The sequence below is a fragment of the Variovorax paradoxus EPS genome (assembly GCF_000184745.1).
In the GTDB taxonomy this organism is placed as follows: Bacteria; Pseudomonadota; Gammaproteobacteria; order Burkholderiales; family Burkholderiaceae_C; genus Variovorax; species Variovorax paradoxus_C.
The window spans coordinates 4449660-4559182 of the sequence record NC_014931.1; the positions used below are offsets into that span (position 1 = coordinate 4449660).

The following is a 109523-nucleotide window of genomic DNA, read 5'->3' on the forward strand; positions in this document are numbered from 1 at the left end:
GCGCGGCTGCGTTGCGAACGCAGGTCACGGCGGTGCTCCATGCCGAGCTGCCGGTCATTCCCATCACCTGGTATCGCCAGCAGGTGGCCGTGGGCCGGCGCCTGGAGGGCGTGAGCCTCGACCCGCTGGAAAGGTCCTACCGGCTCACCGCCATGAGGTGGCGCGCATGAACAAGACCATCGAACCCATCAAGACCATGACCCCTGACATCACCCGCACACACACCGCGTGGACCGCGATGCTGCTGCGCCGCGCCATCCAGATCTTCGCGCTCGGCCTCCTGGTGGGCACCGTGTGCTTCTTCATGGCCCGCTCGCTCCCGGGCGACATGGCCACCCGCATCGCCGCGGGGCGCTACGGCTACGACCTCGTGAGCAACGCGGCGGCCGATGCCGTGCGCCTCGAACTCGGGCTCGATCGGCCCCTGTGGCTCGCGCTGCTGCACTGGTGGGGAGACATCGCGCGGCTCGATCTCGGCACCTCGCTGGTCAGCGGCCATGCCGTGTGGCGCGAAGTGGCGCATCAGCTCGCAGCGACCATCGAACTCGCGGTGGCTTCGGTGTTCGTCGCGGCCGTCGTCGGCTTGCCGCTCGGCATCTGGTCGGGCCTGCATGCAGGCGGATGGGTCGACCGCTTCACGCTGGCGCTGGCCGTGGTGCTGCGCGCGCTGCCGCCCTTTCTGCTCGCCGTGCTGCTGATGGTGGTGGTGGCGGTGCAGCTCGGCGCCGTGCCGGTCGCGGGCGACGACCACGGCGGCAGCCTGCTGCTGCCCGCGTTGACGCTCGGCCTCGGGCTGGCCGCGGGGCTGGCGCGCGTGGCTCGCTCCGCCATGGGCGAGGCGGCCGCTTCGGCGTCTTTCGAATTCGCCCGCACCAAGGGCCTGTCGGACAGGCAGGCGCTCGTGCGCCACGGCCTGCGCCAGGCGGCCACGCCGGTGGTCGCCTACCTCGGCGTGCATGCGGTGTTCCTGGTCGAAGGCGCGGTCGTCGTCGAGGCCCTCTTCGCCTGGCCCGGCATCGGCCATGCACTGGTGCATGCGGTGTTCGGGCGCGACGTGCCGATGATCCAGGGCGCAGCCCTGTGCATGGGCCTGCTGTTCGTGGTGTTCAACCTGCTGGTGGATGCGGCCTGCCTCGCGCTCGATCCGCGCCGGCGGATGGGAGCGGTGGCATGAACGGCAGCGTCATCGATATGCCCGCACTCGACCTCGCCGGCCATGGCGCGCGCCGCACGGCCATCCGCCGCCGCGCGGGTCTCGTAATCCTCGCGCTGGTCTCGGCGTTCTCCTTGTTCGGACCGTCTCTGATCGGCATCGACCCCGCCCGCCAGACGCTCGCCAACACCCTGCTGCCACCCGGCGCCGCCCACTGGCTGGGCACCGACGTGCTCGGCCGCAGCGTGCTCGCGCGCCTCGCGCACGCGGCCCGGCTCTCGCTGGGCCTGGCCTTGCTCGCGGCCTTGACCGCGGCCGTCCCCGGCGTGCTGCTCGGCGTGGCCGCGAGCTGGCGTGGCGGGCGCATCGAACGCGCGCTGGTCATGCTGGCCGATGCCGTGCTCTCGGTGCCGGGCCTGCTGCTGGTGCTGCTGTTCGCCGCGCTGGCGCCGGGGCAACACTGGGCGCTGTACATCGGCCTGTCGCTGTCGCTGTGGGTCGAGTACTTCCGCGTGTGCCGCGCCGCCAGCCGGCAGGTGCTCGCGAGCGATGCGGTGCAGGCCTCGCGCCTGCTCGGCTTCGGTACGGGCTACGTGCTGCGCAGGCACTTGCTGCCGGCCCTCGCGCCCGTGCTGGGAACCTTGCTCGCCTTCAGTGCCGCGCAAGCGGTGCTGGCACTGGCCGCGCTCGGCTTCATCGGCGTGGGGCTGCAGCCGCCCACGCCCGAACTGGGATTGATGATGACGGAGTTTCTTCCCCACTACGAAGAGGCGCCCTGGCTCATTGCCGCGCCCGTCGCGCTGCTGATGGCGGTGGTGCTCGGCATGATGCTCGTGGCCGGCGATGGAGAAACGACATGACCGCTTCCGTTCTGCTAGCAGCCGACAACCTCGGCGTTCACGTCGGCACCCGGGCCTTGCTGCGCGACGTGTCCTTCAGCCTGCGCGCCGGCGAAGTGCTGACCCTGCTCGGAGAAAGCGGCGCCGGCAAATCGCTGCTCGCGCAAGCCGTGATGGGCAACCTGCCCGCCGCGTTGCGCGCCAGCGGCAGCGTCACGCTCGACGGTGCGACGAGCCGCGCCGACGACGCCCGCGCGCGACGGCCGCGCTGGGGGCGCACGGTCACGCTGCTGCCCCAGGAGCCGAGCCTCGCGCTCGACCCGCTGATGCGCATCGCGCCGCAGCTCTCAGAAACGCACGAACTGGTGCGCGGTGCCGCGTTCGACCAGGCAGAAGCCGCTGCATTGCACGACCTCGAAGCCGAAGGCCTCGCGGCATCCGCGCGGCAGTACCCGTGGCAGCTTTCCGGCGGCATGGCGCAGCGCGCCGCCGCCGCCGTGGCCTGCGCGGGCGGCGCGCGCATCCTGCTGGCGGACGAACCCACCAAGGGCCTCGATGCGCACTGGCGCGACCACACCGTGGCGATGCTGCAAGGCGTGCAGCGCCGCGGCGGCTGCGTCGTCGTCATCACGCACGACCTGCGCGTGGCCGAGGCGCTGGGCGGACAACTCATCGTGCTGTGCGCCGGCCAGGTCGTTGAGCGCGGCGATGCCCGCACCGTGCTGGCCGACCCGCAGCATGCGTTCACGCGGCGGCTCGTCGCGGCCGACCCCGCGCGCTGGCCCCGACGTGCAGCAGCCCCGGCTTCGGCGGGCGCGCCGGTGCTCAGCGCGCAGGGTTTGTCCAAGCGCTTCGGCGGCAAGCCGCTGTTCGACGGAGTCGATCTGCAGATTCGCGCAGGCGACCGCTTCGTGGTGCAGGGCCCGAGCGGCACCGGCAAGAGCACGCTCGGCAATGTGCTGCTCGGCCTCATGCCGGCCGACCGCGGTGTGGTGCGGCGCGCGGAAGGCCTGCACGCCACCGCCTTCCAGAAGCTCTACCAGGACCCCGTCGCTTCTTTCGCGCCGCACGTCACCCTGGGGCAGTCGCTGCGCGACGTCGCGGCAAGGCATCGCTGCGCATGGCCCGCCGTGCTGCAACACCTCAGCCGCATGGGCGTGCCGCACGACCTGCTCGCACGCCGACCCTCGCAGGTGTCCGGCGGCGAACTGCAGCGTGTCGCGCTCGCGCGGGTGCTCACGGTGCAGCCCGCGCTGGTGTTCGCCGACGAGCCGACATCGAGGCTCGACCCGGTCTCCCAGCAGGAAGCCATGGCCGTTTTGCTCGATGCGCTCGACGAACGCGGCGCGGCGCTGATGCTGGTGACGCACGACGACGACATTGCGGATGCGGTCGCGACGCAGCGCTGGAGGCTTGCCGCGGGTTGAGTTCGCGGCGTGCTGGGCAAGCGTGTGGGTTGCCGGCACCGTGGCCACGCTGCTGCTGCTGGCCGCGCATGGGGTCTCGCGCTTGCTGGGCGGCAATGGTCGCCCAGCGCATGCGGTGCCCACGTGGATCATTCCGAGCGTCGCCGGGCTGGACATTCCGGTCACCGGCAGCCACATGCCCATGGTCTGGGCCGGCGAGGTGCTGCTGCTGTCGGCGGCCGTGGGTTCGGTGCTGGCGCTCGTGCTGTTCACGATGATCGTCACGCGATTGATCCAGCACGAACCGCTTGCCCCCGCGATGAGCCCTCGCTGCTGATCCTTGTCGCGCCGTTTGAGGTGGGTTTCGCGGCGTACGTGAACCTCACGGGGCGGGTGGATCTGTCTGCGGGGCCGCTGTTTTACTTCGGGGTGTTTTTACTTGTGGTGCTGGGGCCGAAGGTGTTCAAGCGGAGCGTGCCGGTCGACGGTTCGGACGGTGCAGGTGTTTTTGATGGGCGATTACTGGGCAATTAGTCTTAAAACAGACCTCCCTCGCTGCACCAAGGCGACCGATCGCATACCTGAAACAGCGCCGAGGTCTATTTAGTCCACAATCAAGTGCTTGAATTCATGGATAGACCTGCGTCAAGTTGTTGTACTTGAGTTTGAGATTTGAAAACTCCTCCGTAGATGCGACCGTAATGTCTGGCTGACCAAATTGCTTTTGCACTTCTGAAAACAATAGGGATTCAAAATTTTTTACGGCTGCGATATTTGCCACTCCCTCATAAACGATAAGCAAATCAACATCCCTATATACTCTTCTTCGAAGAAAAGAGCCGAAGGCGTAAACACAGATTCTCGCCGGCGGTTGGATATTTTTTAAAATCCTTTTCAATCCAACACTTCTAGCCTCGGAATCGGCTCGGAGAAGAAAATTTAAATAATTCTCTCCATTATGACGGATTGCGCCCATAAACTCCCCAAGCATAAACAATCCAATACCTTTTTCTATGCAGCAAGTTTTCGCAGATTCGGAATATTGACCAGCCGGACTAGAACAAATAATAGCATTAATCGCCGGATCAACCTCCAGCACCCTATCCAATGTATAGTCAGTAAAGTAGTAGGTATTGGTGACAAATACTTTTAAAGCATTTCCATCCTTCAAGTCAACAAGCATCGTCCCTCGATTCAATTCTTGCAGCCTCGCAATGCGATCGTGATTTGAGAGGAAACGCTCGATAAAAGTATTTACTTGATTGAAACGATACTCCAACTCCTCCCGCGCAACAATCTGCGGTGGCTCAGAAGGAATATTCAGTTTTGTCTTCACCAAATAGTCAAAACTTCTCGGAAAAAGCTTATAGTCGTTGATCTTATTATTTGACAGGCAATTATCTTGAAATGCATCCACATGCATTTTATACAAGAGCATTTGAGAGTAAATATCCCAAGGATAGGGAAAGTTTCTCTTGTTTTTTTCAATGATCTGAATGATCCGTTGATTATTAGGAAGAATAGTATTAAGGCATCGGCTTCGCCAAACTCGGAGACCATCGCCTCCCATTCCACTCAATACATTTTCAGAATAAGGGCCATACTCTCGGAAAATGGCCGCGTTTTCATCCAGCAAATCATTAATGTCTTTAAGTAACGTGTTTTCGTCTCGAATACTTGGTATCTCGAATAGTCCGGCTATTTTATTGGCATGAGAAAATTTCCAAGAAATTATTTCCTCAACACTGAATTTCTGCTCAAGCTCGTCGATAACCTTGTGACATCCAAGGCATAGCATCACCAAATTTTCGACCCCATCCTTATTGATGTGCTCCGCGAGCTCATGATCGCTTCGTGGCCCTGAGGAGCCGTGCCCAATAATGTGAGCGACATTAGCTAAACTAACCATGTCCTCATCAATTAAGCGAAATAAATACTCATTGCATTCTGGGTTTTGACAAAACCCTCCGCATTGAGCCCATAGCAGACGAGCGGTGTTTAAGGGGATTGATTTTCTAATCATCTTGCTAATTTACTTGAATTCTTCCATGTCGATAGGCAGACTGCCTCATTGGATGCTGCGCGTCAAGTAGCATTGATGGCTTCTCAGCAACACCGAAGTACTTGTTCGAAGATTCCGTTTAAGTCGCTTCTCTGATAAACGTACCCAAGCGTGTGCATTCGGGTTAGCCTTGGGATGCCAGCAAAAAGCACCTCAGAGCTTCGAGCCAACACTGAGCGAAATAGCCCTTGGGCGCAAAGTAAATCAAAAAATAACCTATAGAGTTAACAATGGTAATTAGAGACTACGCCGAGTGTCTTTCATGTGGGACGCAATTTATATTGCGCGTTGGAATAGGCATCGAATCCGTATGCACCCATACCTTCGATTGCCCCTCTTGTCATTCTCCCATATCAATACAAGCCAAAACTGGCGAGCCGCCTCAAGCTTGGATCGAGTTAATCGAGAATGCCAAAAAAACTAAAGAAGACCCACAAATCGATATATATATAAATTTACATCCCTCAATAGCTTCAAGGCCCGACGAGTATCACTCTCGAATGGCATTTGTGTCCATGACATACGTGAAATTAGTTTGGCCCCATCTTCGCGCGCCCGCAAGTCAACGCTCGCAAGACGCAGCAACTGAGTTTGAGGTTCCATACACCCGAGAACTCTGGCCACTCATTAATAGCATCCTCACGCTCGCAGCCAAGGGAGATCCTGCTGGGATTCTCGACCCACAGATCGGTCGTTACGTCAAGCGTCGCCAAGAATTCTCGCCGAATTTTGGTTGCAAAACGGCTTTCAAAGCCGTCGCTTCATTTTTTGACGACATATTCCATCCCGCTATTGGAAGATTGCGCCATCCGCTAAGATATTTTGCGCAAGCACAAATCCAAATATACAGCGCAGAGATGAAACGGTTTGGAGATTTTTATCGCAATGAGATAGAACAGCCTAATATTGAAAGATATTTGGCAACTCTTAACGACTACTTTAAGCATTTCGATCAATTCCGGCAAATGCTTGTGCATGCTAGAGTTGGCGATAATGAAGTTGATGATTTCGTGGTTGGCTCAAAAAGCTTCAACGAAATAAAACTATACTACGGGCAAGCCTATGAAACGTTGACATCGAGCTATTTGACCTTGGCTTGCATAAACAATGTGGCGCAAGGCCGACCCTACGATGAATTTCAGTCCATGACGCTTTCTAAATACACAAAAGATCTAGAAAAATCAAAAAGATCGAATCCTTTTAAAGAAACCCCTGAACTTGCGGCTTTTATTCGCTTTGAAGACAGCTCATTGCGAAATGGATCGCATCATGCATCGATTTGGCGAGATGGGGAAATCGTCAAATATAAAAGTGGGGGCACAGGCGCCGAGCGCGATATTAGCTATAGTCGCTATTTGCACCAGTGCAACGAAATCACCATCGCACTAGCGGCTTTGCTGTTGGTTGAGCTTCAAATGTTTAGCCGCTTGCGGCCAAGCTAGCTTTCGAAGGATTTTGAATAGATCGATCTCTACAATAGGTAACGGACAGCGTTGGCTAGTGAAGGAATACGAGTCGCCATTCACCAAAAGATAGAAATGACGACTCATTTGCGCTACTTACCCCTTCACACTCGCCTGCAACAACTCATCCGCAGCCCGCGCCAGATCCGCAGCGATCCACATCATGTTCCCGCGGTGCATCTCCCCTGCTTCTTCGAACCACCCGTTGCCGTCTCCATAGGCGCACCACAGCAGCGAGTGCAGCTGCGTGAGTTTTTCTTCGAGGAGGTCCCTTGCGTCGTTGCCCGTCGGGGGTGAGGGCGGCGCGCCGCTGGGGGTGGTAGTGCTGCTGCGAGCACCGCTGCGGCGGGAGGGAGATTTGGGCGTAGAACGCCCGGCGATAATTTGCTTAGCCATGCTGGTGTGCGCTTTCTAAAAGTGGTTGCACGTCATGTGGTCAGACGGTCAGGGTGTTCACGCAACCTGGCCGTCGCCTTTTGCGCCTCACATTCGCATCGATGGCACTTGGCGGGCCATCGACACCCGCAGTGAGGCAGGCGGTTGATTCATTCACTCATCCGTTCATTTCTCTTCCGGATTGTTCGTCGCTCCTTTCTTTCTTGCTTGCTTGCTTTCACACTGCGCTGTTCGTCGGTCACTCAGTGCAGCGTCTGGTCGCTGGGGCATTCACTGTAGAGAAGCAAAGCCGCGCGGGAGAAAAGAATTCGTCGAGGAATTCTCGAATTCGCGAGGCATCTTTCGGGCAATGGCCGAGAGACTGCCGGGGGACACAAAGCACTGACAGTCGCAGACGTTTCGCGCGCCGGCGCGGCGCTAATTCGGCTGCTGTCGGCGAAGGAAAAAAGCAAACAAATCAGGTGCTGTTGCTGCGATGTCCGCAGCAGCGCCAGACGTTGGCCGATTGCCGCAGGCACGCCGCACAGCAGCTTGATGACGCCAATCACATCGAGCTCCCGAAGTGCGCCGCCTCGTCGACGGCCTCGAAGCTCGCGATGAGCAGCAGGTTGTTCGCGAACACGCGCGTATCGCACCGAACATTAGATACATCGGAAAGACCGGCCAGCTCTCGCGCTCGGCGCTCCGAACCCCGTCTTGACTTCGTTTTAGATATATATCTAAAATTGTTTCGATACATCCTTCAAGGACTTCGACATGAGACACCCCCACTTCGGCCATCACCACCACAACCACCACTGCCACGCCCCCCGCGGCGAGCACGGAGACGGCTTCTCCGGCGGCCGCGGCCGGCACGGTCATGGCGAGGGCGACCTCGGCGACGACCAGCGCATGCCCGGAGGCCGCGGCGGTCGCGGCGGCGGGCGCGTGTTCGGCCACGGCGGCCTGCGCTTCGTGCTGCTGCAGCTCATCGCCGACAAGCCTTCGCACGGCTACGAGCTCATCAAGGCCATCGAAGACCGCCTGGGCGGCAGCTATGCGCCGAGCCCCGGCGTGGTCTACCCGACCCTCACGCTGCTCGAAGAGATGGGTCATCTGAGCGTGGAAACGGCCGACACCGGCGGCCGCAAGCGCTACAGCATCACCCCGGGCGGCCAGGAATTCCTGGCTGCCAACCGCGAAACGGCCGACGCCATGATGGCCCGCATGACGGGCGGCGTGGACGGCGCGGGCCCGCGCGGCGGACGTCCGCCGCAGGTCACGCGCGCCATCGAAAACCTGAAGCTCGCCATGCGCATGCGCCTGTCGGGCACGCCCCTCACAGAACAACAAGCCCACGATTTCGCCGCGGTGCTCGACAGCGCCGCACAACAGCTAGAGCGCATCTGAACTTCTTCTTTTGACATGACCGACTTCACAACCACCACCACTGCTTCTTCCTCCAACACACCCGACCGCACGCCGCGCCGCGTGCGCCACGACCTTCGCTTTCGCCAGCTCACGGTGAAGACGGTGCAGCGCGTGACGCCGCACCTCATCCGCATCGTGCTGACGGGCGACGACCTCGCGGGCTTCACGAGCCTGGGGTTCGACGACCACGCGAAGATCTTTTTCCCCGACGCGACCACGGGCAAGCTCACGCTGCCGACGGCCGGGCCCGACGGTCCGATCTGGCCCGCGAGCGGCCGCCCGACGATGCGCGACTACACGCCGCGCCGCCACGACGCGAAGGCGAACACGCTGGAGATCGACTTCGCGCTGCACGACGCCGGCCCCGCCACGCAATGGGCCGAGAACGCCAAGCCCGGCGACACGCTGGGCGTGGGCGGGCCGCGCGGCTCGTTCATCGTGCCGACCGAGTTCGACTGGCACCTGCTCATCGGCGACGACACCGCCCTGCCCGCCATCTCGCGGCGCCTGGCCGAACTGCCGGCCGGTGCGCGGGTGGTGGTGCTGGCGGAAGTCGACAGCGAAGCGGACGAGATTCCGTTCGAGACCGAGGCTGAACTTACGCTGCAGTGGGTGCATCGCCGTGGTGCCGAAGCGGGCGTGAGCACGGTGCTGGTCGATGCGCTGAAGGCGGCGAAGCTGCCGGCCGGCGACTTTCATGCGTGGGTCGGGTGCGAGTCGGGCATTGCGAAGGCACTGCGCGCGCATCTGGTGAGCGAGCGCGGCGCGAATCCGAAGTGGACCCGGGCGTCGGGCTACTGGCGGCGCGGCGCTGCGGCCACGCACGATTCGCACGACGAGTGATCGGGTCTTGCTCCTTCCCCTCCCGGGGGAAGGTTGGGATGGGGGCACGCGGCGCTTGTCAGGCGCAGTGCTTCATCGAACGCCGCGAGCCCCCACCCCTGCCCTCCCCCGGAAGGGGAGGGAGCAAGACAAAACTCAGAGCCAGCCGGCGCGCCTGAAGCGGTAGTACAGATACCCGCAGGTGCTGACGATGAGTCCCAGCGCCACCGCATAGCCGTACTTGAATTTCAGCTCGGGCATGTTCTCGAAGTTCATGCCCCAGATGCCGGCGAACGCGGTGCACACCGCGAAGATGCTGGCCCAGGCGGCAAGCCGCTTGGTCACCTCGCTGTCTTCGATGGTCACCATCGACAGGTTCACCGCAATGGCGGTGCCGATGGTGTCGCGCATCGCGTCGATCGAACCGTTGATGCGGCCCAGGTGATCGCCCACGTCCCGAAAGTACTCCTGCGTGCCCATGCAGACCTGCGGCACGCGCCCGCCGTACAGCTTGCCCGCCGCCTCCACGAGCGGCGCCACCGCGCGCTTCAAGGTCATGCTGCGGCGCTTCAGGTCGTAGAGCTGCTTGATCTTGTCGCGCGCCGCGCCGCTGTGCCCGAAGATCTGCTGCTCGATGGTTTCGAGCTCGACCTCGAGCGCATCGATGACGGGAAAGTAGCGGTCGACCACCGCGTCCATCAGCGCATAGAGCACGAAGCCAGCGCCGTTGCGCAGCAGGTCGGGCTCGCGCTCGCAGCGCTCGCGCACGCCCAGAAACCCCTGCTGGCTGCGGTTGCGCACCGAGAGCACGTAGTTGCGGCCGACGAACACGTCGACCTCGCCCACGTTCACGCAGTGCTCGCCCTCGGCCGAGGGCTCCACCAGGTGCATGACGACGAAGAGCGAGTCGCCGTACTCCTCGACCTTGGGGCGCTGATGGCCGTGGTGAGCGTCTTCGACGGCGAGCGGGTGCAGGTTGAATTCCGCCTGCATCTCGGCGAGCTCCTCGGGCGAGGGATCGCTCAGCGCCACCCACACGAAGCAGCCGGGACGGGTGATGTAGTCGCTGATGTCCTCGACGGGAATGTCGGCGAGCTTGGCGCCGTTTTCGTAGGCCACGCAGTTGATCAGCATCGGTGCTCGTCCAGGGTCAATCGTGAAGCTTGAGGCGCGGCGGTCAGGCGGCCGCGTCGGGATTCGAAGCCGCTGCCAGGTCGCGGGTAGCGGCCAGCGAGGCCTCGATGGCCTGGGTCTCGGCCTTGAGCAAGGCGAGGCCCTTTTCGGCGAATGCGGCGTGGCTTGCGGTGTCGGCCCAGAGGCTCGTCGCGGCTTCGGCGCATGTGAGCGACGTGAATCGGATGCGGCCCTTCGCCAGGTCGATGAAGCGCTTCTCGCGCAGCGGGTCCGCACGGTCCCAGGCACCGCCGATGAGCACGCGCTTGCCGCGCTTGATGCGGGGTTCGCGCTCGGCGAAGAAAGGCAGCTTGGCGGAGACCCAGCCGAGCATGCCGCTGTTCAATGCGGTGTCGAAGTCGGAGGGTGCGGTGTGCGCCTTTGCGTAGTCACGCAGGGTGCCGAGTTGATAGAGCACCGGGTCCTTGGGGCCGGACGGTCCGCCTTCCACGGGCCTGATGGTGGACGGGCCAGCGCTTCCGCCCTTCTCGGGCCGCTTCGACTTGCGCAGGTCGGCAAGCTGGGCCGGCGGCATGCAGAGATAGAGCGCCGCGAGCTCCGCGGGCAAGGTGGCGGTGTCCGGCAGCGCGTTCGCTTCAGGGCCTTTGAGTTCTTCCGGGAGGGCCATGGGCGCCTTGTTGTTCTTCACGCGGGGTTTGCGCGGGGGGATTTTAGGACGGTGATGAAAAGTGCCGCCCGCCCCGTCCCCGATAATCGCCCCAGTGAAAACGACGACTGCTCAACCCATTTCCCCCACCAGCGACCTCTCCGGGCACACGCCCATGATGGCGCAGTACCTGGGCCTCAAGGCGGACCATCCGGACACCCTGCTCTTCTACCGGATGGGCGATTTCTACGAACTGTTCTGGGCCGATGCCGAAAAGGCCGCGCGCTTGCTCGACATCACCCTCACCCAGCGCGGCCAGTCGGCCGGCCAGCCCGTGGTGATGTGCGGCGTGCCTTTCCATGCGGTCGATACGTACCTCGCGCGGCTCATCAAGCTGGGCGAATCGGTGGCCATCTGCGAGCAGGTGGGCGAGGTCGGCGCGAGCAAGGGGCCGGTGGAGCGCAAGGTGATGCGCGTGGTCACGCCCGGCACGCTGACCGATTCGGAACTGCTCAGCGACAAGAGCGAATCGCTGTTGCTCGCGGTGCATGCGGGCACGCGCAATTTCTGCGGGCTCGCGTGGCTCAGCGTGACGGGTGCCGAACTGCGGCTGGCCGAGTGCCCGGCCGATGCGCTCGAAGCGTGGATCGCGCGCATCGCGCCGAGCGAACTGCTCTACAGCGCCGAGGTGACGCCGGCTTTCGAGCAACGCCTGAAAGCCGCTCGCACCGCAACGCCGTTCACCCTCTCGATTCGCCCCGCGTGGCAGTTCGACGGAGGCCTGGGCGAGCGCAAGCTCAGCGAGCAGATGGGCAGCAACAGCCTGGCCGCGTGGAACGCCGAATCGCTCACCAATGCGCATGCCGCGGCGGCCGCGCTGCTGGGCTATGCCGAACACACGCAGGGCCGCGCGCTTTCGCACGTGCAGCGGCTGTCTGTCGAGCGCGACGGCGACCTGATCGAGCTGCCGCCCACCACGCGGCGCAACCTCGAACTGGTGCAGACGCTGCGCGGCGAAGACTCGCCCACGATGTTCTCGCTGCTCGACACCTGCATGACGGGCATGGGCAGCCGGCTCGTGAAGCGCTGGCTGCTGTCGCCACGTCGTGACCGCAGTGAAGCGCAGGCGCGGCTCGAGGCGATCGCCGCGCTGCAGTCCACCGTGCTCGGCGGTACTGCCGCGCCATGGCGCACGCTGCGGGAGCAACTGAAGAACACGAGCGACGTCGAGCGCATTGCGGCGCGCATCGCGCTGCGCCAGGTGCGTCCGCGCGAGTTGCTGGCGCTGCGCCTGGCGCTCGACAAGGCCGAGCAACTGGCACCGCTGCTGCCTGCTTCCGCTCCGTTGCTGACACGCATCGCCGAGCGGCTCGCGCCGCCGCCGGGCTGCGCCGATCTGCTGGTGAGCGCGATCAAGCCCGACCCGTCGGCGCTGGTGCGCGACGGCGGCGTGATCGCGACCGGCCACGACGCCGAGCTCGACGAGCTGCGCGCCATCAGCGACAACTGCGACGACTTTCTGCTGAAGCTCGAAATCAGCGAACGCGAGCGCACCGGCATCAGCAACCTGCGGGTGCAGTTCAACCGGGTGCACGGCTTCTACATCGAGGTGACGCAAAGCGCGCTCTCGAAGGTGCCCGACAACTACCGCCGCCGCCAGACGCTGAAGAACGCCGAGCGCTTCATCACGCCCGAGCTGAAGGCTTTCGAAGACAAGGCGCTGAGCGCGCAAGACCGCGCGCTGGCCCGCGAGAAGTGGCTCTACGAGCAGCTGCTCGATGCACTGCAGCCCTCGGTGCATGCGCTCACGCAACTGGCCGGCGGCATCGCGACGCTCGATGCGCTGTGCGCGCTGGCCGAGCGCTCGCACACGCTGCACTGGCGCGCACCGACCTTCGTGTCGCACCCGTGCATCGAGATCCAGCAGGGGCGGCATCCGGTGGTGGAAGCGCGCCTCGCCGAAAAGTCGTCGGGCGGCTTCATCGCCAACGACACGCAGCTCGGACCGCAGCAGCGCATGCAGGTCATCACCGGCCCGAACATGGGCGGTAAGTCGACGTACATGCGGCAGGTGGCGATCATCGTGCTGCTCGCCTCCATCGGCTCGCACGTGCCGGCGGCGGCCTGCCGGCTCGGGCCGATCGATGCGATCCACACGCGCATCGGCGCGGCGGACGACCTGGCGAATGCGCAGTCGACCTTCATGCTGGAGATGACCGAGGCCGCGCAGATCCTGCACAGTGCCACCGCGCAATCGCTGGTGCTGATGGACGAAATCGGCCGCGGCACCAGCACCTTCGACGGGCTGGCGCTGGCCGCGGGCATCGCGGCGCAGCTGCACGACCGCAGCAAGGCCTTCACGCTGTTCGCGACCCACTACTTCGAGCTGACCGAGTTTCCGGCCACGCACCACGGCGCGGTGAACATGCATGTGAGCGCGACCGAGGCAGGCCGCGACATCGTGTTCCTGCACGAAATGCAGCCCGGCCCGGCCAGCAAGAGCTACGGTATTCAAGTCGCGCGGCTTGCCGGCATGCCGGCGGCCGTGGTCAACCATGCGCGGCAGGCGCTCGAAGCACTCGAATCGCAGCATGCGCAGACGCGTGCACAGGTCGACCTGTTCGCGCCCCCTCCGGTGGCCGAGACGCCGCTGGCCAGCGCCGTAGAATCCGCGCTGGCCGCGCTAGACCCCGACACCATGAGCCCGCGCGAGGCCCTCGACGCGCTCTATGCCCTCCAAAAACTGAACACGCGTGAACGCAGTGCCGCCTGAGCGGGCCTGATTCATGCGAGACGAACTCATGACTTATTGCGTAGGCATCAAACTCAACGCCGGCCTGGTGTTTCTCTCCGACTCGCGCACGAATGCGGGCGTGGACCACATCAGCACCTTCCGCAAGATGATCGTCTACGAGCAGCCGGGCGACCGGGTGATGGTGCTGCTGTCCTCGGGCAACCTGAGCATCTCGCAGTCGGTGCGCGAAATCCTGCAGATCGAGGAATTGCGCGAAACCCGCGAAGACGGCTCGCAAGGCGACCCGATCACCATCTGGAACGCCAAGAGCATGTTCGACGCCGCCCGCGTGCTGGGCTCGGCGGTGCGCCATGTGTACGACCGCGATGCCGAGGCGCTGAAGCACGCGGGACTCGACTTCAACGTGTCCTTCATCTTCGGCGGGCAGGTCAAGGGCGAAGGCATGCGGCTGTTCCTGGTCTACGCCGCGGGCAACTTCATCGAGGCGACGACCGAGACGCCTTATTTCCAGGTGGGCGAATCGAAGTACGGCAAGCCGGTGCTCGACCGCGTGCTCACGCCCGAAACGCCGCTGGACGAAGCCGCCAAGTGCGCGCTGGTGTCGATGGACTCGACGATGAAGTCGAACCTGTCGGTGGGCCTGCCGCTCGACCTGGTGGTGTACGAAGCCAACAAGTTCGAGACCGACCGGGTGATCTGCATCGACGCCGACAACCCCTACTACCGGATGATGCACAACAGCTGGGGCCAGAAGCTGCGCGAGGTGTTCGACAGCATCGAAGACCCGGTGTGGGACGACAGCCATACCGAGCACCCGCTGAAGATGCCGGCCACGCGGCACGGCGCGCTGCGCAAGATCTCCACCCCCGACGAAAAGCTCATCTGAGCCCGGCATCGGCCATGGCCATGCCGCCCGTCGTCTTCTCGCACGGCAACAGCTTTCCGGCGAGCACCTACCGCGTCGTTCTCGACAGCCTGCGCAATCGCGGCTTCGAGGTCGATGCCATCGAGAAATTCGGGCACGACCCGAAGTACCCCGTCACCGACAACTGGCCGCACCTGGTGCAGCAGCTGGCCGATTTCGCCAAGGTGCGCGCAGATCGCGCGGGCGGGCCGGTGTTCCTGGTCGGCCATTCGCTCGGCGGATTCTTGAGCCTGATGTGCGCGGCGCTGCACCCGGCGCTCGCGCGCGGCGTGGTGCTGATCGATTCGCCGATCCTCGGCGGCTGGCGCGCCAACACGCTCAACGTGGTCAAGCGCACGCCGCTCATGAAGAGCATTTCGCCCGGCGCCATCAGCCAAAAGCGCAAGAACAGCTGGGCGCACCGCGAGGCGGTGTTCGAGCATTTCCGCAGCAAGAAGGCGTTTGCGAAGTGGGACGAGCAGATGCTGCACGACTACATCGACCACGGCACCTTTGACGGGATCGCTGCGGGGGAAGACAGCCGCGAGCTGAGCTTCGACCGCGACGTGGAAACCGCGATCTACAACACCCTGCCCCACAACCTGGGCGCGCTGCTGCGCAAGCACCCGCTCAAGTGCAAGGCGGCGTTCATCGGTGGGCGGCAGTCGGCCGAGATGAAGCGGGTGGGCATGGCGATGACCGAGCAGGTGACCAAGGGCCGCATCACGATGCTCGACGGCACGCATCTTTTCCCGATGGAAAAGCCGCTGGCCACCGCGGCTGCCGTCGAGGCGGCGCTGCGCAACCTGCTGTAAGGCCTCAAGCGTCAGGCCTCAGGCGGAAGCGGGACGGCATTCGATGCCGTCGCCGATGCGCAGGACGCCGCCGCGCAAGACCCGCGCCGTCACGCCGCCGTGGCCGCGCATGGCGTTGTAGCCGCCGGGGCCGAGCAGCTCTTCCATCCGAGAACAGGGCTCGCAGGGGCCGCTGATTTCGAGCAGCACCTCGGCGCCGATGGCCAGCACCAGCGGCTGGTCGCGAAAGAGCGAGCGCGCCGCCAGCAGGTTCAGGCCCGAGACGACCAGGTTGCGCCGCAGCCCTTCGGCATCGACGCGCGCATGGCCGGTGAGCGCGGCGATCACCGGCAGGTGCTCCTGCTGGATCAGCGAGACCTGCCGCTTGCCGCCGGGGCGCGCGGCGGCGATGCGGTCGCCTTCCAGCCCGCGCCCTTCCACCGCCATGGCCTCGTCCACGGACAGCACCGGCGCCCGGCGCGCCGGCCGCAGCAGGATGGCGTCGAGGCGGCCGGGCCGCGCGAATTGCCGGGTCAGTTCGTGGAGGTCGGGCATGCGGGGCATTGTCCACATGATTTTTTGCGCCCCGTTGTCGGCCCGACGCATACTCGCCCGTCCTTGGGGGAGCAACGCCAGACTGAACCCGCCCGCATGACCGACATGTCCTGGATCGCCATCACGCTGACCGCCTCGCGACCGCGCGCGGTGGCGGCGCTGCTGCGGTACTTTCGCGATCTCGACATGGCCGAGGAAGCCTTCCAGGAGGCGAGCCTGCGCGCCCTGCAGCACTGGCCCGGCAGCGGCCCGCCGCGCGATGCGCTGGCGTGGCTGATCTTCGTGGGCCGCAACGCCGCGCTCGACGAGGTGCGGCGCCGCAACCTGCACGACGCGCTGCCCGATGACGAGGCCGCGATCTCCGACCTCGACGACGCCGAGGCCCGGCTCGTCGAGCAGCTCGACCACGCGCACTACCGCGACGACGTGCTGCGCCTCCTGTTCGTCTGTTGCCACCCCGAGCTGCCGCTGACGCAGCAGATCGCGCTGGCGCTGCGCATCGTCTCGGGGCTGTCGGTGCGGGAGATCGCACGCGCGTTCCTGATCGGCGAAAGCGCGATGGAGCAGCGCATCACGCGCGCCAAGAAGCGGGTCGCCTCGGCCGGCATTCCCTTCGATGCGCCCGGCGCGCGGGAGCGCGGCGAGCGGCTGGCCGCGGTGAGCACCACCGTCTACCTGCTCTTCAACGAAGGCTATTCGGCCAGCGGCGGCACAGAGCACGTGCGCGCGGCGCTGTGCGACGAGGCGATACGCCTGGCGCGCCTGCTGCGCGAGCTGTTCCCTGACGATCCCGAGTTGATGGGCCTGGCCGCCCTGCTCCAGCTGCAGCATGCCCGCGCCGCGGCACGGCTCGATGAAGAAGGGCTGGTGGTGCTGCTCGAAGACCAGGACCGCGGCCGCTGGAACCGCGCACAGATCGGCGAAGGCCTCGCGCTGGTCGACAACGCGCTGCGGCGCGGGCAACCCGGCCCGTACCAGCTGCAGGCCGCCATCGCCGCCATGCACGCACAGGCGGCACGCGCGGCCGACACCGACTGGGCCGAGATCGACCGGCTCTACGCCGTGCTCGAGGTGCTGCAGCCGACGCCGGTGGTCACGCTGAACCGCGCGGTGGCCGTCGCCAAGCTGCGCGGGCCCGAGGCGGCGCTCGCGATGATCGGGCCGCTGGCCGGGCCGCTCGCGGCCTACTTTCATTTCCATGGCCTCAAGGGCGGGCTGCTGATGCAGCTGGGCCGGGCGGAAGAAGCGCGCGCCGCGTTTGCCGATGCCATCGCCCTCGCCCGCACTGCCGCCGAAGCTGCGCACATCCGCAGCCAGCTCGACCGTCTCGCCCACAACACCGCAACGCACTAGCCAACCAAGGAAGACCGATGCTTTATTCCATCCTGATCTACGGTTCCGAATCCGCCGTGGGCGCCTGGGCGCCGGGCGCGGAAGACGACATGCTCGAGCGGCACACCGACCTGCGCGACGACCTGCAGTCCCAGGGGCGCCTGGGCGCGGTGCTGCGCCTGATGCCCGACACCGCCACCACGGTGCGCCACGCAGGCGCGGCGCATCCGCTGGTCACCGACGGTCCGTTCGCCGAAACCAAGGAGCAGTTGATGGGCATCTACATCGTCGATTGCGACACCCTCGAGCAGGCCCGCGACGCCGCCCGCCGGCTGGACTTCGAGACCGGGGTGTTCGAGATCCGGCCGGTCACCTGGTACGACCCGGGCGTGATCCCCGCGCGCATTCCGCAGGTCTGACCGGAAGAAATTTCGCCAGCACTGTCGGATCGGGCCGCGGCCCGCCGTCCTTGGTTCGAACGCCCGCATGTCGCTGGGCGCACACCAAGGAGAAGTTCATGTCGTCGATTTCATTGCAGGACCAGTGCGCGGTCATTCACGGTGGCGGCGGCGCCATCGGTGGCGCGGTGGCCCGGGCCTTTGCGGCCGCGGGTGCGAGGGTGTTTCTTGCAGGCCGCACGCGCGCCAAGCTCGAAGCCGTTGCACGGGACATCGCCGCGGCCGGCGGCCTGGCAAAAGTGGCGGTGGTCGATGCGCTCGACGAAGAAGCCATGCTGCGCCATGCCGACGGCGTCGCCGAGCGGGCAGGCGGCATCGACATCGCCTTCAACGCCGTCGGCGTGCTGCACGTGCAGGACCGGCCGCTGTCGGAACTCTCGCTGGAGGACTACTTCCTCCCCGTGCACGCCTACACGCGCAGCAACTTCCTCACCGCAAAGGCCGTCGCGCCGCACATGGCCCGGCGCGGCGGCGGCGTGATCGTCTCGGTCTCCACACCGGCTTCGCGCCTGCCGGGGCCGGGCTACCTAGGCCATGCGGTGGCCTGCGCGGGGGTCGAGGCGCTGACGCGGCACATGGCGGGCGAACTGGCGGCCTTCAACATCCGCAGCGTCTGCATCCGCTCGCACGCGATTCCCGAGGCTGCCGCCGCGGGGTCGCACAGCCACGAGGTCTTTCGGCCTGCGGCCGAGCGCATGGGAATGACGGTCGAGCAGATGCTCGCGGCCAAACCGGCCGGGCTGCTGGTGAAAAGGCTGCCGTCGCTGGACCAGTTGGCGAATACGGCGGTATTCGTGGCGTCCGGGCACGCAGGCGCCATGACGGGGGCAATGGTTAACCTCAGCGGCGGTGTCACGCTGGACTGACGCTCTGGAAGCTCCGGCCGTGCGGGTGGTCCATGAGCACCGCGCCGATGGCCTCTGCCGCACGCTTTCTGGCTAAACATTCCAAATAGAGCGATAGTTCCTGCCCCCTCGAAGGTTTCCCCCTGTTTTCAATTGGGTGACTACAGGATACATATGGCAATACTCTGCAACAATCCCATATAAGTAAAAACGTCCTACCCAAGTCAGGCACCGTCAGAATCCCGCCCACATGTCCAATTCGCACCTGGAAGACGTCGAAGTCGTTTCCCTGAGCCCCGCGCTGGTGGTCGAAGACGATCCGGCCATGCGCGAGCGGCTCGCCTACGTGCTGTCGACCCTGGGTTGCGACGAGCCGCAGATCGCCTGGGCCGACAGCGTGACGGCGGCCAAGGAACTGCTCGAGGACCGCGATTTCGGGGTTGCGCTGGTCGACATTGGCCTGCCGGACGGCAGCGGCGTCGAGCTGATCGGCTGGATGCAGGCGCATCGCCCGAGGGTGCCCGCGGTGGTGGTCTCGGCCTGGCGGACCGAAGAGGTCATCTTCGCGGCGCTGCGGGCCGGCGCCATCGGCTACCTGCTGAAGGAACGCGACGACCTGGAACTGAGCATCGCGCTGCGCAGCATCGAGCAGGGCGGCGCGCCCATCGATCCGTCCATCGCGCGCCGCATCCTCGGCTGGATCGCGGCGCAGCAGACTTCGCTGTCCGCGGTGCTGGCCAGCGATGCGCCGTCCCCGCTGCCCGTGGCGCTGACGCCGCGCGAGCGAAAGATCCTTGAACTCGTGTCGCAGGGGCTGAGCAACCGCGACATGGCCGAATCGCTGTCGATCTCGCGCCTCACGGTGGAATGCCACACCAAGAACATCTACCGCAAGCTCGCCGTCACCTCGCGTACCGAGGCGGTCTTTCAGGGGCGCAGGCACGGCTTGCTGCGCTGACCGGCCTGCAGACCGGTCTACCCGGTCTGCCTCATCACCTCACCAGGCGTAGCCCGCCTGCACGCGCGCCGCAATCCGGTTGCCGCTGCCGCTGCTGGTCGCCGTGGAAACGCCCAGCCCCAGGTTCAGGTTGTCGTTGAGCTGGTAGCCGAAAGCGAAGCCGATGGCCGATGCACCGGCGTAGTTGCCCACGGCGGCGCCCATCCATTTCTTGCCCACCGCCAGCGTCGGCATCGACGGCATGGCCAGCGCAGCGGCGACGCCCCGAGCCGCGAAGGCATTCGCCTGGCTGGTCGCGTTGCCGACCACCTGTTGCAGCTGATTGACGTTGACGGCGTCGGTTCCCAGCACGCCGGGTGCGACATTCGCAATGCCGCGCAACTGGTTGGTTGCCGCATTGCCCACCGACACCGTGTTGTCGCGGTCGGCCACCGAGCCCTGGCCCAGCGCCACCGAATTGCTGCCCGTGGCAAGTGTGTTGGCACCCAGCGCGACCGCGTTGTTGCCGGCCGCCACGGCGTTGTTGCCCACGGCGGTGGTCGGGTCGGCCAGCGCCCGGGCACCCGCGCCGATGGCGACCGAGCCCGCGTGATCGGCCTTCGCGCCGTTGCCGATCGCGACGGTGTTCTCGCCGTTGGCTTGCGCGTTGGTGCCCATCGAGGTGCTGCCGGCGCCACCCGCACTGGCGCCAGGACCGCAGGCCACGGCACCGCCCGCACCCACCGCGCAGACGCCGCTGCTCAAGGCCTGGTTCATCAGGGCCTGCAATGCGGTGACCTGTTGCACGGTGAAGTTGTTCGCCGTGGTGACCGCCCCCTGCTGCGCCTGCTGCACCTGTCCGACATTGGCGGCATCGGTAGCCGCCTGCCCCGCGCCGACGTTGCTGATGGTGGTACCGGCGCCGCCGTTGGCGTTGAGCTGCAGCGAGGTGCCGCCCGCACCGTACTGCGCCGAGTTCTGTGCCGCGCCGAGTGCGGTGTCGGCGGTCTGCTTCACCGTGTTCAGCTGGCCGACGTTGGCGGCATCCGTGGCGACCTGCCCCGCACCGACGTTGCTGATGACGGTACCGGCGCCGCCGTTGGCATTGAGCTGCAGCGAAGTGCCGCCCGCGCCGTACTGCGCCGAATTCTGTGCCGCGCCGAGCGCCGCATTGGCTGTGTTCTGTGCCGCGGTGGCGCTCTGCTGCACCGTGTGCAGCTGGCCGCCATTGACGGCATCGGTGCTCGTGGCGTTCACCGCGCCGGCGCTGACATTGACCAGACCGCGCGTCTGGCCGGCCGAGCCGAACGAAACGGTATTGGCCGCGGTGGCGACGGCGTTCGCGCCAATGGCCACGCTTCCGTTCGCGCCGCTTGCGACCTGGCTGCCCGACCCGATGGCCACGCTGCCGGTTGCCAGCGCCGCCGCGCCCGAAGCGCCGTTGCTCGCGCCGCCGATCGCCGTGCTGGCATTGCCGGACGCCACGGCACCCTGGCTGGTGCCCGACGCGCTTCCGATGGCCACTGCGGCCTCGCCCGTGGCCTGCGCACCGCTGCCGCCGGCCTGGCCGCCAGTGCCACCGCAGCAGACAACTGCCCCGGCTCCGCCCGAACCGAACGCGATCGCGCCGGAGGCCGAGGCCTGCGCACCACGTCCTCCCGCCGCGCCCGTGCCGCCTGCACGGCCTTGGCCGCCCGTGCCGCCCGCGCCGACCGCAATGGCGCCCGAAGTCGAGGCCTGAGCGCCGCTCCCTCCCGCCGCGCCGGTGCCGGTTGAAATGCCTGCTCCGCCGGCACCACCACCGCCAATGGCTGTCGAGCTCCCTGCAGCTGCACTTGCGCCACCGCCACCCACGCCGCCGGTTCCGCCGGCGCTGCCATAGCCGCCGGTGCCACCTCCGCCCAGCGATGTGGCGCCGTCCCCCGAGACGACGGCCGCGGCGCCTCCGACGCCTCCCGATCCACCGGTATCCGCCGGGCCGCTTCCGCCGGCCGTGCCTCCGGCGAAGCCCGCCGCATGGGCGCCGGCTGCCATCAACAACGCCATCGCAGGCAGATGCCGAAGCGCCCGCCTGAACCGCCGTGTTCCTGTCGGCGTCTTGCGAAAGGCCTCGTGGGCGGCGGCGGGGTGAATCTGGGTGGACATGGAATGTGTTCTTTCTCGAAAAACGGACAGACGAAAACGCGACGAAGTGTGTCTTTCTGTTATCAACGGGGCCATCCCCGAGAACTGGTAGACGGAATGCCCTCCCCCCAACATCGAGCGCCGCTCGGCCTTCGACCCGCGCTCAGAAGCCGATTGGCAAAGGCATGGGCATGGCTTGCCGTGTCGCTGGGCATGCTCGTTTTCGTGCTCTTCGCGGCGCCCCTGTCGATGGCGACTGCGCAGGGGCAGCAGCCCCCTGCTCCCGAGCTCCATGCTGAAGCCGTGCGCGGCACCGGCTGGGACGACACCACGCCGCCCACCGACGGCTGGACGCCCGTCGCGCTGCCCGACAGCTGGCCCGATCGCTGGCCCGGTTTCGATGGCGTGGTCTGGTACCGGCTCACCTGGACGCAGCCCGCGGAGGCGAACGAAATCGGGCTGCTGCTGAACTACTTCAACATGGCCGGCGCGGTGTTCCTCAACGGCACGCCGATCCTTCGCGACCCGAACCTCGTCGAGCCGCTCACGCGCTCGTGGAACACGCCGCGCTACTGGCTGCTGGCAGCGCCGCTGCTGCGGCCCGGCGCCGCCAACACGCTGCTGGTGCGCGTTTCGGGCCTCTCGCCCTACCAGCCGGGGCTGGGGCCGGTGCGACTGGGCGCGCCTGCCGCGATGCAGGCGCTGTACGAACGCGAGCGCCTTTTTCGCCACGACCTCCCGATGTTGGGCCTCGCGCTGAGCGCCGTGGTCTCGGCCTTCTTCGCGGCCCTGTGGGTGTTGCGCCGCAGCGAGACGGCCTACGGCTGGTTCGCGCTGATGTCGGTGCTGTGGCTCGCGTACGGCTACAACCACGTCGCCACGACGCCCTGGCCCTTCACGAACAACCACAGCTGGCAGGCGTTCAACACCTCGGCGTTCCTCGCGTTCAGCGTGGCCTTTCTGGTCTTCACGCTGCGCTTTTGCGAGCGGCGCATGCCGCGCCTGGAAATCGCGGCGCTGCTGCTGGTGAGCGTGGGCTGGCTCGATCTCTGGACCGCGGGCATGCCGTCGCTGCCCCTGCACCGGGCTGTGTGGGGGCTGGTGGGCGGGCTGATGACGATTGCCGTGTGCTGCTCGGCGCTGGTCCACGCCCTGCGCTTGCGCCAGGGCCCCGTACTCGCGCTCGCGCCGTTCATGGCGATGTCCGCCGTGACCGGCACGCACGATCTGCTGGTGTTCACGCAGGTGATCGACAGCAACATCTACTACACGACGATGTCGTCCTATGCGCTGCTGCTGGGCATGGCGCTGATCCAGGCCGGCCGCTTCGTCAAGAGCCTCGAGCGCATCGAGAACTTCAACACCGAGCTGATCGAGGAAGTGAACGCCGCCAAGGCCGAACTCGCCGCCACGCTCGCGCAGCAGCATGCGCTGGAGCTCGCGCATGCGCGCATCGGCGAGCGCGTCAACCTCGCGAGCGACCTGCACGATGGCCTCGGCGGCATGCTGGTGGGCAGCATCGCGACGCTGGAGCGCACGCCAGAGAACCTGTCGGCGCCCGAACTGCTCGCGATGCTCAAGAGCCTGCGCGACGACCTGCGGCTGATCATCGAAGCCACCGGCCGCCACGACAGTGCGCGCGCGTTCGGCGAACTGCTCGCGCCGCTGCGGCACCGCACCTCGCAGCTGCTCGATGCGAACGGCATCGACTGCCGCTGGCAGGTGTCGAATCTCGAAACGCTCGAACTGCCGCCCTCGCAGAGCCTGGACCTGCTGCGCTTTCTGCAGGAGGCGCTGACCAACGTGCTCAAGCACAGCGCGAGCCGTCGCGTGGACGTGGCGGTGATGCGCGACGGCGCCGAACTGCAGCTCAGCGTGCGCGACAACGGACGTGGCTTCGTGGTCGATGGGGCCGACAAGGCGGCCGGTTCCGGCTTGCGCAGCCTGCGCACCCGGGCGCGCCGCCTCGGGGCCGAGCTTCAGTTGCAGTCGCGGCCCGGCGAAACGCAACTGGCACTGCGGATGCCCCTGGCGCCCGCAGCCTGAGCGACTTGCGGATTACTCCGCCCAGACTACCGTGCCGGTCCACGCCGTCACCAGCACCACGATGCCGAAGGCGATGCGATACCAGGCGAACGGAATGAAGTTGTGGGTGCTGATGAACTTCAGCAGCCAGCGCACGCACAGCCACGCGCTGATGAACGAGAACACGAGGCCCACCGCGAAGAGCGGCACGTCGGCCATCGACAGCAGCGCGCGCTCCTTGTAGACGCTGTACACGCCGGCGCCGATCAACGTCGGGATCGCGAGGAAGAAAGAGAAGTCCGTCGCCGCCTGGCGCGAGAGGCCCAGCAGCATGCCGCCGATGATGGTCGAGCCGCTGCGGCTCGTGCCCGGGATCATCGCGAAGCACTGCACGAGGCCGACCTTGAGCGCATCCCACGCCGTGAGGTCGTCGACATGTTCGACGCGCACCGAACCGGGCGGCCGCTTCTCGGCCCACAGGATGATGAAGCCGCCGATGATGAAGGTGCTGGCCACCACGGTCGGGATGAACAGGTTGGCCTTGATCACCTTGCCGAACAGGAGGCCCAGCACCACCGCGGGCAGGAAGCCGATGAAGATGTTGAGCGCGAGGCGCCGCGCCTTGGGTTGCCGCGGCAATGCCACGACGGTCGACTTGATCTTCTGCCAGTAGACCAGGATCACCGCGAAGATCGCGCCGGTCTGGATGGCGATCTCGAACACCTTGCCCCGGTTGTCGCCGAAGCCGCCGAGCAACGAGCCCGCAAGAATCAGATGGCCTGTCGACGAGATCGGCAGGAACTCGGTCAGCCCTTCGACGATGCCCATGGTGGCGGCCTTGACCAGCAAAACAATATCCACGCGTACTCCTTCAACAAAGAGCGTCAATTATGGCGAGGGCATCGGTCAGCTCCGGTTCAGGTGAGAGGCGCGCGGGAGTACCGAATACCTAATTTCGGGGATGTTCACCCTGTGGGAGCCGATACATATTGCAACCTGAACATTCATGTGCCCCCGAAGGAGTCTTGCCATGCGAACGTCGACTGCCGCGGACGAGCGCGAATCAACTGCCGAAGACCACGGCCGGGACCGGCTGAAGAACCCCCTCGCGATCGAGCGGGAGCAGTGCGAATCGATGCGCCGCGTGGCCGGCGCGACCGGCGCCTCGGCCCATGAATTGAAGCTCTTGATGCAGCGGCTGGTCGACATCGACCGCTCGGGCAAGAGCGCGGGCATCGTCGCGCAGGGCAACATCGCCGCCGACCGGATGGAAGCCGAGGTCCAGATGCTCGACCTGGGCGACGGCTGCATCGCCGGGCAGCAGGCCGAGGCCTGCCAGCGCATCGACTTCGGCCTGCTCGAACCGCTGAACCCCGCGCACGACAAGAAGTGGTACGCGCGCTGGAAGTTCTGGAGCTTCATCCTCGGCGCGGCCGGCCCGGTGGCCTCGCTCACGCTGCAGGGCCTGGCGCTGCGCCCGAGCGAGCCCGAAGACGCGCACGCCGATCTCGTGGCCAAGGCGCGCAAGGTGCTGGAGAGCTGGCGCCGCACCTCCGACCCGCTCTTCTGGTCGGCCGTCGAAGACTACGTGCGGCAGCAGGCCTTCTCGCTCGAAACGCAGGCCTACCTCATGCACTGCATCGCGGCCGTGTTCAGCGGCGACACGATGAAGCTCTCGAACGAACAGAGCGAAGCACTCACCGGCCTGCTCACCGACACGTACTGCGATGCGCTCGGCACCGCGGCCACGATGCCTTCGTCGGACATCTACCGGCGCCTGGCCGAAGGCCTGGAAGCGACCGACCGCGAGACCGGCGTGCACCGCATGCTGGGACGTAGCGACGCGGCGCAGATCGCGATGACCACGCTGGTCACCGCCATCGGCCACGGCGGCTCACACTGACACTGAGCGCGGCTGCCCGGTTCTCTGGCGAAGGGCGCGCACGGCGCTGTCGATCGCCGTGTGCCACCTGTCGCGCGTGAAGTCAGGCCGGTTTGCCGCCCGCCGCCATGTGGATCGCGGCGCGAATGCGCGGGTAGGTGCCGCATCGGCAGATGTTGCCGCTCATCGCATTCGTCACCTCGTCGTCGCTGGGCTGCGGCACCTTCTTGAGCAGCGCGCAGGCCGACATCAACTGGCCGCTCTGGCAGTAGCCGCACTGCACGACATCGACCTCGGTCCAGGCACTGCGCAGCGCATCGGCCTCCTTGCCCTGCAGGCCCTCGATGGTGGTGACCTCGCGTGCACCCACCGATTCGAGCGGCGTGACGCAGGAGCGCACCGCCTCGCCGTCCAGGTGCACGGTGCAGGCGCCGCACAACGCCTTGCCGCAGCCGAACTTGGTGCCGACGAGCTGCATCTCGCCGCGCAGCACCCACAGCAAGGGCGTGTCGGGCTCGGCGTTGACGGTGGAGGTCTTGCCGTTGATCCTGATCGTGGTGGTCATGGGGCGTTCCTTTTTATTCGTTCAGGCGAGCTTCAGCGGCAGGCTGCGCAATCGCTGGCCGGTCAGCGCGAACAGCGCGTTCGCCACCGCCGGCGCGATGGGCGGCGTGCCCGGTTCGCCGACGCCGCCGGGGCGGTCGCTGCCCGCGACGATCTCGGTCTCGATGACCGGGCACTCGTTCATGCGCAGCGGCATGTAGTCGTGGAAATTGCTCTGCTGCACCTGGCCCTTTTCGATGGTGATCTCGCCGTGCAGCGCAGCCGAGAGGCCGTAGACGATGCCGCCCTCCATCTGCTGGCGAATGAGGTTGGGATTGACCGGCACGCCGCAGTCGATGACGCAGACCACGCGGTGCACGCGGATCTGCTTGTCCGCCGAGACCGACACTTCGGCCACCTGCGCGACGATGCTGCCGAACGCGCGATGGATGGCAACGCCGCGCGCACGCTTCGCGCCGTCGGGCGCATCGGCCAGCGGCTTCCCCCAGCCCGACAACTCGGCCGCGCGTTGCAGCACGTGCAGATGGCGCGGGTCTTTCGCGAGCAACGTGGCGCGGAAGGCGACCGGGTCCTTGCCGGCAGCGGCTGCGCACTCGTCGATGAAGCTCTCGACGAAGAAGCCGTTCTGCGAATGCGCCACCGAGCGCCACACGCCGGTGGTCACCGCAGACTCCACCGGTTCGTGGGCCACGCGGGCGTTGGGGAAGTCGTAGGCCGTGTTCCAGGCGCCGTCGGTCGAGGTGTCCATGAACGACGGCGCACCCAGGCTGGAGCCGGCCGTGGTGGTCTGCCACGCGACCAGCGCACCGTTCGCATCGAGGCCCGCCTTGCAGCGCGCCACATAGGCGGGCCGGTAGTAGTCGTGCGCCATGTCTTCCTCGCGCGACCAGATCAGCTGCACCGGCGCACCGTCGGTCTCGCGCGCCAGCATCGCGGCCTGCGTGACGAAATCGGTGGAATAGCGGCGGCCGAACCCGCCGCCCAAGAAGGTCACATGCAGATCGACCTTCTTCGCGTCGATGCCCAGCGCCGAAGCCACCGCGCCGCGCGCGAAGCCCGGCGCCTGCGTGGGCGCCCAGACGGTTGCCACGCCGTCCTTGAACTGCGCCGTGCAGTTCATCGGCTCCATGGTGGCGTGCGCGAGGAAGGGCACGCGGTATTCGACGTCGAGCGTCTTCGCTGCCGACTTCAGCGCAGCGGCCGCATCGCCTTCGTCGAGCCGCGCATTGCCTTCGCTCGTGCGCAAGGTCTGCGAGAGGCGCTCGATCATCTCGCGGCTCGACAGACTGGCCGCGGGGCCGTGGTCCCACTCGATCTCGACCGCCTTCAGCGCGCGCATCGCGTGATACGGCGTGTCGGCGATCACCGCCACGCCGCCCGAGGTGCTGCCGGTGCCGATGAGCGTCACGCCCACCGGCGCCAGCGCCACCACCTTGCGCACGCCGGGCAGCTTCTGCGCGGCAGCGGCATCGAAGCGAGCGACCCTGCCGCCGATGGTCGGGCACATGGCGATGCTCGCGTACAGCAGGCCGGGCGGCAGCGTGTCCATGCCGAACTTCGCTGTGCCATCGAGCTTGGCCTTGTTCTCGATGCGGCGCGAGGGCTGGCCGATCAGCTTGAAGTCGGCCGGTTTCTTCAGCGCGACGTTCCTGGCCAGCGGCTGCTGCGAAGCGCCCTGCGCCAGTTCACCGAAGCTCGCGCTCTTGCCATTCGGATGCAGCACGCGGCCGCCTTCGGTGCGGCATTCGCCGGCCGGCACGCTCCACGCGGCAGCAGCGGCGCCGATCAGCATCGCGCGTGCGGAGGCGCCCGCTTCGCGCACGGGCAGCCACTGGTCGGTGATGCTCGACGAGCCGCCCGTGCCCGAGAGCCCCGGGATCGAACGCAGCAGCTTGCCGACCACGTGCTCGGTCGCACGCTTGACCCTGCCTTCGTCGCCGGGCTTGAAAGGCAGCGCATCGAGGATCACGGCCTGGTTGTTGTAGATGGCGTCGGCGCCCGCGCTTTCGATGCGGACCTGGCCGAGCGAGGCGTCCATCTCCTCGGCCAGCAGCATCGCAAGGCCGGTGTGCGTGCCCTGCCCCATCTCCGACTGCGACATCATCAGCGTGACGGTGTTGTCGCCGCCCACCTTGACCCAACCATTGAGCGCGACTTGGCCCGGCCCCGCGGGCAGCGGCTCGGAGCCCACAAGACGAGAAGCGGCCGGCGTGGCGGACCAGCCGACCACGAGGGCGCCGACGGCCCCGAAGGTGCCGAGGACGAAATGACGGCGCTTGAGTTGGGGCATGGTGGGGTTCTTGTGACCGATGACGTCGAGGTCATCGGGGGCGATTTCCGGACGGCCGATGATAGAAGGCCGCACCGCTGCGCCCCTGTGCTGCACTGCCGCAAGACGGAACCGCGCCCGACGGCGGGTGTCCAACCCCTGTCGCGGCGCCTTGTCGCGACAGGAGGTAATGACCATGAAGCAAGTGAAGCATTGGCAAGACCCCGTCAACGCCGTCGCCGGCGCCTGGCTGATCGTCTCGCCCTGGGTCTTGGGCTTTCAGGGCATCTCGCCCGCCATGTGGACCATGGTGGCGACCGGCATCGTGCTGGGCGCCGTGGCACTGGGCGCGACCTTCGTGCCCAAGCAATGGGAAGAGTGGACCGAAGTGGCCCTCGCGGTGTGGCTTGCCGCATCGCCTTGGCTGGTCGGTTTCGCCGCGATGGAAACGGCGATGGTCAACGCGGTGCTCGTGGCCGCGCTGATCCTGGTGCTCGCCCTCTGGGTGCTGGTGACCGACAAGGACTACCTTGGCAGCTCGCTGAACCGTCCGGCGCATTGAACGAAACCACTGCGCCGTGAAACTAAGCCCGCCGCGTCCGGCTTGACGCCGGCGGCGAGCCGACTGGATGGGCACGATGCCCGTCCGCGAAACCGCCCTCGCCGCGTTCTTCTTCTTATTGCGCGCGAGGGACGGTGGGTTGTTGTTGCTGCGCCGTGGCCGCGGTGCCGTCCGGGTTGTTGCTCATCCAGTCGGCCTGCCAGCCACCGCCCATCGCCTGGATGAGCGCGATCGCCGAAGCCTGGCGGTTGACCTGCAGCTGCACCAGCGCGCGCCGCGCGTTGAGGGCAGCGGCCTGCGCCGTCACCACCTCGGTGTAGCTCACCTGCGCCGCGCGATAGCGGTTGAGCAACTGCTGCTCGGTCTTGTCGGCCGCGAGCGTCGCTTCGCGGCGGAAGCCCTCTTGCTGCGCAAGCGTGGCGCCCGTCGTCAACTGGTCTTCGACCGCCTGGAATGCAGTGAGCACCGTCTGGCGGTAGCGCGCCACGGCAGCTTCGTGGCCGGCCTTCGCGGCATCGACGCTCGCGCCGATCGCGCCCGCATCGAACACCACCTGCGCCACGGAGAAGCCGAGCGACCACAGCGTGTTGGCCGAACTGAACAGGTCCTTCACGCGGCTCGCATTGGTGCTGCCGACCGATGCGGTCAGCGGGATGTTCGGGAAGTAGGCGGCGCGTGCGATGCCGATCTGCGCATTGGCGGACGCAACCGAGCGCTCCGCCGCCGCAATGTCGGGGCGGCGCTGCAGCAGCGTCGAAGGCACGCCAGTCGGCACACCAGGCACCGTGGGTGTCCATTTCGCGGCCGGCAAGGTGAAGTCGGCGGGTGCCACGCCCACCAGCATCGCGATGGCATGTTCGAGCGTGGCGCGCGTGCGCGTAAGGCCCACGCGGTCGGCCTTGGCATTGACCAGTTGCGTTTGCGCCTGCAGCACGTCGGTCTGCGCGGCGATGCCGGCCGCATAGCGGTTGCCCGTGATCTCGAAGGCGCGCTGGTAGCCCGCGATGGTTTCGTCGAGCAGCACGATCTCGGCATCGGCCTCGCGCAGCGAGAAGTAGTTGGTCGCGAGGTCGCCGATGGCCGAGAGCCGCGCCGCCGCGAGGTCGGCCTCGCTCGCTTGCGCATTGGCTTGCGCGCTGCTCACCGCTTCGCGCAGGCGCCCCCAGACGTCGGGCGTCCAGCTCGCGTTCAGCGAGGCGGAGAAACTGTTCGACGGGCTGGCGGTATCGCTGTTGCTGTTCACGTTGCCGCTGCGACGTCCGCTGCCGCTGAACGACACCGAGGGGAACAGCGCCGCGCGCTCGCCGCGCACCAGCGCCTGGGCCTGCGTGTAGTTGGCCACGGCGGCGGCGATGTTCTGGTTCGACACCTGCACGCGGCCGGCCAGTTCGTCGAGCGTGGGGTCGGCGAAGAGCTTCCACCACTCGCCGCGGTCCAGCGCATCGGCCGGTGCGGCGGGCAGCCAGCCTTCGGCGGTCTTCTGCTCCTTCCATGCGGTGGACGCCACGGAGGTCGGCACCTTGTAGGCCGGTCCGACCGCGCAGCCTGCGAGCACGGCGGCGAGGGCCAGCACGCCGAGCCTGAGCACAAACCGTTCGGGCTGAGCCTGTCGAAGCCCTGCGCGGCGCTTCGACAGGCTCAGCGTGAACGGTTGGCTCTTTTCGGGCGTCACAGAAGATGAAGTAGGCGATGCGTTCATTGGTGTTGTTCTCAAGCGGGCGTGACCCGGCTCAGCTCGTGTTCGTTCTTGCCACGGCGGCGCAGCTTGTCGAGCAGGAGATAGACGACCGGCGTTGTCAGCAAGGTGAGCAACTGGCTCGCGATCAGCCCGCCGATGATGGCCACGCCCAGCGGCCGGCGCAGCTCCGCGCCCTCGCCGAAACCAATGGCCAGCGGCAGTGCGCCCAGCGCGGCGGCCAGCGTCGTCATCAGGATGGGCCTGAAGCGCAGCAGGCATGCCTCGCGCACCGCCTCCAGTGGCGTGAGCCCGCGCGAGCGCTCGGCCTCCAGCGCGAAGTCGATGATCAGGATGGCGTTCTTCTTCACGATGCCGATCAGGAGGAACACACCGATCAGCGCAATGATCGAGAACTCCATGCGGAACATCAGCAGTGCCAGCACCGCGCCCACGCCGGCCGAAGGCAGCGTCGACAGCACGGTGATCGGATGCACCAGGCTTTCGTACAGGATGCCCAGCACGATGTAGATCACGACCAGCGCGGCCAGGATCAGCATGAACTGCTGGCCCTGCGACTGCTGCGCGCTGGCGGCAGTACCGGCGAAGGCGCCGCGCACGTTGGTCGGCATCGCGATGTTGGCCTCGGCCTTGGCGATGGCCTCGCGCGCATCGCCGAGGTTCGCGCCCTCGGCGAGGTTGAACGAGATCGTGGTCGCGAGTTCGCCGTCGTCGTGGCTCACCGAGGTGGCGACCGATTGCTCCTCGAACTTCGCCACCGCCGACAGCGGCACCAGCGTGGTGGGCGTGTTGCTCAGCACATTGCCGGTCGATGCGCCGCGCAGGCCCGCGTTGGCCGACACGGGCACCGTGGTGCTCGCGGCGGTGGCAGTCGATGCGGCGCCGCCGGTGGTCGAAGTGGTGGTGGCCGTCGCCGCGACCTGCGTGGTCACCGTCTGCCCGCCGATCACCGACGTCCTGGTGGCCGGCACGTACACGTCGCTCAGCGAATTGGGGCTGCGCGTGTAGCGCGGCGCCCACTCCATCACCACGTGGTACTGGTTGAGCTCGGTGTAGATGGTCGCCACCTGCCGCTGGCCGAAGGCGTTGTAGAGCGCGTTGTCGATGGCGGTGGAGGTGAGGCCCAGGCGCCGTGCGCTGTCGGGGTCGACCTTGGCCACCGTCTCCACGCCGTTCTGGTCCTGGTCGGTGTCCACGTCGGTGAGCAGCGGCTGCAGCTTCAGTTCGTCCGACAGCTTCGTGGCCCAGGTGCGCAGATCCGCGAGGTTGTCGCTCTTGAGCGTGTACTGGTAGGTCGAGTTGCTCGAGCGCCCGCCCGAGCGCACGTCCTGCACCGTGCCGAGGAACACGCGAAGGCCTGTCACCTCGTTGAGCTGGGGCCGCAGGCGCGCGATGACGGCCAGGCCGCTTTCGGTGCGCTGGTTGGCCGGCTTCAGGTTGACGAACATGAAGCCGCCGCCCGCACGCGAGCCGCCGGTGAAGCCGATCACCGTGTCGACCGCCGGGTCCTTGCGGATGATGTCGACCACCTGTCGCAGCTTGGCCGCCAGCGCCTGCGACGAAATGCTCTGGTCGGCGCGCAGCCCCCCGTTGAGCTGGCCGCTGTCCTGCTGCGGAAAGAACCCCTTGGGAGCGGCGCTGAAGAGATAGACGTTCAGCCCCACCACCGCCACCAGGATCAGCATGACCAACGCCTTGCTGTCCAGCGCCCAGTCGAGGCTGTATTCGTAGCGCTTGAGCACCCAGTCGTAGCTGCGCGCGGCCATGCGCCCCAGGCGTCCTTGCGGCTTGTTCTTGTCGTGCTCGCCGCCGGGCTTGAGCAGCCACGCGCACATCATCGGCGTGGTGGTCAGCGAGATGACCAGCGAAATCATCACCGCCGCCGACAGCGTGATCGCGAACTCGCGGAACAGCCGCCCCACCTGACCGCCCATGAAAAGCAGCGGAATGAACACCGCCACCAGCGACACGCTGATCGACAGCACGGTGAAGCCCACTTCCTTGGCGCCCAGCAGCGCCGCCTTCATGCGCGACATGCCCGACTCGATGTGCCGGCTGGTGTTCTCCAGCACCACGATGGCGTCGTCCACCACGAAGCCGGTCGCCACCGTGAGCGCCATCAGGCTCAGGTTGTTGAGGCTGAAGCCCAGCAGGTGCATCACGCCGAAAGTGCCCAGCAGCGCCACCACCGTGGCCACGGCCGGCACGATGGTCGCCCGCACGCTGCGAAGGAACAGGCTGACCACCAGCACCACGAGCAGCACCGAAATGACCAGCGTGAGCTCGACCTCGTGCAGCGATCCGCGGATGGAATTGGTGCTGTCCGAGGCGACCTGCAGCGTCACGTCGGGCGGCAACTGCGCCTGCAGTTCGGGCAGCAATGCGCGCACGCTGTCGACGGTCTCGATGATGTTGGCCGAGGGCTGCCGCGTGATGAGGATGATGATCGCCGGTTCGCCGTTGAAGAGGCCCAGCGTGCGCGTGTCTTCCACGCCGTCGATGACCTCGGCCACGTCCTGCAGCCGCACCGCCGCGCCGTTGCGCCAGGCCACGACCATCGAGGCGTAGTCGCTGGCGCGCAGGGCCGGCGTCTGCGTGTAGATCTGCAGCTTGCGGCCATCGCCCTGGACCATGCCCTTGGGGCGGTTGGCGTTGGAGGCCTGGATGGCGGCGCGCACGTCTTCGGTGCTGATGCCGTAGCGGTTGAGCGCGAACGGGAGCAGTTCGATGCGCACGGCGGGGAGCGAGCCGCCGCCGATTTCGACGTCGCCTACGCCGTCTACTTGCGAGAGGCGTTGGCTCACGATGTTCGATACCGCGTCGTAGATCTGGCCTGGGGTCTTCGTCTTGGACGTGAGGGCCAGGATGATGACGGGCGAGGCGGCCGGGTTGGCCTTGCGATAGGTTGGGTTGCTTCTGAGGGTCGCCGGCAGGTCGACTCGGCTGGCGTTGATGGCGGCTTGGACCTCTCTTGCCGCGCCGTCGATGTTGCGGCTCAGGTCGAATTGGAGGGTTACGCGGGAGGAGCCTACGGAGCTCGTGGACGTCATTTCGTTGACGCCTGCGATGGTGCCTAGGTGGCGCTCTAAAGGCGTCGCGACACTCGTTGCCATCGTTTCGGGGCTTGCTCCCGGAATCGAGGCTCTTACGGAGATGACTGGGTAGTCGACCTGCGGCAGTGGCGATACGGGCAGCACGAAGAAGGCTGCTATGCCGGCCAGGGCTATGCCGATGGTCAGCAGGACTGTGCCTATGGGTCTTCTGACGAAGGGGAGCGATAGATTCATCGCTTGCTCCCCTGCGAGGGGCGGAGGCCGGGTCTCGCCCCGGCGGGCGACTTACTTTCTTTTGCTTCGCCAAAAGAACGTAAGCAAAGAAAAGGCGACCCTGCTGTCTGCGTCCCTGCGCTTCACTTCGGGCAACCTGCGGTGCTCACGTTCCGCGGGGTCTCGCCCAAACTCGCTGCGCTCAAACAAGGGCGAGCCCTGATCCGCGAAACGCTCCGCTCCTCGGCGCATACAGAAGGGCTTTGGGGACCGACGCGCCATCGCTGCGCTCGGCTGCTCAACACCTCACGAGCCTTTGCTTCGCTCGGCTTGGATTGGCTCCCTCCCCTTCCGGGGGAGGGTTGGGGTGGGGGCACGCGGCGCTCGTTGAGGCGCGGCTGTGCAGCGAGCGCCGTCGTGCCCCCATCCCAGCCTTCCCCCGGAAGGGGAAGGAGCAATGCATCAGGCCCGGTGTCGCATGTCTTGTCTTTCTCCCTCCCCTCCCGGGGGAGGGCCGGGGCGGGGGCACCACGGCCGAGCGAAGCGAAGGCCCGACTGCAAGCCGAGCGAAGCGATGGCGCATCCGGGGTCAAAGCCCTTCTGGCTGCGCCGAGGAGCGCAGCGGTTCGCGGATCAGGGCTCGCAGCTGTTTGAGCGAAGCGAGTTCTGCGAGACCCCGCGAACCGCGAGCACCGCAGGTTGCCCGCAGCGAAGCGAAGGGTCGCAGACAGTAGGGTCGCCTTTTCTTTGCTTACGTTCTTTTGGCGAAGCAAAAGAAAGTAAGTCGCCTGCCGGGGCGAGACCCGGCCTCGGGAAAAAAACAAAGAACAGGAAGCAAAACCGATCAAGCCGCTTCCTCCTCAACCGCAGCCCGACGCGAACTGCCTCCCCCAAGCCGATCAAACGCCAAATAGATAACAGGCGTAGTGAACAGAGTCAGCAGCTGGCTAACGATCAACCCGCCAAAGATCGCAAGCCCGAGCGGCCGCCGCAATTCAGCGCCTTCACCAAAACTCAACATCAACGGCACGGCAGCAAAAAGAGCAGCCAAAGTCGTCATCAAGATAGGCCGAAATCGCAGCAGTGCAGCCTGGTGAATCGCCTCCCGAGGCGACAACCCTCCCGTCCGCTCCGCATCGATCGCAAAGTCAATCATCATGATCGCGTTCTTCTTCACGATGCCGATCAGCAAGATGATCCCGATGATCCCAATCACCCCCAGATCATTGCCAGTCAGCATCAGGGCAAGCAGCGCCCCAACCCCGGCAGAAGGCAACGTCGACAAGATCGTCAACGGATGCACATAGCTCTCGTACAGCACCCCCAGCACGATGTACACGCAAACAACCGCCGCAAGAATCAGCCACAGCTGATTCGACAGCGACCGCTCGTAAGCCCCCGATGCGCCAAGGAAAGTCATCGTCACGCTCCCCGGCATCCCGATCTCCTTGGCCGCCGCCCGAATCGCATCGACCGACTGGCCCAGCGACACGCCGGGCGCGGTGTCGAAGTTCAAGGTGCTCGCCGGGTACTGCGCCACGTGCGTGATCTGCAAGGGCGCCGGCTGCTCGGAGATGTCTGCGATTGCGGCGAGCGGCGTCGCCGTGCCCGATCCGGCGATCAGGTTCAGCTGCCCCAGCGTCTGCGGCGTGTTCACCATGCCGGGCCGTGCTTCGAGAATCACGCGGTACTGGTTCGTCTCGGTAAAAATGGTCGACACGATGCGCTGGCCGAAGGCGCTGTAGAGCGCATCGTCCACCGTGCTCGCGGTGATCGACAGCCGCGCCGCGGTGTCGCGGTTCACGTTGACGAATGCAGCGAGCCCCTGCGCGCCGGCATCGCTGCTCACATTGCGCACCTTGTCCGACTCCTGCAGCTTCGCCACCAGCTTCTGCATCCACTCGGTGATGAGCGCGCTGTTCACGCCTTCGAGGGACACACGGTATTCGGTCGGGCCGGTCTCGGCGTCGATGGTCAGGTCCTGCGTGGGCTGCAGGTACAGCGTGACGCCGGCCACCTGCCGCACGCGCTCGCGCAACCGGTCCATCACTTCCTGCTGGCTGTCGTGGCTGCCCTTCAGGTTGATGAGCATGCTGCCGGTGTGCAGCATGGTGTTGTTGGCGGCATCGACGCCGACGAAGGAACTGAGGTTCTCCACGTCGGGGTCTTCGAGAACCGCACGCGCCGCCTGCAGCTGCAGCTGCGCCATGCGATCGAACGACACATCCTGCGCCGCCTGGATGCGCGCCTGCAATTGGCCGGTGTCCTGCGTGGGAAACAGGCCCTTGGGGATCGTGAGGTACAGCACCACCGTGAGCACCATGGTGAGCAGCGCGACCAGCAGCGTGAGCGGCTGGTGGTCGATCACCCAGTGCAGCGAGCGGTCGTAGCGCACCATCACGCCGTCGAAGAAACGCTGCGCGCGTGCGCCGAAACCCGTGCCGCCGGGCTCCTTCTTGGGCTCGTGCTTGAGCCAGCGCGCCGACATCATCGGCACCAGCGTGAGCGAGACCACCGCCGAGATCAGGATCGTGATCGCCAGCGTCACCGCGAACTCGCGGAACAGGCGCCCGACCACATCGCCCATGAAGAGCAGCGGAATCAGCACTGCGATGAGCGACACCGTCAAAGAGATGATGGTGAAGCCGATCTGCGTCGCGCCCTTGAACGCGGCCTGCAGCGGCTTTTCGCCCTCCTCGATATAGCGGGCGATGTTCTCGATCATCACGATCGCGTCGTCCACCACGAAGCCGGTGGCGATGGTCAGCGCCATCAGGCTCAGGTTGTTGAGGCTGTAGCCCAGGAGGTACATCAAGCCCAGCGTGCCGATGAGCGAGATCGGCACCGCGATGCTCGCGATGACGGTGGCGCGCAGGCTGCCGAGGAACGCGAAGATCACAAGCACAACCAGCACCACGGCCAGCACCAGTTCCATCTCCACGTGCTGCACCGAGGCGCGGATGCCGGCGGTGCGGTCGCTCAGCACCTCGATCTTCAGGCCCGCAGGAAAGCCCGCCTGCAGCTCGGGCAGCTGCTTCTTGATGGCGTTGACGGTGGCGATCACGTTCGCGCCGGGCTGGCGCTGCACGTTCAGGATGATGGCGGGCGTGAGCTTGGGTTCGGCGCTTTCGCCACCCTCGGCGGTCTTGGTCCCCGCCCACGCGCCTAGCTGCGTGTTCTCGGCGCTGTTGACCACCTGCGCCACATCGACCATGCGGATCGGCGCGCCGTTCTTGTAGCTGACGATGAGGTTCTTGTAGTCCTCGACCGTGAGCAGCTGGTCATTGGAATTGATGGTGTAGGCGCGCTTGGGGCCGTCGAAGCTGCCCTTCGCGCCATTCGAATTGGCAGCGCTGATGGCGGTGCGCAGCGTATCGAGCCCGATGCCGTTGGCCGCGAGCGCCTGCGTGTTGGCCTGGATGCGCACGGCCGGGCGCTGCCCGCCGCTGAGCGACACCAGCCCCACGCCCGAGACCTGGCTGATCTTCTGCGCGAGCCGGGTGTTCACGAGGTTCTGCACCTCGGTGAGCGGCAGCGTATCGGAAGTGATGGCGAGTGTGAGCACCGGCGCGTCGGCCGGGTTGACCTTGGCGTACACCGGCGGCGCGGGCAGATCTGCCGGGAGCAGCGAGCCGCCGGCGTTGATGGCGGCCTGCACTTCCTGCTCGGCCACGTCGAGCGTCTGGCCGAGCGAGAACTGCAGCGTGATGATCGACACGCCCGCCGCGCTGGTCGAACTCATGCGGTCCAGGCCCGACATCTGGCCGAACTGGCGCTCCAGCGGCGCGGTGACGGTGTTGCTCATCACCTCGGGGCTGGCGCCGGGGTAGAGCGTCTGCACCTGGATGGTCGGGTAGTCGACCTGCGGCAGCGCCGACAGCGGCAGGAAACGGAACCCGACCATGCCGGCCAGCACGATCGCGACCATCAGCAGCGAGGTCGCCACCGGTCGCAGGATGAAGGGGCGTGAGGGACTCATGGTCTTGCTCCTTCCCCTTCCGGGGGAAGGTAGGGATGGGGGCAGGCGGCGTCAACCGCGCCGTGGCTGTTCAACGGCCGCCGTGCCCCCAGCCTGACCCTCCCCCAGCGGGGGAGGGAAAAGTCCGCCCACGCGCTCATTCCGTTTTTCCCTGACGTTCCGACATGCGCTGCCAGCGCTCCAGCGCCGCCGGATCGCCCTTGTCGAGCGCTTCGAGGAAACGCTTGCGGCGCTCGAGCTGTTCGGGGTTGTCCTTGGCCGAATCGAGCATGCGCTGGCGCTGCTCGGCGGTGGGAAGCTTGGCTGCGGCTGCAGGCGCCGGCGCTGCCGCAGCGGCCGGTGGCGTTGCGGCTGCACCGGCGGCTGGGGCGGCGGCGGTTCCGGGTGCCGGCGCGGTGGCTGCGGCAGGCGCCTGGCCTCCCGCCTTCGCGCCCGCACCGTTGCCGCCACCTTGGCGGCGCCGGTGGGTGCCCGCCGCGGCGCCCGAAGCCGGGGTGGCCGGCCGGTCGGCCTGGGTCTGCACGCGCGCGCCGTCCTTCAATCGGTCGCCGCCTTCGGTCACGACCTGCTCACCGGCCTTCAGGCCCGACATGACGGCCACGTTGTCCACGCTCGATTCGCCGCGCGTCACGGGGCGCTGCGACACCGTGTTGTCTTCGTTGATCACGTAGACGTAGTCGCCGTTGGGCCCGTGGCGCAGCGCCGTCACCGGCACCACGACGGCACTGCTGACGGTGCGCAGCAGGAGCCGCAGGTTGACGAACTGATTCGGGAACAGCGCGCCGTCGGCGTTCGAGAAGCGCGCCTTCGATTTGACGGTGCCGGTCTGCGTGTCGACCAGGTTGTCGAGCGTGGAGAACATGCCCTTGGCGAGCTGGCGGGTGCGGGTGCGGTCGAAGGCCGTGGCCTCGAGCTGCGCGCCCTGCGCAAGACGCTCCTGCACTTCGGGCACGCGGTCTTGTGGCACGGAGAACTCGACGTCGATGGGCGCGATCTGCGTGATGACCGCCACGCCGCCCGTGGTGCCGGTCGAGATGTAGTTGCCCGCGTCCACCGGCCGGAGGCCGATGCGTCCGCTCACCGGCGCGGTGATGCGGCTCCAGGTGAGGTTGAGCTTGGCCGTGCCTTCATTGGCGCGATCGATCGCGACAGTGCCTTCGAGTTGCTTCACCAACGCGGCCTGCGTGTCGACATCCTGCCGCGCGATGGAGTCCTGGGTCAGCAGCGTCTGGTAGCGCTGCAAGGTGACGCGCGCGGCGGCCAGCTGGGCCTCGTCGCGCTGGCGTGCACCCGAGGCCTGCGCCAGCGCGTTCTGGAACGGTGCCGGATCGATGGTGGCGAGCACGTCGCCCTTCTTGACCATCTGCCCTTCCTTGAAGAGCACCTCGGTGAGCACGCCCGAGACCTGCGGCTGCACGGTGACGTTGGCCAGCGGAGTGACCGTGCCCAGCGCCTCGAGCTGCACCGGAATGTCGGCCTGCCGCGCGGTGGCGACGCCGACCGTGTTGGCGGACGCCCCGCCGCCGCCTCGTCCGCCCGGCCCGCCGCCCGGACGCCCGGCACCTGGACCACCGGGACCGCCCGGTCCCGCCGCGGGGGCTTTCGACCGCTGAATCAGATACCAGGCACCGCCTCCCAGGGCCACCAGCAGCGCCAGGGTCAGCAACCACCCCAACCAGCGCCGCCTCTGTGCCGGAGGATGTGTCGGCGACACGATGGGCGGCAGGGGCTCGGGGGGAGTTTTGGGGTCCATGGGATGCGTGGGGGAGGTGCAGGGTTGCGGCCTAGAGTACAGCGCCGAATGGTAGTACCGCTGTTTGCTGCGCCGTAAAGCGACGGTAAAGCTGACGGGCCGCCCGATCGATCGATACCGGGCACCTGCGGTTCGCGCCGGCCGGATGCGCCTCGCGCCGCGTTCCCGCATTTCGTCGCATCGCGGTGGCCGGGGAGAGGCAGCGCCGGCACAGTCCGCCCATCGATTCCCCGTTCACAACACCCATACCTTTCACCGGAGAACCACCATGCTGCTGCAGATCCTTCTTCACACACCCAAGTGGGTGTTCGCCGTCTTCGTGCTGCTCGTCTGGCTCGGCGCCAAGCAATTGCTGTCGAACAGCGTGAGCCTCAGCCGGGTCACGCTGATGCCCATCCTCATGGGCGGCCTGTCGGTCTTCGGCGTGATCTCGGCCTTTGGCGATTCACTGGGCGCCCTGCTCGGCTGGGCGGCGGCAGCGGCGGTGCTGATCGCGCTGGTGCTGCAGCGCCCGCTGCCGGCCACCACCCGCTACGACGCGGCGAACCGCCAGTTCCACCTGGCCGGCAGCGCCGTGCCGCTCGCGCTGATGATGGGCATCTTCTGCACCAAGTACGTGGTGGGTGTGGCGCTGGCCATGCACCCCGAGCTGCGCCACCAGGCGGTCTTCGCCCTTGCGATCCCCACGCTGTACGGCGCCTTCAGCGGCATCTTCGCGGCCCGTGCCGTGCGCCTGTGGAAGCTGGCCATCGCCACCGACGCTGTCGCCACCGGCGTCGGCGCGGCCTAAGATCCGAGCCCCAGCCCCGAGCGCCCCGCCCAGCCAGGAACCGCCATGACCGTGCTCTTTCTGCTCCTCAAGATCTCCGTCACGGTGGTGCTCGTGGCCTCCGTCCTCGAGGCGCTGGTGCTCTCCTGGCGCAACGGCTGGGCAAGCTACGACTGGAAGGCGGCCGGCGTCTCGGTGTTCGACTTTCTCGTGCGCGAATACCCGCTGCGCTGGCTGCTGCCGGTGGCCTTCTGGACCGGCGCGATGGACTGGTTCTGGAACCACCGCCTCTTCACCCTGCCGATGGACCACTGGAGCGGCTGGGTCGCCTGCTTCATCGGCCAGGAGTTCTGCTACTACTGGTACCACCGCGCCGCCCACCGGGTGCGCTGGTTCTGGTGCACCCACGCCATCCATCATTCGCCGAACCAGCTCAACCTGTCGGCCGCCTACCGCTTCGGCTGGACCGGCAAGCTCACCGGCACGCTGCTGTTCTTCATGCTGGCGCCGCTGCTGGGCATGCCGCCCAAGGTGATCCTGCTGATGCTCACGCTGAACCTGCTCTACCAGTTCTGGATTCATGCGACCTGGATTCCGCGCCTCGGGCCGCTGGAATGGGTGCTCAACACGCCCTCGGCGCACCGGGTGCACCACGCCTCGAACCTCGAATACCTGGACGGCAACTACGGCGGCGTGCTCATCGTGTTTGACCGGCTCTTCGGCACCTACATTCCCGAGCGCGCCGATCTGCCCTGCCGCTACGGGCTGGTGAACCCGATCACCTCGCACAACATCCTGGAGATCGAGTTCACCCACTGGCGCGGGCTGTTGCGCGACCTGCATTCGGCGCGCTCGGTGCGTGCGTTCGTGGGATACCTCGTCAAGCCGCCGGGCTGGCGTCCGGATGGGCCCGGCGACACCACCGAGGAACTGCGGCAGCGCGCCGCCCTCCGGCCCGTAACGCCGCCTTCCGCACCCGATTTCATTCCCCTTCCAGTCAAGGAGTTGTCATGAACACCACCACCTCCACCTCCAATACCTCGCGTCCCGACCTCGAAAAGCTCGCCCGCCGCCGCGCCGGCGCCAAGATGGGCTGGTACATCCACGCCTTCGTCTATGTGCTGGTCAACATCGGGCTGGTCGGGCTCTCGGCCGCCAAGGGGCACACCTGGGCGATGTATCCGCTGATGGGTTGGGGCCTCGGCCTCCTCATCCACGGCGCGGTGATCTGGCTTCTTGCGCCCGGCGGCGGCTTCTACGAGCGGCTCGTGGCACGCGAGCGCCGCGCACTGGGCGCCGGGGAGCACGGGTGACCCCTGAAGCGCTGCCCCGGTTTCGCGCGGAGAACTTCCGCAACATGCTGCGGCATGGCCTGATCACCGTCGCCTTCTGTTGCCTCATCGGCTCGGCGTTGGCCATCTCGGGCAACGGCAGTTGGGAATCTCAGATGGTGTATTCGCTGTCGATCGGAACGATCAGCTGGCTCGTCATCGACACCGGCCGGCTGATCCTGAGCGGCAGCAAGGAGGTGCTGTGGCCGCACGGGCTCTGGGGCTACGGCCTGGTGGCGCTGGGCGTCACCGTCGGCTTTCTTGCCGGCAATGCAATAGGCGACGCCTGGATCGGTGTGCCGCCGATGGAATTCCGCAATCTCGCCACGCGCAAGATGACGTCGACCATCGTCATCACCCTGGTTGCCACCATCGGCATGTGCTACTTCTTCTTCAGCCTCGGCAAGAGCAAGCACATGCAGGGCCAGCTCGACCTGGCGCAGCGCAACGCCACCGAAGCAAGGCTCAAGCTGCTGGAGACGCAGCTCGAGCCGCACATGCTGTTCAACACGCTCGCGAACCTGCGCGTGCTGATCACCGCCGACCCGCCGCGCGCGGTGGCGATGCTCGACCGCCTCAACAGCTATCTGCGCATGACGCTCAGCGGCTCGCGCGCGCTGGCACATCCGCTCTCGGCCGAGTTCGACCGGCTGGGCGACTACCTCGAGCTGATGTCGGTGCGCATGGGCGAGCGCCTGCGCTACACGCTCGACCTGCCCGAGGACCTGCGCGATGTTCCGGTGCCGCCGCTCCTCTTGCAGCCGCTGGTGGAGAACAGCATCCGCCACGGGCTGGAGCCCAAGGTCGAGGGCGGCGAGATCGCCGTGCGCGCGCGCCGGAACGGAGACCGGCTGGTCATCGAAGTGAACGACACCGGCGTCGGGCTCGATGCGGCGTTGCCCTCCGACTCTGAAGAAGGCGGCAGCGGCTTCGGGCTCGAACAGGTGCGCGAGCGCCTGGCCACGGTGTTCGGCCCGCAAAGCGAGATGCACCTCGCGGCCGCACCGGCCGGCGGCACCTGCGCCACGCTGAGCTTTCCTCTGCCGGCAGCGGCTGCTGCCTCATGAATGCGACGACAACCACGATGAACCCCACCGCACTGATCGCCGAAGACGAACCCCTTCTGGCCCAAGCCCTCAAGGCCGAACTGGCCGCCGCGTGGCCCGAACTGCAGATCGTCGCCACCGCCGGCGACGGCCGCAGCGCGGTGCGCGAGGCGCTGCGCCTCTTGCCGCAGGTGCTGTTCTTCGACATCCGCATGCCAGGCCTCGACGGCCTGGGCGCCGCCGCCGAGCTGGCCGACAGCTGGCCCACCGACGAGGCGCCGATGCCGCAGCTGGTGTTCGTTACCGCCTACGACGAATACGCCGCGCGCGCCTTCGAGGCAGAAGCCATCGACTACGTGCTCAAGCCCGTGCAGCCTGGGCGGTTGCAGAAGACCGTGGCGCGGCTGCAGCAGGCGCTGGCGGCGCAGCAGCCTTCGTCATCGGCCTCCCCTGCCGTAGCCAACGACGAAGCGCTCGAACGAACCTTGGCGCAATGGCGCCAGGTACTCACCGCGGCCGGCACCGGCGCGGCCCTGCCGGCCGCGGCAGCCTCGGCACCGCTGCGGATGATTGCCGCCAGCGATGCCGGCGGCAGCACGGTGCGCATGGTGCCTATCGATGAAGTGCTGTATTTCGAGGCGGCCGACAAATACCTGCGGGTGCTCACCGCGACGCACGAGTACCTGATCCGCACGCCGCTCAAGCAGCTGCTGACGCAGCTCGACGCCGACGCCTTCTGGCAGGTGCACCGCGCGGTGGTGGTGCGAAGCGCGGCCATCGAATCGGTGCACCGCGACGAGGCCGGCAAGCTGCATCTCACGCTGCGCGGGCGAGCCGAGAAGATTCCGGTCAGCCGGCTCTACGCGCATCTGTTTCGCGCGATGTGAAATCGCACGGCGAGCGCCCAGCAAAAAGCCGGCCCCTTTCGGGAGCCGGCTTTTTTCATTTAGTCACGAATGCTGTGGCTGTTTAGCGCCAGTGGCCGTGACGGTGACCACGGTGGTACCCACCGCCGTAATAGCGGGGACCGTAGTAAGCCGGCGGCGCGTAATACACCGGCGCCGGACGGTAATACACCGGCGGCGGCGGACGGTAGTAGACCGGAGGCGGTGCGTAGTAAACCGGGGCCGGCGGCGCATAGACCGGAGCCGGGTAGTAGGCGGGACCGCCCACGCCGACCGCCACGCCGGGGACGCCGACACCGATCGACCAGCTCACATCGCTGCGAGCGCTGGCCGAGGTGGCTGCGAACAATGCACCGGCTGCCACGACGCCCGCGGCAGCCCATTTGAAGAAGGTGGAACGTGTGAGGCTCATGATGTTGACTCCTTGTTTCGGGGGCACTGTCCGGGTCTGGACCGCCCATGTGTGTATTGAACGCGGCAATTGCAAACGGGGTGCACCGGCCATTGTGAAGAACGTTGCCAAAGGTAACCCACAGAGGGCGCCCTCTAGAATGAAGCAATGACCTCCCCGACCGATAAAAGCAGCGCCAAAACGGCCGCCGCACCGAGCAATTTCCTGCGCCACGTGATCGAGAACGACCTCGCACAGGGTGCCTATTCCGGCCGAAAATGGGGCGGCTCCCCGGGCAACGCCGCCCACCACGCCCAGGGCATGACCGACCCCGCCAAGGTCCGCCTGCGCTTTCCGCCCGAACCCAACGGCTACCTGCACATCGGCCACGCCAAGAGCATCTGGCTCAACTTCGAGCTGGCCCGCGAATACGGCGGCGTGAGCCACCTGCGCTTCGACGACACCAACCCCGAAAAAGAAGAGCAGGAATACGTCGATTCCATCCGCGACGCCGTGAAGTGGCTCGGCTACGAAACCTACCTGGCCGACCGCCCCAGCGCCCCCGGCACCCTGCAGCCGCACGAGTACTTCGCGAGCAACTACTTCGACTTCATGTACGAAGCCGCCGAATACCTCATCGGCGCCGGCCTCGCCTACGTCGACGAGCAGACTGCCGACGAAGTGCGTGCGAACCGCGGCGACTTCAACACGCCCGGCACCGACAGCCCCTTCCGCACCCGCACGCCCGAAGAGAACCTGGCGCGCTTTCGCGCCATGCGCGACGGCCAGGTCGCCGACGGTGCCGCCATCCTGCGCGCCAAGATCGACATGGCCAGCACCAACATCAACATGCGCGACCCCGCGCTGTACCGCGTGCGCCGTGCACATCACCACAACACCGGCGACAAGTGGTGCATCTACCCGATGTACACGTACGCGCACCCGATCGAAGACGCGTTGGAGCAGATCACGCATTCGATCTGCACCCTCGAATTCGAAGACCAGCGCCCCTTCTACGACTGGCTGCTCGACCGCCTCGCCGAAGGCGGACTCATCGCCAGCCCGCATCCGCGCCAGTACGAATTCGCGCGCCTGAACGTCACCCACGTGATGACCAGCAAGCGCAAGCTCCGCCAACTGGTCGAGGAAGGCCACGTCGACGGCTGGGACGACCCCCGCATGCCCACCATCGCGGGCCTGCGCCGCCGCGGCTACACGCCCGAGGCGCTGCGCCTGTTCTGCGAGCGCAGCGGCACCACCAAGTCGGGCGGCTGGATCGACTACGCGAGCCTCGAAGCCGCGCTGCGCGACAGTCTCGACCCGATTGCCCCGCGCGCCATGGCCGTGCTCGACCCGGTCAAGCTCGTCATCACGAACTGGGGCGAACTGATGGGCGGCGACGATGTGCTGGACGACTGCTCCGCCCCCGTGCACCCGCACCACCCCGAGATGGGCAAGCGCGAGTTCAAGCTCGGCCGCGAGGTGTGGATCGAAAGCACCGACTACGAAGACGTGCAGCCCAAGGGCTTCTTCCGCCTGTTCCCGGGCAACAAGGTGCGGCTGAAATACGGCCACGTCATCGAATGCACCGGCGCCACGCGCGATGCCGACGGCAAGCTCGTCGAGGTGCAGGCCACGCTGGTGCCGGACACCAAGAGCGGCACGCCCGGCGCGGACGCGATCAAGGTAAAAGGGAACATCACCTGGGTGGCCGCGGCGGATGCGGTGCAGGCCGAGGTGCGGCTGTACGAGCGGCTGTTTGCAGCGGCGAATCCGGGGAGCGGGGAGCTGCTGGATGAGTTGAACAGGCAGAGCCTGGAGATCTGCTCGGCGTTCGTGGAGCCTTCATTGGCGACGGCCCAGGCTGGCGTGGGGATTCAGTTCGAGCGGCATGGGTACTTCGTGGTGGATACGAAGACGGATGCGGCTGGCAAGCGGGTGTTCAACCGGGCTGCGGGGATGCGGGATAGCTGGGGAAAAACCTTCTGATAGCCTCTTTTTAAAGATATTGAACCATATGCCAAATCCATCATTGGCAATGAATGAGCATTCAAAAAATAAATGAGACCCCTACTTAGATGGGCTGGCAGTAAAAAGCAATTAATTGGCCACCTTCGGCCCTATTGGGAGGCGTCTTTGGCTCAGCGCTATGTCGAACCATTTGCGGGTTCTGCTGCTTTATTTTTCGATATTGAGCCAAAAGCAGCCCTATTGGGGGATGTTAATTCTTTGCTGGTCGAGTTCTACACTGCGCTCCGCGATACACCAGATCGAATCTTTCAACTTACTTCATCCTGGGCGATCAACAAAGAAAAATATTATGAAATCCGCGCCTCCCTAATAGTAGAAAAAGACCCGATTTTGCGAAGCGCAATGTTTTTTTATTTGAACAGGAATTGCTTTAACGGCATATTTCGAACAAACATGCGTGGCGAATTTAATGTGCCTTTTGCCGCAACAAAAACCGGCGCCATGCCGGATATCAGCGAAATAAAACAGGCCGCCTTACTTTTAAAAAACACGAAGATTGAAAAAAAAGATTTTCGAGAAATACTAAAAAAAGTCAAGGCAGATGATTTTGTTTTTCTTGACCCCCCTTATGCAGTCGAAAATAGACGAATATTTGTTCAGTACAACGCCCAGACATTTGGGCTAGCTGACCTAGAGGAGCTATCCGATACATTGCATTGCATTGATGCCCTGGGAGCAAAATTTGTAATGTCATACGCAATTTCGGCTGAAGCACTTCACTATTTTGATTACTGGAACGTCCGACGCGTTACATGCCAACGTAATGTCGCCGGCTTTTCAAGTCATCGGAGAAAAGCGGTGGAATTGATAGTTTCGAATATGGAAAAGGCATCACCATGAATATTCAAGAATCTCTACCTCTTGATTCCAAGGTACAGTCGGCTGCAGAGTTGCTCACTTTGCCAGCTCAACAACTTGTTCCTAACCCGCAAAATCCACGCGTTCTTTTTGATCCTGAGCCGTTACGCGATTTAAAACAAAATATCGCACTTCACGGAGTTTTAGTTCCTTTGACCGTTTTCCGACTTCCCGACGGAAAACGCTTCGGTATTCTGGATGGAGCACGGCGGCATCGTTGCTGCAGCGAATTACTAGAAGAAGGAATAGCAATAGAAATTCCCTGCAATATTGTAGTCCCTCCAAATAAATTGGCAGGACTGCTATATATGTTCAATATTCACAACTTCAGAGAGGCTTGGGAGCTAATGCCAACAGCTCTTAGTCTGAGCATTGTGATAGAAGAACTCGGTGAAACAGATACAAAAAAGCTCTCTAACCTAACCGGGTTAAGCGAACCGCAGGTTGAACGATGCAAACTCCTCTTAAACGTTGACGATGATCTTCGCCAACTATCGCTGGACCCTAATCCCAAAACAAGAATCCCATCGAATTTCTGGATTGAGGCGATTCCAATCGTTGAACTAACAAGGATCGAACTACCCGATCTCTATGAGTCTATGGGTGAAAGAGGAATCCTTGAGCGATTTGTTGAAAAATATCGCAGGAAAAAAATAAAAAGCGTCATCCATTTTCGACGAATTGCAGAGGCCTTTACTAACGTTGAGGATGATCCTGTTGGGAAAGATCAAGCCGCCACGTTATTACGTCGCTATATAAATGAAATCGACCTCGAAACACGCGCTGCATTTGATGCTTTTGTTCAAGATGCAAGAAAAGTTAAGGGTGCCCTTGAAGCGTGTAGCACGTTCGTAAATGCGCTCGGCCGCATTAATGTCGAGCACGTAACCGATCAACGCCCAGAGTTGGTCGAGGCTTTGAAATCTGCAAAGACATACATCGACGGCCTTCTTAATAAATTATCAGGCGAAGATGACCCAACGCTCTTCGACGATAGTGACGAAGATGGCGATGAAGAATGAATCTCGCTGATTTCATCTTTGCGGCTCGAATCGCCTACCGATTCCGAAGATACCGCCCCCAGCGAGTTTCAATAAAATCGGTCCTTGCGTGGTTATCCCAGTATCCACTTGAGGAAAGGCAAATAATAAAACAAACAGCACTTCATCTAAAATGCGTTACCGATAGCGTGATGCTTCGCGATCTTCTGGATCGCAATTCACAGCTCCTAAGAACTCTCAGCGAAGCAAAAATCCCCAATAAGAACATTATTTATGTCAGCATTAGCGAAGCTGGAAGTAGCAGTCATGTTGTTTTAAATATGCTACGGGATCAAGCTCGCTTAGAAGTAATGGGCTGCAAACTTTTAGATGCAGGAAATGCAGGCAAACTTCATGAAACCACAGCCAAACTTGAAAGCGGCGCGATCATTTATGTAGATGATTTTTCGGGAAGTGGAACCCAATTTTGTAGTCAACGCGAAATGATTGGAGGCTATATTGTGGGGAATTTCTCGGAATATTTTTTACTCCATACTATCTGCGAAGAAGCCATTCCGCATATTGCCAAAACAGGCGTGGTTGTATGGCAATCCCAGATACACGAAAAGCATGTTCGCCCTCTTAATGAAGCAAGTTCGCTTCTTAAGCCAACAGATCGTGCAACATTGGTTGCGCGTGCAACAGCCATAGCAAAAAAAGGTGGGCTTGGCTATCGAAGCCTTGCGTCGATGATTGTTTTCGAAAGAAACACTCCCAATACGGTTCCACTAGTTTTTCGTGGAGATAAAGGCCAACGATCCTTTAAGGGTTTTATTCCTCGAACGACGGATTTACCGCCTCATTCTTTACTCCTTTAAATTTAATTTTTGACGCCGAATTATTCGCCTGAAACGCGTCCCTTTATAGCTTCGCGGCGTTAATCGACGTCAGTAGTGCTCGATGCAGCGAAGGATGTCGGCCAGCTATCCTGCGGCGTCATGACTTTCCCAAATACTTCCCGCCTCATCCGCTTCAACAAGCCCTACGGCGTCCTCAGCCAGTTCACCCCCGAGGGCCGATGGCGTGGGCTGAAAGATTTCATCGACATCCCCGACGTCTACGTCGCCGGCCGCCTCGATGCCGACAGCGAAGGCCTGCTGCTCCTTACCAACGACGGCCAGCTCCAGGCGCGCATCGCCGATCCGCGCTTCAAGATGGAGAAGACCTATTGGGTGCAGGTGGAGGGTGTGCCGACCGAAGAGGCGCTCGCCGCGCTGCGCCAGGGCGTGCAACTCAACGACGGCCTCACGCGCCCTGCCCGCGCCAGCCTGCTCGATCCGCCGCCCGATGTGTGGCCGCGGCAACCGCCGATTCGCGAGCGCAAGAGTATTCCGACCGCATGGCTGGAGCTGGCGATCAGCGAAGGCCGCAACCGGCAGGTGCGGCGCATGACCGCCGCTGTCGGGCTGCCCACGCTTCGCCTGATCCGGGCCGCCATCGGGCCGCACACGCTTGATGGATTGGCGCCCGGCACCTGGCGCGAGTAACAACGAACGCGGCCGCGCGACGTCACAGACAAAACCTCTTTCATTCAATCCTCCCTTCATGCACGACAACATCCGAACCACCTCGCCCGACCTCCTCACGCCCGCACTGATGAATCGCCGCAGCGCATTGCTCGGCACGCTGGGCTTGCTCGCGCTGCCCGCAACGCAGGCCGTCGCGGCTGCGCCCGCGAAGTCGAAGCAGACACAAACGCAGAAGCACCCCGACGTCTGGCCGCACGCGTCACAGGTGCCGGGCGGCGTGGCGCGCCTGTCGCTCGGCCCGAGCGCCAAACGCCCGGCCGCCTTTGCAGGCGACGTGCCCTTGCTCGTTGTGGGTGACGCCATCGAATGGACAGCGCTGGTCGGCATCCCGCTCGCAGCCACGCCCGGCGAGGCGAGCATCACGGTGCGCACCGAGAGCGGGAGCGAAAGACAGGTCGCCTACACGGTCACCGACAAGCAGTACCGCGAACAGCGCCTGACAGTGGCGCCGCGCACGGTCGACCTCTCGCCCGAAGACGAAGCGCGCTACGTGCGCGAACGCGACCACCTGACCGGCGTGATGGCCACGCTCACTGACCTGCGGCCCGATGCTGTGCTGCAGATGCGCGTGCCCGTGCCGGGTCGCCGCTCCAGTTCGTTCGGCCTGCGCCGCGTGTTCAACGGGCAGTCGCGCAATCCGCACAGCGGGATGGACATCGCGGCCCGCACGGGCACGCCGGTGCTGGCGCCGCTGCCGGGGCGGGTGATCGATACGGGGGACTATTTCTTCAACGGCGGCACGGTGTGGCTCGACCATGGCGGCGGGCTGCTGACGATGTATTGCCATCTGAGCCGGGTGGATGTGAAGGTGGGGGATGTGATGAAGACGGGGGAACAGTTGGCTGCGGTGGGCGCGACCGGGCGGGTGACGGGGCCGCATCTGCATTGGTCTGTGATGTTGAATCGGGCGATGGTGGACCCGGCGTTGTTCATTGCGGCTTGAGTAATCACCCTGAGTTCCGGATTCCGCTCGCCTCATAAACTCGCGCCATTCCAACGAGGGGCGGGTTGAGGCGATGACCAAACAGACAAGAGCCGAGCGGCGCCGTGAACGCGCACGCAGCAAACTGGCGGGCAACGGATGGACGGCGATCATCGTCGGCGTCTTGCTCCTGGTGGTACTTCCGGCGTTCATGCACGGCCCGATCATCGGCACGCTCGGCCCGGCGCTTCGTCCTGCGGGATGGACAGCATTGGCGATTGGCGCGGCCTTGCTGGGGCTGCACTACCTCGTCGCTCGCAAGAAGGTCGTGCCTCAGGCCATCGAACGTACAGAGCCATCGGCTGCTGCGGTCAAGGTCGCTCGTCCGATGGCAACGCCTCCCGCTGCCGCACGACGCGAACCGGTATTGGATTCCGAGCTCTCCCAGCCAACGCCCTCGCCTTCAGTACCCGCACCTGCACAGCAGCAGCAATGGAGCCCCGCCGTACTCGCCGCCATCGAATGGCGACGCTTCGAGGCCTTGTGCGAAGCGCTCTACGCGCAAGCGGGTTTCACCACGCGCAGCCAGTCGCACGGCGCGGACGGCGGCATCGACATCTGGCTTCACTCCAAGCACAGCGACGTGCCGCGCATCGTTCAATGCAAGCACTGGCGAAGCAAGCCCGTGGGCGTGAAGGAGATGCGGGAGTTCCTTGGCGTGATGGCTTCGCATCAGTTGAAGACCGGCACCTACGTGACGAGCTCGACCTTCTCCGCCGATGCCACTGCCTTCGCCAAGGCCAACGGCATCCACGCGCAGGACGGCGCCGCCTTGCTCAAGCTGATCGGCCAGCGCACGCCCGAGCAGCAGGCCGCATTGCTCGCCGTGGCTTACGAAGGCGAGTACTGGCGGCCCACCTGCGCAAGCTGTGGCACGAAGATGGTCGAAAGAAACTCGTCAAAGAATGAAGGCAGCTTCTGGGGCTGCGCCAACTATCCGAAGTGCCGGGGCAGGACGATTCCGAAGTCGAAGGCATCTGCAACGGTCTGACCACGAGGCGCGCCATGACCAATCAACCGCTGTTCACCGAAGACTGCCTCGACGCATCCTTCGCCCGCGCCACCCGCCGCGAAACCCTCGACCTCCTCAACACCCGCCTGCACCCCGCCCTGCAGAAAATCCTCGCCGCCGAAATTGCCTCCGGCAACCGCGTGGTCGACGTCGGCATCGACTGGCCCGATGCGGGCTCCGTGCACGTCACCTTGCACAACCATTTCGACAATCGCCACGCGACCGCCGAAGCCGTCTTCAGCCTCTGCGCCGACCCGCACTACTGGCACGCCGACTACAGCACCACCAGCAAGCCGACGCACCTGCTCATCTGCTGACCCTCTTCTTCGACCCCGGCCACACCGACGTGCTCCAGGCAATGAGCGCCAGCAGCGCCACCTGAACCGGCAGCCGCACCACCAGCGCCCAATACGGCACGCTCGGAAAAAGCTCCGGCCGCTGCAGCATGTAGAAATGCGCGGGCGTCACGGCCAGGGTCAGAAGGATGAGGCCGATGCCCGCAGCACGCCGCGTCGGCCGCCACAGCAGCCCGGCCGCGCCCAGCAGTTCGAATACGCCGCTCACCAGCACGGCCGCGCGCGGCCAGGGGATGTACGGCGGCACGATGCGCATCTCCGCTTCGGTCGCCACGAAGTGCGCGATGCCGCCGAGAGCGAACCACAGGAAGACGAACACGAGTCCCGCCACGCGCCAGCGGCTCATGGCGGGCGAATCCGTCATGCGCTTCTTCAGACCGGCTTGGTCAGATACACCGCTTCGCGCCCCACGATCACGCGCTGCGCGGGCATGAAGATCGTGCAGTCGTCGCACGGCGCGCGGATTTCGTCCGGGCCGTTGGTCGCGATCAGCTCGTCCTTGGCAAAGGTCTCGAAGCCGATCAGCGGCCGCACGAACGCGAAGTCTTCCGACTTGATGACATGCGTCTGCAGCAACTGAAAGCGGCGCTGCGGCGCGGGTTCAGGCGTGGCCGGGTCCTTGTCGACCAAGCCGAAGTACGCGAGGAAGTCATACGTGACCGCGGTCGCCAGCACCGACGCCGAGCGCAGGAAGTGCTGTCCGCACTCGACCACCATCGCCACGCCCTTGCCGTCCGGGCCGCCGTGGCTGCCGTACTGGATCAGCGGCGTGCCCGAACCCAGGCCATCGGGCATCACCAAGTGCACCGACGGGCGGCCGATGGCCAGCGCCACCTCGGCGTTGCGCTCGAACGCCGGGTAGACCCAGAACGGCACGACGGGCTGGCTGGTCGAATGGATGTCCAGGATGTGGTCGGCGGTGTCCACCACCGGCCGCAGGATGCGCGCGCGGCGCAGCTCGGGGCTGTCCTCGCCGCCGTCCAGCCATTCGGGCGACCAGATGCGGTTGAGGTTGTGCACGATCTGGCGGCTGTCGTAGGGGGACTCTTCCTTGAACGATTCGTAGGCGTCGATGTTGGCGAAGGCCACGGTGAGCGTGCCGATCTTCGGGCGCACGCCGTTGTCGAGCAGGTGGGTGGCGGCGGTCATGCCGCAGATTTCGTTGCCGTGCGTGAGCGCGTTGATCAGCACGTGCGGGCCGGGCTTGCCGGACTCGAAGCGGTGCACGTAATCGATGCCGACGTTGCCTTGGCGGTAGGCGGAGAGGTCGCGGGGGAGGACCTCGAGGGCGGGTGGGGATTGGGTCATGGGGCTGTGGACGTGGGAGCGATGCGGTCGGGGGAGTTTGCTACAGCAGGCAAATCTGTGCTTTCCGACCTCGCGAACCAGTCACCGCCGCTGCGGCGTCCCAAAAATACGCTTCAAAAATGAAGCGTATCCGGCCCGAATACGCTTCAGATCACCGAGTTATCGCACCTGCTGGTAATCCACAGGCACCCACGCATACCCCGAACCCTCGGCCCGAATCCGCCCCAGCCCCGGGAACGGCAGATGCGCGCCGGCCACGAGATACCGGCCCTTCGCCGCATCGGCATACGCCTTCTTGCGCTCCGCCGCGGCGGGCTTGGAATCGACGTCGAACGAAATCGTCACCTGCGGCTGCACGAACTGCACCGAGGCCACGTGCATCAGGTCGCCCCACAGCACGAGCTTCTGGCCCTTGGACTCGATCACGTAGGTGTTGTGGCCGGGCGTGTGGCCGTGGGCGGCGACGGCCTTGATGCCGGGTACGAGGTCGGCGGCGCCGCCCGTCAGGGGCTTGAACTTGCCGGCTTCGACGTACGGATTCAGCGACGCCTGCGCGCCCTGGAAGTAGCCCTTCATCTCGGGCGTGGCCTTTTCCAGATTGGCCTTGCTGAGCCAGAAATCGGCGTCTTCCTGACCGGCGTGGATGGTGGCGTTCGGAAAGGCCAGCTTGCCGTCGACGATGAGGCCGCCGACGTGGTCGCCGTGCATGTGGGTGATGAACACGTCGTCGACCTGCTCGGGCTTGTAGCCGGAGGCCAGGAGGTTGTTGCGCAGGTTGCCCAGCGTGGGGCCGAAGAGCGTGCCGGCGCCGGTGTCGATCAGCACCAGCTTGCTGCCGGTGTTGATGAGGTAGCTGTTCACCGAGGTGGGCACAAGGTCCTTCTTGAAGGAGCGGTCGAGCAGCCTGCCGACCTGCGCCTGCGTGGTGTTGGTGAGCAGCTTCTTCACCTCCAGGTCGATGGTGCCGTCGAAGAGCGCCGTGACCTCGAAGTCGCCGAGCATCATGCGGTAGAAGCCGGGCGCCTGTGTCTTGACCTGGGGTGCGCCAGCATGTGCTGATGCAAACGAAAGCATCAGCACGCTGCTCGCCAGCGCGGCGATGCCGCGGCGCAGCCAGTGGGTGGGTTGGGTCATGGGTCTTCCTTCTCCGGCTTGTCTTTAGAGGGGCCGAAGAATAGCCCAACCCGCCCGCCCTGCGCCTTTGCCTTCCTTACCAGTTGACTTCGCGCTCCGGCGTGGCCGAGATATGGTGGATCGACAGGTCGGCGCCGTCGTATTCCTCTTCCTGCGAGAGGCGCAGGCCCATCGTGGCCTTGAGCGTGCCGTACACCACCGCGCCGCCGACGAGCGCCCAGACCACGCCGATCACCGTGCCGATCAGCTGCGCCCAAACGTTCACCCCGCCGATGCCGCCCAGCGCCTGCGTGCCGAAGATGCCGGCCGCGATGCCGCCCCAGGTGCCGCACAGGCCGTGCAGCGGCCAGACGCCGAGCACGTCGTCGATCTTCCATTTGTTCTGCGTGAGCGTGAACATGACAACGAAGATGCCGCCCGCCACGCCGCCCACGACCAGCGCGCCCAGCGGATGCATGAGATCGGAGCCGGCGCACACGGCCACGAGACCCGCGAGCGGGCCGTTGTAGACGAAGCCCGGGTCGTTCTTGCCCAGGGCCAGCGCCACCAGCGTGCCGCCGACCATCGCCATCAGCGAGTTGACGGCCACGAGGCCCGAGATCTTGTCGATGCTCTGCGCGCTCATCACGTTGAAGCCGAACCAGCCCACGCACAGCACCCACGCGCCGAGCGCGAGGAAGGGGATGCTCGACGGCGGATGCGCGCTCAGCGAGCCGTCGCCACGGTAGCGGTTGCGGCGCGCGCCGAGCAGGATGACCGCCGGCAGCGCGAGCCAGCCGCCCACGGCGTGCACCACGATCGAACCGGCGAAGTCGTGGAACTCGTGGCCGGTGACCGAGGCGATCCAGGCCTGGATGCCGAAGGCCTTGTTCCAGGCGATGCCCTCGTAGAGCGGATACACCACGCCGACGATCACCGCGGTGGCGATGAGCTGCGGCCAGAACTTGGCGCGCTCGGCGATGCCGCCCGAAATGATGGCCGGAATGGCCGCGGCAAAGGTCAGCAGGAAGAAGAACTTCACCAGCTCGTAGCCGCTCTTGGCCGCGAGCTCGGTGGCGCCCACGAAGAAGTGCGTGCCGTAGGCCACGCCGTAGCCCACCAGGAAATACACGATGGTCGAGACCGAGAAGTCGACCAATATCTTCACCAGCGCATTGACCTGGTTCTTCTTGCGCACGGTGCCCAGTTCAAGAAAGGCAAAACCGGCATGCATGGCCAACACCATGATGGCGCCGAGAAGGATGAATAGCGCATCTGCGCCCTGTTTGAGTGCGTCCATGGGAGCTTCTTGCAGTTTTTGGTTTGAATTGGTGCATCGCAGCCGGATTGCCCGGAGCGATGGTGCACGGAAGCAAAAATGGTGCCTGAAGGCTCTTTGATGGTGCGAAACGGGCCATAACGGCGCGCTCGCGCACCGGAACAGGCTGCTTTTTCAGCCCGTCGAGCCTGCGCCGGCCCGGAGCGCGTCGCGATAGCGGCGGCTGCAGGGCACGGTCGTGCCGTCGTGCATGTGCAACTTGGCATCGCCGCCGTCCAGCGGCTCGATTTCCTTGATGCGCGCGAGGTTCACCGCATGGCTTCGGTGCACGCGGACGAACCTGGCCGGGTCGAGCTGGGTCAGGAAATCGGTGAGCGTGGCGCGCAGCAGGTAGTCGTGGCCGTTGACGTGCAGGCCGACGTAGTTGCCCTCGGCCTGGAGCCAGTCGATGTCGGTGGCGGCGATCAGGAATTCGCGGCGCAGCTTGCGTACGAGGAAGCGTTCGGGGCGGGCGACGGGCGGTGTTGGGGGCACTGGCTGCATCGAGGGTTCGGATTCCTCCGGTTCCGCCGGGGTCGGCGCCGGTTCGGCCGCGCCCGCCTCCGGCGCATCGAGCACCCGCGCCTCGCCCTGCAAGCGCAGCATGAAAAGCCGGTAGGCCCAGATGCCGAAGACGATCGAGACGTAGACCCGCACGTCCTTCAGGTACTCGTAGCCCCATTGAGCGATCCAGCCGCCGAAGTCGTAGCGGCCGCCCATCAGGGCATAGACCAGCGATCGCACCGCGAACATGCCCGCCACGTGCACCACGCTGATGGCCACGCTGGCAATGATGTGTCCGGCCACGAAATGCACCCAGCGGCCGGGCATCAGCGGCGCCAGCCGGCGCTCGATGGCCACGAACACCGGAATCAGCATCAACAGCACCAGGTGGCTCGACCCTTCCCAGGTGACGATTTCCCAGGTCGCGCGCGGCACGGCGCGGTTGCGGGCGTCGACCACCGCGACCATGGTGGCGAACACGCCCTGCAGCGCCATCAGCACGATCCAGAAACCCACTTCCACGTAGCGGCGGATCGGCTCGTAGCGCTCGTACAGGTTCCGGTGGGACGCTTTCATGCCCGGGATTCTCGCCATCTGCGCGGTGGCGGGGCGAATTTCGTCCCACCGGGGCCACCGCTCGTCACAAAGGCCGGGCCATCCGTCCCGCGGGCGCGCCGCCGGGCGGTGCCGGGCCACACGATGGCCGCACTTTCTGTTTCGAGGACCCTGAAATGAGCCTTCCGACTCCCCTGCCCGGCACGGACCGGCGCCACGACATCGACGCCCTGCGCGCGCTCGCCTTCCTGTTCGTGATCCTCTATCACGTGGCCATGTACTACGTCGCCGACTGGCCCTGGCACCTCAAAAGCCCGCACGCAGCCGAATGGCTGCAGTGGCCGATGCGGGTGCTGAACCTTTGGCGCATGGACCTGGTGTTCTTGATCTCCGGCGTGTCGCTCGGCTTCCTCGCTCGCCACCAGGGCACCGGGGCGCTGCTGCGCAGCCGGGGCGCCCGGCTGATGCTGCCGCTGGTGTTCGGAATGATGGTGATCGTTCCGTACCAGGCCTATGCGCAGGGCGTGGCCAACGGGCTGGTCGCGCCAGGTTTCGGCGCCTTTTTGCTGCGCTACCTGTCGATGGCCGAACCGTGGCCCAAGCGCGCTTTCGACGGCGCGGAGTTCGGCATGACCTGGAACCACCTCTGGTATCTGCCGTATCTGTTCGCGTACACCGCGCTGGTCGCGTTGACGCTGCCCTTGTGGAAATCGCCGGCCGGCCAGTGGGTGCGCCGCCGGTTCAATGCGCTGCGCGGCTGGAAACTGTTGCTGCTGCCGGTGCTCCCGCTGCTCGCGTGGACGGCGCTGCTGGCCCCGCACTTTCCGCCCACGCACAACCTGGTGCGCGATTTCTACCTGCATGCCATCTACCTCACCGTGTTCCTCTACGGCTACTGGATGGGCGTGGACACGGGCATCTGGAAGGAGCTGGAGCGGCTGCGGCGGGTGTCGCTGGTGCTGGCGGTCGTGGCGATCGGCACGTTCATCGCGCTGCGCGTCGGCGCGGGAAAGTCCGCTCCTGGCCTGCTCATGGACCTGCTGCGCACGCTCTACATGTGGCTGGCCATCGCGACCATCCTGGGCCATGGTCACCGCCACCTGAACCACCCGTGGCCCTGGCTGCGCTGGGCCAATGAGTCGGTCTACCCGTGGTACGTGCTGCACCAGACGCTGATCATCGTCGGCGTGACCGTGCTGGCGCCGCTCGCGCTAGGCCCGGTGCTGGAGCCCGCGCTGCTGGTGACGCTGACCATCCTCGGCTGCTGGCTGCTGACCGATGGGCTGATCCGCCGCATCAACTGGCTGCGGCCGCTGTTCGGGCTGAAGCTCAGGCGGCGGGCTTCGGCTGAAGCTCTTCCACCGCAATCGGAACCAGGATGGCGTTCCCCGTCGCCACGAGCTTGAGTTCGTCCTCGCCTTTTCCTTCGGGTTGCGCATAGAGCTCGGCCACGACGAACACCTGCTTGCGTCCCGCCTTCACCACCCGGCCGCGCGCCACGAAGGCGCTTCCGATGGCGGGCGAGATGCAGTTGACGGAAAAGTGCGAGGCCAGCACGCGCCCTGCCTTCGTGGAGGCCGCGTAGCCGCTCACGGTGTCCAGCAGCGCGGCGATCATGCCGGCGTGCAGGAAGCCGGCGTACTGGCCCATGTCTTCCTCGCGCCAGTTCATGCGCAGTTCGGCTTCGCCGTCGGCGGCATGGTGGACTTCGAAACCGGCCCAGCGGTTGAACGAAGCGGTGCGGTTGATGGCCTGGATGGTGTCGAGCATGGGGTTCTCCTTGGAACGGGCACGTTGGTGGTGTGGACGAATCCACTCTACGAACCGCGCCCGCCGCGCGTCGTCGCACGCGTGACCGGAAGTGCCGTTACGGTTGCATTGGCGACAGCCGCCATCGGCATGAAATATTTCTCGCGGCGTCTTAACCCCGTTGAACGAGCCCGGCCGTATGAGTGGAGGTCAACCCACTCACTTTCGAAGGCTCTTCCATGAAAGCACCGTCCTCCGCCCTCCTGCTCCGCGCCACCGTCGTCGCCGCCACCTGGCTGGTCTTGAACGCCAGCGCCCAGGTGCCGGCCCCCCTGCAAACCCAGGCGGCCGACTCGCGCATCACCCAGGTCAAGGTCTACCCTGGCAGCGCCACGGTGGAGCGCGTGGCACGTGTCGCGGCCGGCAGCCGCTCGGTCACCTTCGCGTGCCTGCCGGCGGGGCTGGACGTGCAGAGCCTGCAGGTGTCGGCCGATGCGTCGGTGCGCGTGGGCGAGACCTCCGTGCTCAACGAGCAGCGCGAGCTTTCGGCGCGCTGCGCCACCAGCGCGCTCGACGGCCGCATCCGCGAACTCGAAGACCAGAAGGCCGCGCTGCAGGCCGAGAGCGATGCGCTGGGCATGGTCACGGGCTACCTCAAGGGCCTTTCGGGTGGAGATTCGTCACAGGGCGCTCGCGCGCCGATGGACGCGCGCAACCTCGCCGCGGTGACCGACGCGATGCGCCGCACCGGGCAGGACTCGCTGCTGAAACAGCACCAGCTCGCGCGCAAGCAGGGCGACATCGACCGCCAGCTCAACCCGCTGATCGCCGAGCGCAAGCGCTCGCAGGGCAACGGCGCGCAGGTGGTGGCCGTGACGGTCACGCTGGCCGCCAGCGCCGATGCGGAGGTGAAGCTCAGCTACCAGGTCAACGGCCCGGGTTGGACGCCCACCTACCGCGCGCTGCTCGACACCACCACACGCAAGGTGCGCATCGAACGACAGGCGCTGGTGGCGCAGGCCACGGGCGAAGACTGGCGCGGCGTGAAGCTGGTGCTCTCCACCGGCCAGCCGCGCCGCGAAACCACCGGCCGCACGCCGGGCGCGTGGCGCATCGGCATCGAGCCGCCGCCGCAACGCCCAAAGACCGACATGGCCTACATGGCGGCACCGGCGCCAGCCATCGCGGGCGCACCGCCATCGCTCAGGGAGTCGGCCATGGAACGCCGCGCGCCGCTATTCGATGTGAGCGTGTTCGACAACAGCTTCGCCACCGAATTCTCTGTGCCGCAAAGCATCGACGTGCCCTCCAACGGCCAGCGCGTGACGATGGCGCTCGGCCAGTACGAGGACACGGCGAAACTCGCCTCGCGCACCAGTCCGCGCGTGGACGCGAGCGCCTTCCTGGTCGCCGACCTCGCACAGCCCACGGGCGTGTGGCCGGCCGGCCCGATGCAGCTTTATCGCGACGGCAACTTCGTCGGCAACGGCCAGTGGACGGCGCCGAGCGATGCGCGCCTGACGCTCTCCTTCGGCCGCGACGAACTGGTGCGCGTGCAGGTCGAACCGGAGCAGGACAACCAGGGCACGGGCGGCTTCGCCGGCACGCGCGCCGAGCGCAAGGTGCAGCGCGCCTACGTGGTCGAGAACCGCCACCGCACGCCGATCGCGGTGCAGGTGCTGGAAGCGGCGCCGATCTCGGTCGACGAGCAGGTGCGCATCGCCTCGCAGTTCTCGCCGCAGCCGGGCGAGCTGGCGTGGAACAAGCAGCCGGGCCTCGCGATGTGGAGCTTCGACCTCGACGCCGGCAAGACCGCGCGCGTGGCGGCCGACTACACGATCAGCTATCCGAAGGACGTGCGGCTGCAGATGCGCTGAGCGCGCGCGCTCGCACCTTCTTATACGAGTTTGCGGTTAATCAACCAGAACCGTTCGGACTGAGCTTGTCGAAGTCTCGCGCGGCGCTTCGACAAGCTCAGCGTGAACGGATTGATATTCTTGAACGCGTTTCCGTACCAGAAGTCTAGAAGTCGAACTTGGCCGACACCTCGAAGGTACGGCGCGGCGCAAGCAGCACCTGGCTGGTGGCACGCCCCACCCAGGTGGCGTAGAGCTTGTCGGTCAGGTTGCGCACGCGGAAGCTGAGCAGCGCGTTCTTCAACCGGTAGCTCACCGCCGCATCCATGGTGGTGTAGCCGTTGATGCGGATCTGGTTGGCGGTGTCGGTGAACATGTGGCCGGTGCGGTTGAGCGACACGAAATATTCGAGCTTCGAGTTGTCGGGCCGGTAGGTCGCGAAGACATTGGCCACGCGCTCGGGCACGTTGGGCGGGGTCTTGCCGACGCGCGAGACGTTGCCCGCCTCCACCAGCGTGTCGAAGCGCGCATCGAGAGCGGCGAGGTTGCCTGCCAGCGTCCATTCGCGCGTGGGCTTCCACACCGCCGACAGCTCTAGGCCGCGCGATGACTGGCGCCCGTTGTTCACCGTATTGGCCGCGTTGGCCGGATCGCGCGAGAGCACGTTGTCGAGCTCGATCTTGTAGGCGGCCGCGGTCCACTCCAGATTCGCTTCGGGCAGGCTCTGCTTGAAGCCCACCTCCGCCTGCTTGCCGCGCGACATCGGAAATGCCGCGTTGGATGCCGACAGGAGGAAGAGCGAATTCACCGGCAGCGTGGCGTTGGTGTACTGCGCATAGATGCTCGATTGCGGCGTGATGTCGTACACCGCGCCGAGGCGGCCCGAAGTCGAACGGTAGCTGCTGCCGAAGCGCGTGTTGCTGCCCAGGTTGAGATCGGTGATCGAACGATCGACCTCGGTGCGGTCGTGGCGCAGGCCCCCGACCAGCGTGAGGTTGCGAATCGGCTTGAGCGCGTCTTCGACGAAGACCGAACTGACCCGCACCTTGGTGTGCATGTCGGTCCGGTTGCCGCCGCCCACGCTGAGCGCCGGGTCGTTGTTGAAGAAGCCCACGTAGGGGTCGAACACCGGCACCCGCAGCAGGCTCGCCGTGCTGGCGCTGCTGTTCGAGAAGCGGCGCTGGCTGCCGAAGCGCGTCTCGCTGTATTCGCCGCCGACGACGAGGCGGTTGTCCATGCCGCCGATCGTGCCCTTGTGCGTGGCGTCGATGCGGTCGAGCCAGAAGTCCTGGTCGTGCGTGATCAGGGTCTGGTCGCGCGCGATGCTGGACGGCGCCACGAAGGTAGCGCTTTCGGAATTGCGGAACACGCGGTTCGACTTGTTGGCCGAGAACTCATTGCGCCACGACCAGCCGCCGTCGAGCTGGCCCGTGAGGCGCGCGCGCAGCCAGTAGGTTTCGGAGGAGTTGTCGTCGTCCAGCACGTTGTAGTTGGTGCGCGTCATGCGCCGGTCGATCACGCGGCCGTCGGGCGTGCTCACCACGTTCGTCGGCTGGGTGGCGAAGCTGCGCGGCACGAGCGGCGTGCCCCAGTAGGCGTCGTTGTTGTCGCGCAGGTAGTCGAACGAGAGGTCCAGCTTCACCGAGCCGCCGAGGTCGACCATCAGGCCGCTGGTGAAGTGATCGATGCGCTCGCCGTTGCGGTCGATGGTGCCGACCTTGCTGTCGTTGCGGCTGTAGTCCAGCCGGTAGGCGCTGGCATCGCCGAGGGCGCCGCCGAAACCGAAGGCCGCGCGCGTGGAGCCGTAACTGCCGTACGAGAGCAGCGCTTCCTTGTGCGGGTTGTCGCGGTCGGGCCGCTTGGTCACGAAGTTGACGACGCCGCCGATGGCGCCCTCGCCGTCGAGCACCGAGGCAGGCCCCTTCAGCACTTCGATGCGGTCGTAGTTCCAGGTGTCCTGCACGCGGTTGACGACGCCCGCGCCGGAGCTGCGCACGCCGTCGTAGAGGTACATGAGGCTGGTGAAGCCGCGCGTGGAAAGCGTCGTCGGCGACGACGGCGGGCCGCCGCCCGACAAACCCGCCATGCCGCGCAGCGCTTCGCTGAAGGTGCGCGCGCCGCGCTGCTGGATCGCGTCCTGCGACAGGATCTCGACGGAGGCCGGCGTCTCGCGCACCGAAAGGCCGAGACGCGAAGCGGCGCCGCTCGACTCCTCGAGGTGCAGGCTGTTGGCATCGCGGCTGCCTTCGATGGTGACGGCGCCGAGTTCTGCGTTGGTGCTGTTGCCTTGTGCATACGCTGCCTGGAAGGCCGTGACGGCGGCCACGGCGATGGCCGTGCGGGTGAACTGGATCATTGGACTGCCTGGTTGGAACGAAACGAAAAACCGGAAGGGCCGAGGCGATGCGCTAAGCCACGGAGAAGCGCCGCAGCCGCCACGCCGCAAGGCCGAACAGCAGCAGGCTCGGCACAAGCAACTGCAGCACCGCCAGAGCGGCCTGGCCGCGCATCAGGCCGGCTGGCTCCTCTTGCCACGCGAAAGTCGGAATGCGGTCGAACTCGGCGGGCGTGAACGCATCGCGCGCATCGATGCGCGGAAAGAAGAAGGCCTTCCACGCCTCGTGGTGCGCCACCGTCTGCGCCTCGAAGCGCGCATGGCGCCGCACGCCGTTGCCGGCCAGCGCGGTCATACCTTCGTAGGCCACGGCGGCGGGCGACACCGCGCCGAAGCGGCCGAGCAACTGCTGCTGGCGCGCCTGCTGCGCGTCGAAGCGCTCGAGCGCGGGGCGGATCGCCTCATCGACCTCGCGCTCGATCTTGTAGTTGGCCAGCGCGCGGCCGGCGATCTCGATCTTGCCGTTGCGCGGCACGAGGATCGCGCCGTGGCCCACGTGCTGGTACTCGGTGCCCAGCAGGTCCTGGTAGCGCTTCATCGCCTCGGCCGTGACCACGCGCTGGTGCGTGGCGAGCTCGGTGCGCGACGGTGCCGGCACAGCCCGCGTGACGGCGAGGTTGAGCAGCACCGGTGCGACCAGCACCAGCATCACCCACGCGATGACCAGCACCATCGCATTGGTCGCCGACGAAGCGCCGAAGGCATTCACCGCCACGACCAGCGCGAACCAGAACAGCGCGTAGGCACCGACCAGCAATGCCCACCAGAGCGTTGCGCTGCCCGCGCCACCGGCGAAGCCTGCATGGCGCGCGATCCACAGCACCGCCACTGGCAGAAGCACCGCTGGTCCCAGCAACACCGCGGCGCGCACCGTGAGCTTGCCCGCGAGCAGCGTGCGCAGGCGCAAGGGCTGCGACAGAAGCAGGCGCAAGGTGCCGTTCTCGCGCTCCGCCGACAGGAGGTTGTAACTGAGCGCGAAGATCAGCAAGGGCAGCAAATAGACGATGACGAACGCCAGGTCGAAATGCCCGCTCAGCAGGTGCCACGGGTTCTCGATGTCGCTCGGGTTCATGAACACGACGCGGCTCTGGTTCGTGACCTTGTACTGGCTCGGGAACAGGTCGCTCTGCCCCAGCGCGACCGGGCCCAGTGGCGCGGTCGGCAGCAGCGCATGCTGGCCGCCGTAGCCGCTTGCCATGCGCGAGGGATCGGCCGGGTTCTCGAACGGCGTGGGCTGCGCGGTGCCGGCGAGGATGGCTTCGAGCTGCACGCGCTGATTGGCGCGAGTGTCGCGGTCGGCCTGTGCGACGGCCGCCTGCGCGCGGTCGCGCTTGGCGGTCTGCAGAAGGCCGTTGCCGAGCGCATAGGCCACGAGCAGCAGGAACAGCGCACCGACGACCCAGAGGCCGCGCTCGGCGAGCATCAAGCGGATTTCCTGGCGCATCACGGCCAGCAGGCGACGGGCTTGGGGAGGATGGATGGACATGTGTGGCATCCCCTTTCAGAGCGCGCGCTGGCGCACGGTGGCGAAGGCCGCGAACGCCGCTGCGAGCAGCAGGCCGACGCACAGCACGGCCAGGCTGCGCGCCTGGTGCCACAGCGCCCATCCCACGCCCGGCGAGTGGTAGTCGAACGGCGGCACGGTGGCCCAGAGGTCGGGCGTGGCCTGGTAGGAAAAGTGGCGGTCGCCCAGCGGGTCGGCATGCACCACCAAGTCCTTGCTCATCAGGTCCTGGATGTTGCGGCGATGCAGTTCGGCCGCGGTCGTGAAGCGCCGGTGGTGCGAGAAATCGGTGCCCGCCATGCCCATCGAGAAGCTGCGGATCGCGAGGATGGGCAGCACAAGGCCGCTCCATTCCTGCACGGTCTGCTGCTGCTCCCAGGTGTCCCACAAACGGCCGTAGTGACGGTCGTACACGGGGTACGAGGCCTGATCGTCCAGGCGCAGCGCTATGCCCCACTTGCTGAGCGGCACGTCGCGGCCCCAGCGTTCGGTGGTGCCGAAGTTCTTCTGCCAGACCTGGTCGGACACGGTCTTGAGTTCGGCGCCGAGCTGATGGTTGAACTCCAGCCGCGTCGGGCTCGGGAACCAGGTGCGCGACAGCTCGGAGAGCACGCGCGGCGCCATCACGGCCTGTCCGATCCACAGCGCGAGCAGCACGGTGATGGCGGTGCGCGAAGTGGCCGACATCGCCGACACGCCCAGCACGAGGAACACGAAGATGCCCAGGTACACCGCATAGCCGAGCGCCCATGCGGCAAGGCGCAGCAGCGCGTCGATGCGCTCGCCCTGCTCCGCGCCCACGGCCACCGCGATGGCCGCGACGATGGCGGCCGGCACGAGCAGCACCGCGAGCGATGCCGCGAGCGCGAGCGCCTTGCCGGCCAGGAGGCGCAGTGGAGACACGCCCAGGCTCAGCGTCTGCCGCAGGATGCCCTGCTCGCGTTCGCCTGCAAACGCGTTGAAGCCGAGCACGATCACCAGCAGCGGCCCGAGCACCTGCAATATCCAGCCGACCGAGAGGTTGCCGAAACGCTGCAGCCCGGTCGCATCTTGTGCGGCGTTGAACTTCACCTCGCTCTGCCGGTGCGCCTGCAGCCACACGGTGCTGCCGATGAAGGGGTTGATGCCCGAGTCGACCATCGACAGCGGCGGCTCGGGCTTGAAGGCGTGCATGCCCTGGTGGGCGGCGTCGTGCGGATGGCGCTTGTCCTGATGCAGCCAGTCGCGGTAGTCCATGGCCTGCGCGGCGACCTGCTCGGCGTGGGCGCCCTGCTGGTGCGCCCATCCCACGGCGAGTGCGGTGAAGAGCAGCATCACCACGAGTCCGCCCGCCAGGTACAGCCGGCCGTCGCGCAGGCGTTCGAGAAATTCGCGTCGTGCGATCCAGTTCAGCAACATGTTCAGGCTCTCATGTGCTGGAGGTAGAGCGACTGCAGATCGGTGTTCGCAATCTGCGCTTCGCCGTCGAGGCTTTCGACGAGGCGGCCGCGCTTCATGATGCCGACGCGGGTGGCGGTCTGCTGCGCATGGAAGAGGTCGTGCGTGGTGGTGAGCACGGCCACGCCGGTGTCGGCGGCACGGCGCAAGAGGTCTGAGAACTCGGCGGCGGCGTGCGGGTCGAGCCCCGAGGTGGGCTCGTCGAGCAGCAGCGCCTTGGCTTCCTTGGCGATCGCCACCGCGATCCATACCTTCTGCCGCATGCCTTTGGAATACGCCGAGACGCGTTTTTCGGCAGCCGCGTGGTCGAGCCCCACCTCGGTCATCAACTCGAGCAGGCGCGTGCGCGGCAGCTCGTGGCCGAGCGCGAGGCCGGCGAAGAAGCGCAGGTTCTCCAGGCCCGAGAGCGTGCCGTAGAGCGTGACCTGCTCGGGGATGTACGCCACGTCCTGCTTGGTCGCGACCGCGTGGCGCGTGACGTCGACGCCGTTGATCTCCACCGTGCCGCCCGTCGGCGCGATGAAGTTCAGGAACAGATTGATGGTCGTCGTCTTGCCCGCGCCGTTGGCGCCCAGCAGGCAGTAGATGTCGCCGCCGCGGATGTCGAGGTCGAGACGGTCGAGCGCAATGTGCGTTCCGTACTGTTTGGTGAGGCCGATGGCTCGGAGCATGGACAGGTTTCCGGTTGGAGAAAAAGGCGCGCGCAGGCCTGCGGCGGCGCGGGGTGCGCCGGTGCGGTTTATGGGGTCGTGGAGCGAGGGTCGGCGGGCTGCGCGAATCGAAGGCGCCCGCGGTGTCGTCAGCGCAGGTTCAGCGCTTGTTCTTGTTCTTTGCGCCGCCCTGGCGCGCCTTGAAGCGCGGGTTGGACTTGCAGATCACGTAGGTGCGGCCGCGCCGTGTCACCACCTGGCAATCGCGGTGACGCTTCTTTGCTTCCTTGAGCGAGGACAGGACTTGCATAGGGTCGTTCCGAAAAGTTGGACCCGCGACTATACGTTATTGAGAATTCATTCTCAATAAAGCCAATAACATCGCAAGGCTGACCGCCACCTAACGCCTCAATGCGCCTTGCGCTTGCTCGCCTTGCCGCCTGCGTCGACGCAAGCCGCGCACAGCCCGTGCAGCGTCACCTCGTGGCTCTTCACCTGGAAGCCCTTGGGCGCGAGATCGTCCATCGGTCCCGGGCATGCATGCAGCAGGAACACCTGCTTGCAGCCCGAGCAATGGAAGTAGTGGTGATGGTGGTCGGCCTCTTCGCCGTCGTGGTGCGCGTGGCGATGCGCGGCGGGCTTGCAGGCCACTTCGTAGCGTGCCGGTTCGCCCGGCAGTTCGACCTTCGCGATCTCGCCGTCGGCGAGCAGCAGCGAGACCTGGCGGTACACGGTGGAAAGGCTGATCTCGGGAACGATCTCGCGGGCGTGTTCGAGGATTTCCGGTGCGGTGAGGACGCGGCCGGCGTCGCTGAAAGCGGAGAAAACGGCGTTGCGTTGGCGCGTGAGGCGTTGCATTTTTCGATGATAGTGGGCGGGCCTTTTCCGGCCGGCGCCAAGGGCCGACGAGCCGCCGGCTGCTACGCCAGGACGTTCTGGCCGATGCGCCGGGCCTCGTCGGCCAGCGCGTCGTAATCGCCCTGCACGAACTGCCGCACCAGGCCGGCCACGTCTTCGCGCGCATGGATCTCGAAGCTGAGGTTCTGCGTTTCTTTCGAGAACCAGCCCTTTTTCAGTTCGCGGCTGAAGCTGCACTGGTAATAGTGCAACGGCTCCTGGAAGACACCGCTGATGCCGAACTGCACCTTCATGTCTTCGCTGCACAAGACCAGCGCGGGCAGCGGACCTTCCTGCGCGACGAGCCAAGCCGCCATCACCTCGCGCCATGGCACGGCATCGAGCTCGCGCAAGAAATCCTCGGCATCGGTGGTCTTGCGCTCGTGTTCCTGCGCGCTCAGTTGCTTCAGGTACGCGGCAACGCTCACCAGTCCCGGGAAGTCTTCCGAATCGGTATCGAGACCGCCCTTGCGAAAGAAAAAGAAATTCGGCATCAGGCACCGTCCTCCGGCGTGGTTTCGGTTTTTTGCTTGCCCTTCTTCCCGCGCGCCGCCTTCTTCGCCGCACGTTCCGCATCGATGCGCTGCCCTTCGGCCAGCCAGGCGGCAAATTCCTCGGGCGTCTCGAGCGTGATTCGCCCGAGATTGCCGGCACGGAATTCGTGCATCACGATTTCCGCTGCCTTCTGCAGGTTGACCCGGCCCTTGCCCAGCAGCGCGCCGCGCTTGCGGCCGATGGTGTCGAGCACGTCCTCGTCCTTCATGCCGGAAATGGTCGCGGCGTCGAGTTCGATCAGCTTGAAGCGCGCCGCGATGCCGGCGGCGTAATGCGTCTTCAGGTAGTTGAGCAGCTCCAGCGCCACTTCCTCCTCGTCGAAGGCGTTGCGTCCGACCGCACCGCTGGCCGCGAGGTTGTAGCCGCTCTTGGGCACCACGATGCGCGGCCACAGCATGCCGGGCGTATCCCACAGATAAAAGTCGTCGGCCAGCGTGATGCGCTGCTCCAGCTTGGTGATGCCGGCCTCGTCGCCGGTCTTGGCCTTGCGACCGCCCGTCAGCGTGTTGATGAGCGTCGACTTGCCCACGTTCGGAATGCCGCAGATCAGCACCCGCATCGGCTTGGCCATGCCGCCGCGGTTGGGCGAGAGGTCGTGGCAGGCCTTCACGATCTGTTGCGCTGGCGTGGTGAGGCTGGCGTCCAGCGGAATCGCGCGCGTGTCGGGCAGCGCGTTGTAGTGCGCGAGCCAGAGCGCGGTGCGCGCGGGGTCGGCCAGGTCCTGCTTGTTGAGCACCTTGAGCGTCGGCCGGCCAGCGGTCAGCTCGGCCAACATCGGGTTGGCGCTGGAGCCGGGCAGGCGCGCGTCGAGCAACTCGATGACCACGTCGATGTCCTTCACCCGCTCGGTGATGGCCTTCTGGGTCGTGTACATGTGCCCGGGGAACCACTGGATCGCCATCGATGGATGCTCTTTCTGTCGCGCTGACTTGGAAGGGGACGGCTCGGAGGCCGGGTGCGCATTGTGAACCGGGAACCTGAACAGCGACCCAATGCTATCTTTTCAATAGCTGCAACCCTAGAATCCGCGGCGCTGCGTCCAGCAGCATTCCAACAAAACCCCGAGGGAAATCCATGTTCAAGCGCCTTGCCGCTGCCGCCTTGCTGGCAGCCACCGTCGTGCCCGTGTCCGTCGTTCATGCCCAGCGCCCTTCCCCGCCGCCCGGCCCGCTGACCAGCGGCTTCCTGTGCTGCAACATGCGCACCTACGGCGACTCGATCAGCGACATCAACTACGACGAGCAGGGCACGAGCATCGTCGCCGTGGGCACGCCGGCGCGCATCACGGGCTACGACTTCCGCTTTTTCAACCTCGATCTCGCGGGCAAGCCGCAGCGCATCAAGAACGACTACAGCCGCAACATCACGCTGATCGACTTCGCCAAGCGCTATGTCGTCACCGAAGACCCGAAGCAGAAGATGGCGGCCTTCCCGCCCGCGGTGAGCACCGCCATCCGCGCCGGCAAGGTGATGCCCGGCATGACGCGCGAGCAGGTGCTCATGGCCATCGGTTATCCCGTGGCCGGCGAGAACCCCAGCCTCGAGGCGCCGACGTGGCGCTACTGGCGCGACAGCTGGTCGGAGTACCAGGTCAACTTCGACGACAAGGGCCTCGTGAAGACGGTGGTCGGCGACCCGGTGGCGCTCAGCCGCGTGCTGGCCGCGACACCTTAAGTTCTCGCCGGTTTCTCGCGCGCGGCACACGCGCAATCCCCTAGAGGGTTTTGCATCGCGAGGGCCTTGTCCGCCCTATGATTTGACCGAGTGCGGCGCCTGCGGCGTCGGTCGAATCGAAATTTTCTGATGGAGTGACCGCGATGAAACCCGTCTCCGAACTGCTCAAGCGCCATGACTCCGCCGCCTGGCGCACCTCGCCCCACACCAGCGTGTTCGATGCGCTGGCCACGCTGGCCCGCTTCGAGGTCGGCGCGCTGATGGTGATGGACGGCGAGAAGCTCGTGGGCTTTCTCTCCGAACGCGACTACACCCGCAAGGTGGCATTGCAGGGCAAGAACTCCAAGGAGATGAAGGTCTCGGAGATCATGACGCCCGACGTGATGACCGTTACCCCGCAAACCCGCACCCGCGCCTGCATGGCGCTGATGAGCCAGCGCAAGTTCCGCCACCTGCCGGTGGTCGACGGCGACAAGGTGGTGGGCATGATCTCGATCCAGGACCTGATGGACGACATCATCAGCGAGCACGAGCAGACGATCGACCAGCTCACCAGCTATATCCAGAGCTGAAACCGCCCGCATCGCGACATTGCGGACCCTGCCCGGCGCGTGGGTAGGGAATAGACCTACGCACGGCATGGTGCCCAAGGGCGCACAGTGGACCTTCGTTCATCCATCCAGCAGGGACATTGCATGCAGATTCAGGTCAACACGAGCAACGGTATTGAAAACAAGGACACGCTGGAACGCTGGGCCGACACCGAGATCAAGCAGCAGCTGAGCCGTTTCGTCGAAGACGTGACGCGCGTCGAGGTGCATCTGAGCGACGAGAACCACGACAAGGCCGGCGGCGGCGACAAGCGCTGCGTGATGGAAGCGCGCCTGGCCCACCACAAACCGCTGGCCGTGACACAGCACGCCAACACGCTCGACGAGGCCTTCCGCGGCGCAGCCGACAAGCTCAAGCGGCTGCTCGACAGCACGCTGGGGCGCCTGAACAACCACCGCGACCGCGATTCGATCCGCAAGGACAGCGGCTTCGTCGCCGAATAGCGGCGGCGGTCAGGCCGTTTTGCGCCGTTTCGGCGGCGCGGCGCGCGGCGTGTCCGCGGGAATCAGCGGCGGGCGATGGCCGCTCGCCATCCAGACGTCGTAGAAGTCGATCTTGCGGTCGACCAGCGTGAGCGCCTTCTTCCAGTCGGCAATCGTTTCGGTCACGCGCGCGCGGTGCGCGGCGAGCAGGTCGCGGCGCTGCTGCAGCGTGGCCTTGCCCTGCAGCGCGAGCGCGGTGTATTCGCGCATCTCTGCAATCGACATGCCGGTGCGGCGCAGGCGCTCCATCAAGTCGAGCCAGCCGACGTGCAGCTCGCCGTAGAGGCGCCGTCCGCCCTCGTCGCGCGCCACGCCGGGCACGAGGCCCTGCGTTTCGTACCAGCGGATGGCGTGCACCGTGCGGCCGGTGCGCGTGGCCAGTTCGCCGATGTGGAAGGGCGTGCCCTTCACCACCGGTGCGGCCGGTGCGGTCTTCTCTCCAGTCACGCTAGCCGGCATGCGCGGCCGCCGGCGGCGCCTCGAGCGCCTGCTGCACCAATGCGGTGTCGAAGTACTCGGTCAGCTCTTTCACCTTGCCTCCTTCGAGTCGGTAGACGTAGCAATAGCGGTTGTTGTAGCGCTTGCCGGCCTTGGTGGGCACATCGCCGCTGAAGAGCACCACCACCCGGTCGTCTTCGGCAATGATGCGCTCGGTCTTGCTCGCGTACGGCGCGGCGAACTGCGCGAACAGCGGCTTGATCAGTTCGTCGCGAATGGCTTCCTTGCCCGCGTAGGTGCGCGACCAGGGCGTGGTGCCCTCCAATGTCCAACTGGCATCGTCGGCCAGGCTGTCGATGAAGGCCTGGCCGTTGCCCTTGTCCAGCTCGGCGTGAATGTGCTGGACCAGGGCCTTGTTGTCGCTCGTGTTCATGGTTTTTCCTCGGCAGTTGAATGAACCGGAAGTCCCGGTGAATTCATTGGAAATGCTCGAGTGCGCTCTAGGTCAAGCGCCATGAACAGGGCGGCAGTTCGGGCTCTTCAGGCCCTTCAGGCTTTGTCGACCTTCGCCGCCATCGCCTTGCCGACTTCGTTGCTGCCCTGCGTCGCCCCGCTCTGCGGCACGACCTCGCCCTCGCGCGAGGTCACCTCGGCCAGCCGCGCAGCCAGTTGCTCGGCGGCGTCCGGGCCATTGCCCAGCCACACGCCCTGCGTCAGCGTGATGTGCGCCGCCTCGAAGACGCCGGCACCCGCGCAGAGCACGGTGCGGTTGGGCGCGTCCTGCGAGGCCAGCACCAGCATGGCGGGCACCACTGCGTCGGGCTGGAAGGCTTCGAGCATTTCCTTCGGGAACAGGTCCTCGGTCATGCGGGTGGCGGCGGTGGGCGCGAGGCAGTTCACGCGGATGTCGTTTTTCGCGCCCTCGATGCTCAGCGTTTGCATCAGGCCCACGAGCGCGAGCTTGGCGGCGCCGTAGTTGCTCTGGCCGAAGTTGCCGTACAGGCCCGAGGACGAGGTGGTCATCACGATGCGGCCGTACTTCTGCGCGTTCATGAGCGCCCAGACAGCCTTGGTGCAGTTCACCGCGCCCATGAGGTGCACATCGACCACCAGCTTGAAATCGGCGATCTCCATCTTGGAGAAGCTCTTGTCGCGCAGGATGCCGGCGTTGTTGACCAGGATGTCGACGCGGCCCCAGGCGTCCACGGCCTGCTGCACCATGGCCTGCACCGCGTCGAAGTCGGTCACCGATGCGCCATTGGCGATGGCTTCACCGCCGGCCGCCACGATCTCGTCGACCACCGCCTGCGCGGCGCTCACCGAGCCACCGGAGCCGTCGCGCGCGCCGCCCAGGTCGTTGACCACCACCCTGGCGCCGCGCGCCGCCAGGGCCAGCGCATGCTGGCGGCCGAGGCCCCCGCCCGCGCCGGTCACGATGGCCACGCGGCCCTTGAAGTCGATGCTGTTGCTGCTCATGAGTCGCTCTCTTCTCTGCTGCTTTCGTTGGGGGAGTGTCTGCGCCTTGCCGCTGTGCGGCAGCGTGGCGTTTTACCCCAAAAGATCCTGGCACCAGTGCCGCAGGCAGAGCGTGCCAGTCACCCGGGCGACGGCTGCATGGTGGCGCAGTACGCCACCAACTGGTCGAGCTCGGCCGACTTGTCGAAGAAGGCGTCGGCGCCCAACTGGGTCGAGCGGTCGCGCATGTCGGCCGTGGCGTAGTTGCTGAGCACGACCACCTTCTGGTGCGGCGAGCGGTTGCGGCAGGCGTTGATCACGCCCAGCCCGTTGCCGCGCTTGAGGAAGAGATCGACGATGGTCAGGTCCCAGCCGTCGCGGTGCTGGCGCAGCCAGGCGACGGCTTCTTCCTCGGTGCTGGCGGAGGCCACGACCTCCGCATCGGCCACGTCCTCCAGGAATCCGACGAGGTTCTCGCGGATCACGGGACTGTCCTCGACGAGGTAGGCCTTGAACGTCATGATGAAACCAGGGGGACGGTACTTGCGCTGTGCATGCAACGCATCCTCGCAGCGCAGGCGTGGCGCGCGGTGGGCCATGCGGGCCAATGCCTGTAGGCCATCGGCCACCACCGCTGTCGTCTGAGGATGGTGGCGCCGACGGACGCCGAACGACGCTGAAGGCTTTGGTATCAGGCCGCGACGGCCATCCGCCCCCGGGCGATGCCCAGCCGCGCGGGCGAGACGTACTGCTCGCGGTAGATCTCGAAGGGCATCGTGTCGGCCGCCTCGATGCGCTTTTGCTCCTGGATCGACTCGGCGGTCATGCGCTCGAATGCAGCCTGCTGCTCGGCCGAGAACGGCAGGGCCAGCAGCGCGGCGCGGGTCTGCTCCGACTGGGCGCGCACGAAGCCGATGAACGAGTTGGCGTGCTGCTGCTCGACGGCCGCGAGCACGCGGGCCGAGGGCAGGCTGTCGGGGTTCTGCAGCGCGGCCCGGGCGGCATTCACCGCGTCGGTGTGCAGCGTGCCGCCCTGCGCCGCGTCGAGCGCGGCGGCGATGGGCAGGCATTCGTCGACCAGCTCGATGCCCCAGTCGGTCAGCGTCACTTCGCTGCCGCCGCGCGACAGGCGCAGGCCCGGTTCGCGGCCGCGCGCGGCGGTCAGGTGCTGGTTGCTTGCCAGGTCGGCGATTTCCTCGGGGGTGTCGTCGGGACTGTCGCTCAAGAGGCAATGCAGCAGGAACACATCGATGAAGCGCATCGTCTGCGCGTTGATGCCGACGGTCTCGAAGGGGTCGAGGTCCATGAGGCGCACCTCGACGTACTCGACGCCGCGCTCGCGCAACGCATGCAGCGGACGCTCGCCGGGGTTGATCACACGCTTGGGGCGGATGGTGCCGTAGAACTCGTTCTCGATCTGCAGCAGGCTGGTGCCCAACTGGTTGTAGTCGCCGCCCAGGTTGCGGATGCCGATGGATTCGTAGGCCGGCCAGGGGCGGGTGAGCGCGTCCTGCAGCGAGGCGCCATAGCCGTCGAGGCTGTTGTAGCTCACGGCCAGCGAGGCTTGCGCATCGCTCTGGTAGCCCAGGCGGCCCATGCGCAGCGACGTGCCGTGCGGCATGAACATGCTGCCGTCGCCCAGCGGCTGCAGCTCGTGCGGGCGGCCCGCGACGAAGCTCGAACACAGCGCCGGCGAAGCGCCGAACAGATACAGCAAGAGAAAGGCGTGGCGGCGGAAGTTGCGGATCAGCGCGAAGTACTGTTCGCTCGACACATCGGGCAGCGACCAGTTGTAGTGAATGCCCGAGATGGTCTGCATGCGGCGGCCGTAGCGGTGGCTCAGGCCCATGCGGTAGACGCTCTTGGCGCGGCCCACGTTCGAGGAGCCGTAGCGCCCGATGGGAATGGTCTCGTCGGTCGGCAGGCCGCAGGGCATGCTGGAAACCCAGAGGCGCTCGTCGCCCAGCTGGTCGAGCACGCGGTAGGTGAACTGGTGAACCTGGGTCAATTCTTCCAGCGCCGATTCGACGCCGGCGTGCACGCCTGTGATGAGCTCGAGCTGCGATTCGCTGAAGTCGGTCGTGATGTGCGGATGCGTGAGCGCCGAGCCCAGCGCCAGCGGATGCGGCGTCAGCGCGAGCTTGCCGTCGGGCAGCGCGCGCAGGCTTTCCTTCTCGATGCCACGGCGCATGCCCTTCAGGCGTGCGGCTGAAAGGGCACCCAGCCTCTCCTGCAATCTGTTGCTCATATTGTTATGACCCATCAATCTTCTGAGGGGCTGGAAGGTAGCACGGGTGCGCGGGCAACGCTCGTGCAGGGAATCCCGTTTCCAGCTAGGTTCTCGCGCGCTACTTTTTTGATAGCTCCCCGCATAGGCACCGTGGGGCCAAAGGCCTTTTCCGTAGAGAAAAATGCGGGCTAGGCGCGGCCTGCCCGCAGGTCTATCTCGTCCGACTGGTAGACGTGGATCTCCGGCGTGCCGTCGGCCATGGCCGCGAGCGCCTTGCCGAAGGCGCGCGAGGCATCGACGCGAAAGTGCGTCTGCAGCGCGGGCATGTCGCTCCATCGCTCCACGAACGTCAGCCGCAGCGGGTCTTGCACGTCGGTCGTGACTTCGTGCGAGATGCAGCCGGGCTCGGCGCGCGAGCGCAGCACGTGCTCCACGCTGATGGCCTGCATCGCCTGCAGGGTGTCGGGTTTGGCGAGGGCGTGTCCGATGACGAGGATCATGGGGTGTCTCCTTCTTCGTGGGTTGCCGCGGCGGCCTTTTGGCGCTTTGGCGCTTCAGGCCAGCACGCGCAGCAGGAAATCGTTCAGGTCGGCCACTTCCTCCATGCAGACCGAGTGCGCCATCGCGTAGTCGTGCCACTCGACGGTATAGCCCAAGGCGATGAGCGCGTCACGCGATTGCGTGGCCCGTGCCAGCGGCACCATCGGGTCCTGCCGGCCGTGGCCGAGGAACACCGGCGTGTCATGGTTGGCCGCATGGCGCTCGGCCGCGGTGCTGGCCGCGAGCGGCAGCCAGCCCGAAAGGCCGACGATGCCGGCCAGGCGCTCGGTGTGGCGCAGCCCGGTCAGCAGCGCCATCGCGCAGCCCTGCGAGAAGCCGGCCACCACGATGCGGTGGGCGGGAATGCCGCGGGCCTTTTCGTTGGCGATCAGCGCCTCGATGGCGGCCTGCGAACGGCGCAGGCCCGTGGCGTCTTCCTGCACATTGAAATCGGGGCCGGCGATGTCGAACCAGGCCGGCATCTGGTAGCCGTTGTTCAAGGTGACCGGAATCACCGGCGCGTTGGGAAACACGAAGCGCACCGGCCCGACGCTGGACAGGTCGAGCTCACCGGCGATCGGCACGAAGTCGTTGCCGTCGGCGCCAAGGCCGTGCATCAGGATCACGGAGGCGGTGGGGTTCGGGGCGGTTTCGATTTCGATGGGAAGGCGGGACATGGTCGGGCAAAGGTATTCAGGGCTTCGGATGGCCGCACCTTAGCGCATTCGGGCGGTCGGCTGACTTGCGCGGGCCGCCTTCGCGCCCAAGATGGGCCGAAACAAAAGGAAAGAAAAAAGGAAAGAAGCACGTGAGCCATTCCCCTCCCCTGGTCGAGATCAAGCTTTCGGGCGTCGTGCTGGTTTGCGGCGACTGTGAAGAGCGCAGCGACGGCCCCACGAAACTCAAGGCGAAACAGGTCCGCAAGGAACTCAAGCGAGACCTGGTGCATGTGCCGGGGCGCCTGCGCGTCGTGCAATCGACCTGCCTGGGCCTCTGCCCCAAGAAGGCGATGGCGCTGGTCGCCGTAGCGGGCGGCCATGCGCCAGTGGCCGCCGAGGTGTGTCGCGACGACGATGTCGCGGATTTCGCCAAGGCGCTGTCCCGCTCGATCCGCTGACCGCGGCCTTTGCGGCGGCGATTTCCGGCTTGGCAGGCAGGCGATTTTCGTTGCTTTACGCACCCCGGCCCGAAGATGCAACACAATCGCGTTTCCCATGAAGACCCCGAACCCGCACCCGAAGCCCCCGCTCGCCGCCGCAGCCGCCGCCTTCGACAGCGAAACCCTGTTGCGCGAAAGCGGCCTGCGCGTCACGCGCGCCGCCCAGACGGTGCTGGAACTGCTCCGGCACACCTCCCAACCCCTGACGCACGAGGAAGTGGCCGCGGCCTACACCACTGCCACCGGCGAAGCACCCGACCGCGTGACCATCTACCGCGTGCTCGACCGCCTCGTCGAAGCGGGCCTGTGCGACCGCCGCGTGGGCGCCGACCGGGTCAACCGCTTTGCGCGGCACGTCGAGGCGGCATCAGGCAACACCTTCGAATGCGACCAGTGCCACAAGGTGCTGGCGCTGCCGTCGGACCCCGAACTGCCCAAGGTGATGGGCCGGCTCGGCAAGGCGCTGCGCAAGCAGGGCATCGACACCCGACACACCGCGCTCACACTTCACGGCACCTGCGGCGACTGCGCCCGATAGGTCTTTTCAGACGTTCCAGGACGGGAACGGATCGGGCAGGTTCTGCCACCACGAGGCGCCGAAGCGCATCTCGTTTTCGGTGAGCAGGCACGCATCCAGCCGCGCACGCAATGCGGCCTCGTCCATGCCGATGCCGATGAGCACCAGCTCCTGACGCGCATCGCCGGTTGCCGGATCCCAGTTCTTCTGGATCGTCTCCAGCGCATCCGGCTCGGTCGGCCAGTGCTCCCGCGGCACCGCCGCCCACCAGAATCCCGCCGCGCCGTAACGGCAGGCGCCACCGGCCTGCGACCACGAACCGGCACGCGTGGCACGGCTCGCGAGCCAGAAGAAGCCCTTGGAGCGCACCACGCCCTCCCACTCGCTTTGCACCAGGTCCCAGAAGCGCTTCGGATGGAACGGCAGGCGCGAGCGATAGACAAAGCTGCGGATGCCGTATGCCTCGCTCTCGGGCACATGCTCGCCGCGCAGCTCGGCCAGCCAGCCCGGCGCCTGCTCCGCCTGCTCGAAATCGAAAAGACCGGTGTCGAGCACCCGGTCGAGTGCGACGCGGCCGAACTGCGACACCTCGATGCGCGCACGCGGATTCAGGCTCTGCAAGATCGCCATCAGGCGCTCGCGCTCCTCGGGCGTGACGAGGTCGGTCTTGTTGACCACCAGCACATCGCAGAACTCGATCTGCTCGATCAGCAGGTCGACCACCGTGCGCGTGTCCTCGTCGCCCAGCGACTGGCCTCGCTGGCCCAGGCTGTCGGGCGAGCCGTAGTCGCGCAGGAAGTTGAAGGCATCGACCACCGTCACCATGGTGTCCAGCCGCGCCACGTCGGCCAGGCTCTTGCCGTCCTCGCCCGCGAAGGTGAAGGTCTCGGCCACGGGCAGGGGCTCGGAGATGCCGGTGGACTCGATCACCAGTTGGTCGAAGCGGCCCTCCTTCGCGAGGCGGTTCACCTCGATCAGCAGGTCTTCGCGCAGCGTGCAGCAGATGCAGCCGTTGCTCATTTCGACCAGCTTCTCGTCGGTGCGCGAGAGCTGCGCGCCGCCGTCGCGCACGAGCGCCGCGTCGATGTTGACCTCGCTCATGTCGTTGACGATCACCGCCACGCGGCGCCCCTCGCGGTTGTGGAGGATGTGGTTGAGCAAGGTGGTCTTGCCCGCACCGAGAAAGCCTGAGAGGACGGTGACGGGGAGGCGATGGGTCATGGGGTGCGCTCTTTGGATATGCAACAGCATTGCATTATAGGAATCAAGTGCAACACGGTTGCACTTGATCTTCGCCCCGCCCACTATCACTGCATCTTTACATCTCGAAGGCCTTCACCTGCCGGCCATCGATGTCGGTAAAGCCATACGCCTTCGCCAGGTCGGCCACCCGCAGCACCTCGCCCGTCTTCTCCATCACCTGCGGATCGCCCGCCAGCGCCGCCACCGCGCGGCCGAGGTAGCGCGGCGATTCGGTGCCCGCCAGCGCTGGCCGCTCCTGCCAGTGCGCCTCGTCGGTCTTGTGGCCGGCCAGCACGAACTCGGTGCGCATCCAGCCCGGCGACACGGCGACCGACGCCACGCCGTGCGGCTTCAGCTCCTGGGCCATGCCGAAGGCCAGCCGCGTCATCGAGGCCTTCGCGAGGTCGTAGAAGAGATTGCCCTTCATGTAGCGGCCGCGGTCCCAGAAGGTGGTGGTTACGATCAGGCCTCGCTTGGCGCGCACCATCAGCGGCGCGGCCGAGCGGCTGGCCACCAAGTGGTTGCGCACGCCGCGGTCGAACATCGAATCCCAGTTGGCGAGCGGGTGCTCCCAGAAAGGCGCGTCGAACACGCCGGTGAAGGTCTCGTGGCCGCCCCATGCGTTGTTCACGAGCAGGTCGATGCGGCCCGCCTCGCGCTCCACCTGCGCGAAGAGCGCCTTCACGTCTTCTTCGAGCGTGTGGTCGCAACGCACGGCGATGCCGCGTCCGCCCATGCGCGTGACTTCTTCGGCGGTGTCGTCGATGCTGCCGGGCACGGCCGGCATGTCCGACAGCGCCAGCAACTGGCCGTAGGTGTCGGCGGGCTGCGCGCGCGTGCTGCGGCCGGTGACGTACACCATGGCGCCGGCTGCGCCCAGCTCCATCGCAATGCCGCGCCCCGCGCCGCGGCTGGCCCCCGTGACCACGGCAATGCAGTCCTTCATCGGGCGGTTCTTCGTGTTCTCGTTCTGCGTCATCCGGTGCTCCTTGGTTTGAACGCCCACGAAGATAGTGCGGCCTCAGCCGGGCGTCTTGGAAGAACCCGAAATCGCGTGCCCCATGAACTCGGTCGGCGTGACGCCGCAGAGCGCACGGAATTCGTTGACCAGGTGCGACTGGTCGTAGAAACCGCTCTCGACCGCGACATCGGCCCAGGCCGGCGCAGGTTGCATTCGCAGAGCACGCAGGCAGTCGTGCAGCCGCGCGAGCCGCGCCCAGGCACGCGGCGACAGCCCGACGTGTGCGTGAAAGAGTTGCTGCAAGCGCCGCTCGCCGACACCGACGGCCGCAGCCACATCGCGCAACGGTTTCCGCCCGCCCGATTCGGCGATGAGGCGGGCTGCGTGCATCGCGGCGGCGTGAACGGCACCGCCGCCACCGCGCAGCCGGCGCTCCAACGCAGACTGGAGCAACGCTGCCCGCGCGGCATCGTCGGGTGCCTCGGCCATGCGCGCCAGCAGCTCGGCCGCGCCGCCCTGCCAGAGCTCGTCCAGGTGCACGGCCTGACCCGCAATCTCGCCGGCAGGCAAGCCCAGCAGTGCAGCCGCCGCACCGGGCCGCAGCGTGACGGAGATTCCCTCCACCGTGTCGCGCATGCGCACCACGACCGGCGCGGTGGAAGCGCCGATTGCCTCCACCGGCAACCCCGCCCCATCGCCCGCGGAAGGCGCATCGCCAAGATTGAAGACCAGGCGCACCGCGCCGTCGGGCAGCACGCGTTCATGCACCTCTTGTCCCGCCGCGAAGGTCTCGCGGTACAGCAAGATGTGGGAGACATGCGCCTGCAACGCGGCGCTCACCGGCACCGCGCGCAGCGTGCCGGCGGGCACGCCCGATTCGGGGCCGTGCAGAGGGTCGTCAACGAGGCGCAGGAAGAGGCGTTCGGCCATGACTCATTGTGTTGAAAAACCCGGCCGGGCGCGAGCAGCCCGCGCTGGCGGAAAATCGCCCGCTCGCATGTCTTCCGCCACCGCCCTCCCTGTTCTCTATTCGTTCCGCCGCTGCCCCTATGCGATGCGGGCCCGGCTCGCGTTGATCGCGAGCGGCACGCACTGCGAGTTGCGCGAGATCGTGCTGCGCGACAAACCCGCCGAGATGCTCGCAGCATCGCCCAAAGGCACCGTGCCCGTGCTGGCGATGGCCGACGGCACGGTGATCGAACAAAGCCTCGACGTCATGCTGTGGGCCCTGCGGCGCAACGATCCGCAGCGCTGGCTGCAGCCCGACGCCGGCACGCTCGATGACCTGCTCGCGCTGGTCGCCGCGTGCGATGGCGATTTCAAGCCACAGCTCGACCGCTACAAGTACCCCAGCCGGTTCGACGATGCGGAGCATGCGGCGCGCGAGCGCGGTGCAGCGTTCCTGCGCGATCTCGAAGCCCGGCTCTCGGTGTCACCTCATCTGGCCGGCACGCACGCGACATTGGCCGACGCCGCCCTCATGCCCTTCGTGCGCCAGTTCGCGATGGTCGACATGGCGTGGTTCGATGCCCAGCCCTGGCCGCGCCTGCAGGCCTGGCTGTCCGCATGGACCGCCTCGGATCTGTTCGCCCGCGCGATGCCGAAGTACGCCCCCTGGAAGACGGGCGAACCGGGCATCGACTTTCCGGCGCCCTAGCCGCCCGTCGCAGCCGCCGAAGCGCGCTGGATGCATTCGATGAAATGCTGCGCCGCCGGTGTCGACAACTGCCCTCGCCGCCGCACCACGCACACGTTCAGCGTGGGGAGCGTTTCCACCACGTCGATGCGCCGGATACCGTGCCGCTTGAACGTCAGCTTGACCAGCGGCTCGACAAAAAGGCCGATGAGGTCCATGTGACCCACCAGCCCCAGCGCTACCGTGACCGACTGCCCCTGGATGATGCGGGCCGGCGGCGGCAGGCCGAGCGGTGTGAAGAGCGGCGAGACGGCCTCGCGCCCGCGGTGGTCGTCGCCCGGCAGGATCCATTCGCCGGCGTACAGGTCGTGCAGCGAACGCGCATCCCGCAGCGGATGGCGCTCGCGCAGGCCCACCACCAGCTTCACCGGGAACAGCTCGACCGCTTCGAACTGCGCATCGAGCGTGCCGGGCACCACGTGGGCCACCGCGAAATCGAGGAACCCGTCGCGCAGCCGCGCGAGCATCCAGGGCAGCACCGCCTCGCTGAACTGCACGTCGACTGCGGGCAGGCGCGTGTGGAAATCCTTGAAGGCGGCGGGCAGCACGGTGAGCGCGAACGAGGCGCTCACCGCCATCGACACCGAGCCGGTCGCGCCGTCGCGGATCTGCGCGATCTCGTCGCGGGCCCGCGCCATGTCGGCCAAGAGCAGCCGCGCGCGCGGCGCGAAGGCCTTGCCGAACTCGGTGAGCCGCACGCCCTTGACGCTGCGCTCCACCAGCGGAGCGCCGACCTCGCGCTCCAGCTCGCGCACGATCTTGGTCACCGCCGGCTGCGAGAGCCCCAGGACGCGCGCGGCGGCGCGGATGCTCATCTGCTCGACCACCGCCACGAAGGCGTGCAACTGATTGGGCTTCATCGCTCAAGGCACCGGGTTATGACAACCAAAAGTTATCGTTGTCGCCCAATTATTGTCTTTTCATGACAGCACCAAGTCTCTAGCATCCGCCGCGGTCGAGCGACCTTCCGACCAGATCACACACCAAGCACAACTGGAGAGACATGAGCATCCCAAGCACGCAGCCCTCGTCCGCTCGCCGGCGCCAGACCATCGTCGCCACCACCATCGGCAACGGGCTCGAGTTCTTCGACTTCACGGTCTACGGGTTCCTCGCGCTCGTGATCGGCAAGCTCTTCTTTCCGACCTTCAATTCGTACGGCCAACTGCTGCTGACCGTGGCGAGCTTCGGCGTCGGCTTCGTCATGCGGCCGCTGGGCGGCATCGTGATCGGCGCCTACGCCGACCGCGCGGGCCGCAAGAAGGCCATGACGCTCACCATCTTCCTGATGGCGCTGGGCTGCGCGCTCATCGCCTTCACGCCCACTTATGCGGCCATCGGCGTCGCGGCGCCGATCGTCATCGTGCTGGCGCGGCTCATCCAGGGCTTCTCGGCCGGCGGCGAAGTGGGCGCATCGACCACGCTGCTGGTGGAACACGCCACGCCCGCCAACCGCGGCTACATGGCGAGCTGGCAGTTCGCGAGCCAGGGCCTGGGCGTGATGCTCGGCGCCATCGTGGTGGGCGCGCTCACCTTCTCGCTCACGCCCGAAGCGATGCAGAGCTGGGGCTGGCGCGTGCCTTTCATCATCGGCATGCTGATCGCGCCGGTGGGCATGTACATCCGCCGCCACCTCGAAGAGTCGCTGCACATCTCGCCAGAGCAGGCGGCCGCGCCGCGCGAGAGCAGCCTGAAGATCGTCTGCACGCAGCACGGCAAGACGGTGCTGGCCGCAATCTTGGCGATCGTCGGCGGCACCACGGCCGCGTATGTCGTCACCTTCTACATGCCCACGTATGCCGTGCGCGAGCTTGGCCTCACGCCCTCGGTGGCGCTGTTCGGCGCGGCGCTCACAGGGTTGCTCTCGTTCGCGCTCGCGCCGTTCGTGGGCAAGCTCTCGGACATCGTCGGCCGCAAGACGCTCATCTTCTGGAGCCGCATCGTGATGGCGATCCTGATCTACCCCGGCTTCCTGTGGCTCAACGCCTCGCCCACGCCGCTGGTGCTGTTCGTCGTGCTCGGCGTGTTCAGCGTCGGGCTCGTGGTGCAGACGGTGCCGGGCATCACGATGCTGCCGGAGATGTTCCCCAAGCGCGTGCGCGCGAGCGGCATGTCGCTGGTGTACAGCGTGGGCGTGGCGCTCTTCGGCGGCTTCGCGCCCTTCATCAGCACCTGGCTGGTCAACGCCACGGGCAGCAAGCTCGCGCCGGCCTGGTACCTCGTCGCGATGACGGTGGTCTCGCTGCTCGGCCTGATCTGGCTGCGCGACCACACAGGCCGCGACATCGACGCTGCGGATGCGCACGCGCCGGCCTGAAAAAACATTCCCACGATTCCCACGTACACGCCCAGGAGCCCCACCCCATGCAAACACAACGCACCGCCGCCACGCGCTATTTCTCCGGCACGTATGTCGAAGCCCGCGCCAAGTTCCTCGACGCCGCGGCACAACGCGGCGCGGCCATCGAATCGTTCGTGCATCCCGCGCACCGCGGCGCGCTCGGCGAAGAACTCGCCACCGACGTGGCGCTGCTCGGCGCGAAGGACGCGAAGAGGGTCTTGCTCGTCACCTCGGGCACGCACGGCCCCGAAGGCTTCTGCGGCTCGGGCGCGCAGGTCGCGACGCTGCACGATGCCGACCTGCTCTCACGCCTCGAACAGGCCGGCGTGGCGCTGCTGCTGGTGCATGCCGTCAACCCGCATGGCTTCTCGCACCTGCACCGCACGAACGAAGACAACATCGACCTGAACCGCAACCACATCGACTTCAAGGCGCCGCTGCCGGTGAATGCCGGTTACGCCGAGGTCGAGCCGCTGGTGCTGCCCGCCACCTGGCCGCCGACACCCGCCGACGACGCGGCCGTGGCCGCCTACATCGGCAAGCACGGCATGACCGCCTTCCGCGCGGCCGTGACCAAGGGCCAGTACACCTCGCCCGATGGCCTGTTCTACGGCGGCACCGCGCCGTCGTGGAGCAACAGGACAATTCGCGCGATCTTGCGCAAGTACGCGGCATCGGCCACCCACCTTGGCTGGATCGACGTGCACACCGGCCTCGGTCCCTACGGCCACGGCGAGAAGATATACCCAGGCCGCAACACGCCCGAAGACCTCGCGCTGGCGCATGCCTGGTGGGGCGCCGACGTCTTCGCGCCCTTTGCCGGCGACTCGGCATCGGCCGACGTGTCGGGCCCCGTCATCTCGACCGCGTACGACGAATGCCCGAACGCCCGCCTCGCGCCGATGGGCCTGGAGTTCGGCACGCTGCCCGATCTGGAAGTGCTGCTTCGCCTGCGCGCCGACACCTGGCTGCGCCGCCATCCCGAGGCGCCGGAAGCGCAGAAGCGCGAGATCCGCCAGGGGCTGCGCGACGCGTTTTATTGCGACAACGACGAATGGAAGGGCATGGTGCTGGGGCAGACGCGCGTCGTGCTGCTGCAGACGCTCCAGGGCCTGAAGAAGGCCTGATCCCGCAGGCCGGACTTCGTCTCCTTCAGCCGAAGTTCGGCGCGCGCCGCTCGCGCAGCGACGCCACGCCTTCGCGCACGTCGGCACCCGCGAAGCCCATGAATTCGAGCGCCAGCGAAGCATCGAAGGTCGGACCGGCCTGGCGCAGCCAGTTGTTGAGCGCGTACTTGGTGAAGCGGATCGCGCTCTGGCTTCCGGCCGCGAGCCGGTCGGCCACTTCGTAGGCGCGCGGCAGCAGGTCGGCCTCGTCCACCGCGAGCGACACCAGGCCGATGCGCTCGGCCTCCTCGCCGCTCACCGGCTCGCACAACAGCAGGTGGTACTTGGCCTTGGCCATGCCGCACAGGAGCGGCCAGACGATGGCCGCATGGTCGCCCGCCGCCACGCCCAGTCGCGTGTGGCCGTCGACGATCTTCGCGCTCTTCGTGGCGATGGAAATGTCGGCCAAGAGGCCCGCCACCAGCCCCGCGCCCACCGCCGGGCCGTGCATGGCGCTCACGATGGGCTTGTCGCAGTTGATGATGTTGTAGACGAGGTCGCGCGCCTCTTTCCAGACACGCTGGCGGATGGCGTCGTCGGTGGCCATGTCCTGCACCAGCGAAAGGTCGCCGCCGCCCGAGAATCCCAGCCCTTCGCCCCTCAACACCGCGCAGCGCACCGTGTCGTCGGCCGAGAGGTCGCGCCAGATCTCGGCGAGTTCGCGGTGGCCGTCATGGCCGGCGGTCGGCAGCTTGCCGTTGGACGCGCGCATCTGGATGTCGAGCACGGTGCCGTTGGCGCCGCGGCGGGTGATGGCGAGGGTCTGGTAGCGGGTGTAGTCCATGGTGTCTCCGTCCTGCGTCCGAGAGACGAGGACTTTTTCTTCGTTGAAAGATCGGACCGCTATTTTTGCGCCGCCAGTTCGCGGCACTGCTTCACATTGGCATCGAAACGTGGCGCCAGCCCCGGCTCGCAGACCTCGTCGCCGGGCGTCAGCTTGCACATGCCGACGACCACATAGTCCATCACCGCCGAGGTGCACATCGGGTATGCCGCGAGGTCCGGATTGGCCTTCACCTTGAAGCCCCAACGCTCGGTGAACTGCACCGTGCGCGCCATCGCGCCGTGGAAGAAGCTGCGGTCCCTGGCGGCGATGGCGGCCTCCATGCGCGGCAGTTCCTCGTTCAGGTAGCCGGCGGCGTCCAGGGGAAATGCCGAGGGCGGCTCCTGCTGGGCGACTGCGAGGGATGCGGCCAGCACGAGCGGCACGGCGACGAGGGTTCGCAGCAGCGAAGGAGGCGAAAAGCGGGTGGGCAGGCGGTGGAGTTGCATGGCTTGGGATTCTGCAACGTTTGGAAGCATCTTTGAATGGCGGGCGATGCGTGCGCGCTACGCCAGTGCCTACTTGCCCTTCTTCTGCCTGTCGAACTTGCGCCAGTACTGGAACTCGTCCTCGTGCACTTCCAGATCGACTTCCGAGATGCGCGACTGCAGCCGCTCCTGCACCTCCGCCACGGCCTTGTTGTAGACGATGGGACCGACCTCCTCCAGGAAGAAGCCGAGCAGCGCGCCGGCCGCGATGTTCCCGATCTTCTCGTCCATGTTCTCGTTGAAATAGCGCTCGATCGAGGCGATGGCCTGCTGGCGCGCTTCCTTGGATATCTCGATGGTCATGCGGCTTGCTCTGGGGTGTTGGGTCGAACGATTGTGCCGCTACGATGCGCAGCGGCCACTCGGCGCGCACGACAACGACACACAACAACGGAGACACGCACCATGAAGTTTCATCCGGCCGCATTGGCCGCCCTTGCCCTGGCCGCGCTCTCGGGCTGCACCAACCTCACCCCCACCATGCCGCAGCGCCAGCTGATGATCGTGGCCAACGACGAGAAGCAGTCGTGGAACGACGCGGGCGCCGTCATCCTCGGCCCCATGGGGCGCGACACGGTGCAGGTGCTCGACATCGGCACCGACCCGCTCGCACCGAAAGTCGTCGGCACGCTGCAGCTGGACAACACCATCGCCGGCCCTCCGACCAACCTCGCGATCACGCCCGGCGAAACGCTCGCGCTGGTCGCGAACTCGCTCAACGTGGTCGAGGAAAACGGCGTGAGGAAGCAGGTGCCCGACAACCGCCTCTTCGTGATCGACCTCACCACCACGCCGCCCAAGCTCATCGACACGCTCACGTTGGGCAAGCAGCCTTCGGGCCTCTCGATCAACCGCGCGGGCACGCTCGCGCTGGTGGCCAATCGCGCCGACAACTCGGTCAGCGTGCTGCGCATCGCGGGCAAGAAGGTGACGCTCATCGACACCGTGGCCATGAACGATTCGGTCGCGCACGTACGCTTCACACCCGACGGCAAGCGGGCCCTGGTCGCCAAGTTTCCGGCCCACAAGATCGCGCTGCTCGAAGTGAACGGCGAGAAGGTCAGCTACAACAAGGTCGATCTCGCAGCCGGCCTCTGGCCCTACAACGTGGACGTGACGCCCGACGGCAAGCTCGCGCTAACGGCGGACAACGGCAACTCGGGCGCGTCGGACGGGCAGGTCGACACGGTGAGCGTGATCGACCTGGAAGCCGCGCCGCCGCGCGTGATCGATAAGGTCGTGGTCGGCGACGGCCCCGAAGGCCTGGCCGTGAGCCCGACCGGCCGGCATGCGGTCGCGGTGATCCTGCGCGGCAGCAACTCGGCGAAGAACGCCTACTTCTACAACCGCAACGGTTCGGTGGTGCTGCTGAAGATTGACGGCAAGAAGGTCACGCGCGCCAACGAGGTGGTGGTGCGCGGCCTGCCCGAAGGCGCGGTGTGGAGCGCGGACGGCAAGTTCCTCTACGTGGGGAATTTCATCGACCAGGACATCACGATCCTGCGCGTCGATGGCGACACGCTGGTGCCGACGGGGAAGTCGTTTGAACTGCAGGGGCATCCTGCGGCGATGCGCGGAAAATGACGCGCTGACAGATCAATCCGCACCATCGAAGAAAAAGCCATGGCCAAGTCCCAACGACAACTCCGCACGCTCGAACGCGGCATCCTCTGCCTCGTGATCGGCGCCGCCGTGCTGCTGGCGCCCCGCTTCCTGCAGGGCACGCGCTGGTTCGAGATGGTGGCGGGCGCGTACATCGTCGGCTGGTTCGCGCTGGTGCTGGGCATCGCACTGGTCGGCGTCGGCCTGTTCCAGCGCAACAAGCCGCGCGCCTGAAAAAGAAAAACCCGCCTTGCGGCGGGTTTCAGTGAAAGAGAGGCGTGCTTGCCGCAGCAGGCTCAGTCCTTCTTGCCGCGCAGCTTGCCGACGAGCTCCACGACCGCCAGCACGATCGCACCGGCGACAAGCCCCACGACAGCATTCACGCCCATCGAGCCCAGCGTGCCGAACACGCCGCCCGTGGCCTTGGCCCAGTCTTCGACGGCATGGCCAAACGCGGGCACGCCGTGTACCAGGATGCCGCCGCCCACGAGGAACATGGCCGCGGTGCCGGCAACCGATAGCGCCTTCATGAGCCAGGGCGCCGTGGCGAGGATGCCGCGGCCGAGGGCTCGGGAGACAGCGCTCGCGCGCTGGCTCAGGTAGAGGCCCGCGTCGTCGAGCTTCACGATGCCGGCCACGAGGCCGTAGACGCCGATGGTCATGATCAGCGCGATGCCGACCAGCACGCTCAGCTGCGTCGTGAACGGCTGGCCCTGCACGGTGCCCAGCGTGATCGCGATGATTTCGGCCGAGAGGATGAAATCGGTGCGCACCGCGCCCTTGATCTTGTCCTTCTCGATCGCCACCACGTCGACCGCCTCGTCGGCCACGGCTTGCTCGTGGCGCTGGGTGTCGGCGTCGTGTTCCTTCTTGTGCAGGAACTTGTGCGCGAGTTTTTCGGCGCCCTCGAAGCAGAGAAAAGCGCCGCCGACCATGAGGAGCGGCGTCACCAGCCAGGGCAGCCAGGTGCCGATGGCAAGCGCCGCCGGCACCAGAATGGCCTTGTTGATGAACGAGCCCTTGCAGACCGCCCAGACCACCGGAATCTCGCGCTCGGCCCTGACACCGGAGACTTGCTGCGCATTGAGCGCGAGGTCGTCGCCGAGCACGCCGGCCGTCTTCTTGGCGGCGACTTTGGTGAGGATCGACACGTCGTCCAGAACGGTTGCGATGTCGTCGAGCAGCAGGAGCAGGCTGGTGGCCATGTGAAAAGGTCAGTCTGAAAAAGAATCGGCGAGCTTAGCCGCAGCGGCTGCGGGCACTTGCAATAACCGTACGCGGCAGCCTCGGGAAGCCGATCAGAGCGCGCTGAACGCGATGGCCAGCATCGCGGCCAGCGAGGCGCCGAACAGGGCCAGTCCGACGCGGCGGCGGCGGTGCGTGAGCATCCACAGCGCCACGCCCGAGACCGAGAGAAAGATCAGGCTGCTGGCCAGCGTGTCGACCAGGAGGATCCACGCGAGCGGCATGCCGCCGCCCTTGTGCATGCTGGTGAGCGTGGCGACGAAGCCGTTGTGCGTGGTGTTGACGCCGACCGAGCGGTTGCCCTGCCAGTAGTCGGCCTGCACGGTTTCGTTCGGGCCGCCGAAGTTGAAGACCCAGTGCGCGGGCTGCGTGAGCGCGGGCGCCGACTTGTCGCTCTTGTCGGCCCAGGCCACCGGCTTGGCCGGCTCGATGCGCGATGAATTGGGCGGCCCGCTCATGCGCAGCGCGCCTTGAAGCCACTGGCTCATCGCCTCGGGGGTATCGGGCACCGGGTCGGGAAGCGCCAGCTGGGCCCGCGTGCGCTCCTGGGCCTGCGGCAGCTTGAGCACGTTGCGGTGGTTGAGCCAGATGCCGCTGAAACCGAACAGGAGCCCCAGCACTGCGCCCCACAGGCCGAACCAGCCGTGTGTGCGGCGAATCCACTGCACGACGGTCGTGCGGCGCCGGTGCGCGAGCACCCGCGCCGCGTGGTTGCTGTTGTGGTTAGCGTCGGGCGTTGTCGGCAGCGGCGGCGTCATGGAATCAGGCGACGCTGCGCTTCAGGCGAATCTCTTCAATGCGCACCGTGCCCAGCAGCGTGGTCTTGGCGGTCTTCATCTCGCGCTTGAAGCCTGCGAGTTCATGAAAGCGCATGGCGCGGTCGTTGCGAATCGGCACCCAGATGGTGACCGTGGTGCAGCCCTCTTCCTCGAGGCCTTCGCGCGCGGCGTCCCAGAGGGCCACGCCCACGCCCTTGCCCCAGTGCTCGGGCTTGACGTAGATGGCCCAGATCTCGCCCGTGGTGGACGGCGTCTTGGGGTCGCGCGAGCGGTCGAAGCCGACGAAACCGACGATTTCGCCGTCCAGCGTGGCGACCTGCACCTGCGGTTCGCTGAATTCAATGGCTTCGCGCCACTTGGCTTCGCGGCTGGCCGGGGCCAGCGTGCGCAGTTCTTCTTCGGGGAGGATGCCTTCGTAGGCGGCCTTGGCGGCCAGGGCATGGACTTCGGCGACGGCCTTGGCGTCGCGCATCGTGGCGGGGCGAACTTCGTAATCGGACATGAATGCGGGGAAATCGGATGGAACCGGCTATTGTCGCCGCACCGCTAAACTGCCCGCTGCATCCGTAGCATCAACTGGAGAAAAGTCATGGCCAAGAGTCAGCAACGCAGCACCAAGGAAGCCAAGAAACCGAAGAAGGACACCTCGCCGCCCAAGCCCGTGGGCACCGGCGGCATCGAGCCGGTCCGCACGATCACCACCGCGGTGATTCCGCGCGGCAAGCTCAAGAACAAGTGACCGACGAGGCACCGGCCGGGGCCCCACCGGCCCCGGCGCCTGCAGCCAAGCCGGCCCAGCCGCGCAATCCGCTGCACGGGCTCACGCTGGAGGCCATCGTCACCTCGCTGGCCGACTGGTACGGCTGGGAACACCTCGGCGAGCTCGTTCCCATCCGCTGTTTCCAGATCGACCCGAGCGTGGGCTCCAGCCTCAAGTTTTTGCGCAAGACGCCGTGGGCGCGCGAGAAGGTCGAGAGCCTTTATCTCTTCATGCTGCGCGAACAACGCCGCGAGCGGCAGCAGCAACAACAGCCTCCCCAGGAATGAAGGTCCGACTCGAGCCCTCGGGCCTCGACTTCGAGACCGAACCGGGCACCACGCTCCTGAAAGCCGCCGAAGCGGCCGGCATCGAACTGCCGAGCTCCTGCCGCAACGGCACGTGCCGCACCTGCATCTGCCAGTTGGTCTCGGGCCATGTGCGCCACATCATCGAATGGCCCGGCCTGAGCTTCGACGAGAAGGACGAGGGCTGGATCCTCCCCTGCGTGGCGGAGGCGCTGGACGACCTCACGCTCGACGCACCGAAAGCCTTTTCGGTTTTCCAGGACTAGGCCTAGGAGGCCGGCCCCGCTGGCTTGGCGCCGGCAGGCATCGCCACCACGAGCCGATCGCGCTGTGCCAGCGACGGGAACAGCTTGAACCACGTCAGCGCCACCAGCATCGTTCCCACGCCGCCCACCAGTACCGACCCCACGGGTCCGAGCAGCGCCGCCGTGGCACCCGATTCGAATTCGCCGAGCTGGTTGCTCGCGCCGATGAAGATCGAGTTGACTGCGCTCACCCGCCCGCGCATGGCATCGGGCGTCTCCAGCTGCACCAGCGTCTGGCGGATCACCACGTTGACCATGTCCGCCCCGCCCGACACCGCGAGCGCGATCAGCGAGACGATGAAGCTCCTGGAGATGCCGAACACCACCATGCAGAGGCCGAAGAGCCCGATGGCCAGCAGCAGCGTGCGGCCCACGTGGCGCTCGACCGGCCGGCGCGTGAGTGCGATCGACATCACCAGCGCGCCCACGGCGGGTGCGCCGCGCAACAGGCCGAGGCCCCAGGGGCCGGTGTGCAGGATGTCCTTCGCATAGATCGGCAGCAGCGCCACCGCGCCGCCCAGCAGCACCGCGAACAGGTCGAGCGAGACGGCGCCGAGCACGGGCTTGCGCTTCCAGATGAAGTCGACGCCCGCGAACACCGTGGCCAGCGTGACCGGCTCGCGCGCGGCCGGCGTGTAGGCATAGCGCAGCCGCAGCACCAGCACGCAGGCGACGACGAAGAACGCCACGCTCGCGCCGTACACCACCGACATGCCCGCCACGAACAGCAGCCCGCCGAGCGCCGGCCCGCCGATGATCGCGCCCTGCATACCGGCCGAACTGAAGGCCATGGCCCGCGCGAGCATCGAGGGCGGCACCAGCAACGGCGTGAGCGCCTGCTGAGCCGGCATCTGGAAGGCGCGCACCGCGCCGAGCACCAGCGAGAGCCCCAGCAGCAGGCCGCGCGTGTCGTGCTTCTCCATCACGGCCACCAGCAGCACGAGCCCCACCAACGCCTGCACCGCGAAGCACGCCGCCACGATGCGGCCGCGGTGGTGGCGGTCGACGATGTGTCCGGCCAGGAGCGCCAGCAGCAGCGCGGGAACGAATTGGTAGAGCCCGACGAGGCCCAGGTCCCAGGCGCTGTTCGTGAGCTCGTACATGTGCCAGCCGATGGCCACCAGCAGCATCTGCGAGGCAGCGGTTCCGAAGAGCCGCGCCGTCCACATGTGCATGAAGGGGCGCTCGCGCGTCAGGTCGGAAAAGCTGGGCTGGGAGGAGGAAGCGGAGGCGGGAGCGGGGCCGGACATTCGGTCGAGGATAGCCGAGGCACCATGAGCCGCGCATGAGCAGGGCGCGACGCCCTTCCCTGCGCCGCTCGTCTCTACACTCTGCTTCCCCATGACCGCGCCGCCACTCCAACCGATCCACGAAGACGTCCACCTGCTGGTGCTCGAGAAGCCCGCGGGCCTGCTCTGTGTGCCCGGGCGCGGCGACGACAAGCAGGACTGCCTGAGCGCACGTGCCATGCATCGATGGCCCGATGCATTGATCGTCCACCGGCTCGACATGGCGACCAGCGGCCTCGTGGTGATGGCACGCAGCCTCGAGATGCAGCGCGCATTGAGCGCCGCCTTCGCCGACCGGCAGGTGCACAAGCGCTACGAAGCCATCGTCGATGGCGCGATGCCCATGCGCGAAGACTGGTCGATCATCGATGCGCCCTTGATGGCCGACTGGCCGCGCCGCCCGCTGCAGAAGACCGACCCCGCGGGCAAGCCCAGCCTCACGCGCTGGCGTGCGCTCGCGTCATCGATGCAGGGGGAGTTCAGCGCGACCCACGTGCTGCTCGAACCAGAGACCGGTCGCTCTCATCAGCTGCGTGTGCACCTGCTGTCGATCGGTCATCCGATTCTTGGCGATGCGCTGTATGGCGATGCAGCGGTGCAGGCGCGTGCGCCGCGGTTGATGCTGCATGCGAGCGAACTGGCGTTCGTGCATCCGGCGACGCAGCAGTCCCTTCGCTTCGAAAGCAAGTCCGGCTTTTCGCTCAACCGCCTTTGACCACGAGCACCGGCATCGTCGCGTCCTGCAGCACGCGCTGCGTGACGCTGCCCAGCAGCAGTTTCTCGATGCCGCTGCGGCCATGCGAGCCCATCACGATCAGGTCGGCCGCGATCGCGATGGCGGTATCGACGATGCCTTCGTGCACCACGTGGCCGTCGATCACGCGCTGGTCGCTGTGCAGGCCTTCGGCCGCGAGCGCCGCGACGCCGCGTGCCAGTGCCGCATTCGCGCTCGCGGTGGCGGCGGCGAGGTATTCGTTCTGGCCGAGCGCATAGTCCGCGCCCACGCCGATGAAGGGGTAGTTGTCGATCACGTGAATCAGCGTGATGCGGCTTCCGAAAGCCAGTGCGAGGCCACTGGCCTTGCTGACGGCGAGCATGGAAGTTTCAGAACCGTCGATGGGAACCAGGATGTGATTGAACATGGCGGACCTCGCTTTCGTTCGCAGACAGACACGGCTCGAAGTCGAACCGGGTCCCGAATTTAACCGCTACGCCGATGGGTGGCTGTAGGACTCGGGCCAGCGGCACCCAAAGTACCGCCAACGGACGTCAATCGCCCTGGAAACCCTGTGATCGGCAGGTGATCACGAGCGTATCGCGCCAACCTTCGCCGCCCTCCTCGAGCGGCTGGATCGGCGTCGATTCGTGAATGACGCGTGCATCGTCGAGCACGAGCAGCGTCCACGGCTCGGTCATGGTGAAGCGCTCGCCGCGGCGGCCGTTGGCCTCGAACACGCGCGTCTCGCCGCCCTTGATGCCTTGGCGGCCGACCAGCGCGACGGCCACAAGGTCGACGCCGTCGCGGTGCGCGCCCTCGGGGGTCGGGCGGCCGATGCCGCCGGCGGTATCGATGCGGAACTGATGCGCCTCGACGAACCATTTCTGTGGCGCACCCCGCATGTCGCTCGCCGCCGTACCGAGGCGCTGCAGCAGGCGCTGCCACACCGGCTGCACGATGGTCTCGGCGAGCATCGGCGCGAACCAGCGCTGCATGCCGCCGTGCAGCGCGTTGTATTCGACCGGCTGCCAATGCGCGCGATGCGGCACCTGTTCGAGCGTGGCGTTGTCGCCGCCGGCCTCGACGGTGAAGCATGCATGGCGGCGCGTGCGGTAGCGGCCGCCGTCCTTCAGGTACTCGTCGGGTGGAAGGTCGTTCCAGTCCGCATGCAGTGCCTCGAGCTGCGAGAGCGGCGCGCCGAGCCAGTCGCTGACGCCCTGGGGGCTCAGCACCGCGTAGCCCTGTTCGCGCAGCGCGGCGGGCAGTTCGGCAGGGTCGATGAACGGCGGCGTGAAGGCGGCGGTGGTCACGCGGCGACCTTCACGTCCTTCCAGAACGCGACGCGGTCGCGAATTTCCTCGGCTTCGGGCTTCGGGTCGGCGTAGTACCAGGCGGCGTCGGTGTTGAGCTCGCCGTTGACCAGCAGGGAGTAGTAGCTCGCGGTGCCCTTCCAGGGGCAGGTGCTCTTGTGATTGCTGAAGGTGACGTGATCGCGGTTGAGCGAACTCATCGGGAAATAGTGATTGCCTTCGACGAGCACGGTGTCGTCGCTTTCGGCGATGGTGACGCCGTTCCAGGTTGCTTTCATTTGTCTTGGTCTCCAAGGGGAGGGGTGGCGGGGGCGCGTTCCGTTGCGCTGCCGCACGGGGCTTGGCTATTGTGCCGTTGCTTGGCACGGTCGCTTTTTCATTGGGTCGTATGAACCTTATTTGGATGTTTGTTTTCCGAGGCCGGGTCTCGCCCCGGCGGGCGACTTACTTTCCTTTGCTTCGCCAAAAGAACGTGAGCAAAGAAAAGGCGACCCTGCTGTCTGCGTCCCTACGCTTCGCTTCGGGCAACCTGCGGTGCTCACGTTCCGCGGGGTCTCGCCCAAACTCGCTTCGCTCAAACAAGGGCGAGCCCTGATCCGCGAAACGCTGCGCTCCTCGGCGCAGCCAGAAGGGCTTTGGGGACCGACGCGCCATCGCTGCGCTCGGCTGCTCAACACCTCACGAGCCTTTGCTTCGCTCGGCTTGGATTGGCTCCCTCCCCTTCCGGGGGAGGGTTGGGGTGGGGGCACGCGGCGCTCGATGAGGCGCAGCTGTGCAGCGAGTGCCGTCGTGCCCCCATCCCAGCCTTCCCCCGGGAGGGGAAGGAGCAATGCATCAGGCCCGGTGTCGCATGTCTTGTCTTTCTGCCTCCCCTCCCGGGGGAAGGCCGGGGTGGGGGCACCACGGCCGAGCGAAGCAAAGGCCCGATCACAAGCCGAGCGCAGCGATGGCCCGTTGGGTTCCCAAGCCCTTCTGGCTGCGCCGAGGAGCGCAGCGGTTCGCGGATCAGGGCTCGCAGTTGTTTGAGCGAAGCGAGTTCTGCGAGACCCCGCGAACCGCGAGCACCGCAGGTTGCCCGTAGCGCAGCGAAGGGTCGCGGACAGCAGGGTCGCCTTTTCTTTGCTCACGTTCTTTTGGCGAAGCAAAAGAAAGTAAGTCGCCTGCCGGGGCGAGACCCGGCCTCGGGAAAAAAACTAAGCAGCCAGCCAGTGAACACTAAAGAGCTTTTCAGGATCCGTCCAAACGGCACCAGGACGAAACCCAGCCCGCACAGCCAACGCACGAAGCCCATCCACAGTGAACTTGTGCGAGTACTCCGTATGAATAGTCTCGCCCTCCTCGAACCCAAACCGTTCCCCATTCAAAGAAACGCTCTGAGCCTTCCGGCTCACCAGATGCATCTCAATACGTTGACGAGGCGCGTTGTAGAACGCCGCATGCGCAAACCCATCGAGATCAAAGTCCGCATCGAGCTCGGTATTCGCCCGCCGCAGCAGATTCAGATTGAACTCCGCCGTCACCCCTTGCGCATCGTTGTAAGCCGCATGCAACCGCTCCGGCGCCTTCACCAGATCGACACCGATCAGGAGCCCCCCGCCCCGCAGCATCCGCGCCGCAAGCTGCAGAAAAGCCAGCGCTTCATCAGGCTCGAAATTGCCAATGGTCGACCCCGGGAAAAATCCGACCCGACGACCCGAACCCGCCATAGGTGCAGGCAACACTAGAGGCATCGTGTAGTCCGCAGCAATGGGCTGCACCACAAGCGCCGGATAGTCCGCCTTCAACCGCTCCGCAGCCGCTTCGAGGTGCTCCCCCGAAATATCGATCGGCAGATAGCGCTTGGGCGTTTCAAGCGCATCGAGCAGCAACCGCACCTTCGTGAGCGACCCCGCGCCGAACTCCACGATCTCCGCGTTCGGCCCGACCTGCTCGGCGATCTCGCCCGCGCGTTCGCCAAGGATTCGCAGCTCCGTGCGCGTCGGGTAGTACTCGGGCAATTCGCAGATGCGGTCGAACAACTGCGAGCCCGCCGCGTCGTAGAAAAACTTCGGCGAGATGCTGCGCGGCGAACGCGCAAGACCCGCCTGCATCTCCCGCCCGAATTCGGACAGCGAAACGACCGGCGCCGGCGAGCGTTCCGCTTTCTGCGACTTCGAAGAAGCAACGAACGAAGACAGCGACGAAGAAGAAGTTGGATTGCGCATGATCAAAGGTCTTTCGCGAGCCGCAGCCCCGTGAATTGCCAGCGCGCTGCCGGCGGAAAGAAGTTGCGATAACTCGGCCGCGAATGCCCGGCCGGCGTGGCGACGCTGCCGCCGCGCAGCACCAGTTGCCCCACCATGAACTTGCCGTTGTATTCGGCCGCGATGCCGGGCATCGGGCGAAAGCCCGGGTACGGGTCGTACGAGGAACGCGTCCATTGCCAGACATGGCCGGTCATCTGCGTGATGCCGGGCGCGTCGAACGCGGCCTCCCATTCGAACTCGGTCGGCAGCCGCGCGCCGGCCCATTCGGCGTACGCGGCGGCTTCATAGAAACTCAGTTGGGACACCGGCGCATCGGCCTCCATCGGCCGCACGCCGTGCAGGCCGAACACATGCCAGCCCGTGCTGCCCTGCTGTTGCTGCTGTTGTTGCGAACCGAGGCCGAGCCGCGGATCGTCCGACGCGAGCCAATACGCAGGATGCTGCCAGCCGTCGGCCTGCACCGCAGCCCATCCGTCGGACAGCCACAACTCCGCACGCTGGTAGCCGCCATCGGCAATGAACTGCGCGTAGTCACCACAGTTCACCAGCCGGTCGGCAATCGCGTACGGCTGCAGCAGCGCCTTGTGGCGCGGTGTCTCGTTGTCGAAAGAAAAATCTTGCCCCGCATGCCCGACCTCGGCGATGCCGCCGTGCTGCGGGAGCCAGCGCATCGGCGAGGGCACTGCGGCCAAGCGCAATGCAGGTCCGCTCGCCGGCTTGTACGCAGGCAGCAGCGGATTGCACGACAGCGCATGCAGGATGTCAGTGAGCAGCAGCTCCTGGTGCTGCTGTTCGTGGTTCAGGCCAAGCGTGACGATGGGCTCGATCGCCACCCAATCCTGCTCGCCGACGCCGCCTTCGAGCAGCGCGAGCACCGCTTCGTCGACGTGCCGCCGGTACGCGTGCACCTCGTCCACCGAAGGCCGCGTGAGCAGCCCGCGGTGCGGACGTGGATGCCGCGGCCCGAGTGCCTCGTAGTACGAATTGAAGAGGTAATGAAATCGCGGATCGAAGGGCTGGTAGCCCTCGGCGTGCGGTTGCAGAAGCACCGTCTCGAAGAACCAGGTGGTGTGCGCGAGATGCCACTTCGTCGGGCTCGCATCGGGCATCGACTGGATGCACTGGTCTTCGGCGGAAAGCGGGGTGGCAAGTGCGAGGCTCGTGGCGCGCACGTCGCGGAACCTGTCGCGCAGTGCGCTCGCCGCCTGTGCGATCGGCCGGGAAAGCGTCATGGAATCTCCAGTCGGGTCAGCTGCAAGTTTTAGCCCATCCGGGCCGGCGCGGTCCGTAGGACAAAACGCCGCGGGGGCGCCGCCGGAAAGTCGACGGGCAGCCACTGTGGCACAAGATGGCGGGGTGTGCAGGGCGGCTGCGTATCATCCGTTCGATGCAAACGAACACCTCCTCGACCGCGTCCACCAGGCCTCAAATCGTCATCGTCGGCTGCGGATTCGGCGGCCTGGAGGCGGCTCGCAAGCTGCAGCGCGCCGATGTCGATGTCACTGTGATCGACAAGACCAACCACCACCTGTTCCAGCCCCTGCTCTACCAGGTGGCGACCGCCGGGCTCGCCGCGCCCTCCATCGCGGCGCCGGTGCGCGCGCTGTTTCGGAAGCAACAGAACATCACCACGCTGCTCGGCGAAGTGAGCGCCATCGATCCCGCCGGCCGCACGGTGCAGCTGGCGAGCGGCACCCAAGTGCCCTACGACCACCTGATCGTCGCCGCCGGTGCCACGCACAGCTACTTCGGCCATGACGAATGGGCGCCCGTCGCGCCGGGCCTGAAGACGCTGGCCGATGCCTTCGAGATCCGCCGCCGCGTGCTGCTGTCGTTCGAAACCGCCGAGACCACCACCGACCCCGCGCTTCGCCGCGCCCTGCTCACCTTCGTGGTGATCGGCGCGGGCCCGACCGGCGTGGAGATGGCCGGCACGCTGGCCGAGATCGCCAAGCACACGCTCTCGGGCGAGTTCCGCCACATCGACCCCAGCAGCTCGCAGGTGCTGCTCGTGGAAGGCGGCCCGCGCGTGCTGCAGGCCATGCCTGAATCGCTGAGCCAGAAGGCGCTCGAGCAGTTGGAAAAGCTCGGCGTCGAAGTGCGGCTGAATGCGCGCGTCACCGCCATCGACGCCACCGGCCTCGAAGTGCAGACCGGTGGCGGCGCGGACGGCGCACCGGTCGCGAGCTACCGAATCGATAGCAGTTGCGTGGTCTGGGCCGCGGGCGTCGCGGCCTCGCCGCTGGGCCGCATGCTGGGTACGGCCACGGGTGTCGAATGCGATCGCGCGGGCCGCATCAAGGTCGAGCCCGACCTGAGCCTCGCGGGCCATCCCGAAATCAGCGTGGTGGGCGATCTCGCCGCCGCCATGAGCCACGCGCCCGGCAAGCCACCGAAGCCGGTGCCCGGCGTGTCGCCCGGCGCCAAGCAGATGGGCCGCGCCGCGGCATCGAACATCCTCCGCCGCATGGCGGGCCAGCCGACCGTGCCGTTCCGGTATGCGGACTACGGCAACCTCGCGACCATCGGCCGCAACTCGGCGGTGGTGGACCTTGGCACGCCCTTCGGCCCGCTGCGTTTCAGCGGCCGGCTCGCGTGGCTGTTCTGGCTGTTCGCGCACGCGTATTTCCTCATCGGCTTTCGCAATCGCGTCGTCGTGATGATGGACTGGGCGGGTGCGTACTGGAGCTTCCAGCGCAATGCGCGCGTGGTCGCCGACGTGCAGGGCAAGAGCGAGTCCTGAACGCGGAACCGGGGCCATGTTGTCGCTGATCTGGTGGATCGCCATTCATGCCGCCGAAGCGCTGTTCCTCGTCTGGGTGCTGCGCTGGGGCGGCGCGGAGCGGCTCGAGGGCACGTGGGCCTCGGGCTTCATCAGCAGCTTTGCGCCGCGCTGGAACGCCGAGGGCCTCCGCATGGCGGCGCTGATCCTGCTGGTGTTCTGCGCAATCACCTTCGTCGCGGGGCTGTTCATGCCCTCGCTGCGTTGCTGGAGCGGCGGCGCCTGCTGAGCGCTGCCGGCCGTTCGGGCCTACATCCCGGTCACGCCGGTCTCAAAAGAAGTGGTCGCCCCAGTGCGATTCGCGCTGGCTCTTGCGCCAGTCCCAAGGCGGCACCGGCTTCGTATCGGCCCACAGCCCCAGGTGCCGCGAGCGCGCGCTGTCCTGCAGCTTGAAGAGCCCGCCGCCGCGCTTGGTCGCGATCTTGTTGTAGTCGTACACCCAGGCCCAGCCCTCGGACACCATGCGGCTGCCCGCGTCCTCGCCGTTGCACGACACGTCGGCCACGGTGCGGCCGTAGCGGTCGGTGTCGCGCTCGGTGATGACCGCCTTTTCGGCGTAGCAGAGGCGGCTCAGCGCCTGCCGGCTGCGCTGGCCGTAGGGCTGCTTCTTTTCGGGGGCGTCGATGGCGGCGATGCGCACCTTGATCTGCTCGTAGGCACCGATGCGGCCGCAGCGCGCGGTGAGCGTGTCGCCGTCGGTCACGCCGACGATGAGGCAGTTGCGGGGAGCGGCGTGGGACAAGAGGGGAACAAGGGCCAGGAGGCCCGGAAGCAGCGCGCGAAGGTGCATGAAGAAATCGTGAAATGTCTTGTTGTGTGCCGACGAACGAGTGCGCGTTGTACGCACTCCGATTCGCCGGAGTGCGAATGGTAGACACCTCGCGGCCTGCGAAGAGCCGCGTTGGACGGATTCCAGCGGTTGTTGCGCATCCGCGCTTCCATGACTGTCGCCAATTCGATCTTTGCTCCTTTATTTGCCTAAAAAGGCTTATTCCCACCGATATCCGTAGGTATACCTAATACCTAATTCGAACTTCGATAGCAACTGCAAGAAAAAGTAAGGTGCAAGAGCGGCGCCATCCATCGAAACTGCGATTCCCCAATTTGGGGGAAATTCATCGAAAGGAAATTTTATGGCTTCGCCAAAAAGCGGTTATTACACCATCCTGTCGTTTGTAGGCGGCGGCATCCGCGGTTTGCTTTCTGCCACCCTGCTGCAGCGTCTGTTCGCGGCCGATCCACAACTATTGAACCAGACCAAGATGTACGCGGGCTGTTCAACCGGTTCGATTATTTCAAGCGAACTGCTTGCCGACCCGGATCCAGGCAATTTGATTACTCTGTTCACAGGCAGCGAATTGGGTTTTTACAACAAGATGAATATTCATCCTGACAAGCCTGCATATCCTATTGACGAGGTGTTGGGCAGTCAGTTGAGCATTCAAAAAGACAGAAAGATTTCGGAGGCAGGCAAGGATGTTCTGCTCGTTTCTTTCAATGTCGGATCCGTGGAAAAAGAAGAAGGAGGCATCGGCAAGATGATGCCTGTGCCATGGAAGCCAATGATGTTCACGAATATGCTGGGAACGGCCCAGGACAAAAAGGACGGACTCGAAGGAAACAGCAATACATTGATTGCGGTGGCGGCAACCTCCAGCGGGTCGATGCCCGGCCAGCTTGGATCGACGGACGGAAATGTTGACGGCTGCTTCTTCAATCACGACCCCACAGTCGCGGCGATCGCGCTTGCCCTCCGCAATGGATGGGAACTTCATCAAATTGCGGCCATCACCATTGGGACCGGCTATATGCCTTATTGGCTGCAAAGCAACACCCATGAATGGGGCGCGGACCAATGGATCAACGGCGAGGGCAATCCATTCGACAACATCACGCCGTTTCTCATGAATCAAAAGGGGTCTTCTCCTGTATTGGACATGAGCCTGAACGGCACCTCGACGGACCTCATGCCGCAGATAGCAAAGATGCTTTTGGGGGATCGGTATGTCAACCTCAACCCGACATTGCCCTGCTTTATTCCAGAGAATTCCACCAACCCGCAGGCAATAGCTCTTTTGCAGGACAGCGCCAATTCATTTGATATCTCCAAAGCGCTTGATTTGATCAAGAAATGCTGGAGCAATGCGACGCTGGAGGTTCCTTTGCGCTTCCCAGAAAATACCGACGCCAGCATTGCGCCAGTGGCTGCACCTACTGCCAATGCGCATATTGTTCCGCTGGAGACTCAATTTTTTATACGGCAAAACACTTCGCGGCCGCAGGTCCTCGACATCATGGACGCTTCGCACAAGGCCGGTGCCCGCGTGATTCTTTGGGAGCAAAAAACCAAAACCGATCCGGATGCGGGAAATCAACTCTGGAAATTCGAAAAATCTGGCGAAACCGGCTGGTGGCTGTTGAAATCTCAAATCGGCGCAGATCTCTATTTGACGCTCACCGGCAACATGACGGGTTCGGACCCCATGATCACAGTTGAACCGCTTCGAGCCGAGTTGCGAGACCGTCAGCTTTGGAATCTCGTTCCCACCAAGGAGCTTGGCTATTACTACATCCAGAGCAAACTCGTGCCCAGTGCCTCAGCCTCGGTGAATCCCAACTCGTACGTGCCGACAGTCATCGGCGCCGCGACCAAAGACGATCGAGTGGCGGCTGCCTACGGCATGCCCCTCGACTACAAGACTTATAAAAACCTGTCGTTTGCGTTCATTCCCTTCAATTGAAATAAGCAGCAGACGAAGCCCGGGTTGATTGCCCGATGGGCATACGCGGGCCATTCCGAGGTTCAGGGTAGGCACCGGGGTCGGGGTGCCTATCTTGATAGGCTTGATAGGCGTCTCGGCCGGCGTCCGTTCATGCGCCTTCCAGCTCCTGCAGCGTCCGCCACATCACCTTGCCGCTGCCGCTCTTGGGCAGCACATCCACGAACTGGACCTTGCGCGGGATCTTGTAGACCGCCATGTTCTCGCGGCACCAGTCGATGATCTCCTGCTCGGTGGTGTCCTTGTGCGTGGCGCGCAGCACCACCACCGCCTTGACCGATTCGCCGCGGTATTCGTCCTTGGTCGAGATGACGCAGGCCTCCTGGATCGCTGGGTGGCGGAACATCAGGAGCTCGACCTCGGCCGGCCACACCTTGAAGCCGCTCGCGTTGATCATTCGCTTCAGGCGGTCGGTGATGAAGAAGTAGCCGTCCTCGTCCATGCGGCCCATGTCGCCCGAGCGGAAGAAGCGCTTGCCCTCGAATTCGACGAAGGCGGCGGCCGTGGCGTCGGGCCGCTTCCAGTAGCCCTGGAACACCTCGGGCCCATGGATGATGATTTCGCCCGATTCGCCAATAGGCATTTCCGTGAGCGTGTCGGGGTCGACCACGCGCGCGTCGGTGCTCATGAACGGAATGCCCAGGCACTGCTGCTTGGGATGGTCCGACGGGTTGGTGTGCGAGGGCGCGGCGGTCTCGGTGAGGCCGTAGCCCTCCTGGTACTTCAGGCCGTACTGCTCGAACAGCCGCTGCGCCACCGCCTGCGGCATCGCGGCGCCGCCGCCGCCGATGTAGCTCAGGCTCGACATGTCGTAGTTCGCGAAATTGGGGCTGGCCATGAGGTCGATGACCATGGTGGGAATGTTGGTCCAGCTGGTGACCTTCCAGCGCGAGATCAGCCGGCCCGCCACGTCGCGGTCCCAGCGCGGCATGATGACCAGCGTGGCCGCCGCGAGGATGGCGGTGTGCATCATGCTCACCACGCCCGTGATGTGGAACATGGGCACCACCGCGAGCACCACCGCTTCGGACGTGGCCTGGCTCCAGAGCTGGCCCGACACGGCGTTGTGCATCAGGCTCGAATGGTGATGCACGCAGCCCTTGGGCAGGCCCGTGGTGCCGCTGGTGTAGGGCAGGAGCGCCATGTCGTTGGCGCTCACCGCATGCGCCGGCGCCGGATGGCCGGTCTCGAGCGCATCGGTCCATGCGATCGCCTTGCCGTTCGCCAGCGATGGCAGCGGATGGCGCGTGCCGAGCCAGTCGGCCCAGGCCGGCGCGGGCGCGTCGTCGCCGGTCACGCCGGCATCGAAGGCGTCGGTGAACTGGGTCACGACGATGTGCGAGAGCTGCTGTTCGGGCGGCAGCGCGTTGCTGGCCTTGGCCAGTTCGCCCGCGAGGTCGCCGGTGGTCAGCGCCACCTTGGCATCGGGGTCGACGATGTAGTGCTTGAGCTCCTCGGCCCGGTTCATCGGGTTGACGGGCACCACGACCGCGTTGGCGCGCAGGATCGCGAAATGCGCGATCACCAGTTGCGGACAGTTCTGCATGTTCAGCACCACCCGGTCGCCGCGCTGCACGCCCAGCGCATGCAGCGCGCCGGCCAACCGCTCGACCTGGTCGGCAAGCTCGCGATAGCTCATCACGCGGCCGAAGAACACCAGCGCCGCCTTGTCGGGATAGCGCGCCGCCGAGGTGGCGAGGTTGTGCCACAGCGAGGTGGCGGGGACGGTGATCGAATGCGGGAGGCGCTTGGGCCAGAACTTGTGGTGCGGGCGTGTTTGCTGCTGCATGGTGGGAAGAACGGGCGGAAAAAGGGAAATGAGTGCCGGCGGCACGCCAGCCTAAGCCGCGCGGCCCCTGCCGCCCAATGGGGGAAGCCCCCGGACCGTCACCTAGGCGACGCCTGTTTTTCTGACACGGATGGCGCGCCCACATGCGCCGTGCGACTACAGACAGAGGCCGCTTTCCGCGGGAAGCTGCGGCTTCCGTCTTCACCACCTCACCACCACCCGACCGAAGGACCACGACCATGGCAGCAGACAAGCACGCAAGCGTTCACTGGGAAGGCGCCGGCAAGACCGGCAAGGGCCAGATCAGCACCGAGACCGGCGCCCTGAAGGACTACCCCTACGGCTTCGCGAGCCGCTTCGAGGACGACAAGCGCGGCACCAACCCCGAGGAGATCGTCGGCGCGGCCCATGCGGCCTGCTTCACGATGGCCTTCGCCTTCGCGCTCGAGGCGGCGGGCCTGACCGCGACGCGCATCGACACCAAGGCCGCCGTGCGCCTGGCCAAGGACGGCGCCGGCTTCAAGATCGACCGCATCCAGCTCGAACTGGACGCCGCCGTGCCGAATCTGGATGAAGCGAAGTTCCAGGAAATCGCGGCCGCCGCGAAGGCCGGCTGCCCGCTCTCCAAGGCGCTCGCGAGCGTGCCCGAGATCACGCTGAAGGCCACGCTGGCCAGCTGAAAAACGCGCAGACGGCGCTGCTTATGATCGTCTCCACATCAAGGAGACGGATCATGAACAAGCCCACCCGGACCGCACTGGCGGTCCTTTCTTTGGCCCTCGGCACGCTCGGCACAACGGCGGCCACGGCCGCCTACCCCGACAAGCCCATCAAGGTCGTCATCGGCTTCCCGGCCGGCGGCCCGCTCGACCAGCACGCGCGCCTGCTCACCGACAAGCTGCAGGCCGTGCTCGGCCAGCCGCTGATCGTCGACTACAAGCCCGGCGCGGGCGGCTCGGTCGGTGCCGATGCGGTCGCCAAGAGCCCGGCCGACGGCTACACGCTGATGCTGGCCAACACCGGCGTGGCGGTGATCAACGGCGCGCTCTACAGCAAGCTGCCCTACAACACGCAGCGCGACTTCGTGCCGATTGCGCGCACCGCGATGCAGCCGCTGGCGTTGCTGGTCACGCCCAAGCTGCCAGTGCAGAACCTGAAGCAATTCATCGACTACGCCAAGGCGCGGCCGGGCCAGGTCAACTACGGGTCGGCGGGCAACGGCGGCATCAGCCACCTGGTGCCCGAGATGTTCAAGACCGCGACCGGCATCTTCATGGTGCACATCCCTTATCGCGGCAGTGCCCCGGCCTTCACCGACCTGATGGGCGGGCAGGTGCAGTTCATGGCCGAGTCGATTCCGCAGGCCGCCAGCTATCACAAGCAGGGCAAGGTGCGCGCGCTGGCAGTGACCAGCCGCGAGCGCAACCCCGCGCTGCCCGACGTGCCGACGGTCATCGAATCGGGCGTCAAGGGCTTCGAGGTGGTGGGCTTCTACGGCTTCCTCGCGCCGAAGGACACGCCGAAAGACGTGGTCGCCAAGCTGAGCGACGCGTTCCGGCAGGTGCTGACCAGCCCCGAGGTGCGCGAGCGCATGGTGAGCCAGGGCGCGGACCCGGCCTACCTCGGCAGCGAAGACTTCGCGCGCTTCCTGGCGACGGAAACGCCGCGTTGGGACAAGGCGGTGAAGGCCTCGGGCGCGCGGATGGACTGAACCGCGCCAGCGTTCATCGCAGCGCGGCCGCGTGCCGCTCGAGCTGCGCGCGGCTCAGCAGTTCGATGCTGCGGTAGCGCACGCGCAGCGTGCCGTCTTCCTCCCAGAGCTTCAGTTGCCGGTTCACGCTCTGGCGCGACACGCCGAGCATGAACGACAGGTCTTCCTGCGACACGCCGAGCGTGATGCCGCCGCTCGCATCGCCCGGCACGGCGGCGCGCGCATCCAGCGTCAGCAGCCGGTGCGCGAGCCGCACGGGCAGCGGCATCAGGATCACGTCGTCGATCCACGCGAGCGCCTGACGCAGCCGCAGGCACACCAGCCGCGTGAAGGCCATGTGCACATCGGGGTGGTCGGCGATCAGCCGATGGAAGTCAGCCGCGGCCACCACGGCCATCTCGGTGACGTCGACCGCGAAGGTGTCGTAGACGCGCTCGCGCCCCACGAGCAGCGACACCTCGCCGAACCAGTGCCCCGGTTCGAGCATCGCGATCACCGCTTCGCGCCCGCCCGGCGCGACCACGCTCACGCGCAGCGATCCGCTCACCACGCCGAACAGCGCGTCGGGCGATGAGCCCTTGTGGAACAGCGACTCCCCGCGCGCCAGCGTGCGCCGGTGCGCCACGGCGAGCAGGCGCGCCTGCACGTCTTCGGCCAGCCGCATGTCGTTGCCTTGCGGCGGCGACGGTGTCGCCTGGGCTTCGGTGGCGAGGGATGAAGGGGGCGTGCGTGGCATCGCGGGTTTGTCCGGGGTGGCGAATGCCAACACCGGACAGTCTTGGTGCATGGGGCTGCCGATAGTACGCAGCGAGCCCGGGTGGCCGCAATCGCGGCAACCCGATGTCACCTGTCTTCACTGTCTCACGGAGCACACCCCGATGAACAACCAAACGCAACTCACCACACTTCAAGCCCGCCGCGAGCGCATCGTGCTCGACCACTTCGCCGACGAAACCCGGCAGGACTTCGATGCCGTGCTCGGCACCTTCCCGCATCCGCATTACGAGCTGATCCCGAGCGGCGAGGTGCACGATGGCAACGACGACGTGCGCCAGTACTACGCCGAGACGCGCCGCGCCTTCCCCGACCAGCGCCACGAGATCATCCAGCTGCGGCATGCAGACGATTCGGTGATCGTGGAGTTCTGGCTGCTGGGCACGCACCGCGGGCCGTTGAAAGGCATTCCGCCGACGGGCAATGCCTTCCGCTGCCGCATGAATGCCTTCTTCATCTTCGAGGGCGACACGCTGGTCTGCGAGCGTGTGTACTTCGACACGCTGACGATGCTGCGGCAATTGCTGGTCGGCGTGCCGCCGGAGATGGTGGGCGCGCTGGTGCAAGGGCTGCTCGGCCAGCCTTCTGCAACGCCCAAGGCCGAGGCTGCCGTCGCATGACCACCGCGCGGCCGCTCGAAGGCCGTCACGCCGTCATCACCGGCGGCGCGCGCGGCATCGGCCTTGCGATTGCGCGGCGCTGCATGGCGAACGGCGCGAGCGTGACGCTGTGGGATGTCGAAGCCGAGGCGCTGGCCGAAGCGGTGCGGCAGCTCGCACCGCTGGGCACCGCGGCCTCGGCGCTCGTGGACGTGCGCGACGAAGGGCAGATCGCACGCGCAGCCTCGGAGGCGCAGGAAGGCTTTGGCGGCATCGACATCCTCGTCAACAACGCGGGCGTGCTCGGGCCCACGGTTTCGGCGTGGGAACACACGCCCGCGCAATGGCGCAACGTGCTGGACATCAACCTCACGGGCGCATGGCTGTGCTGCCGCGCCATCGTGCCGGTGATGCTGGCAAGGCAGCGCGGGCGCATCGTCAACATCGCCTCGGTGGCGGGCAAGGAAGGCAACGGCTTCAACGCGGCGTACTCGGCATCCAAGGCGGGGCTGATCTCGCTGACGAAGTCGCTGGGCAAGGAACTCGCGTTGTCCGGCGTGCTGGTGAACTGCATCACGCCGTCGGCGGCCGATACGGCTGTGTTCGCGGACGTGCCTGTGGAGCACCGCGAGCAGCTGCGAAACGCCTTGCTTGCGCGCGTGCCGATGGGGCGGCTCGTCGAGGTCGATGAAGTGGCTGCGATGGCTGCCTGGCTGGCTTCGGACGATTGCTCTTTCAGTACGGGGGCTGTGTTCGATGTCTCGGGTGGGCGGTCGATGTACTGAGCTTTTTCAGGGCGTGTACGCAGGCCACCGGGTACTCCCCTCCGCGAATGTCCCCCGGGCTTCGCCCTCCTCCTTGATTTCGCTGCGGGGAGCACCCGATGCCCTGCGTACACCAGGCGCTGTTGTTGTGCTGGCCGATCGACGAACCGCATCGAATCGAAAAAGCATGTCCTCAATTTTCAGGAGACGACCATGATCCGAGATCCAGACCCCAGCGGCTTCGCGCAATTGACGCACTTCGACGGCGCGCGCAGCGTGGCAATGCCGCAAGACCGCTTGCGCGCCATCCGTCATGGCGCCTCGGCACTGCGCGAGCAATTGCTCGATGCGCCGCCGGTTCGCTTTGCGCGCAGCTTCAACCTGCTGCGCATTCCGTATCCAGCCTGGTTCGCTTTCACCGGCGTGTATTCGCAGCAGTTGCTCAAGCCGCACATGGTTCATCTGCTGGCGCGCACGGTGCTGATCCAGTACGACGACTTCGAAGGACGCCTGCGCACGCTGCTGTTCACGCCGGCCGACTTCGAGGCGGGCAACGAAACGCCCTACTTCAAGCGGCTGAGCGAGCAGACCCCGAAGTTCCTGCACAAGACCATCGCGCCGGTCTACCAGACGGTACCGCAGGCGCTCGCGAGCTGCGGCGTGGCGCCCGAACAGATCGACTACATCACCTACGACCACCTGCACACGCAGGACGTGCGCCGCTGGCTCGGCGGAGCGGATGCGCCCGGGCTGCTGCCGAACGCGAGGCTGCTGGTGCACCGGCAGGAACTCGCGAGCGTGCAGGGCCTGTTGCCGGTGCAGGCCGAGTGGTACTGCCCGCATGGGCTCGATGGGGTGCAGGCCGAGCGCATCGTCGCTTTCGACGGCAGCATCCAGCTGGGCCGCGGGCTTGCGCTGGTGCACACACCGGGGCACACCGAAGGGAATCACTCGCTGGTCTATCGCAACGCCGACGGCCTGCGGGTGAGCAGCGAGAACGGCGTGGCGGCCGACAGCTGGGCGCCGCTGCAGTCGCGCCACAACGGCATCCGCCGCTATGCGCAGGCGACGGGCGCGGAGGTGATCCTCAACGGCAACACGCAGGAGAGCAGCAACGACCAGTACCTGTCGATGGTGCTGGAGAAGACGCTCGCGGGCACCTCGTCGTCGCATGGCTTCAGCAACGTCGTGCCGTCCAGCGAGTGCTCTCCGCACTGGCTCTTTCCGGGCGCGCCGACGAGTCATCTCTGGGGCGAGACGAGCTTCGGCGCGCTGGCCCGGGCCTGACAAAAAAAGAAGAAGGAGACACACCCATGAACACCGCCACCCTCGATGCCACCGATGCGCGCACGCCCGCCTCGGCCGATGCGCACGACGACGCCGCGCTTTTCCGCAAGATCACCTGGCGGCTGATGCCGCTGCTGTGCGCCTGCTATGTGCTGAACTACCTGGACCGCACCAACGTCGGCTATGCGCAGTTGCAGATGAAGGACCAGCTGGGCTTCAGCGACGCGGTGTTCGGCCTGGGGGCCGGCATCTTCTTCATCGGCTATGCGGTGTTCGAGATTCCGAGCAACCTGATGCTCGCGAAGATTGGCGTGCGTGCGACGCTGCTGCGCATCATGGGCCTGTGGGGTCTGGCCTCGGCGGCGATGATGTTCGCGACGACGCCGATGCAGTTCTATGTGCTGCGCTTTCTGATCGGCGTGTTCGAGGCGGGCTTTGCGCCCGGCGTGCTGTTCTACCTGACGCTGTGGTTTCCCTCGCACCGCCGCGCGCAGGCGACTGCGCTCTTCTTCATGGCCTTCGGGGCAGCGCC

Annotated in this window: 110 protein-coding genes (2 of these 110 cut by a window edge); 56 read left to right on the forward strand and 54 right to left on the reverse strand. The window is 66.0% G+C overall.

The features are described 5' to 3' along the window. The 5 genes in view from VARPA_RS20570 to VARPA_RS31705 are tightly spaced (at most 22 nt apart) and all read left to right on the forward strand, a layout consistent with a single transcriptional unit that may run on beyond the window. Positions 1-170, forward strand: the 3' portion of a protein-coding gene (locus VARPA_RS20570; protein ID WP_013542505.1) for an ABC transporter substrate-binding protein. 1393 nt of this gene lie to the left of the window's left edge; only the last 170 of its 1563 coding nucleotides appear in the window; its start codon lies off the left edge, out of view; the stop codon is at positions 168-170. Then, complete coding sequence (locus tag VARPA_RS20575) at positions 167-1174, forward strand: ABC transporter permease (RefSeq protein ID WP_013542506.1); 1008 nt, start codon at positions 167-169, stop codon at positions 1172-1174. Before VARPA_RS20570 ends, VARPA_RS20575 begins: the two co-directional genes overlap by 4 nt. After that, positions 1171-2013, forward strand: a complete 843-nt coding sequence (locus VARPA_RS20580) for an ABC transporter permease (protein WP_013542507.1) — start codon at positions 1171-1173, stop codon at positions 2011-2013. Before VARPA_RS20575 ends, VARPA_RS20580 begins: the two co-directional genes overlap by 4 nt. Continuing rightward, the gene (locus tag VARPA_RS20585; protein WP_013542508.1) at positions 2010-3419 is read left to right on the forward strand and encodes an ABC transporter ATP-binding protein; all 1410 of its coding nucleotides are present in this window, start codon (positions 2010-2012) and stop codon (positions 3417-3419) included. The genes VARPA_RS20580 and VARPA_RS20585 overlap by 4 nt, the downstream gene beginning before the upstream one ends. Positions 3420-3441: 22 nt before the next feature. Continuing rightward, a complete protein-coding gene (locus VARPA_RS31705; protein WP_234974797.1) occupies positions 3442-3735 on the forward strand; it encodes a hypothetical protein in 294 nt (97 codons plus the stop codon). Between the two features lie 291 nt (positions 3736-4026). Here VARPA_RS31705 and VARPA_RS30710 read toward each other — a convergent pair whose 3' ends face one another. Next, entirely contained in the window at positions 4027-5421 is a 1395-nt protein-coding gene (locus VARPA_RS30710; protein ID WP_013542509.1) for a hypothetical protein, read from the reverse strand. Between the two features lie 554 nt (positions 5422-5975). On the opposite strand from VARPA_RS30710, the gene VARPA_RS31160 reads away from it, so the two are divergent. Next, on the forward strand, positions 5976-6902 hold the full coding sequence (locus VARPA_RS31160) for a hypothetical protein (protein ID WP_144299019.1): 927 nt from the start codon (positions 5976-5978) through the stop codon (positions 6900-6902). A gap of 117 nt (positions 6903-7019) precedes the next feature. On the opposite strand, the gene VARPA_RS20595 is transcribed toward VARPA_RS31160, so the two are convergent. Then, complete coding sequence (locus VARPA_RS20595; RefSeq protein WP_013542511.1) at positions 7020-7319, reverse strand: hypothetical protein; 300 nt, start codon at positions 7317-7319, stop codon at positions 7020-7022. Positions 7320-8075: 756 nt separating this feature from the next. Between VARPA_RS20595 and VARPA_RS20600 the strand changes: the two genes are divergently transcribed. Both VARPA_RS20600 and VARPA_RS20605 read left to right on the forward strand, forming a co-directional pair. Next, positions 8076-8708 carry a PadR family transcriptional regulator gene (locus VARPA_RS20600; protein ID WP_013542512.1) on the forward strand — a complete coding sequence of 211 codons (633 nt, stop codon included), beginning with the start codon at positions 8076-8078 and terminating at the stop codon, positions 8706-8708. A 15-nt stretch (positions 8709-8723) separates the two neighbouring features. Continuing rightward, complete coding sequence (locus VARPA_RS20605) at positions 8724-9572, forward strand: siderophore-interacting protein (protein WP_013542513.1); 849 nt, start codon at positions 8724-8726, stop codon at positions 9570-9572. A 135-nt stretch (positions 9573-9707) separates the two neighbouring features. Here VARPA_RS20605 and corA read toward each other — a convergent pair whose 3' ends face one another. Together corA and VARPA_RS20615 are read right to left on the reverse strand one after the other, a co-directional pair. Then, positions 9708-10685, reverse strand: a complete 978-nt coding sequence (gene corA, locus VARPA_RS20610) for a magnesium/cobalt transporter CorA (protein WP_013542514.1) — start codon at positions 10683-10685, stop codon at positions 9708-9710. A gap of 43 nt (positions 10686-10728) precedes the next feature. Further along, entirely contained in the window at positions 10729-11352 is a 624-nt protein-coding gene (locus VARPA_RS20615) for a hypothetical protein (RefSeq protein WP_013542515.1), read from the reverse strand. 94 nt (positions 11353-11446) lie between these two features. On the opposite strand from VARPA_RS20615, the gene mutS reads away from it, so the two are divergent. From mutS to VARPA_RS20630, 3 genes are read left to right on the forward strand one after another with little or no spacing between them, the layout of a single operon-like run. Then, positions 11447-14104: a DNA mismatch repair protein MutS gene (gene mutS / locus VARPA_RS20620; RefSeq protein WP_013542516.1), complete on the forward strand. Its 2658-nt coding sequence runs from the start codon at positions 11447-11449 to the stop codon at positions 14102-14104. Positions 14105-14132: 28 nt separating this feature from the next. Continuing rightward, positions 14133-14972 (forward strand): proteasome-type protease, encoded by an 840-nt coding sequence (locus VARPA_RS20625; RefSeq protein WP_013542517.1) that lies wholly within the window; start codon positions 14133-14135, stop codon positions 14970-14972. Positions 14973-14986: 14 nt separating this feature from the next. Beyond that, positions 14987-15805 carry an alpha/beta fold hydrolase gene (locus VARPA_RS20630; protein WP_013542518.1) on the forward strand — a complete coding sequence of 273 codons (819 nt, stop codon included), beginning with the start codon at positions 14987-14989 and terminating at the stop codon, positions 15803-15805. An 18-nt stretch (positions 15806-15823) separates the two neighbouring features. Here the strand turns inward: VARPA_RS20630 and VARPA_RS20635 are convergent, their stop codons facing one another. After that, positions 15824-16339: an MOSC domain-containing protein gene (locus tag VARPA_RS20635; RefSeq protein WP_041943893.1), complete on the reverse strand. Its 516-nt coding sequence runs from the start codon at positions 16337-16339 to the stop codon at positions 15824-15826. A 96-nt stretch (positions 16340-16435) separates the two neighbouring features. On the opposite strand from VARPA_RS20635, the gene VARPA_RS20640 reads away from it, so the two are divergent. The 4 genes from VARPA_RS20640 to VARPA_RS20655 all read left to right on the forward strand — a co-directional run bounded on the left by VARPA_RS20640 (position 16436) and on the right by VARPA_RS20655 (position 19932). Further along, positions 16436-17692, forward strand: a complete 1257-nt coding sequence (locus VARPA_RS20640; RefSeq protein ID WP_013542520.1) for an RNA polymerase sigma factor — start codon at positions 16436-16438, stop codon at positions 17690-17692. 17 nt (positions 17693-17709) lie between these two features. Then, a complete protein-coding gene (locus VARPA_RS20645; protein WP_013542521.1) occupies positions 17710-18090 on the forward strand; it encodes a YciI family protein in 381 nt (126 codons plus the stop codon). 98 nt (positions 18091-18188) lie between these two features. Beyond that, positions 18189-18995, forward strand: a complete 807-nt coding sequence (locus tag VARPA_RS20650; RefSeq protein ID WP_013542522.1) for an SDR family NAD(P)-dependent oxidoreductase — start codon at positions 18189-18191, stop codon at positions 18993-18995. A gap of 229 nt (positions 18996-19224) precedes the next feature. Beyond that, the gene (locus VARPA_RS20655; protein ID WP_013542523.1) at positions 19225-19932 is read left to right on the forward strand and encodes a response regulator transcription factor; all 708 of its coding nucleotides are present in this window, start codon (positions 19225-19227) and stop codon (positions 19930-19932) included. A 39-nt stretch (positions 19933-19971) separates the two neighbouring features. Here the strand turns inward: VARPA_RS20655 and VARPA_RS20660 are convergent, their stop codons facing one another. Beyond that, a complete protein-coding gene (locus VARPA_RS20660; protein ID WP_234974799.1) occupies positions 19972-22056 on the reverse strand; it encodes a YadA family autotransporter adhesin in 2085 nt (694 codons plus the stop codon). Between the two features lie 153 nt (positions 22057-22209). Here VARPA_RS20660 and VARPA_RS20670 point away from each other — a divergent pair, with 153 nt between their 5' ends. Then, the gene (locus tag VARPA_RS20670; protein ID WP_234974801.1) at positions 22210-24081 is read left to right on the forward strand and encodes an ATP-binding protein; all 1872 of its coding nucleotides are present in this window, start codon (positions 22210-22212) and stop codon (positions 24079-24081) included. A gap of 12 nt (positions 24082-24093) precedes the next feature. On the opposite strand, the gene VARPA_RS20675 is transcribed toward VARPA_RS20670, so the two are convergent. After that, the gene (locus VARPA_RS20675; RefSeq protein WP_013542526.1) at positions 24094-24921 is read right to left on the reverse strand and encodes an undecaprenyl-diphosphate phosphatase; all 828 of its coding nucleotides are present in this window, start codon (positions 24919-24921) and stop codon (positions 24094-24096) included. A gap of 169 nt (positions 24922-25090) precedes the next feature. Here VARPA_RS20675 and VARPA_RS20680 point away from each other — a divergent pair, with 169 nt between their 5' ends. Further along, on the forward strand, positions 25091-25963 hold the full coding sequence (locus tag VARPA_RS20680; RefSeq protein ID WP_013542527.1) for a hypothetical protein: 873 nt from the start codon (positions 25091-25093) through the stop codon (positions 25961-25963). A gap of 82 nt (positions 25964-26045) precedes the next feature. On the opposite strand, the gene VARPA_RS20685 is transcribed toward VARPA_RS20680, so the two are convergent. Continuing rightward, positions 26046-26507 carry a (2Fe-2S)-binding protein gene (locus VARPA_RS20685; RefSeq protein ID WP_013542528.1) on the reverse strand — a complete coding sequence of 154 codons (462 nt, stop codon included), beginning with the start codon at positions 26505-26507 and terminating at the stop codon, positions 26046-26048. Positions 26508-26528: 21 nt separating this feature from the next. Beyond that, positions 26529-28796: a xanthine dehydrogenase family protein molybdopterin-binding subunit gene (locus tag VARPA_RS20690; RefSeq protein WP_041942975.1), complete on the reverse strand. Its 2268-nt coding sequence runs from the start codon at positions 28794-28796 to the stop codon at positions 26529-26531. Between the two features lie 175 nt (positions 28797-28971). Here VARPA_RS20690 and VARPA_RS20695 point away from each other — a divergent pair, with 175 nt between their 5' ends. Beyond that, positions 28972-29337, forward strand: a complete 366-nt coding sequence (locus VARPA_RS20695; protein ID WP_013542530.1) for an SPW repeat protein — start codon at positions 28972-28974, stop codon at positions 29335-29337. Between the two features lie 115 nt (positions 29338-29452). Here VARPA_RS20695 and VARPA_RS20700 read toward each other — a convergent pair whose 3' ends face one another. The 4 genes from VARPA_RS20700 to VARPA_RS20715 all read right to left on the reverse strand — a co-directional run bounded on the left by VARPA_RS20700 (position 29453) and on the right by VARPA_RS20715 (position 40031). Continuing rightward, positions 29453-31036, reverse strand: a complete 1584-nt coding sequence (locus VARPA_RS20700; protein WP_013542531.1) for an efflux transporter outer membrane subunit — start codon at positions 31034-31036, stop codon at positions 29453-29455. A gap of 11 nt (positions 31037-31047) precedes the next feature. Next, complete coding sequence (locus VARPA_RS20705; RefSeq protein WP_013542532.1) at positions 31048-34320, reverse strand: efflux RND transporter permease subunit; 3273 nt, start codon at positions 34318-34320, stop codon at positions 31048-31050. Between the two features lie 823 nt (positions 34321-35143). Further along, entirely contained in the window at positions 35144-38278 is a 3135-nt protein-coding gene (locus tag VARPA_RS20710; protein ID WP_013542534.1) for an efflux RND transporter permease subunit, read from the reverse strand. 136 nt (positions 38279-38414) lie between these two features. Beyond that, positions 38415-40031: an efflux RND transporter periplasmic adaptor subunit gene (locus tag VARPA_RS20715; RefSeq protein ID WP_013542535.1), complete on the reverse strand. Its 1617-nt coding sequence runs from the start codon at positions 40029-40031 to the stop codon at positions 38415-38417. Positions 40032-40299: 268 nt separating this feature from the next. On the opposite strand from VARPA_RS20715, the gene VARPA_RS20720 reads away from it, so the two are divergent. From VARPA_RS20720 to VARPA_RS20740, 5 genes are read left to right on the forward strand one after another with little or no spacing between them, the layout of a single operon-like run. Further along, entirely contained in the window at positions 40300-40821 is a 522-nt protein-coding gene (locus VARPA_RS20720; protein ID WP_013542536.1) for a DUF6622 family protein, read from the forward strand. Positions 40822-40866: 45 nt separating this feature from the next. After that, a complete protein-coding gene (locus VARPA_RS20725; protein WP_013542537.1) occupies positions 40867-41814 on the forward strand; it encodes a sterol desaturase family protein in 948 nt (315 codons plus the stop codon). Then, on the forward strand, positions 41811-42113 hold the full coding sequence (locus tag VARPA_RS20730) for a 2TM domain-containing protein (protein WP_013542538.1): 303 nt from the start codon (positions 41811-41813) through the stop codon (positions 42111-42113). The genes VARPA_RS20725 and VARPA_RS20730 overlap by 4 nt, the downstream gene beginning before the upstream one ends. Next, the gene (locus VARPA_RS20735; protein WP_013542539.1) at positions 42110-43198 is read left to right on the forward strand and encodes a sensor histidine kinase; all 1089 of its coding nucleotides are present in this window, start codon (positions 42110-42112) and stop codon (positions 43196-43198) included. The genes VARPA_RS20730 and VARPA_RS20735 overlap by 4 nt, the downstream gene beginning before the upstream one ends. 17 nt (positions 43199-43215) lie before the next feature. Next, on the forward strand, positions 43216-44064 hold the full coding sequence (locus VARPA_RS20740; protein WP_041942976.1) for a LytR/AlgR family response regulator transcription factor: 849 nt from the start codon (positions 43216-43218) through the stop codon (positions 44062-44064). Between the two features lie 82 nt (positions 44065-44146). Here the strand turns inward: VARPA_RS20740 and VARPA_RS20745 are convergent, their stop codons facing one another. Next, entirely contained in the window at positions 44147-44494 is a 348-nt protein-coding gene (locus VARPA_RS20745) for a hypothetical protein (RefSeq protein ID WP_013542541.1), read from the reverse strand. A gap of 147 nt (positions 44495-44641) precedes the next feature. On the opposite strand from VARPA_RS20745, the gene VARPA_RS20750 reads away from it, so the two are divergent. From VARPA_RS20750 to VARPA_RS20770, 8 genes are all read left to right on the forward strand, one after another. Further along, positions 44642-46462 (forward strand): glutamine--tRNA ligase/YqeY domain fusion protein, encoded by a 1821-nt coding sequence (locus VARPA_RS20750; RefSeq protein ID WP_013542542.1) that lies wholly within the window; start codon positions 44642-44644, stop codon positions 46460-46462. A 72-nt stretch (positions 46463-46534) separates the two neighbouring features. Next, positions 46535-47344 carry a DNA adenine methylase gene (locus VARPA_RS30720; protein WP_013542543.1) on the forward strand — a complete coding sequence of 270 codons (810 nt, stop codon included), beginning with the start codon at positions 46535-46537 and terminating at the stop codon, positions 47342-47344. Continuing rightward, a complete protein-coding gene (locus tag VARPA_RS30725) occupies positions 47341-48384 on the forward strand; it encodes a ParB/RepB/Spo0J family partition protein (protein WP_013542544.1) in 1044 nt (347 codons plus the stop codon). The genes VARPA_RS30720 and VARPA_RS30725 overlap by 4 nt, the downstream gene beginning before the upstream one ends. Further along, positions 48381-49220 carry a hypothetical protein gene (locus VARPA_RS31165; protein ID WP_013542545.1) on the forward strand — a complete coding sequence of 280 codons (840 nt, stop codon included), beginning with the start codon at positions 48381-48383 and terminating at the stop codon, positions 49218-49220. The genes VARPA_RS30725 and VARPA_RS31165 overlap by 4 nt, the downstream gene beginning before the upstream one ends. Positions 49221-49340: 120 nt before the next feature. Beyond that, positions 49341-49889 (forward strand): pseudouridine synthase, encoded by a 549-nt coding sequence (locus VARPA_RS20755; protein WP_013542546.1) that lies wholly within the window; start codon positions 49341-49343, stop codon positions 49887-49889. A gap of 58 nt (positions 49890-49947) precedes the next feature. After that, complete coding sequence (locus VARPA_RS20760; RefSeq protein ID WP_013542547.1) at positions 49948-50874, forward strand: M23 family metallopeptidase; 927 nt, start codon at positions 49948-49950, stop codon at positions 50872-50874. A gap of 73 nt (positions 50875-50947) precedes the next feature. Beyond that, positions 50948-51904, forward strand: a complete 957-nt coding sequence (locus VARPA_RS20765; protein WP_013542548.1) for a restriction endonuclease — start codon at positions 50948-50950, stop codon at positions 51902-51904. A 14-nt stretch (positions 51905-51918) separates the two neighbouring features. Continuing rightward, positions 51919-52242, forward strand: a complete 324-nt coding sequence (locus VARPA_RS20770; protein WP_013542549.1) for a hypothetical protein — start codon at positions 51919-51921, stop codon at positions 52240-52242. Here the strand turns inward: VARPA_RS20770 and VARPA_RS20775 are convergent. The 5 genes from VARPA_RS20775 to VARPA_RS20795 all read right to left on the reverse strand — a co-directional run bounded on the left by VARPA_RS20775 (position 52232) and on the right by VARPA_RS20795 (position 57100). Beyond that, entirely contained in the window at positions 52232-52645 is a 414-nt protein-coding gene (locus VARPA_RS20775; protein ID WP_041942977.1) for a hypothetical protein, read from the reverse strand. The genes VARPA_RS20770 and VARPA_RS20775 overlap by 11 nt on opposite strands. Before the next feature lie 8 nt (positions 52646-52653). Beyond that, a complete protein-coding gene (locus VARPA_RS20780) occupies positions 52654-53589 on the reverse strand; it encodes a succinylglutamate desuccinylase/aspartoacylase domain-containing protein (RefSeq protein ID WP_013542551.1) in 936 nt (311 codons plus the stop codon). A 159-nt stretch (positions 53590-53748) separates the two neighbouring features. Beyond that, positions 53749-54723, reverse strand: a complete 975-nt coding sequence (locus VARPA_RS20785; protein WP_013542552.1) for an MBL fold metallo-hydrolase — start codon at positions 54721-54723, stop codon at positions 53749-53751. 76 nt (positions 54724-54799) lie between these two features. After that, positions 54800-56002 carry an ammonium transporter gene (locus tag VARPA_RS20790; protein ID WP_013542553.1) on the reverse strand — a complete coding sequence of 401 codons (1203 nt, stop codon included), beginning with the start codon at positions 56000-56002 and terminating at the stop codon, positions 54800-54802. A 153-nt stretch (positions 56003-56155) separates the two neighbouring features. Next, positions 56156-57100 (reverse strand): LytTR family DNA-binding domain-containing protein, encoded by a 945-nt coding sequence (locus VARPA_RS20795; protein ID WP_013542554.1) that lies wholly within the window; start codon positions 57098-57100, stop codon positions 56156-56158. Positions 57101-57255: 155 nt separating this feature from the next. Between VARPA_RS20795 and VARPA_RS20800 the strand changes: the two genes are divergently transcribed. Next, on the forward strand, positions 57256-58485 hold the full coding sequence (locus VARPA_RS20800) for an acyltransferase family protein (RefSeq protein WP_013542555.1): 1230 nt from the start codon (positions 57256-57258) through the stop codon (positions 58483-58485). On the opposite strand, the gene VARPA_RS20805 is transcribed toward VARPA_RS20800, so the two are convergent. Further along, positions 58409-58849: a PaaI family thioesterase gene (locus VARPA_RS20805; protein WP_013542556.1), complete on the reverse strand. Its 441-nt coding sequence runs from the start codon at positions 58847-58849 to the stop codon at positions 58409-58411. The two genes, VARPA_RS20800 and VARPA_RS20805, sit on opposite strands and share 77 nt — an antisense overlap. A 218-nt stretch (positions 58850-59067) precedes the next feature. On the opposite strand from VARPA_RS20805, the gene VARPA_RS20810 reads away from it, so the two are divergent. After that, positions 59068-60705 (forward strand): DUF4139 domain-containing protein, encoded by a 1638-nt coding sequence (locus VARPA_RS20810; protein WP_013542557.1) that lies wholly within the window; start codon positions 59068-59070, stop codon positions 60703-60705. A gap of 145 nt (positions 60706-60850) precedes the next feature. Here VARPA_RS20810 and VARPA_RS20815 read toward each other — a convergent pair whose 3' ends face one another. From VARPA_RS20815 to ylqF, 8 genes are all read right to left on the reverse strand, one after another. Next, on the reverse strand, positions 60851-63040 hold the full coding sequence (locus VARPA_RS20815) for a TonB-dependent receptor (protein ID WP_013542558.1): 2190 nt from the start codon (positions 63038-63040) through the stop codon (positions 60851-60853). Positions 63041-63092: 52 nt separating this feature from the next. Beyond that, a complete protein-coding gene (locus VARPA_RS20820; protein WP_013542559.1) occupies positions 63093-64565 on the reverse strand; it encodes an ABC transporter permease subunit in 1473 nt (490 codons plus the stop codon). Between the two features lie 15 nt (positions 64566-64580). Next, the gene (locus tag VARPA_RS20825) at positions 64581-65981 is read right to left on the reverse strand and encodes an ABC transporter permease subunit (protein ID WP_013542560.1); all 1401 of its coding nucleotides are present in this window, start codon (positions 65979-65981) and stop codon (positions 64581-64583) included. A 2-nt stretch (positions 65982-65983) separates the two neighbouring features. After that, a complete protein-coding gene (locus VARPA_RS20830) occupies positions 65984-66691 on the reverse strand; it encodes an ABC transporter ATP-binding protein (protein WP_013542561.1) in 708 nt (235 codons plus the stop codon). A 139-nt stretch (positions 66692-66830) separates the two neighbouring features. Then, a complete protein-coding gene (gene ykgO / locus VARPA_RS20835; RefSeq protein WP_013542562.1) occupies positions 66831-66980 on the reverse strand; it encodes a type B 50S ribosomal protein L36 in 150 nt (49 codons plus the stop codon). A 98-nt stretch (positions 66981-67078) separates the two neighbouring features. Beyond that, positions 67079-67528 carry a Fur family transcriptional regulator gene (locus tag VARPA_RS20840; RefSeq protein ID WP_013542563.1) on the reverse strand — a complete coding sequence of 150 codons (450 nt, stop codon included), beginning with the start codon at positions 67526-67528 and terminating at the stop codon, positions 67079-67081. A gap of 62 nt (positions 67529-67590) precedes the next feature. Continuing rightward, positions 67591-68061, reverse strand: coding sequence for a hypothetical protein (locus tag VARPA_RS20845; RefSeq protein WP_013542564.1), 471 nt, complete (start codon positions 68059-68061; stop codon positions 67591-67593). Further along, a complete protein-coding gene (ylqF, locus tag VARPA_RS20850) occupies positions 68061-69023 on the reverse strand; it encodes a ribosome biogenesis GTPase YlqF (RefSeq protein WP_013542565.1) in 963 nt (320 codons plus the stop codon). The genes VARPA_RS20845 and ylqF overlap by 1 nt, the downstream gene beginning before the upstream one ends. A 173-nt stretch (positions 69024-69196) precedes the next feature. Between ylqF and VARPA_RS20855 the strand changes: the two genes are divergently transcribed. From VARPA_RS20855 to VARPA_RS20865, 3 genes are all read left to right on the forward strand, one after another. Next, complete coding sequence (locus VARPA_RS20855) at positions 69197-69796, forward strand: outer membrane protein assembly factor BamE (RefSeq protein ID WP_013542566.1); 600 nt, start codon at positions 69197-69199, stop codon at positions 69794-69796. A 143-nt stretch (positions 69797-69939) separates the two neighbouring features. After that, positions 69940-70368 (forward strand): CBS domain-containing protein, encoded by a 429-nt coding sequence (locus VARPA_RS20860; protein WP_013542567.1) that lies wholly within the window; start codon positions 69940-69942, stop codon positions 70366-70368. Positions 70369-70491: 123 nt separating this feature from the next. Beyond that, the gene (locus VARPA_RS20865; protein WP_013542568.1) at positions 70492-70851 is read left to right on the forward strand and encodes an HPF/RaiA family ribosome-associated protein; all 360 of its coding nucleotides are present in this window, start codon (positions 70492-70494) and stop codon (positions 70849-70851) included. A gap of 9 nt (positions 70852-70860) precedes the next feature. Here VARPA_RS20865 and VARPA_RS20870 read toward each other — a convergent pair whose 3' ends face one another. The 7 genes from VARPA_RS20870 to VARPA_RS20900 form a co-directional block, all read right to left on the reverse strand. After that, positions 70861-71349, reverse strand: coding sequence for a MerR family transcriptional regulator (locus tag VARPA_RS20870; RefSeq protein WP_013542569.1), 489 nt, complete (start codon positions 71347-71349; stop codon positions 70861-70863). Next, complete coding sequence (locus VARPA_RS20875) at positions 71339-71761, reverse strand: nuclear transport factor 2 family protein (protein WP_013542570.1); 423 nt, start codon at positions 71759-71761, stop codon at positions 71339-71341. Before VARPA_RS20875 ends, VARPA_RS20870 begins: the two co-directional genes overlap by 11 nt. Before the next feature lie 116 nt (positions 71762-71877). Further along, entirely contained in the window at positions 71878-72804 is a 927-nt protein-coding gene (locus VARPA_RS20880) for an SDR family NAD(P)-dependent oxidoreductase (protein ID WP_013542571.1), read from the reverse strand. 119 nt (positions 72805-72923) lie between these two features. Next, positions 72924-73304, reverse strand: coding sequence for a response regulator (locus VARPA_RS20885; RefSeq protein ID WP_041943897.1), 381 nt, complete (start codon positions 73302-73304; stop codon positions 72924-72926). 170 nt (positions 73305-73474) lie between these two features. Further along, positions 73475-75031: a glutamate--cysteine ligase gene (gene gshA / locus VARPA_RS20890; protein ID WP_041942979.1), complete on the reverse strand. Its 1557-nt coding sequence runs from the start codon at positions 75029-75031 to the stop codon at positions 73475-73477. A gap of 170 nt (positions 75032-75201) precedes the next feature. Beyond that, positions 75202-75513, reverse strand: a complete 312-nt coding sequence (locus tag VARPA_RS20895; protein WP_013542574.1) for a putative quinol monooxygenase — start codon at positions 75511-75513, stop codon at positions 75202-75204. Between the two features lie 54 nt (positions 75514-75567). Then, entirely contained in the window at positions 75568-76230 is a 663-nt protein-coding gene (locus tag VARPA_RS20900; RefSeq protein ID WP_013542575.1) for an alpha/beta hydrolase, read from the reverse strand. 131 nt (positions 76231-76361) lie between these two features. Between VARPA_RS20900 and VARPA_RS20905 the strand changes: the two genes are divergently transcribed. Together VARPA_RS20905 and VARPA_RS20910 are read left to right on the forward strand one after the other, a co-directional pair. Continuing rightward, positions 76362-76670 (forward strand): hypothetical protein, encoded by a 309-nt coding sequence (locus VARPA_RS20905; RefSeq protein ID WP_013542576.1) that lies wholly within the window; start codon positions 76362-76364, stop codon positions 76668-76670. Positions 76671-76767: 97 nt separating this feature from the next. Then, positions 76768-77250, forward strand: coding sequence for a Fur family transcriptional regulator (locus VARPA_RS20910; RefSeq protein WP_013542577.1), 483 nt, complete (start codon positions 76768-76770; stop codon positions 77248-77250). Between the two features lie 6 nt (positions 77251-77256). Here VARPA_RS20910 and zigA read toward each other — a convergent pair whose 3' ends face one another. The 3 genes from zigA to VARPA_RS20925 form a co-directional block, all read right to left on the reverse strand. Beyond that, entirely contained in the window at positions 77257-78450 is a 1194-nt protein-coding gene (zigA, locus tag VARPA_RS20915) for a zinc metallochaperone GTPase ZigA (protein WP_013542578.1), read from the reverse strand. A 97-nt stretch (positions 78451-78547) separates the two neighbouring features. Continuing rightward, complete coding sequence (locus tag VARPA_RS20920) at positions 78548-79450, reverse strand: SDR family NAD(P)-dependent oxidoreductase (RefSeq protein WP_013542579.1); 903 nt, start codon at positions 79448-79450, stop codon at positions 78548-78550. A 42-nt stretch (positions 79451-79492) separates the two neighbouring features. Continuing rightward, complete coding sequence (locus VARPA_RS20925) at positions 79493-80362, reverse strand: helix-turn-helix transcriptional regulator (protein ID WP_013542580.1); 870 nt, start codon at positions 80360-80362, stop codon at positions 79493-79495. 67 nt (positions 80363-80429) lie between these two features. On the opposite strand from VARPA_RS20925, the gene VARPA_RS20930 reads away from it, so the two are divergent. Then, complete coding sequence (locus tag VARPA_RS20930; protein ID WP_013542581.1) at positions 80430-81089, forward strand: glutathione S-transferase; 660 nt, start codon at positions 80430-80432, stop codon at positions 81087-81089. Here the strand turns inward: VARPA_RS20930 and VARPA_RS20935 are convergent. Further along, on the reverse strand, positions 81086-81988 hold the full coding sequence (locus tag VARPA_RS20935) for a LysR substrate-binding domain-containing protein (RefSeq protein ID WP_013542582.1): 903 nt from the start codon (positions 81986-81988) through the stop codon (positions 81086-81088). The genes VARPA_RS20930 and VARPA_RS20935 overlap by 4 nt on opposite strands. Positions 81989-82131: 143 nt before the next feature. On the opposite strand from VARPA_RS20935, the gene VARPA_RS20940 reads away from it, so the two are divergent. Then, positions 82132-83445, forward strand: coding sequence for an MFS transporter (locus VARPA_RS20940; RefSeq protein ID WP_013542583.1), 1314 nt, complete (start codon positions 82132-82134; stop codon positions 83443-83445). A gap of 47 nt (positions 83446-83492) precedes the next feature. Next, complete coding sequence (locus tag VARPA_RS20945) at positions 83493-84596, forward strand: M14 family metallopeptidase (RefSeq protein ID WP_013542584.1); 1104 nt, start codon at positions 83493-83495, stop codon at positions 84594-84596. A gap of 25 nt (positions 84597-84621) precedes the next feature. Here the strand turns inward: VARPA_RS20945 and VARPA_RS20950 are convergent, their stop codons facing one another. The 3 genes from VARPA_RS20950 to VARPA_RS20960 form a co-directional block, all read right to left on the reverse strand. Then, on the reverse strand, positions 84622-85419 hold the full coding sequence (locus tag VARPA_RS20950; RefSeq protein ID WP_013542585.1) for an enoyl-CoA hydratase/isomerase family protein: 798 nt from the start codon (positions 85417-85419) through the stop codon (positions 84622-84624). A gap of 59 nt (positions 85420-85478) precedes the next feature. Further along, entirely contained in the window at positions 85479-85907 is a 429-nt protein-coding gene (locus VARPA_RS20955) for a hypothetical protein (RefSeq protein WP_013542586.1), read from the reverse strand. A 69-nt stretch (positions 85908-85976) separates the two neighbouring features. Beyond that, positions 85977-86249 carry a DUF2164 domain-containing protein gene (locus tag VARPA_RS20960; RefSeq protein WP_013542587.1) on the reverse strand — a complete coding sequence of 91 codons (273 nt, stop codon included), beginning with the start codon at positions 86247-86249 and terminating at the stop codon, positions 85977-85979. Between the two features lie 102 nt (positions 86250-86351). On the opposite strand from VARPA_RS20960, the gene VARPA_RS20965 reads away from it, so the two are divergent. After that, entirely contained in the window at positions 86352-87530 is a 1179-nt protein-coding gene (locus tag VARPA_RS20965; RefSeq protein WP_013542588.1) for a lactonase family protein, read from the forward strand. A 39-nt stretch (positions 87531-87569) separates the two neighbouring features. Beyond that, a complete protein-coding gene (locus VARPA_RS20970) occupies positions 87570-87782 on the forward strand; it encodes a hypothetical protein (protein ID WP_013542589.1) in 213 nt (70 codons plus the stop codon). Positions 87783-87844: 62 nt separating this feature from the next. On the opposite strand, the gene VARPA_RS20975 is transcribed toward VARPA_RS20970, so the two are convergent. From VARPA_RS20975 to VARPA_RS20985, 3 genes are all read right to left on the reverse strand, one after another. Continuing rightward, positions 87845-88753, reverse strand: coding sequence for a DUF808 domain-containing protein (locus VARPA_RS20975; RefSeq protein WP_013542590.1), 909 nt, complete (start codon positions 88751-88753; stop codon positions 87845-87847). Between the two features lie 93 nt (positions 88754-88846). Continuing rightward, the gene (locus VARPA_RS20980; protein WP_013542591.1) at positions 88847-89551 is read right to left on the reverse strand and encodes a PepSY-associated TM helix domain-containing protein; all 705 of its coding nucleotides are present in this window, start codon (positions 89549-89551) and stop codon (positions 88847-88849) included. A gap of 4 nt (positions 89552-89555) precedes the next feature. Beyond that, positions 89556-90074, reverse strand: a complete 519-nt coding sequence (locus VARPA_RS20985) for a GNAT family N-acetyltransferase (protein WP_013542592.1) — start codon at positions 90072-90074, stop codon at positions 89556-89558. Positions 90075-90161: 87 nt separating this feature from the next. Between VARPA_RS20985 and VARPA_RS31410 the strand changes: the two genes are divergently transcribed. Genes VARPA_RS31410 through VARPA_RS20995 form a run of 3 tightly spaced genes read left to right on the forward strand, consistent with a single transcriptional unit; the run spans position 90162 to position 90903 of the window. Then, positions 90162-90311, forward strand: coding sequence for a hypothetical protein (locus VARPA_RS31410; protein WP_013542593.1), 150 nt, complete (start codon positions 90162-90164; stop codon positions 90309-90311). Further along, complete coding sequence (locus VARPA_RS20990) at positions 90308-90619, forward strand: VF530 family DNA-binding protein (RefSeq protein WP_013542594.1); 312 nt, start codon at positions 90308-90310, stop codon at positions 90617-90619. The genes VARPA_RS31410 and VARPA_RS20990 overlap by 4 nt, the downstream gene beginning before the upstream one ends. Then, the gene (locus VARPA_RS20995) at positions 90616-90903 is read left to right on the forward strand and encodes a 2Fe-2S iron-sulfur cluster-binding protein (protein ID WP_013542595.1); all 288 of its coding nucleotides are present in this window, start codon (positions 90616-90618) and stop codon (positions 90901-90903) included. The genes VARPA_RS20990 and VARPA_RS20995 overlap by 4 nt, the downstream gene beginning before the upstream one ends. A 2-nt stretch (positions 90904-90905) precedes the next feature. Here the strand turns inward: VARPA_RS20995 and VARPA_RS21000 are convergent, their stop codons facing one another. Then, positions 90906-92192: an MFS transporter gene (locus VARPA_RS21000; protein ID WP_013542596.1), complete on the reverse strand. Its 1287-nt coding sequence runs from the start codon at positions 92190-92192 to the stop codon at positions 90906-90908. 91 nt (positions 92193-92283) lie between these two features. Here VARPA_RS21000 and VARPA_RS21005 point away from each other — a divergent pair, with 91 nt between their 5' ends. Then, positions 92284-92946: an RluA family pseudouridine synthase gene (locus VARPA_RS21005; protein WP_013542597.1), complete on the forward strand. Its 663-nt coding sequence runs from the start codon at positions 92284-92286 to the stop codon at positions 92944-92946. On the opposite strand, the gene VARPA_RS21010 is transcribed toward VARPA_RS21005, so the two are convergent. The 5 genes from VARPA_RS21010 to egtB form a co-directional block, all read right to left on the reverse strand. Beyond that, a complete protein-coding gene (locus tag VARPA_RS21010; RefSeq protein WP_013542598.1) occupies positions 92933-93373 on the reverse strand; it encodes a universal stress protein in 441 nt (146 codons plus the stop codon). The genes VARPA_RS21005 and VARPA_RS21010 overlap by 14 nt on opposite strands. A gap of 127 nt (positions 93374-93500) precedes the next feature. After that, positions 93501-94259: a 2OG-Fe dioxygenase family protein gene (locus tag VARPA_RS21015; RefSeq protein WP_013542599.1), complete on the reverse strand. Its 759-nt coding sequence runs from the start codon at positions 94257-94259 to the stop codon at positions 93501-93503. Next, a complete protein-coding gene (locus tag VARPA_RS21020; RefSeq protein WP_013542600.1) occupies positions 94256-94537 on the reverse strand; it encodes a DUF427 domain-containing protein in 282 nt (93 codons plus the stop codon). Before VARPA_RS21020 ends, VARPA_RS21015 begins: the two co-directional genes overlap by 4 nt. A gap of 915 nt (positions 94538-95452) precedes the next feature. Further along, positions 95453-96349, reverse strand: a complete 897-nt coding sequence (gene egtD / locus VARPA_RS21025; RefSeq protein ID WP_234975111.1) for an L-histidine N(alpha)-methyltransferase — start codon at positions 96347-96349, stop codon at positions 95453-95455. Positions 96350-96465: 116 nt separating this feature from the next. Continuing rightward, positions 96466-97737: an ergothioneine biosynthesis protein EgtB gene (egtB, locus tag VARPA_RS21030; RefSeq protein ID WP_013542602.1), complete on the reverse strand. Its 1272-nt coding sequence runs from the start codon at positions 97735-97737 to the stop codon at positions 96466-96468. A 155-nt stretch (positions 97738-97892) separates the two neighbouring features. Between egtB and VARPA_RS21035 the strand changes: the two genes are divergently transcribed. After that, complete coding sequence (locus tag VARPA_RS21035) at positions 97893-99248, forward strand: NAD(P)/FAD-dependent oxidoreductase (RefSeq protein ID WP_013542603.1); 1356 nt, start codon at positions 97893-97895, stop codon at positions 99246-99248. Positions 99249-99264: 16 nt separating this feature from the next. Next, complete coding sequence (locus VARPA_RS21040; protein WP_013542604.1) at positions 99265-99516, forward strand: hypothetical protein; 252 nt, start codon at positions 99265-99267, stop codon at positions 99514-99516. Between the two features lie 42 nt (positions 99517-99558). Here VARPA_RS21040 and VARPA_RS21045 read toward each other — a convergent pair whose 3' ends face one another. Further along, positions 99559-100077, reverse strand: a complete 519-nt coding sequence (locus tag VARPA_RS21045; protein ID WP_013542605.1) for a thermonuclease family protein — start codon at positions 100075-100077, stop codon at positions 99559-99561. Positions 100078-100420: 343 nt separating this feature from the next. Between VARPA_RS21045 and VARPA_RS31170 the strand changes: the two genes are divergently transcribed. After that, a complete protein-coding gene (locus tag VARPA_RS31170) occupies positions 100421-102028 on the forward strand; it encodes a patatin-like phospholipase family protein (protein ID WP_013542606.1) in 1608 nt (535 codons plus the stop codon). 130 nt (positions 102029-102158) lie between these two features. Here VARPA_RS31170 and VARPA_RS21055 read toward each other — a convergent pair whose 3' ends face one another. Beyond that, positions 102159-103856: a long-chain fatty acid--CoA ligase gene (locus tag VARPA_RS21055; RefSeq protein WP_013542607.1), complete on the reverse strand. Its 1698-nt coding sequence runs from the start codon at positions 103854-103856 to the stop codon at positions 102159-102161. Between the two features lie 239 nt (positions 103857-104095). Between VARPA_RS21055 and VARPA_RS21060 the strand changes: the two genes are divergently transcribed. After that, a complete protein-coding gene (locus tag VARPA_RS21060; RefSeq protein ID WP_013542608.1) occupies positions 104096-104536 on the forward strand; it encodes an OsmC family protein in 441 nt (146 codons plus the stop codon). A 53-nt stretch (positions 104537-104589) separates the two neighbouring features. Then, positions 104590-105567, forward strand: a complete 978-nt coding sequence (locus tag VARPA_RS21065) for a Bug family tripartite tricarboxylate transporter substrate binding protein (RefSeq protein WP_013542609.1) — start codon at positions 104590-104592, stop codon at positions 105565-105567. A gap of 13 nt (positions 105568-105580) precedes the next feature. Here VARPA_RS21065 and VARPA_RS21070 read toward each other — a convergent pair whose 3' ends face one another. Beyond that, entirely contained in the window at positions 105581-106303 is a 723-nt protein-coding gene (locus VARPA_RS21070) for a Crp/Fnr family transcriptional regulator (RefSeq protein ID WP_049794450.1), read from the reverse strand. Positions 106304-106445: 142 nt separating this feature from the next. On the opposite strand from VARPA_RS21070, the gene VARPA_RS21075 reads away from it, so the two are divergent. The 4 genes from VARPA_RS21075 to VARPA_RS21090 all read left to right on the forward strand — a co-directional run. Continuing rightward, complete coding sequence (locus VARPA_RS21075) at positions 106446-106961, forward strand: ester cyclase (protein WP_013542611.1); 516 nt, start codon at positions 106446-106448, stop codon at positions 106959-106961. Further along, on the forward strand, positions 106958-107725 hold the full coding sequence (locus tag VARPA_RS21080) for an SDR family NAD(P)-dependent oxidoreductase (RefSeq protein WP_013542612.1): 768 nt from the start codon (positions 106958-106960) through the stop codon (positions 107723-107725). Before VARPA_RS21075 ends, VARPA_RS21080 begins: the two co-directional genes overlap by 4 nt. A gap of 192 nt (positions 107726-107917) precedes the next feature. After that, positions 107918-108991: a hypothetical protein gene (locus VARPA_RS21085; protein WP_013542613.1), complete on the forward strand. Its 1074-nt coding sequence runs from the start codon at positions 107918-107920 to the stop codon at positions 108989-108991. Between the two features lie 26 nt (positions 108992-109017). Then, positions 109018-109523, forward strand: partial view of an MFS transporter gene (locus tag VARPA_RS21090; protein ID WP_013542614.1) — the start only. It continues 829 nt past the right edge of the window; only the first 506 of its 1335 coding nucleotides appear in the window; the start codon lies at positions 109018-109020; its stop codon lies beyond the right edge, outside the window.

Excerpts from the sequence above, each read along its gene's own strand:
- VARPA_RS20860 (WP_013542567.1), top strand. The coding sequence starts at position 69,940 with ATGAAACCCGTCTCCGAACTGCTCAAGCGCCATGACTCCGCCGCCTGG.
- VARPA_RS20805 (WP_013542556.1), bottom strand. The coding sequence starts at position 58,849 with ATGCTCGACACCATCCAGGCCATCAACCGCACCGCTTCGTTCAACCGC.
- VARPA_RS20800 (WP_013542555.1), top strand. The coding sequence starts at position 57,256 with ATGAGCCTTCCGACTCCCCTGCCCGGCACGGACCGGCGCCACGACATC.
- VARPA_RS21040 (WP_013542604.1), top strand. The coding sequence starts at position 99,265 with ATGTTGTCGCTGATCTGGTGGATCGCCATTCATGCCGCCGAAGCGCTG.
- VARPA_RS20845 (WP_013542564.1), bottom strand. The coding sequence starts at position 68,061 with ATGCCGAATTTCTTTTTCTTTCGCAAGGGCGGTCTCGATACCGATTCG.
- VARPA_RS20840 (WP_013542563.1), bottom strand. The coding sequence starts at position 67,528 with ATGCAACGCCTCACGCGCCAACGCAACGCCGTTTTCTCCGCTTTCAGC.
- VARPA_RS20680 (WP_013542527.1), top strand. The coding sequence starts at position 25,091 with ATGCGAACGTCGACTGCCGCGGACGAGCGCGAATCAACTGCCGAAGAC.
- VARPA_RS20820 (WP_013542559.1), bottom strand. The coding sequence starts at position 64,565 with ATGTCCATCCATCCTCCCCAAGCCCGTCGCCTGCTGGCCGTGATGCGC.
- VARPA_RS20950 (WP_013542585.1), bottom strand. The coding sequence starts at position 85,419 with ATGGACTACACCCGCTACCAGACCCTCGCCATCACCCGCCGCGGCGCC.
- VARPA_RS21080 (WP_013542612.1), top strand. The coding sequence starts at position 106,958 with ATGACCACCGCGCGGCCGCTCGAAGGCCGTCACGCCGTCATCACCGGC.
- VARPA_RS21045 (WP_013542605.1), bottom strand. The coding sequence starts at position 100,077 with ATGCACCTTCGCGCGCTGCTTCCGGGCCTCCTGGCCCTTGTTCCCCTC.
- VARPA_RS20880 (WP_013542571.1), bottom strand. The coding sequence starts at position 72,804 with ATGAGCAGCAACAGCATCGACTTCAAGGGCCGCGTGGCCATCGTGACC.
- ylqF (WP_013542565.1), bottom strand. The coding sequence starts at position 69,023 with ATGGCGATCCAGTGGTTCCCCGGGCACATGTACACGACCCAGAAGGCC.
- VARPA_RS20595 (WP_013542511.1), bottom strand. The coding sequence starts at position 7,319 with ATGGCTAAGCAAATTATCGCCGGGCGTTCTACGCCCAAATCTCCCTCC.
- VARPA_RS20780 (WP_013542551.1), bottom strand. The coding sequence starts at position 53,589 with ATGACCCAATCCCCACCCGCCCTCGAGGTCCTCCCCCGCGACCTCTCC.
- VARPA_RS21000 (WP_013542596.1), bottom strand. The coding sequence starts at position 92,192 with ATGTCCGGCCCCGCTCCCGCCTCCGCTTCCTCCTCCCAGCCCAGCTTT.
- VARPA_RS20925 (WP_013542580.1), bottom strand. The coding sequence starts at position 80,362 with ATGGCCGAACGCCTCTTCCTGCGCCTCGTTGACGACCCTCTGCACGGC.
- VARPA_RS20775 (WP_041942977.1), bottom strand. The coding sequence starts at position 52,645 with ATGACGGATTCGCCCGCCATGAGCCGCTGGCGCGTGGCGGGACTCGTG.
- VARPA_RS21060 (WP_013542608.1), top strand. The coding sequence starts at position 104,096 with ATGGCAGCAGACAAGCACGCAAGCGTTCACTGGGAAGGCGCCGGCAAG.
- VARPA_RS20630 (WP_013542518.1), top strand. The coding sequence starts at position 14,987 with ATGGCCATGCCGCCCGTCGTCTTCTCGCACGGCAACAGCTTTCCGGCG.
- egtD (WP_234975111.1), bottom strand. The coding sequence starts at position 96,349 with ATGCAGGCGGGTCTTGCGCGTTCGCCGCGCAGCATCTCGCCGAAGTTT.
- VARPA_RS20715 (WP_013542535.1), bottom strand. The coding sequence starts at position 40,031 with ATGGACCCCAAAACTCCCCCCGAGCCCCTGCCGCCCATCGTGTCGCCG.
- VARPA_RS20750 (WP_013542542.1), top strand. The coding sequence starts at position 44,642 with ATGACCTCCCCGACCGATAAAAGCAGCGCCAAAACGGCCGCCGCACCG.
- VARPA_RS20580 (WP_013542507.1), top strand. The coding sequence starts at position 1,171 with ATGAACGGCAGCGTCATCGATATGCCCGCACTCGACCTCGCCGGCCAT.
- VARPA_RS20730 (WP_013542538.1), top strand. The coding sequence starts at position 41,811 with ATGAACACCACCACCTCCACCTCCAATACCTCGCGTCCCGACCTCGAA.
- VARPA_RS20965 (WP_013542588.1), top strand. The coding sequence starts at position 86,352 with ATGAAGTTTCATCCGGCCGCATTGGCCGCCCTTGCCCTGGCCGCGCTC.
- VARPA_RS20640 (WP_013542520.1), top strand. The coding sequence starts at position 16,436 with ATGACCGACATGTCCTGGATCGCCATCACGCTGACCGCCTCGCGACCG.
- VARPA_RS20695 (WP_013542530.1), top strand. The coding sequence starts at position 28,972 with ATGAAGCAAGTGAAGCATTGGCAAGACCCCGTCAACGCCGTCGCCGGC.
- ykgO (WP_013542562.1), bottom strand. The coding sequence starts at position 66,980 with ATGCAAGTCCTGTCCTCGCTCAAGGAAGCAAAGAAGCGTCACCGCGAT.
- VARPA_RS20930 (WP_013542581.1), top strand. The coding sequence starts at position 80,430 with ATGTCTTCCGCCACCGCCCTCCCTGTTCTCTATTCGTTCCGCCGCTGC.
- VARPA_RS20785 (WP_013542552.1), bottom strand. The coding sequence starts at position 54,723 with ATGACCCAACCCACCCACTGGCTGCGCCGCGGCATCGCCGCGCTGGCG.
- VARPA_RS20960 (WP_013542587.1), bottom strand. The coding sequence starts at position 86,249 with ATGACCATCGAGATATCCAAGGAAGCGCGCCAGCAGGCCATCGCCTCG.
- VARPA_RS21085 (WP_013542613.1), top strand. The coding sequence starts at position 107,918 with ATGATCCGAGATCCAGACCCCAGCGGCTTCGCGCAATTGACGCACTTC.
- VARPA_RS20830 (WP_013542561.1), bottom strand. The coding sequence starts at position 66,691 with ATGCTCCGAGCCATCGGCCTCACCAAACAGTACGGAACGCACATTGCG.
- VARPA_RS20585 (WP_013542508.1), top strand. The coding sequence starts at position 2,010 with ATGACCGCTTCCGTTCTGCTAGCAGCCGACAACCTCGGCGTTCACGTC.
- VARPA_RS20705 (WP_013542532.1), bottom strand. The coding sequence starts at position 34,320 with ATGAATCTATCGCTCCCCTTCGTCAGAAGACCCATAGGCACAGTCCTG.
- VARPA_RS20970 (WP_013542589.1), top strand. The coding sequence starts at position 87,570 with ATGGCCAAGTCCCAACGACAACTCCGCACGCTCGAACGCGGCATCCTC.
- VARPA_RS20855 (WP_013542566.1), top strand. The coding sequence starts at position 69,197 with ATGTTCAAGCGCCTTGCCGCTGCCGCCTTGCTGGCAGCCACCGTCGTG.
- VARPA_RS20955 (WP_013542586.1), bottom strand. The coding sequence starts at position 85,907 with ATGCAACTCCACCGCCTGCCCACCCGCTTTTCGCCTCCTTCGCTGCTG.
- VARPA_RS20655 (WP_013542523.1), top strand. The coding sequence starts at position 19,225 with ATGTCCAATTCGCACCTGGAAGACGTCGAAGTCGTTTCCCTGAGCCCC.
- VARPA_RS31160 (WP_144299019.1), top strand. The coding sequence starts at position 5,976 with ATGACATACGTGAAATTAGTTTGGCCCCATCTTCGCGCGCCCGCAAGT.
- VARPA_RS20605 (WP_013542513.1), top strand. The coding sequence starts at position 8,724 with ATGACCGACTTCACAACCACCACCACTGCTTCTTCCTCCAACACACCC.
- VARPA_RS20600 (WP_013542512.1), top strand. The coding sequence starts at position 8,076 with ATGAGACACCCCCACTTCGGCCATCACCACCACAACCACCACTGCCAC.
- VARPA_RS20810 (WP_013542557.1), top strand. The coding sequence starts at position 59,068 with ATGAAAGCACCGTCCTCCGCCCTCCTGCTCCGCGCCACCGTCGTCGCC.
- VARPA_RS20875 (WP_013542570.1), bottom strand. The coding sequence starts at position 71,761 with ATGAACACGAGCGACAACAAGGCCCTGGTCCAGCACATTCACGCCGAG.
- VARPA_RS20790 (WP_013542553.1), bottom strand. The coding sequence starts at position 56,002 with ATGGACGCACTCAAACAGGGCGCAGATGCGCTATTCATCCTTCTCGGC.
- VARPA_RS21065 (WP_013542609.1), top strand. The coding sequence starts at position 104,590 with ATGAACAAGCCCACCCGGACCGCACTGGCGGTCCTTTCTTTGGCCCTC.
- VARPA_RS20795 (WP_013542554.1), bottom strand. The coding sequence starts at position 57,100 with ATGAAAGCGTCCCACCGGAACCTGTACGAGCGCTACGAGCCGATCCGC.
- VARPA_RS21005 (WP_013542597.1), top strand. The coding sequence starts at position 92,284 with ATGACCGCGCCGCCACTCCAACCGATCCACGAAGACGTCCACCTGCTG.
- VARPA_RS20900 (WP_013542575.1), bottom strand. The coding sequence starts at position 76,230 with ATGTCCCGCCTTCCCATCGAAATCGAAACCGCCCCGAACCCCACCGCC.
- VARPA_RS20710 (WP_013542534.1), bottom strand. The coding sequence starts at position 38,278 with ATGAGTCCCTCACGCCCCTTCATCCTGCGACCGGTGGCGACCTCGCTG.
- VARPA_RS20685 (WP_013542528.1), bottom strand. The coding sequence starts at position 26,507 with ATGACCACCACGATCAGGATCAACGGCAAGACCTCCACCGTCAACGCC.
- VARPA_RS20765 (WP_013542548.1), top strand. The coding sequence starts at position 50,948 with ATGACCAAACAGACAAGAGCCGAGCGGCGCCGTGAACGCGCACGCAGC.
- VARPA_RS30725 (WP_013542544.1), top strand. The coding sequence starts at position 47,341 with ATGAATATTCAAGAATCTCTACCTCTTGATTCCAAGGTACAGTCGGCT.
- VARPA_RS20635 (WP_041943893.1), bottom strand. The coding sequence starts at position 16,339 with ATGCCCGACCTCCACGAACTGACCCGGCAATTCGCGCGGCCCGGCCGC.
- VARPA_RS31410 (WP_013542593.1), top strand. The coding sequence starts at position 90,162 with ATGGCCAAGAGTCAGCAACGCAGCACCAAGGAAGCCAAGAAACCGAAG.
- VARPA_RS20975 (WP_013542590.1), bottom strand. The coding sequence starts at position 88,753 with ATGGCCACCAGCCTGCTCCTGCTGCTCGACGACATCGCAACCGTTCTG.
- VARPA_RS20985 (WP_013542592.1), bottom strand. The coding sequence starts at position 90,074 with ATGTCCGATTACGAAGTTCGCCCCGCCACGATGCGCGACGCCAAGGCC.
- VARPA_RS21070 (WP_049794450.1), bottom strand. The coding sequence starts at position 106,303 with ATGCCACGCACGCCCCCTTCATCCCTCGCCACCGAAGCCCAGGCGACA.
- egtB (WP_013542602.1), bottom strand. The coding sequence starts at position 97,737 with ATGACGCTTTCCCGGCCGATCGCACAGGCGGCGAGCGCACTGCGCGAC.
- VARPA_RS20995 (WP_013542595.1), top strand. The coding sequence starts at position 90,616 with ATGAAGGTCCGACTCGAGCCCTCGGGCCTCGACTTCGAGACCGAACCG.
- VARPA_RS21020 (WP_013542600.1), bottom strand. The coding sequence starts at position 94,537 with ATGAAAGCAACCTGGAACGGCGTCACCATCGCCGAAAGCGACGACACC.
- VARPA_RS20615 (WP_013542515.1), bottom strand. The coding sequence starts at position 11,352 with ATGGCCCTCCCGGAAGAACTCAAAGGCCCTGAAGCGAACGCGCTGCCG.
- corA (WP_013542514.1), bottom strand. The coding sequence starts at position 10,685 with ATGCTGATCAACTGCGTGGCCTACGAAAACGGCGCCAAGCTCGCCGAC.
- VARPA_RS20650 (WP_013542522.1), top strand. The coding sequence starts at position 18,189 with ATGTCGTCGATTTCATTGCAGGACCAGTGCGCGGTCATTCACGGTGGC.
- VARPA_RS20660 (WP_234974799.1), bottom strand. The coding sequence starts at position 22,056 with ATGTCCACCCAGATTCACCCCGCCGCCGCCCACGAGGCCTTTCGCAAG.
- VARPA_RS31170 (WP_013542606.1), top strand. The coding sequence starts at position 100,421 with ATGGCTTCGCCAAAAAGCGGTTATTACACCATCCTGTCGTTTGTAGGC.
- VARPA_RS20575 (WP_013542506.1), top strand. The coding sequence starts at position 167 with ATGAACAAGACCATCGAACCCATCAAGACCATGACCCCTGACATCACC.
- VARPA_RS20910 (WP_013542577.1), top strand. The coding sequence starts at position 76,768 with ATGAAGACCCCGAACCCGCACCCGAAGCCCCCGCTCGCCGCCGCAGCC.
- VARPA_RS21010 (WP_013542598.1), bottom strand. The coding sequence starts at position 93,373 with ATGTTCAATCACATCCTGGTTCCCATCGACGGTTCTGAAACTTCCATG.
- VARPA_RS20945 (WP_013542584.1), top strand. The coding sequence starts at position 83,493 with ATGCAAACACAACGCACCGCCGCCACGCGCTATTTCTCCGGCACGTAT.
- VARPA_RS20755 (WP_013542546.1), top strand. The coding sequence starts at position 49,341 with ATGACTTTCCCAAATACTTCCCGCCTCATCCGCTTCAACAAGCCCTAC.
- VARPA_RS20885 (WP_041943897.1), bottom strand. The coding sequence starts at position 73,304 with ATGACGTTCAAGGCCTACCTCGTCGAGGACAGTCCCGTGATCCGCGAG.
- VARPA_RS20645 (WP_013542521.1), top strand. The coding sequence starts at position 17,710 with ATGCTTTATTCCATCCTGATCTACGGTTCCGAATCCGCCGTGGGCGCC.
- VARPA_RS21055 (WP_013542607.1), bottom strand. The coding sequence starts at position 103,856 with ATGCAGCAGCAAACACGCCCGCACCACAAGTTCTGGCCCAAGCGCCTC.
- VARPA_RS20625 (WP_013542517.1), top strand. The coding sequence starts at position 14,133 with ATGACTTATTGCGTAGGCATCAAACTCAACGCCGGCCTGGTGTTTCTC.
- VARPA_RS20935 (WP_013542582.1), bottom strand. The coding sequence starts at position 81,988 with ATGAAGCCCAATCAGTTGCACGCCTTCGTGGCGGTGGTCGAGCAGATG.
- VARPA_RS20980 (WP_013542591.1), bottom strand. The coding sequence starts at position 89,551 with ATGACGCCGCCGCTGCCGACAACGCCCGACGCTAACCACAACAGCAAC.
- gshA (WP_041942979.1), bottom strand. The coding sequence starts at position 75,031 with ATGAGCAACAGATTGCAGGAGAGGCTGGGTGCCCTTTCAGCCGCACGC.
- zigA (WP_013542578.1), bottom strand. The coding sequence starts at position 78,450 with ATGACCCATCGCCTCCCCGTCACCGTCCTCTCAGGCTTTCTCGGTGCG.
- VARPA_RS20920 (WP_013542579.1), bottom strand. The coding sequence starts at position 79,450 with ATGACGCAGAACGAGAACACGAAGAACCGCCCGATGAAGGACTGCATT.
- VARPA_RS20870 (WP_013542569.1), bottom strand. The coding sequence starts at position 71,349 with ATGCCGGCTAGCGTGACTGGAGAGAAGACCGCACCGGCCGCACCGGTG.
- VARPA_RS21035 (WP_013542603.1), top strand. The coding sequence starts at position 97,893 with ATGCAAACGAACACCTCCTCGACCGCGTCCACCAGGCCTCAAATCGTC.
- VARPA_RS20760 (WP_013542547.1), top strand. The coding sequence starts at position 49,948 with ATGCACGACAACATCCGAACCACCTCGCCCGACCTCCTCACGCCCGCA.
- VARPA_RS20895 (WP_013542574.1), bottom strand. The coding sequence starts at position 75,513 with ATGATCCTCGTCATCGGACACGCCCTCGCCAAACCCGACACCCTGCAG.
- VARPA_RS30710 (WP_013542509.1), bottom strand. The coding sequence starts at position 5,421 with ATGATTAGAAAATCAATCCCCTTAAACACCGCTCGTCTGCTATGGGCT.
- VARPA_RS20770 (WP_013542549.1), top strand. The coding sequence starts at position 51,919 with ATGACCAATCAACCGCTGTTCACCGAAGACTGCCTCGACGCATCCTTC.
- VARPA_RS30720 (WP_013542543.1), top strand. The coding sequence starts at position 46,535 with ATGAGACCCCTACTTAGATGGGCTGGCAGTAAAAAGCAATTAATTGGC.
- VARPA_RS20740 (WP_041942976.1), top strand. The coding sequence starts at position 43,216 with ATGAACCCCACCGCACTGATCGCCGAAGACGAACCCCTTCTGGCCCAA.
- VARPA_RS20940 (WP_013542583.1), top strand. The coding sequence starts at position 82,132 with ATGAGCATCCCAAGCACGCAGCCCTCGTCCGCTCGCCGGCGCCAGACC.
- VARPA_RS20745 (WP_013542541.1), bottom strand. The coding sequence starts at position 44,494 with ATGAGCCTCACACGTTCCACCTTCTTCAAATGGGCTGCCGCGGGCGTC.
- VARPA_RS20700 (WP_013542531.1), bottom strand. The coding sequence starts at position 31,036 with ATGAACGCATCGCCTACTTCATCTTCTGTGACGCCCGAAAAGAGCCAA.
- VARPA_RS20825 (WP_013542560.1), bottom strand. The coding sequence starts at position 65,981 with ATGTTGCTGAACTGGATCGCACGACGCGAATTTCTCGAACGCCTGCGC.
- VARPA_RS20720 (WP_013542536.1), top strand. The coding sequence starts at position 40,300 with ATGCTGCTGCAGATCCTTCTTCACACACCCAAGTGGGTGTTCGCCGTC.
- VARPA_RS20815 (WP_013542558.1), bottom strand. The coding sequence starts at position 63,040 with ATGATCCAGTTCACCCGCACGGCCATCGCCGTGGCCGCCGTCACGGCC.
- VARPA_RS20725 (WP_013542537.1), top strand. The coding sequence starts at position 40,867 with ATGACCGTGCTCTTTCTGCTCCTCAAGATCTCCGTCACGGTGGTGCTC.
- VARPA_RS20690 (WP_041942975.1), bottom strand. The coding sequence starts at position 28,796 with ATGCCCCAACTCAAGCGCCGTCATTTCGTCCTCGGCACCTTCGGGGCC.
- VARPA_RS21075 (WP_013542611.1), top strand. The coding sequence starts at position 106,446 with ATGAACAACCAAACGCAACTCACCACACTTCAAGCCCGCCGCGAGCGC.
- VARPA_RS31165 (WP_013542545.1), top strand. The coding sequence starts at position 48,381 with ATGAATCTCGCTGATTTCATCTTTGCGGCTCGAATCGCCTACCGATTC.
- VARPA_RS20865 (WP_013542568.1), top strand. The coding sequence starts at position 70,492 with ATGCAGATTCAGGTCAACACGAGCAACGGTATTGAAAACAAGGACACG.